This is a genomic window from Stenotrophomonas sp. FR012 (assembly GCF_047520565.2).
GTDB lineage: Bacteria > Pseudomonadota > Gammaproteobacteria > Xanthomonadales > Xanthomonadaceae > Stenotrophomonas > Stenotrophomonas sepilia.
This window is the reverse complement of the sequence record NZ_JAXBQL020000001.1, coordinates 762951-847326: the sequence shown is the minus strand read 5'-3', so window position 1 is coordinate 847326 and position 84376 is coordinate 762951. Positions and strand designations below refer to the sequence as shown.

The window sequence follows — 84376 nt, the reverse complement described above, 5'->3', positions numbered from 1 at the left end:
GGTCCGGTTGCGGGGGCGTGAGCGCCATGGATGGCGCGATCGAGCCTCCATGGTGAGGGCGCTTCGCTTGCGAAGCATTGCTTCGCAAGCGCCCGAACGCCCAGCCGCCAGCGGCTGGGCCGGACTGGGGATTCACGGCGTCCCCCGCAACCGGACCCACCCCGCCTCCCTACAGGAACCCCGCTGTTGCTGTTGCTGTTGCTGTTGCCTCCAGCAGGTGCAGGGCTGCAAGCCCTGCCGAACAACCCCCTACTTCAAACGCAGTGCCAGGCTGCCCCCCGCACACACCACCGCCAGCCAGGCCACGCCGTGCCACCCCCACTGCGCCAGCGCCAGGCTGCCCAGCGCACCACCGGCGGCCATGCCGATGAACATGCCGGTGAACAACAGCGCATTGAGCCGGCTGCGTGCCGGCGGCACCAGCCCGTAGACCAGGGTCTGGTGCGCCACCAGCGCCGACTGGAAGCCGAAGTCGAACAGCAGCGCACTCACCACCAGCAACGGCAGCAGCGCGGCGGCCGGCAACCAGGCTTCGGCCAGCAGCAGGCCGAAGCCCAGCAGCGCCACCGCAATCGCCAGCCGTGCCACCGCATGGCACCCCAGTCGATCAGCGAAACGGCCGGCAAACGGCGCGGCCAATGCACCGGCCGCACCGGCGATACCGAACGCACCCGCTGCCGCACTGCCGAGGCCCAGACGTGCATGCAGCATCAGCGCCAGGGTCGACCAGAACGCGCTGAATCCCACGGCCAGCAGCGACTGGCTGGCCACCGCACGGCGCAGCTGCGGCTGCTCGCGCCACAACGCCAGCAACGAACCCAGCAACGCCGGATAGCGCAGCGTGCTGGTCGGCGCGAAACGCGGCAGTGCACGCGCCATCACCGCGCCCATCGCCGCCACGGATACCGCCGCCAGCACGAACTGCGTGCGCCAGCCCCACGCTTCAGCCACCACGCCACTGACCACCCGCGACAACAGGATGCCGAGCAGCAGGCCGGTCATCACCCGGCCGACGATCTGGCCGCGCTGCGCATCCGGTGCCAGCACCGCAGCGGCGGGAACGATGTCCTGCGCCAGCGTTGCCATCAGCCCGACCAGCAGGCTGGCCATCAGCAGGCCCGGCAGGTGCCCGGCCATCGCGGCGGCGCCCAGTGCCAGCGCCAGCAGCGCGGACTTCAACAGGATCAGATGGCGGCGGTCGAAGCGATCGCCCAGCGGTGCCAGCAGCAGGATGCCCAGTGCGTAGCCGAGCTGGGTCAAGGTTGGCACCAGGCCGGCGGCGCGCTCACCGGCGCCAAGGTCCTGGGCGATCAGGCCCAGCATGGGCTGGCTGTAATACAGCGACGCGACCGAGAAGCCGGCACCGGCCGCCATTGCCAGCACCAATGGGGCGGAAGGCACGGTCGCCGGTGCGGCCGCAACAGACAGCGAGGGGGTAGACATGGGGGAGCCCCGTAGAGGAAGTGAGCGTATCCTGCCTGTATTCGCCAAACGTCTGTAGTAGGCTCTGGCACATATATTTCATACGCCACACGCATGAATGACCTCGCCACCGGCGCTGATCGCCTGGATCTGCTGCGCACCTTCCTGCGCATCGTCGATGCCGGCAGCCTGTCTGCTGCGGCCCTGCAGCTGGGCACCACCCAGCCGACGGTCAGCCGACGCCTGCAGGCACTGGAGCGGCAGCTCGGCCTGCGTCTGCTGCAGCGCTCCACCCATGGCCTGCAACTGACCGAGGACGGCCTGCGCTGCCAGCGTCATGCGCAGCGCGTGGTCGACGAATGGGAGTCGCTGCAGGCCGAGCTGAACGGCGAACCGGAAACGCTGCGCGGACGCCTGCGGGTGATGGTGCCGCACGCCTTTGGCCAGGCGCAGCTGCTGCCTACCATGCTCGCATTCCTCGCCCAGCACCCGCAGCTGAGCCTGGAGTGGATCCTTGAAGATCGTCGCCCGGATTTCATCGCAGAAGGCATCGACTGCGCGGTGCGGGTGGGCCCTGTCGACGAACCGCGCATGGTTGCACTGCCGCTCGCAGAAGTGCCGCGCATCGTCGTGGCAGCGCCCTCGCTGGTGGACGCCACGGCGGTCAGTACGCCGGAACAGGCACAGTCACTGCCGTGGATCTCGCTGGTCACCTACTACCGCGAACGCCTGCTGCTGCATGATGCGCAGGGCCGGGCGCATACGCTGTCAATCAGCCCGCGCCTGCTCAGCGATAACCTGTTCGTGGTACAGCAGGCTGCGCGCGCCGAGCTGGGCGCAGCGGTGGTCTCGGCCTGGCTGGTGGCCGACGACCTCGCACAAGGGCGGCTGGTGCAGCTGCTGCCGGACTGGCAGGCACCGGCACTGCCGGTACACGTCGTGTTTCCTGCCGCGCGCCAGCAGCCGCCACGGCTGCGCGCCTTCATCGATGCGATGAAGGCCGCACTGCCGCAGTTGCACGGCATGCGGCCGGCACCGCGCTAGGTCACCGGCCCCATCATCCACGCATGGCGTGGATTTCGTTCAAGACCACAGGGTCAGAGCCCTTCCCGTTGAGAAGGGATCCGACCCTGTCGATCATTGCGCCTTCGCAGCCTCGGCATTCCACGCCGCGACCTTGGCCTTGGTGTCGGCCAGCATCTTGTCCAGCGCGGCGCGGTCATACACGTTGCCGCGCAGGATCACGCTGTCGATCTTCTCGGTGGCGGCGATGTCCTGCAGTGGGTTGGCGGTCAGCAGCACCAGGTCGGCGGCCTTGCCCCGCGCGACATCACCGTAACGGTCCATCTGGCCAAACCAGGCCGGGCCGGAACGGGTTGCGGCCGACAGCGCCTGCGGCGCGCTCAGGCCCTCCTTCACGAACAGCTGCAGTTCCTGGTGCAGGGCGATGCCCGGGAAGTTGAACGAGTTGAGGAAGCCCGCATCGGTGCCGGCAATGATCGTCACGCCCGCCTCCTGCAGCAACGGCAGCACGGCAGCCACCTGGTGGTACTGCGCGTGGCGCGCCTCGATCTGTGCCGGCGTCGCCTTCGCCGCGCGGTCCACGCGCCACTGGTAGGTCGCGCGCAGGCCCGGGCCGATGTAGGCCAGGTACGGATCGTTGGCGTGGTCATCCTGGTCCAGGAAATCGAGGATACGGCCACCGTTGAGGGTCGGGGTCACGAATACGCCGCGCTTGGCGAAATCACGGTAGGCGTGCATCGCGGTGTCACGGTCGAAGCTGGCGTCGAGGCGGCGATTGGCTTCCGCGCGGTCGATGCGGCCGGCGCCGAAGTCGGCGGCGATCTTCGCTTCGTCCTTGCTGCCGGCCTTGAATGCGTAGTCCAGGTGCTCGATCGAGGCCAGGCCGGCATCGACCGCCTGCTCCACCGTCAGCGCCATCGGAATGTGGCCCGAGGCCTTGAAGCCGGCCTTGCGCGCTGCGCTGGCCGAATACAGGAACAGATCCGGCTTCAGCGTGCTGTCGGTGATCTTCACGAAGTCGACCCTGTCGTGCTGCAGTCGGGTGATCGCCTTGTCGACGTCGGCCTCGCTGCCCACTTCGATCGTGCCCTTCCAGACCGGCTTGATGCCTTCGATCTTCGCGCCGGAACTGAGCAGGCGCGGGCCGAACAGCGTGCCCCTGGCGATCTCGCCACGCCACTGCAGCACCTGCTCGGGCAGGTCGCCCGAGCAGTCACGCACGGTGGTGATGCCGTGCGCGATGTACAGCGGCAACAGTGCCTTGTTCTCTTCGATCAGCGCCGGGCCACCACCGAAGTGCACATGCATGTCCCACAGGCCCGGGATCAGGTATTTGCCCTTGGCATCGATCTGGCGGGCCGCGCTCCACTGGCTGCGCAGCTGCGCGTCCGGGCCCACCGCGACGATGTCCTCACCGCGGATCACCACGCTCTGCCCGGCCCGCGTGCTGGCGTGCTCGACGTCGACCACGATGGCATTGCGGATCAGCAGGTCGGCGCGCTCGGCAGCAGATACCGACAGCGGCGCCACCGCAAGAAGGATGGCAAGGGACAACGGGCGGGAACGGAACATGATGGACAGCATCCTGGTAGGCACGGCCAGCGTGCGGGTGGAAGGAGTAGCGGTTCAGCGCGCCGCGCCGTGCTGGCGCAGCAGGGTTTCAATGCCGGCATAGCCACGCTGGCGCGCGTGCGCCAGTGGCGTTACGCCATCGCCATCGGCCAGCTCCGGGTCGGCACCGGCCTCCAGCAGCAGCTGCACGATCTGCACATGGCGTTCACCACCGTCGCCAAGCAGGATCGCTTCCAGCAGGGCGGTCCAGTGCAGGCGGTTGACGTGGTCCACCGCCACACCTGCACGCAGCAGCATGCGCACGGTGCTGACGTGGCCGCGCTCGGCGGCCGGAATCAACGCAGTGCCCCCATAGCGGTTGGTGCTGCGCAGATCGGCGCCGTGCGCCAGGGTCATCGCCAGGATCTCATCCAGGCCGCGCGCGCCGGCATACAGGTAGGCACTGTCCTGCAGCGCATCCTTGGCATTGACGTCCGCCCCGGCCTCGATCAGTTCGCGCGCGGCATCCACGTTGTTGCCCTGCGTGGCCAGCAGCAGCGCCGTGCGGCCCTGGCCATCGTGCGCCTCCAGCGTGGCGCCATCCTCGATCGCCTGTCGCACCGCATCGGCGTCGCCGCGGCTGGCGGCATCACGCAGGCGCGCGTCTGCGTCGGCTCTGGAGGTGGCAGTGCAGGCAGGGGTGACCATGGCCAGCAGACACAACAACAGCACGCGCGTGAACGGTGCAGGCCAGCCAGCAGGGCAATGGAAGCGCATCACGGTGTCTCCTTTTCTCCATCGCCGCAGGGCGATGGTCGCAGGGGCCGCGCATTGCCGGCCCCTGCCCCGCATGGTAGAAGTCGGCCTGGGTATCCAGAAGTGAAATGTTCAAATGCAAGACAGTGCCAAATCGAATAGAACCCTGTTCGAACTGGACCTGCTGCGGGCGCTGGTGATGGTGGCCGACTGCGGCAGCTTCACCACGGCGGCCACGCGCCTGCATTCGACGCAGTCCACGGTCAGCCAGAAGGTACGGCGGCTGGAGGAACTGGCCGGGCATCGCCTGCTCGAGCGCGGCCACCGCGATGTACACCCCACCGACGCCGGCCACACCCTGCTCGGCTATGCGCGGCGCATGCTCGACCTGAACGAGGAAATGGCACAGGCGCTGGCCGGCGCGACGGTGGAAACTGCGGTCCGCATCGGCGTACCCGAAGACTTCGTCAACCCGCAGACCACCCGCATGCTGGCCGCCTTCAGCCGCCGCCACCCGCAGGTGAAGCTGGAGATCAGCAGCGGCCTGAGCCGTGACTTGGCCCAGGGCTTCGACCACGGCGAGCTGGACCTGGTGCTGGTCAAGCAACGCCGCAACAGCCGCCAGGCGGTGCATTGCCGGCACGAGCCGATGCACTGGATCGACAGCCTGCGCAGCAGCTGCCTGCAGCAGGACCCGCTGCCGCTGGTCACCTTCCCGCCGCGAGGGCTGTACCGCGACGAGATGATCCACGCCGTGGAAGCGCTGGGCCTGCGCTGGCGCATTGCCTTCACCAGTTCGTCGCTGAGTGGCATCCAGGGCGCGGTGGCTGATGGCATCGGCGTCAGCCTGCTGCCGCGCCGCGCGGTCACGCGCGAGCACCGCATCATCGATGGCGAGCGCGGGCTGCCGGTGATCGACAACTACGAAATCGGTCTGCTGCATCGTGCCGATGCCGATGATGCGGTGCGGGCACTGGCCAGCGAGCTGTGGCGGCAGGTACAGCGCGAACCGGACTGACCACGATAGATCCACGCCACGCGTGGATGCCTTTCGCGCATTGATCATCGATATCTGATCAATCTTGCCGCACGGCGGGAATCATCGCCTCGTACAGTGCCCCCTGCTTCCGTGCTCCACGGCGCCTCGCCATGTCCGACCAACCCCCGACCCGATTCGATCCCCTGCCTGCAGCCCTGCAGACGCACCTGCAGCACCAGCGTGCACGGATCGCCTCACGCGTGGCCGCCAGCTTCCCGACGTTGCCGGTGCAATGGCCGCTGGCCGCCAGCACATTGCAGCGCGTGGTCGATGCCGAACTGATCGATCGTGACGACTGCGGCGGCTGGGAAGCGCTGGGCGTGGCGTTCGGTGACATTCTGGCCCAGCGCGTGCCGGGCCTGGCCTGGATGCAGGTCACCGATGCCTGGGGCATCGATGCGGTGCTGCGCTATGCCGACAGCAGCCTGCAGATCGGCGCCAGCACCCTGCTGCTCAAGCGCGTGGAGCAGGGCGAGGTCATCGACATCGCCCATCTGCTGGCGTGGCTGGAAGAATTCGTCGCTACCCGCGCCGACGATTACGCCTGAAAGCCGCCGGGCATGGCTCGGTGCTACAGAGGTTGGCGCGGCCTGGATCTACAGCCAGCGGCCGTCCACCACCACGCGTCGCTCCACCGGCACTGCGGCCACGGCCGCCGGACCGTGATCGGCGCGCACCGCCACGAAGGTGGCCGGCAGGCCTTCGGCAATGCCGTGCTGCGGCAGCCCGATCACCTGCGCGGCGTGGGTGGTGACCATGTCCAGCGCCAGCATCAGGTCGGCATCGGTGTAGAAGCCCGAGCGGTAGCCCAGCAGCATCGCCCGCTGCAGCAGATCGCCGTTGCCGTACGGCCACCAGCAGTCACGGATGTTGTCATTGCCAGCGAACACGCGCACGCCGGCATCATGCAGCGCACGCAGCGGCGGGAACGGATGATCCCCCGGCGCGTTGCTCATGATCGCTACGCCCGCCGTCGCCAGCGCCTCGCCCACCTGCACCGCGCGCGCCAGCGGCACTTCGCCCAGCGAGTAGGCATGACTGACCGCCACCCGCCCCTGCAGGCCAGCGGCCCGGGTCCGCGCGGCAATGCGCAGCAACTGGGCCAGTCCGGTTTCGCCGGGCTCGTGCAGGTGGATGTCCAGGCGCACGCCATAGCGCTCGGCCAGGCCGAACAGCAGTGCCAGTTGGCCTTCGGCATCGCCATCCAGCGTGGTCGGGTCGATGCCTCCCAGCACCTCCACGCCCGCTGCAAGGGCCTGCTCAAGCACGGCGGCGGTACCCGGACAGGACATCACCCCGGCCTGCGGGAACGCTACCAGCTGGATGCGCATGAGGCCGGCACAGCGGAGCGAGGCCTCGCGTACCGCCTCGAGATGACGCAGGCCCGTGCTGCCGTCGATGTCGACGTGGCAGCGCATGGCCACCGTGCCGAAGCTGCTGCACTGGCGGATCAATGCCTCGGCACGGTCCACCATCGGCGCGGCACCCGCTACCGCGGCCTTCTCCACCGCCAGCCGCTCACGCAGGCTGTTCACCGGCTGATGCGGGTGCCAGCGGTCTCCGACAAAACTCTTGTCCAGATGGATGTGGCCGTCGACCAGCCCGGGCAGGACCGCGAAGCCCTGCAGGTCGACGCATTCCGCCCCGTCGGCCGGCGAGGCCTCGCCATTGAGGCCGCTGATGCGGCCATCACGGATATGGAAATGCAGCGGCGCACCGTTGCGGTCGACACCGCCATGGACGAACTGGAGGGTCATCGGGAACTCCCGGAATGCCAAGACTGCCGCCATCGTGCGCCCCGCTGCACCCATCGACCAACGAAATATCTGGATGGCACGCATTCACCAGGACGATGATTGCGCCTGCGACAACCGGTCGCAGCCACGCCGTGCACACCCCTGAACAGGTAACATGGGCGCCTGTTTCCGTTGTGATGCCGCATGGGCCCGTCCGACCGCCACGATCGTCTCCGCCGCTGGCAGGCCGCATCCCTGCTTGCCGCCGCCCCGATCGCCAGCCTGTCCGCCACTGATGCTGCGGCCGCTGCACCGCTGCAGTCGCCGCCGGGCCAGCAGCGCATCGCACCGGCTGCACTGGTCGAGCGCCTGCACCAGCGCGTGCTGTCCGGGCAGAGCGCCACCGCCACGCTGGAACACTGGTGCGCCGAACATGGGCTGGCCGAACAAGCCCGGGTGCGCGCGGTGCGCGTGCACGGCCAGGACAAGCCTGCCCCCGCCGACGTTCTGCAGGCGCTGGGCGCGACGCCGGGTACCGAACTGCGCTATCGCCGCGTACAGCTGGTCTGCGGCAGCCGCGTGCTGTCCGAGGCCGACAACTGGTACCTGCCTGGCCACCTCAGCCCGGCCATGAACCAGGTGCTGGACAGCACCGACGAACCGTTCGGTCGCGTGGTCGGCCCGCTCGGTTTCCAGCGCCAGACCCTGGCTGACCAGACGTTCTGGCCGCCGCGGGGCGAAGGCGATCACGGCGTGATCCTCGAGGTGCGTGCCTTGTTGCGCGACCGCCAGCAGCAGCCTTTCAGCTACGTCATCGAGTCATACCTGCAGCAGGCGCTGCCGTAACGCGCAGTGGGTCCCGGGCATATCCCGCCGCTACCGACCCGTGATGGCGTTGGCGGCCGGGTCCACCGAGAACACGAAACGCCCACCGTACTGGTCCCTGCCCCACGTCATCGGTGCCGTGGCCAGGCTGTAGGCCGGACTCGCCTTGTCCATGCCGATCGCCTCGGACCAGGCGCTGAAATCCTCATCGGTGCGGCTGCGGATCTCGCCGACACACAGGCTGTAGCCACAGGCAAAAGACACCAGCGTGCCGTCGCTGCCGATGAGCCGGGTCGCAGCCGTCCTGTAGAGCCGGGTCAGGTCCTGCACTTCCGGGTGGCCCGCCGCATCCTGCTCGAACTGGCTGATCGCCTGCGCAAAGGCGTTGTCCGAGCCCAGGATCACGTCGCTCTTTTCCGCCGACAGTGCTCCTTCAGTCAACAGCAAGCGCTCGCCCTCAAGGAAGTGTCCCTCCGGATCCGCAGGCCCTTGCCCGGCCGTCGCACGCGTCGATGCCGTTGGCACGCGCGCTGATCCAGCATCGGTCACTGCATTGGAAAGAGACGGCACGGGCGCGGCGCTGGCCGCCTCCGCAGCATCGTCCACACTGGCCGCCTGCTTGCTGCTGCAACCGGCAATGGCCAGCACGGCAATCACACTCCACACTCTGGCATCCATGCGCATCATCCTCCGGGTATCGCCACAGCATGCCACGCGCGCAGCGGCAGCACCGGTGCACTGCACAAAGAAAAGCCCGGCAATGCCGGGCCTTTCGTTCGCCTGCCGGATCAACGGAACCGGTAATCCAGCTGCAGCCAGTATTGGCGGCCATACGGGTCGTAGTTGCCGACCGGGTAGAACGGCCAGCCGCCCCCGTTCCTGTCTGCCGGCGGGCGGCTGTCACGCAGGTTGTTGACGATCACGCCCACCGACAGGTTCTCGCCGAACTGGCGGAACACGCTGGCGTTGTAGGTCATGTACGGCGCGATGCGGCCACTGCCATCGGTCTTCGGCAGTGAACCGAAACGATTGCCGTACAGCGTGGTGGTCCAGTCACCCTGGTTCCAGGTGATGCTGCCATTGGCCTTGCTGCGCCACTGGTAATCATCCAGCGAATTGCGGATGTCACGCTCCGGATCATCGGAGAACTGCCGGTACTTGTGCTCCAGCACCACGGTGTAGGCCAGGCGCGTGGTGAAGCGGCCATAGCGGCCGGCATCGAAACGCCAGTTGCCCTTCAGGTCCAGGCCGCGCACCGATTCGGAGGCCGCGTTGATCGGATTGATGAGCACGCGGGTCACCTGGTCCGGCTGCACCGTGGCGTTGGACGGATTGCGGATCACCCGCGACAGTGCGTCCTGGCACAGCGGTGAACCGATATCGCGCGCTTCGCCGCCCAGCGTGCGGCCCAGGCGGCAATCGGCCTCGTCACGCAGGATACGGCTGGTATCGAGGCTGGTCACCTCGTTGTCGATGCGGATGTCGTAGTAGTCGGCGCTGAAATCCAGCCCGGACAGCGGCGACCAGACCACGCCGAAGCCGTACGACTTTGCGGTTTCCGGCTGCAACTGTGCGTTGGCGCGGTTGCTGTAGTCGATCGACAGGCCGTTGTAGTCGCAGTTGTCGTACGACTGGCCTGCAGTACGGCAGCGCCAGTAATCGGTCATGCCCGGGTTGTAGCCGCGGGTCTCGGTGGCGAACACGTAGTTCATGTCCGGCGCACGGAAGCTGGTCGCGGCAGAGCCGCGGATCAACAGGCTCTCGATCGGGCGGAACTCGACGCCGAAGCTCCAGGTCGCCTTGCCGATGTGCTCGCCGCCTGCGCGGTACTGGTCGTAGCGGCCGGCCAGCGTGGTGGTCAGCGATTGCAGCAACGGCAACTGCAGTTCAACGCCGGCCGCATAGCGATCGCGATCACCGCCGGCACCGATACCGGCGCTGGTGTTCCAGAACTCGCCGGTGCCCAGCCGCGGGTCCGGGCGGTTGCGGTAGCCCTGGCTGCCGGCCTCGACCACTGCGGCCAGCGCAGCATCGCCGCCCGGCAGTGCGAACAGGCGGCCATTGACACTGGCACTGAAGGTCTGCAGCCACGCCGCGTTGCGACTTTCCTGATAGTCGGACAGGCCCGCATACTCGTTCGGAGTCAAAGGCTTGAACAGGCGCACCGGGTCCGGCGCATAGACCTCCACGCCATTGCGCACGCCCAGCTTCGGGCCCAGCAGGTACTCGTTGATGCCGGCCAGCAGCACCGGGCGACGGGTTCGGTTCTCGTAGCGCGACCGGCTGTAGACCGCCTCGTAGTCCCAGCCGCTGTCGCCGATCTGGCCGCGTGCGCCCACGTTGAACGACCACGAGTTCTCCAGGAACCGATTGGCATTGCGCGGCAGGCCACCGATTTCTTCCGGCGCGAAGCGGCGGTACCAGCTCTCCAGGTTTCCGCTGTTCTGGTTGTAGAAGTAGTTGCGTGAGGACGTCCAGGTCGGCGCGCGCGTGTTGTTGTAGATGCGCGCGCTGCCCACGGCGACATCGGCGAACAGGTCGGTGGTGTCGTTGACGTGGAAGGTCAACAGGCCATAGCCATTGAGGTTGCGCTTCTGGGTCTGCATGGTCCAGTAGCTGGCGGCGGCCTCGTTGCTGCCGCAGTACCAGCCCTGGCGCGGGTTGTTGGCACGGAACACGCTGCCGCCATAAATGCCCGACGCTGCGTCGCAGCCGCTCACGCCCGGATCGATGTTGCGGCCGGTGGCAGCATTGCGGCGATAGGCGATCGCGGTCGCCTGCGGTGCCTTGCCGGCCGGATCATCGTCCAGTGAATCCATGAAGTCGCGTTGGCGCGCGTGGATCGCCTTGCGCACGTCGAACTCGAAGCCGAACAGCGCATCCCAACGCTCGCCGGAACTGCCACCGACCACCTGCGCGCGCTGGTTGTCACCCCCGCCCTGCTGGGTGCCGCCGGCGCGCACGTTCACGTCCACGCCTTCAAAGCGGTCCTTGAGGATGATGTTGACCACGCCGGCGATGGCATCGGAGCCATACACCGCCGACGCACCCGCGGCGAGCACCTCGATGCGCTCGATCAGGGCGCTGGGAATGTTGGCGAGGTTGACCACGTTCACCGAGCCCTCGTAGGCCAGCGGGTAGTCGGCCTGGCGGCGGCCGTTGACCAGCACCAGCGTGCGGTTCGGACCCAGTCCACGCAGGTTGATGGTGTTGGCGGCCGGCGTGAACGTATTGCCGAAGTCCTCGCCCTGCACGTTGCCGGTGTTCTCGGTCAGCGCGCTCAGCGCGTCGAAGGCATTGCGGTAGCCCTGCGCATCGATCTGCTCGCGGCTGATCACCGTCACTGGCGAGGGCCCCTCGACACTGGCACGGGGAATGCGCGAGCCGGTGACCTTCACTTCCTGCAATGTGGTGGGTGCGCTTTCCTGCGCGAAGGCCGGCAGCGAGACCAGCATCAGGGACGACAGCGCGAGCACCAGCGGACGCGGGCGCAACGCCTTGTGGGAGGCGGACATGGGCTTCCTGGGGGAGTGGGCGGGTGTACGGGGGAGCCGTGGCCTGTGCGGCACATAACGATCCCGTAACGAAAGTGTCCTGAATGGGTGGTTTCAACGGAAATGACCAGCCCTGATGGGCTTATGCCTGAACCGAATCAGACGGACCCACGGCACCGCCACACTTTTGCAATGAATTGCATGGTCTGGCGCGCTTCCGATACGCATCGTGCATGGATGACCAACCGCGCCACCTACACTCACCTCGCCCCGCTGCGCCCCGTCCTGCGCCGCCACCTGCTGCACCTCCAGGCAACGCCCATCACCCTGCGTTCCTTCCAGCGCACCGATCTGCCGCGCTGGCGCACCTTCGACGACCGTCGCCAGCGCGGCCAACGGCCTTCCTACGGCATTGATGAAGAGGCCCGCTTCCTCGCCAGCGTCCATCGTTCACGCCTACAGGAAGACAACGATCTGCTGGTACTGGGCGTGTTCGACGACGCGCAGGGCATCCTGCACGACCAACTGCATGTCCGCCTGCAGTCACTGCATTCGCGCTGCGCAGAACTGCAGTCGCTGCAGCACCGCAACGCCCATCCACAGGCCGCACTGCGCGCGCTGTGCCCGTTCCTGTTCGACAATGTCGGCCTGCATCGCATCTTCGTACTGCTGCCACCGGGTTGCACCACCCCTTTCGCCCAGGCACTGCAGGCCCTGGGCTTCATGCGTGAAGGCATCCTGCGCGACTTCCACCTGGACGCCGAGGGATGGCATGACCGCCAGTTGCTGGCGCTTACCGCGCCAGCGTGGCACAGCCACCTGCAGCGGATCGGCTAGCGCACCCGCTCCAGTGCCGCACCCGCGCCGATCAGCACCGTGCAGGCGTGATCCTGCAGTTCTTCGCCGCTGGCATCGTTGCCACTGGCGGCATCCACGCGGGTGGCCAGCAGGATGAAGCCGGGGCCACCCTGCACGTCATCGCGTCCGGCCACCACCAGGCTCCACTGGCCCACATCGCCTACGCCGCTCAGGCCATAGGCCAGCAGGTTGAGCGGATTGGCGGTCATTTCCGCACCGGGCAACAGATAGGCCTGGTACTGATGCCCGCGCAGAAGCACCGGCAACGGTGACCAGCGTGGCCCCAGGGCGCCGGCGTGTGCATCCAGGGCCTGCAGCACGTCCGTGCGCAGGCAATCGACATGGATATGCAACTGGTGCTGCGACCGTCCGTGCGGTGAATTCAGCGCCAGGCTGGCTACGTTGCGCGGTAATGGCTGGCCCAGGGCCTGTTCGGTGTGCGCGCGCGCCTGCCAGGCGGCCGCGAAATAGTTGGGCGCCCCACGCTGGTAAAGACCGCGGTTCTCGATGCCACTTACCTTGTCCAGCGGCATCAGCAGGAACTGGTAGTCACCGTGTGCATCCTTGACCAGCACGTCACGGCGGCCGGCCGCCGTCTCCACCCGCAGGCAGCTGCCGCGCGGGCCGTCAGCTGCCTGGCAGTCACGCTCGATCAGGCGCCACAGCGCATCGGAATGGACGGGCGGCGGAGGCGGCGCGCTCGCACAGGCGGACAACAGCAGCAGCGGCGACAGCAGCAACGAGCGCAGGGACACGGCGGCGACTCACGGAACAGGCACGGCAGGCGGCGCCGCACTGCATTCTAGCCAGCGCGGTGCTGCAATCAGTAGGTGCCGAACGGCACTTCAACCACGATCGGAGCCACGCCGTCGCCCGCCTGCAGGGTGTAGCGGTCCAGTGCGCCATCATCTTCGGCGTGCGGCTGGCGCTGGAAATGCAGGGGATAACGGTCATCACCCAGGCGCACGGCGCTGCCATCGGCCTCCAGCGCGGCACCTTCGGGAATCAGCAGCCCCCCCAGGTCGCTGTAGGCCCCCGGCACATCGGTGAAACCATAGTCAGCCAGTTCATCCACGCGCTGCATCGCATAGACGTGCGGCAGGTAGGGGCGTGCCGGGCTGCGGCCATTGCTGAGGTCGGTCACCCAGGCCTGTGGCAGGTGGTATTGCTCGCGCAGTGCGGCCACGCCCAGCGACGGGCTGGCCACCTGCAGGCAGCACACCGCGCGCTTGCCCTCACGATCGACAATGGCGAATCGATCGCCGCGGGTGGCGGCCTGCGGCAGCATCGCGAACGCCAGGTTGCGCTGGGCGGGTGCGTAGCCTGCCTCGGTCTGCAGGTTGCGCCAGGCACCGAACACCGGCGCTTCCGCAGCGGCGTCCGGCGTCGGCTCGATGGCAGAGGCGGCAAACGCCACGCCCAGCACCGACACTGCCAGTACTCTTCTCGCCCTGCGCTTGTCGCGCAAACTGCCTGCCGTCATAGCGTATCCAACACCTGCACCGGAATGGCCCGGCCTGCCCGCTGGCGTGCTGCCAGCCATCCCTCCCACTATGCAATGACCACGCTGTGCCGGCAATGACCGGAGTGCTGACGCCTTTCGCGCGACGGGTGCTATCGTTCCGCCATCTTCCCTGCGCAGGAGCGCTCGCATGTCCGCCTTCCGTCTGTCCCTGTTACTGCCTGCGTCGGCCCTGCTGCTGTCGGCCTGCGTCAGCACCCCTGGCCCGCAGGTCAAGGGTACCGGCCACTGCGATGCCAGCCAGCTGGGCTGGGCAATCGGCCAGCCGGCCAACGAACCCAACATCCGCCGCCTGTCCAGCGAGAGCGGCGCCGGCCTGGTCAACCCGATCGGCCCCAGCACCATCACCACGAAGGACATCCGCCAGGATCGCCTGCGCGTGTACGTGGACAAGGACAACATCATCACCGCTACCCGTTGCGAGTAAGCGCCGCCTCAGTTTTTGTAGAGCCGAGCCCACGCTCGGCTGCTCTGCGGTCGGGCCACGCGAGAACCCGAGTCGAGCATGGCTCGGCTCTCTAGGGCTCAGGGTTCGGTATACCCCGCGCAGTCCGGCAGCGCCTGGTCGGGGTGGAACACCCCATCATTGAAGCGGAACAGCCGCGTGTAGCTGCATGCCGGGTCCTGCTCGGTGCGCAGGTCCTTCTTCTTCAGCGGGCCCTTGGCCAGCGAATCCTCGAAACGCGAAACGCCCGCCGGAAAGCGGGTTGCCACCGTCTGGTAGCGCAGCACCGGCATGCCCTCGGCCACCGGATCCAGCCCGAGCCTGGCCGAGAACCCGTATTCGTCGTGGCAGGCGCCTGCGCGCTGCTTCATGTCCTGCTCGCTGAAACACGCACGGATCATCGCATTGCCCAGCCATGGCACCGTCAGCACGTCGTCGTCCACCTGGATGTCGTCCTGCAGGTGGCGCACGCGTGCCAACTGCAGCGTGGACGCGTCGGCACCTCCACCGGAGTACATGGTGCTGAACTTGACGATGCCGCCTACCAGCACATTCTGGTGGGCGCGCTGCTGCGGGTCGGTCACCGGCTCATCGCTGCCGATACCCGGAGCCAGACGCACGATCCACGGCCACAGCGACAGCTCGCTTTCCTGCGGCACGTCGATGCTGACGTGGTAGGTATGCGCTTCGCTTTCGCCGGCCACCCGTTCAGAGACTTCCAGCGTCGTTGGCCGATCACCGTCCTCGGCCACCGGTTGCACACGCACGCACCAGACACGATCAAGCGTGCAGTACTGCGTGCGTACTTCGCCCTGCCCGCCCTGTTCCAGCACCTGCCCCAGCGGTTCCATCACGTTTCCGGCGGCATCGCGCTGCTGCGGCAGGATAGAAGACTGCGCCAGCACCAGCAGCGGGGTCGCCAGCAATGCAGCGCACAGGGCGGCGCAGACGGGAATGGAAGGCATGGGCGGCTCCTGTGGCTGGGATTCCGATGGTAACCGTTACCCGGACGGCGGCGGACCTGCCCGGCATCGCCCTTGTAGCGTCGAGCCACGCTCGACTGCCCTGTCCGTCCTCAATGCCCACTGCAATCGCAGCTGCCCCACCCCTTCGCCTTCGACGTCTGGCCAATACCCGGGTTGAAGGTATTGCTCGGGTCCAGCTGCCGGTAGAAACCTGCCAGCGCCGGCTTGGCCGGGTACAGGTGGCCGACGTTGTGCTCGGCCGGATACTCGGCGCCACGATGGTCCAGCAGCGCCCACATCGCATGCTCGATCGCCACCGGGTCTTCGCCCTTGCGCGCGATGTAGTCCTGGTGGAACACGTGGCACAGGAAGTGACCGTAGTACAGCTTGTGCAGCAGGCGGCCGTCGATATCGGCCGGCAACTGCTCGAACCAATCCGTATCGTCGCGGCGCAATGCGATATCCAGCGCGACGATGTCCTGCACCTGCTCACGATGCACTTCACGATAGCGGACTGCCGCACCGGCCACCGCGAAGCGATGCAGGAACGCCTTGCGTCCCTCCTCGGCCGTGCAGTGGAAATAGCCGCCTTCGTGCCCGGCGAAGAACCCGCGCAACCAGGCCTCGGTTTCCGCAGCGTCCTGGGCAGAGACCTTCAGCAACAGGTGATGCTCGTAGCGTTGCCGGAACTCGCCCATGCGCTTTGGCAGGTGCGAGGGCAGCAGGCCGGTCAGCACCTGCATCACCCGGTCGGTCACCCCGCGCAGGCCCAGCCGTTCGAACCAGCCATCGACGCGGCTCTTCAATGCGAACGCTGCGGGCACACGGGAGGTACCGAGGCGATCGATCAGCAGGAAGCTGTCCTTGCCGTAGCGCTCGCCGATGTCATAGGCATCGCGGTGAATGTACTCGCCCGCGATCGGCAGGCGCTCGAAGCCGGTCAGCAGCTGGCGACGGATCGCGGTGAGGCTGTCGGTGCGATTGCTGCCGATATAGAAGACCTCGGCAGCCTCCTTCTCGAAGGTGTCCAGGCGCACCGCGAACACTGCCAGCTTGCCGGCAGATCCCGCTGCCTCGAAGTGGCGGCTGGGATCCGCATTGAAGCGTGCGGGAGTATCGGCACCGACTTTGCGTACTTCCTCGGCATAGCGTGGATCGGAAGCCGCACGGCCGTCGCCATCGCCCACGTCGGCGGCCGTGTAGTCACCGGCCTGCAGGCGCTGCAGGATCTGCTCGGGCGTATCACCCAGCGCGATGCCCAGATGGTTGACCAGCTGCAACTGGCCCTGCGCATCGACCTGCGCATACAGCGCCAGCTCGGTGTAGGCCGGGCCACGTCGCACCAGCGCGCCACCGGAGTTGTTGCAGATGCCGCCCAGCACCGAGGCACCGATGCAGGACGAGCCGATCACCGAATGCGGTTCGCGACCCAGCGGAGCCAGCGTCTGCTCCAGGCGGTCCAGCGTGGCACCGGGCAGGCACAGCACCTGGCGGCCTTCGTTCAACAACTGGATGCCGGTCAGGCGCAGCGTGTTGACCAGCACGATCGGCCGGCCATAGTCATCGCCGTCCGGGGTCGAGCCGCCGGTCAGGCCGGTGTTGGCCGCCTGCAGGATGATCGCCGCGCCGCCCTGCACCGCTGCCTGCAGCACGCGCCACAGTTCCAGCAGCGTCCCCGGGCGCACCACCGCCAGCACTGGGCCATCGCCGAAACGGTAGCCGCGGCGGAAGCGGCGCGTAGCCTTGTCGCCGGTCATTACATGGCGATTGCCGACCGCATCGCGCAACTGTGCCAGCACGGCGGCGTGGCCGCTCATGGCAGGCTGACCAGCGAGTCGCGGCCGATGTCGGCGATGCGGCGCGCACCGGTCAGGGTCATCGCCACGCGCATTTCCTTGGCGATCAGGTCCAGCAGGTTGGCCACGCCGGCCTCGCCCTGCGCGGCCAGCGCATAGATGAAGGCGCGGCCCAGCAGCACGGTATCGGCCCCCAGCGCCAACATGCGCACCACGTCCAGGCCAGTGCGGATGCCGGAATCGGCGAGGATCTTCAGGTCGCCCTGCACCGCATCGGCGATGGCCGGCAACGCACGTGCGGTGGACAGCACGCCGTCCAGCTGGCGGCCACCGTGATTGGAGACCACGATGCCATCGGCACCGAACTTCACCGCATCACGCGCGTCATCCGGGTCGAGGATGCCCTTGATCACCATCGGGCCCTTCCAGAATTCGCGGATCCACTCCAGGTCCTTCCACGAAATGGAGGGATCGAAGTTGCTGCCCAGCCAACCGATGTAATCCTCCAGCCCGGTCGGGTTGCCGCGGTAGGTGGAGATGTTGCCGAGGTCATGCGGGCGGCCGAACAGGCCCACGTCCCACGCCCAGTGCGGATGGGTGATGGCCTGGCCGATACGGCGCAGCGAGGCATTCGGGCCGCTCATGCCCGAGTGTGCATCGCGGTAGCGCGCGCCCGGCACCGGCATGTCCACGGTGAACACCAGCGTGGTCACGCCGGCGGCCTGCGCCCGCTCCAGCGCGTTGCGCATGAAGCCACGGTCACGCAGCACGTACAGCTGGAACCACATCGGCCGCTGGATGGCCGGTGCCACTTCCTCGATCGGGCACACCGACACCGTGGACAGGGTGAACGGGATGCCGCGGCTGTCGGCCGCGCGCGCCGCCTGTACCTCGCCGCGCCGCGCATACATTCCGGTCAGGCCGACCGGCGCCAGCGCCACCGGCATCGCCAGTTTTTCGCCGAACAGCTGGGTTTCCAGGCTCAGGTCGGACATGTTGCGCAGGATGCGCTGGCGCAGCGCGATGTCGGACAGGTCGGAAACGTTGCGCTTCAGCGTGTGCTCGGCATACGCGCCGCCATCGATGTAGTGGAACAGGAACGGCGGCAGCCGGCGTTCGGCAGCAGCACGGTAATCGGTGGAGGCGGAGATGATCATGGGGTCAACCGTGGGGGGAAGGCAGGCGCGAGGCCCGCGCACGCCGGGCTTCGTTGTCATCGAGGGTGCGCAGCGTGGTGTGCACGAACTCGAGGTGGGCATGCGCGGCGGCGCGCGCGCGTTCGGGGTCGCCGGCCAGCACCGCATCCATCATCTCGCGGTGCTGGTCGGACAGCGGCGAGAAGGTCTTCGCCGAGGTGTAGAGCTTTTCGCGGCTCTGCGAGATGTTGGTCTGCAGCAGTTCGAACAGCCCGCGCATCACCTGCAGCAGCACCAGATTGTGCGAGGCCTCGGCGATGGACAGGTGGAAGGCCGCGTCGGCCTCGGCTTCGCCGGTGGGGTCGTCCTTGCCGTGCGCGTCCATCATGGTCTGGAAGGCTTGTGCGATGCGCGCGCGGTCCTCGTCGGTGGCACGCAGCGCCGCATGCCAGGCGGTGGCACCTTCCAGCGCGTGGCGGATCTCCAGCACGTCGAAGCGGTATTCCGGGTCGCCCTGGAACAGCGGCAGGTACGGCGCCAGCGGTTCATCCAGCGCCTGCCGCGCGCGTGCCGCAGGCTCGGCCACGTAGGTGCCGCCACCGACCCGTGCGGTCAACAGACCCTGGCTGGCCAGCTGCGCGATGGCCTCGCGCAAGGCCGTGCGCGAGACCCCCAGCTGCACCGCCAGGGTGCGCTCGGCCGGCAGCCGGTCACCCGGCTGCAGCCGTTGTTCCTGCACCAGGCCGCGCAGCTGCGCGGCCACCTTGTCCGAAATACGTTGCGTGCTCATGGCGCCATTGTGGCCCGAAGCGCGCAGCGGGTGGTCGGCCAGCCGCGCATGGCTCAGGGAATCATCCAGGTCAGCCAGTAAGCCTGGGCCAGGGTGATCAGGCCGACCATCGTGGTGAAGATCAGGCTGTGCTTGACCGTGAAGCGGAACAGATCCGACTCCTTGCCGGCCAGGCCGACCGCCGCGCAGGCAATGGCGATCGACTGCGGCGAGATCATCTTGCCGGTGACACCGCCGGTGGTGTTGGCCGCTACCAGCAGCACGTCGGACACGCCGATCTGCTGTGCGGTGGTGGCCTGCAGTGCCGAGAACAAGGCATTGGACGAGGTGTCCGAACCGGTCAGGAACACGCCCAGCCAGCCCAGGAACGGTGAGAAGAACGGGAACGCGTCGCCGGTATGCGCCAGCGCCAGGGCCAACGTGGCAGACAGTCCCGAGTAGTTGGCGATGAAGGCGAACGCCAGCACCATGCCAATCGAGTAGATCGGCATGCGCAGCTCACGCACGGTCTCGCCGAAGGTCTGCAGCGCCGAACGGACCGGCATGCGCAGCGCGATGATGGCGATCAACGCGGCCAGGATGATCGAGGTACCGGTGGCCGAGAACCAGTCGAACTTGTAGATGGCTTCATAGCTCAGCGGCGCAGCCACGATCGGTGGCATCTTCTGCACCAGCTGGTCCAGGCCTGGCACCGGGATCTTCAGCACCCAGCCTTCCAGCGGGCCGCCCGCCGCGAACAGCGACTTGAACGGCTTGATGCTCCACAGCGTGACCATCGCGGTGAGGATCAGGAACGGCGACCATGCCCTGGCGATCTGGCCGACGCTGTGGAGCGGTGCCTCCAGCGCCTGTGCGGCCGCCTCGGCGCTGGTTTCGGTGTCGAAACGGAAGATCCGTACCGGCTTCCAGCGGCGCAGGAACAGGGTCAGGCACACCAGCGACGCCAGCGAGGCGGTGATGTCCGGCAGCTCCGGGCCGATGAAGTTGGAGGTCAGGTACTGCGCGATGGCGAACGAGCCACCGGCCACCAGCACCGCCGGCCAGGTTTCCTTGATGCCGCGCCAGCCATCCATGATCGCCATGATCCAGAACAGCACGATGATGGTCAGGAACGGCAGCTGGCGACCGGCCATCTGGCCGATCTCGAATGCATCCAGGCCGGTGACCTGCCCGGCCACGATGATCGGAATGCCCATCGCGCCGAACGCTACCGGCGCGGTGTTGACGATCAGGCACAGGCCGGCGGCATACAGCGGCTTGAAGCCCAGCCCGACCAGCAGCGCCGCGGTGATCGCCACTGGCGCACCGAAACCGGCCGCACCTTCCAGGAAGGCGCCAAAGGCGAAGCCGACCATCAGCATCTGCAGGCGCTGGTCTTCAGTCACGGACAGGATCGAGGCGCGGATGATGTCGAATTGCCCGGTCTTGACCGAAACTTTGTAGAGGAACACCGCACCGATGATGATCCACGCGATGGGCCACAGGCCGTAGACGAAACCGAATCCGGCCGCGCCCAGCGCCTGGGGCAACGGCATGCGGTAGAACAACAGGGCCACGCCGAGTGCGATGGCCACGGTGATCGTGCCGGCCAGCCAGCCCTTCATGCGCAGCACTGCCAGGGCAACGAAGAAGAACGCGATCGGCAGCAGCGCGATCAGGCTCGACAACCACAGGTTGCCGGCGGGGTCGTACAGGTGTTGCCAGGGCTGCATGAAGACTCTCGACTGGAAACGGAAGGAGCCCACCGCAGGCGGTGGGTCGCCGTGGCCGTCGATCATTGGTATTACCATTAATGATCGAGATCAGACCACTTGCAGCGGATTTAACCGCCTCTCCGACGAAGAGCCTATTAGACCATAGGGCTAGCCTTCATATTGGTCCGACCATTAGAGCCATTATGGTGCCGGCCGCTGGCCGACAACTCGACCTTCCCTACGAGATCCGTTTCTCCAACCGCCGCATCACCGCCAGCACCAGCACGCACAGCACGCTGACCCCGATCGCGATCACGTACTTGCTGATCCCGACCGCAATCCCGATCGCCGCCGCCATGATCAGCGAACTGGCCGTGGTCAAGCCGCTGACCTGGTCCTCGCGTGAGCCGCGCAGAATGGTGCCAGCGGCCACGAAGCCGACACAGGCCACCACCGCTTCGATCAGGCGCACCGGATCAACCTGCAGCAGATCGCGGTAACGCTCCTGCTGGAAATGCTCGGCCACCGAGTCGCCGAGACCGACGATCAATGCCGCCGCTCCGGCAATGAGCATGTGCGTACGCAGGCCGGCGGCGTGCTTGCCCATTTCCCGCTCGACACCGAGCACACCGCCGAACAGCATCGCTGCGGCTACGCGCAGCAGGATCGAGACATCCTGGGTGAGTTCCATGGGCAGGCTCCGGGTATTTCCCCGAGCGTCGCGTGGCATGCGTGGCACAGAGGTGAAGACCACCCCACAGTGCGTTCACCCGGTAGCGCCGGGCGATGCCCGGCGACGCCGCAACCCGCGTTCAGCGCATCACTGCGCGAGGTAGCCACCATCGATGGCGTAGTACGTGCCGGTCGCGAACGAGGCATCGTCGCTGGCCAGCCAGGCTACCAATGCGGCCACTTCCTCCGGCGTACCCAGCCGCTTCAACGCGTGCCGCCCTTCCAGCGTGGCGCGCACCTTCGGGTCCATCTTCTCCAGCAGCGGTGTGCTGATGAAGCCCGGGCCGACCGCGTTGACACGAATGCCGTCGGCCGCATGCTCCCAGGCGGCGGTCTGGGTCAGCCCGACCACGCCGTGCTTGGCCGCCACGTACGCAGTGGAACCGGCATAGCCCACCTGGCCCAGGATCGAGGCCATGTTGATGATGCTGCCGCCCGTGCCGGCCGCGCGCATGGCCTGGATCTGCGCACGCTGGCACAGGAACACGCTGGTGAGGTTGACATCGATCACGCGCTGCCAGCCATCAATCGGATAGTCGCCGCTGCTGGCCGCCGGCCCGCTGATGCCGGCGTTGTTGACCGCCACGTGCAGGCCGTCGAGTTCCTTGATCGTGCGCTGCACCGCTGCCTCCACCGCCGCGTCGTCGGTGACGTCCAGCGCGATGCCGATGGCCTGTGTGCCGGTGCTGCGCAACTGCGCCACGGTGGCATCCACTGCATCCTGCTTGAGGTCCCAGACCGAGATACGGGCACCGGATGTGGCCAGTGTCTGGGCCACGGCCAGGCCGATGCCCGACACGCCGCCGGTCACGATCGCGGTCTTGCCGGTCAACTGGTAATCAATCATCTCCATTCTCCATCGGTGGGGGTATCAAAGTGGCCTGCAACAGCCAACCCACCCACCCTACGCGCACGCCCGTGATGGTCGGGCTGACATCGCATCTCCAGATCGTTCCAGCCATGAAACCTCAACCGCAGTTTATGTATGGAACTACGTACGGATATGCGTGCAAAACGCCGGCGTATGTTCTTCGGCATTTTCACTTTGGCCGTAATCGCCAATCGTTTTGACCTTATCGAAGTCAAAAGCGCGCGAATCGCGGCGACAATGGGAAACGCTTCCAGATTCTTCGACACATTCAATTCAACCTGTGTTTGCGCAGAGCGATGTCCCGATATTTCACTTTTGCTGATTACCGCCAGTTCGGCGAACGCCATGGCTACGACTACCGGATCGAAGGGAGTGAACTGCGCGACGACCAATGGGCAGGGCGTGGCGACGTCCACGAACAGTCACTGCGCGGTGGCCTGGGCCTGATCGCCTCGGACGTGCACAACCGGTTCACCTACACGGCCACCGCTGTGCACGGTGCCGGCCTGACCATCCGCCTGATGCTTCAGGGCGAAGTGGATGTCCAGTTTCCTCGTCGCAAGGGGTTCACCCTGCGCGCCGGCACAGGCATGACCACCAGCCACCATGAACCTGTGTCGATGGCCGGGCTGCATCCCGGTGGCAGCCACCTGCGCGGGGTCAGCTTGAGCGTACCGGCCGATCTGGACGTGGACATGCTGCGCCTGCCGGCACTGCAACGGGTCCTTCATTCCCCTCTGCAGTGCCGCCACTGGGCCATTCCGCATGCCTTGCTGCCGACGCTCGCCCAATTGTTCGACAGCCCCTGGCAGGACGACATCGATGCGCTGTGGCGCGAAGGCGTGGCCCTGCAGGTGTTGGCCGTCGGCCTGCAGGCCGAGGATATGCAGACCGAGCATATACGCACGCTGCGCGCCGGCCAGCGCGAGCGGCTGGAGCGAGTGCGCAGCTATCTGCATGACGACCCCAGCCATGCCCACAGCCTGATCGAACTGGCCCAGCTGGCCTGCATGAGCCCCAGCTCCTTGCGCCGCCATTTTGCCCAGCAATATGGAAGCTCGGTGTTCGACTACCTGCATGAGCAGCGCATGCGCCATGCCGAACAGGGCCTGCGCGAAAACGGATGGACCGTCGAGCAGGCTGCCGCCGCCAGCGGCTACCGCCACCCCAGCAACTTCGCCGCCGCGTTCCGCAAGCGCTTCGGCCTGGTCCCCAGCCGCTGGCGTACGGGCCCCTCGAAGGTCGGCTGAAAGCCTCTGCCCGGTAGGTGTCGACCTTGGTCGATCGGCATGCCATGGCCCAGCTTTGGTAGGTGTCGACCTTGGTCGACACGCTCCTGCGCCATCGCGGATGCCGGCCAGCGACCGGCACTACCACGTGCTACCAGGCACGGCCCGGCGTCACCCTGCGGGCCTCAATACACCGGTAGATCGATGTAGCTGGCCTGCGCCGCGCTGTGCCACACGCGCTGCGTGGCCTTCTGGTAATCGCCCGGCTTGGCCAGGTAGATGTTCGGCACGTAGGTCTGCGGGTTGCGGTCGTACAACGGGAACAGGCTGGACTGCACCTGCACCATCACCCGGTGGCCCTTCTGGAACGTGTGGTTGGCGTTGGGCAGGTCAAAACGGTACGGCAGCACCTGGTTGGCGGGCAGCGGCTTCGGATCGCTGAAGCTCTCGCGGTAGCGGCCACGGAAGATCGCCAGCGACACCGGCAACTCATAGCCCCCCATTTCCGGCGTCGACGCTTCCTGGTCCGGATACACGTCGATCAGCTTCACCACCCAGTCGCTGTCGGTGCCACTGGTCGAGGCCTGCAGATGCACCACCGGCGCGCCGCCGATGCGCAGCGGCGCGGTCAGCGGTTCGGTGATGAAGGTCAGCACGTCCGGGCGACCATCGACAAAGCGCTGGTCCTTGACCAGCCAGGTGGTCCACATGTCGCGGTCACCGAAGCGCACCGGACGCGGCACGAACGGCACCGGCTTGGCCGGGTCGGACACGTATTCCTCGAAATCACCCTCGCCCGCCGCCGGTGCCTGGAACGCCAGCTTGCCGCCGGCGCGCAGGTACAGCGGCTTGCTGCTGGCGGCACACCCCTTGTCGCAGCTGCGCGGCCAACCCTTCAAGCGGTCCCAGTGGTTTTCGCCGGTGTTGTAGATCAGCACCGGTGGCGTATCGGCCTTCGGCGCGCCATCCACCAGGTACTGGTCGAAGAAGGGCTTGAGCACGTCGCGGCGGAACTGCAGCGCGGTATCGCCGTCGAACATCAGCGCACCCAGTTCGCTGCCGCTGTAGTTCACCTGGCTGTGTCGCCACGGGCCCATCACCAGGTAATTGCGGTTGTTGCCGCTATCGCGTCCTTCCATCGCCTGATAGGCGTGGTTGGCACCCCACATGTCTTCCTGGTCCCACAGGCCCTGCAGCCACATGGTCGGCACCTTCAGCGGTGTCCTTGCCATCACCGCGTCCAGCGCCTGGCCCTGCCAGAAGCCGTCATAGGCCGGATGCTCGACCAGCTTCTTCCACCAGGTCAGCTGGTCCACGCCGGTGAAGCGCGCATAGTCACCGGCCGAACCGATGCGCAGGAAGGTGCTGTAGTCGTCGTAGCCGAGGCTGGGCAGCGGCGTACCCTTGCCGCGCTTCTCGGTCTGCATGGCGAAGTAGTTGAAGTTGACCTGGCGGAACGCACCGTAATTGAGCCAGTCGTCGCCCATCCAACCATCGACCATCGGGCTCTGTGGTGCGGCCACCTTCAGTGCCGGGTGCGGGTCGGTCAGCGCCATCACCACGGTGAAGCCCTCGTACGACGAGCCGAGCATGCCGACCTTGCCATTGCTCTCCGGCACGTTCTTCACCAACCAGTCGATGGTGTCCCAGGCGTCGGTGGAATGGTCGACCTGGGTGTTGTTCAATGGCCCGCGCAGCGGCCGGGTCATCACGTAATCGCCCTCGGAGCCATGCTTGCCGCGGATATCCTGGAACACGCGGATGTAGCCGCCGTCGACAAACACCTCGTCACCCTGCGGCAACAGGTCGCGCATGCGCGGCGAATCACTGCGGCTGGCGCGACCGGCAGCATCATAGGGGGTCCGGGTCAGCAGAATCGGCGCATTGTGGGCGCCCTTGGGCACCACGATCACCGTGTACAGCCTGGTGCCATCACGCATCGGCACCATCACCACGCGCTTGTCGTAGTCGCGACCGACATCCGGGGCAACGAACGGCTTGCCGCTGATATCCGGGGTCATCGGCGGGGTATCGGCGGCCAGCACGGTGCTGGACAGGCAAAGGGCAATGGCTACAGCGACGGCACGCACACGCATGGACAACCCCTCCCGGCAGGAAAGCCCCAAGCCTACTCCTGCCTGGCGCCGTGAAGTGTGCGCAGGCTTTGCATTCTTCGGTGGATGCGGGCAGGACTGATGGCACATGTGCCTGCGGTGCCGCTGCGCTCGTCGGCGAAAGGTAGTGCCGGCCGCTGGCCGGCAACCGCGTAACGCGCCCCAGGATCATGAAGTTGCCGGCCAGCGGCCGGCACTACCCGATCAGGCTGCCGTTACTTCATGCAACGCCAGCCAACGCCAACGGCCGTCTTCCTGCCGCAGCACGGCCAGTGCTTCACGCCAGGCCATCCCACCTTCAGCAACGCCCTGCCCTTCACGGTAGCGCAGCATTGCCAACGGTGCCGGCACCGCAATGAACTGCAGGGCATCGATTTCGATACACAGGCCCGGGCGGGCACCGTGGCCGCCAGCGAACATGCCGGCCAGTGCTTCGCGGTCCAGGCGCTGCCCAGCAATACCGACCATGCTGAAGTCGGTGCAGAAATGATCCATCAGCGCATCCAGCGTACTGGCGGCTGCTTCCGCACGGAACCAGGCCTGCAGCTTGGCGATCAGATCATGGAACTCGTTCTCTGCGGTCATCGTCATTGCATTGTCTCGGGTTGGGAAAGAGAGATCGATTGCGAACGGCGCAGCAGCGCCATCGGCAGCAGCGTCATTGCAGCGGCCAAACCCAGCGCCACGCTGGTGGCGCGTGCCGGCAGCCATTGCATGGCCAATGCCAGCAGCAGTGCGATGGCGGCGGTGCCGAGGCAGAAGCTGAGCTGGCGGTTGAGGTTCCAGAGTGCACTGGCATCGCCCAACGCCTCACCTTCCACGCCATGGAAGGCCAGCGTCTGCGCGGTGCTGCTGCACAGGCTGCCGCCGGCGCCCATCAGCGCGAACAACAATCCGGCCAGCACGAAGGCCGGCTGCGGCAGCAGCGCCATCAACAACAGGCCGCCGGCCTGCAGGAGCATGCCGGCGTGCAGTACCGCAGCCGGACCGAAGCGAGCCAGCAGGCGCTTGCTGGCCATGATCGCGATGGCCGCAGCCAGCGCCCAGGGCAGCATCAGCGCGCCGATGCGTGCCGCGCTGTAACCGGCGTGGTGCAATTGCAGGGTACTGACCAGTTGGCTGCCGATGAACACACCGGGTACGGCGAGATACACCAGCATCGCCAGCCGCAGCCCGCGATGGGACAGCAACGACCAGCGCAGCAGTGGCTGCGCCTGCCGACGTGCATGCCGCAGGTGCATCGCCGCCAGCAACAGCGCGGCCAGCAGCAACACGGCACCTGCACCGCGATGTCCCGATTCGCCCAGCCAGGTCAGCGCCAGCAGCAGCGCGCCCAGCGCCAGCATCGCGGTGGACAGGGCATAGGCCTGCAGGCGCGGCGCACTGCGCGCGCAGTCGGCCGGCATCCAGGCCAGCACCAGACCGATGGCCACCACCGCCAATGGCAGGCTGGCCCAGAGCACGCCGCGCCAGGACAGCCACTGCACCAGCAGCCCGCCCAGTGCCGGTGCCAGGGCCGGCACCAGAAGCGCCACCAGCAGGATGCGACGGGTCAGCGCGCCACGTTGCCCGGCCGTGCATTGCCGGTACGCCGCGGCTTGCGCCACGGGAATCAGCAGACCGCCGGCCAACCCCTGCAGCAGGCGCCATCCGAGCAGCCAGCCGATCCCCGATGCGGAACCTGCCAGCGCAGCGGCAACCGCGAACAACAGCAACGCCACCAGCAGCAAGCGACGCTCGCCACAGCGCGCGGCCAGCCACGGCGCCAGCGGAATCACCACGCTCAGGCCCAGCATGTACGCCGTGCCGACCCAGGCCAGGGTGCTGACGTCGGCGTGCAGCTCCGCTGCCAATGCCGGATAGGCCACCGTGGCGATGAACATGTTGACCAGATCCAGGGCGAATACCAGCAGGAAAATCGCCTCATGGCGCAGGCGGGGGGACGGCATCGGCGGCGCTCCAACAGAGAAGCCATCAGCATGCCGCCCGGGGGGTTGTTGGAAAAACACGACAGCACCTGCGACACTGTCAAAACTGTTTTGACAATGAATCGCCGTGGTCAGCCTCGATCGCTTCGATATTTTCCGTGCCGTGGTCGAAGCCGGCAGCCTGACCGCTGCGGCCGATCGGCTCGGCCTCAGCCGCGCGGTGGTCAGCTTCAACCTGAAGCGGCTGGAGCAGGAGCTGGGCGTGACCCTGCTGTTGCGCAGCACCCGCCACTTGGCCCTGACCGAGGCCGGCGAGCAGTTCCTGCAACATTGCGTGCAGGCATTGGATGCTGCGCAGGCGGCGATCGATGCCGCGCGCCGCGACCAGCACCAGCTGCAGGGCGTGCTGCGCCTGACCACCACACCGGAGTACGCCCAGCTACGCCTGATTCCCGCGTTGGAGGCGTTCCGCGCGCAGCACCCGGCCCTGCAGCTGCACCTATCAACTTCTCCAGCGCCAGCGGACCTCATTCCCGAACGCTTCGACCTGGCGATCCGCCTCGGCCGCCTGCCGGATTCGGGCCTTCACGCCAGTGAATTGGAGCGCCACCCACTGTGCGCGGTGGCCGCTCCCTCGCTGCTGGCGCGTCTGCCCTCTGCCGAGGCTGCCGATGACCCGGCACAGCTGGGCACCCTGCCCCGCCTGGGCTATCCGCGCCTGGCCGATGTGCCGGTGATCGCGCCTGATGGCAGCGGCGCCCTGTTTGCCACCAACCCGGGCAACGCGGTGGTACGCGTGGATGGTGCCAGCAGCCTGCGCGCGTTCGCCCTGGCCGGCGCCGGGGTCACCGTGCTGCCACGCTGGCTGATCGAGGACGACCTGGCCCAGGACCGGCTGCGCCCGGTGCTGCGCCAGCACCGCTTCCCGCAGCAGAGTGTCTACGCGGTCTACCCGCACAGCACGCAGCCCTCACCGAAGGTACGGCAGCTGATTGATTTCCTGCGCGACCGGTTCGCCACATAAAAAGGGGACGGAGGGGATTAAGTCGTTTATGCATAAACGACTTAATCCCCTCCGTCCCCTTTTTCAGACACGGCCCTGTGCGGGCCGTGTCGTCAGGCATCAGCGCAGCACCTGCTCCACCAGCTGCACGTCCACGGTCTGCAGCGGCTCGGCGGCATTGCGCGCCAGCTGCACCTGGTAGGTGCCACCGTCGATCTTCCACTGGCGCGCCTGTGCATCGTAGTGGGCCAGGGTCTTCGGCTCGGCTTCGATGCGGATGCGGCGCTGTTCGCCCGGCTGCAGGTTCACCTTGTCGTAGCCGATCAGGCGGATCGGCGTGGTGCTGCCTGCCGGCAGCTTCAGGTACAGCTGGGCCACATCGGCGCCGGCGCGCTTGCCGGTATTGCGGATATCGACGCTGGCGACCAGGCGCGAGCCTTCCACGCTCACCTTCAGGTTGTCATAGGCGAACGAGGTGTAGGACAGGCCATGACCAAAGGCGAAGGTCGGGGTCAGGCCCTTGACCGCCATCCACTTGTAGCCGACGTTGGCGCCTTCGATATCGAAATCGAACACATCACCGAACGGCTTGGCCGGCTTGAAGCCGAGGCCATCGATATGCGGGCGCGGCAGCTGCGATTCGTCCGTCACCCAGGTCACCGGCAGGCGGCCCGACGGATTGACCTGACCGGTCAGCAGCGCGGCGATGCCTTCGCCGCCGCGGATGCCCGGGTACCAGGCCTGCAGCATCGCTGGCACCTGCCCCAGCCAAGGGGTGCGCACCGGGCCGTTGGTTTCCAGCACCAGCACGGTCTTCGGGTTTGCCGCGGCCACCGCCGAGATCAGTGCGTCCTGGTTGTCCGGCAGCTGCATGTCCGGCAGGTCCACCGATTCGGCGGCCCACTGCGTGGCAAACACAATGGCCACATCGGCCTGCGCGGCGGCCCTGGCCGCAGCGGCGGCATTGGTCCCGTCCACATACTCGATGGTTGCGTCAGGGCGCGCCGCACGCAGCGATTCCAGCGGCGAGGACGGGTGGAAGATCACCGGGCCCGGCCAGGTGGTCGGCAGTACGCCCGGCACCGCGTTGGTGCCCTTGGCGGTCACGCCCACCATCGACGAACCACCGCCACCGATCACGCCCTTGTCGGCGTGGCCACCGATGATGACAATGCGCTTCACGCTGTCGGCCAGCGGCAGCAGGTTGCCTTCATTGCGCAGCAGCACGCTGCCCTCTTCCACCGTGCGCTGGGCCACGGCGAAGCCGGCCTCGGCATCCACCTTCTGGTGCTGCGGCGGGTTGTCGAAGTTGCCGTGCAGGAACATCGTGCGCAGGATGCGCGTGACCATGTCATTCAGGCGCGCCTGCGGCACCACGCCGCCATGCACGGCCAGACGCAGCGGTTCGTCGAAGAACACCGCTGCGTCGAACACTTCACCGGCCGACTGCTGGTCCAGGCCGGCCAGCGCCGCCTTCGAACCGCTGTGCACGCCGCCCCAGTCGGACATCACGAAACCGGGGAACTTCCATTCCTGCTTCAGCACCTGGTTCATCAGGTAGCCGTTCTCGCAGCCGTAGGTGCCGTTGATCTTGTTGTACGAGCACATCGCCACGCCCGGGCGGCCGGCTTCCAGCGCGATCTCGAACGCCAGCAGGTCCGACTCGTGCATGGCCTGCTCGCCGATGCGCACGTCGTGGAAGTTGCGGCGGGTCTCCATGTCGTTCAGCGCGAAGTGCTTCATCGAGGAGATCACGTGCTGGCTCTGCACGCCCTGGATCAGCGCGCCGACCATCGAACCGGCCAGCAGCGGATCTTCACCGGCATATTCGAAGTTGCGGCCGTTGCGTGGATCGCGCTGCAGGTTGACGCTGCCCGACAGCAGGATGTTGAAGCGCTGCTGCCATGCCTCGCGGCCCATGGTCGCGCCACCGGCGAAAGCCACTTCGCGGTTCCAGCTGGACGCGGTGGATGGGCCCGATGGCATCGCCGTGGCGAAATCACCCGGGCGGATGCCGCCCGGATTGGTCACGCCGACACCGGCATCGGCCGACTGCTGCGACGGAATGCCCAGCCGCGCCACGCCCGGCACGAAACCGGCCGAACCGACCGCGCCTTCCGGCAGTGGGCCACCATCCTTGCCCAGCCCGAAGTAGCTGTGCAGCATCTGGAACTTCTCATCCTCGGTCATCGCCTTCAGCAGCAGCGCGGCGCGCGCATCGGCGTTGAGGGTGGTGTCCATCCACGGCCTGTCGCCATGCGTGTCGGCGGCATAGGCCAGTGTCAGCAGGGTGGCGCGCAAGGCGCTGCCTTCCACCTTGAACGGCGCGCTGCTGGCGGCCTGGAAACCATCGCTGAAATAGCTGGCATCGGCTTCCAGCGCCACACGCGCCGGATCGAAGCCGGCGGCCTTGGCCGATTCACCGGCCACCGCGCCGAGCAGCACCGCCGGTGCACCCAGCCGCGAACGGGTGACCAGCGCTGGCAGCTGCGCGGCACCTGCACCGGCATCGGTATAGACCGCCACGGTGTGGCGGCCATCGTCCAGGCGCAGGTAGTTCAGGCCCGGCTGGTCCGGGCCGGATTCAGCGGCGATCGGCAGCCGGGTCAGTACGGCCTGGCCGCGCTGGGTCTGGCCATCATCCCTGCCCGCGGCAATGAAGCGGTATTCGTAACCCAGTCCGTCGGCCAGCACCTGCAGCGGATCGACCTGGCCGATGCCGCGCTGCACCTGGCGCACGCTCACCGCGTCCACCTGCAGGGTCTTCAGCTGGGCGGCCAGGGCCGGCATCGCCTCGGCGGTCGGGGCCTGTTCCAGGGTCAGCACGGTGAACGCGGCAGGGTCGGCCCAGGCCGGAGCGGCCAGTGCAGCGGACAGGGCCAGGGACAGTACAAGCTGCTTTGTAAACGTTTTCATCGACGGGCGTAATTCCGTTGCCAAGGCAATCGGTCCAGGGAAAGTGCCGCCGAAGGGTGCAGCGTTCATGCCGCGCAGGGGTTGCCAGGCAACCTCCCGCAGGCCGAAGGACGGGCCGGTCTGCGCGCGGGACCCTCCTCCCGCCGTGACAACCTGCCTGCCCGGGCCGCGCAGGGCGACCCAATCCTGTGAAGATTGTGCGAGGGCGTTCACACCTGTCAACAGGACCTAAGTCACAGGGGCGATCCCAGCCTGCAGTTATCAGGCCATCACCGGCGGTCATCAGCGCGCCGTGCGAGGCTGCCGATAATGAAGGTCCCTGGCCACGAACCGAGCCCATGACCGTCCACCGCGACTTCGACCATCTCTGGCGCGACCGCTGCGATACCTCCAGCCAGCGCGCACCGCGCGTGCTGATCCGGGTGTTCGTGGCCCCCGGTGAGCTGGAACGCAGCGTGTCCTTCTACGAGCAGCTGCAGGGCGTGGTGGCCGATGCGGGCTTTCCGTTTCCGGAGGCCGGGCTGCGCCTGGCCATGGTCGGTGCGTTCCTGTTGATCGAGGGCAGCGAGGCGGCGCTGGCGCCGTTCACCTCGACCACGGGGACACTGCTGGTCGATGACGTTCGGCCTTATCACGACAAACTGGTTGCCGCCGGCGCCGAGATCATCTTCCCGTTGCAGGTGGTCCCGACCGGGGCGGCGTTCAATGCGGTGCATCCCGATGGCACGGTGGTCGAGTACGTGCATCACCGGCCGGATCCGCAGGGGCGCTGAGGGGGCGAACGGCCAGGCTGCGCCCGGCCCCCGCGGTAGTGCCGGCCGCTGGCCGGCAACCTCAGAAGCAACAGCCGAAGCAAAAGCGGGCTTCCTGTGGGATGGCGGGGTGGGTCCGGTTGCGGGGGACGCCGTGAATCCGTCCCTGGAGGCTCGGTCGCGCCATCCATGGCGCTCACGCCCCCGCAACCGGATCCACCCCGCCTTCGACAATCCGTCGCAATCTGCAGTAGATCCACGCCATGCGTGGATGCTCTTCGATCAATCGTCGAATTACTCGATTTCGATGGAGATTCATCCACGCATGGTGTGGATCTACAATCCCGTCATGCCCTCCCCCGCCCTGCCCTGGAATGGCACGCTGCTGCTGGATGCTCACGTGGCCGTGTTGCAGGGGCGTGCCGGTGACAGCGATGTACACGCGCACTATGCCCATCAGCTGCTGTTGAGCGAAGCCACTCCCTGGCACGTCGAGATCGACGGTGTGCGCCAGCAGGGCCAACGGCTGTGGGTGCCGTCGTTCCGGCCGCACGCGATCCTGTCTGCACCGGACGCGGGCTGCACGGTGTTCCTTGAGCCGGCGCATGCCGACCTCGAACAGATCCAGCAGCATCTGTACGCGTTGCCCGGCACTGCGGCCGGGCTGCACCGCTGGCTGCCACGGCTGAGCCGCGCGCAGCCACTGGACCGGCGGGTAGAGGCGGCGCTGGCCCGCATCAGCCACTACCTGCCTGGCCCGGTGCCGGCTGCCGACATCGCCGGAGCCGCGCACCTGTCGACCAGCCAGCTGCACCGGCGTTTCCAGTCCGACCTGGCGGTGACCCTGCGCGGCTGGGTGCTGTGGCAGCGTTTGCGTACTGCGCTCGCGCACCACCTGCAGGGGCACAGTCTGACCGCCAGCGCGCATGCCGCCGGCTTCGCCGACCTGGCCCATCTCTCGCGCAGCCTGCGCCGCATGTTCGGCATCGGTGCCGCACAGCTGCAGGGCCTGCAGTTGCGCACGACCTGACACGGCCGATCACCCACGCCTGCGCAGGCCTTCGGGCAGCTCCGGCACCTCGCCATGCGGCAGTTCACGAAACGGCGCCAGCAGCTGCCCCGCGTAATCGCGTGGATAGTCAGGTTGGCTGCCGATGCCGAGGTCGCGTTGCTGCAGTCGATAGCCCGGCGCATCGAAGGCGGTCCCCAGCAGGTGATCCCAGACGGTCAGGAACAGGCCGAAGTTGACGTCACCGGCGGTGCCGTAACGTATGTGATGGAAGCGATGCAGCGGCGCCCAGGCCATCACCCGGCCCAGCACGCCGGGACGCATGTCTACGTTGGAGTGCTGCAGCAGCAGCTGGATGGCAATGGCGAAGGCCAGCACCGCCGCCACCGGCATCGGCAGGCCCAACAGCAGCAGCGGCAGCACGCCGCCCACCGCTTCGGCGGCCTGGTGCAGTGGGTGTTTCATCAGCCCGTTGAAGCCATACATGCGGGTCACGCTGTGATGCACGGCATGCAGGCGCCATAGCCAGCCGATGCGATGGCTGGCGTAGTGCACCAGGGTGATGCCGAGATCGGCAGCGATGATCGCCACCAGTAGCTGCAGTGCGAACGGCCACTGCAGCGGCCACAACTGCCACGGAATGATCGCCGCCAGCAGCGGCACCGCCGCGATCGACAACAGGTTCAGGCCTTCGTTGACCAGCGCGTGCAGGGCGTCACGCACACGGTCGCCGTGGTCACGGTTGAACGCAGGGTCATACGGCCAAGCGCGCTCGGCGACGAACGAAACCGCAATGGCGATCGCCAGCAGGGTCAGCAGCCACAACGGATCGCCATGGCAGTGGCCCACCCAGACGACGGCAGTGGCGACGAATCCAAGCAGGAACAGCGGGGCATACAGGCGGAGCATCCAGTGCTTCATGGGCAACCCGGGAAGTGAGGGGCCTGCATGCTGGCGTGGCGTGTGGGTTGCTGGCTTGAACAAACGGCGCAACCCTGCGGGCACCACGCTTCCCACATCCACGCATGGCGTGGATCTACAATGACGCTCTCATCGCGCCCGGGACCGGCATGGACTCCTTCAACCTGATGCGCGCCTTCCGCCGCATCGTCGAACGCGGCGGGCTCGCTCGTGCCGCCGAAGACCTGGGCATGTCGCCGGCCGGCCTGAGCAAGCAGTTGCGCACGCTGGAAACGCATCTGGGCGTGGTGCTGCTGCAGCGGACCACGCGGCGCATGAGCCTGACCGAAACCGGCCACGCCTATTACCGCGAATGCTGCCGCCTGCTCGACGAGCTGGAAGCGCTGGAACGCGGCATCGCCGAACAGCGCGGCGAGGTGGCCGGGCGCCTGCGCGTGAACGCGCCGCAGTCATTCGCACTGAGCACGCTGTCGCCGCTGCTGCCGCGCTTCCTGCAGCAGCATCCACAGTTGTCGCTGGACCTGGTGATGGAAGATCGCCTGCTCGATGCAGTCGGTGAGGGTTTCGATGTGTCGCTGCGGCTGCGTGCCGAGCTGGATGATTCACGCTTGGTGGCACGCCGGCTGGCCTCGCTGCAGCAGGTGCTGTGCGCGGCGCCCTCCTACCTGCGGCAGCATCCGGCACCGCAGGCAGTAGGGGATCTGCAGGCCCATAGCGTGCTGGCCTACAGCCTGTCCGACTCACCGGGCAGTTGGCCGCTGCTCGGCCCGGATGGCCAGGTGACGATCACCCTTCCGGCACGCGTGACCGTCAACAACAGCCTGCTGCTGCGTGACCTGCTGGTGGCGGGCATGGGCATCGGCGCCCTGCCCTCGTTCCTGGCGGCACCAGCGCTGGCCCGTGGCGAACTGCAGCAGGTGCTGCCCGACCATCGCTATCCGCCGCGCTTCGTGCATGCGGTCTACCCCACCTCGCGCCACCTGCAGCCCAAGGTGCGTGCCTTCATCGACTTCCTGCACGCCGAGCTGCCCGGCTGCGCCGGCCTGGATTCGTAACTGCCAGCGAAAACTGAGCTGTCCGCAGCGTGCTGTTTCGGCCACGCCGCGCTGCCTACTCTGCCGCCTCTCCTCTCACCGATGGCAGGCAGATGTCTCCCGTTCCTTCCCCCGCCACCGCAGCGCCGGTGGTCGATTTCTTCCACGACGTGGTCTGCGGCTGGTGCTTCGTGCTGGCCCCGCGCCTGCAGCAGGTCTCCGCCGAACTCGGCATCCAGGTGCGCCACCGCAGCTTCGTGCTGCAGGACTCGCGCGCGCAGATGGTCGAGGTGTTCGGCTCGATGGCGCGCGCCAAGGCGATCATCCTGCGCCACTGGACCGACTGCGCCGCGCATGAAGACATCGCGCGCATCGATATCGAAGGCATGCGCGCACAGGACTTCGAGTATCCGTCCGGCTGGCTCGGCGCACTGGCCTGCCAGACCGCAGGGCTGATCGGTGGCAATGATGCCCATGGCGCGATGTTCGACGCGGTGCAATGGGCGCACCTGCACCAGCACCGCAACATCGGCGATGCCGAAGTGCTGCTGGATATTGCCGAATCGCTGGGCCATCCACGTGGCGCCTTCGCTGACCACATGCGCAGCGACGCGGTGCACCAGCGCGTGCAGGCCGATCGCGCCGAAGCTGCCGCGCTCGGCATCCGCTCCATCCCCACCGTGATCGGCGGCAACGGCCTGCGCCTGCAGACCCTGCCGCTCCCACACCTGCGCCAGGCCCTGGCGCCCCTGGTCGCGGCCTGAGCCGCCCCCTCCCCCACCCTGCAAGGAGATTTCCCCATGACCCCACGTACCCTTTCCACCGCGCTGGCCCTGCTGCTGGCCGCCACCGCCGCGTCCACCACCGTGTCCGCGCACGAACGCGTTCCCTCCGGCCAGCAGGTCGGCACCAGCCCGTGGGGGCCGAAGGACGAGATCGGCCGCCTCAACCTGATCACCGAAGCCTCGCGTGCGGCGATCCTGTCGCGGGTCAGCGGCGGCAAGGCCTATGACCTGGCCACCGACTACTACGTCGGCATGCCCAGCTGGCAGGATGCCGGCGACCCGCACTACCAGTTCTGGATGACCCACACCCCGCGCGGCACAGTGATGGACGATCCGATGGGCGTGGGCGAGGCCATGAACCTCACCCGCAGCTACACCGGCACCGCGTTCTCGATGTACAGCCACACCGGCACCCACATCGATGCGCTGAACCACTTCGGCATCCACGGGAAGATCTGGAACGGCTTCGAGGCCGACAAGCACCTCGGCGACCGCGGCTGGAATGTCACCGGCATCGAGAAATTCCCGCCGCTGATCGCGCGTGGCGTGCTGATCGACGTGGCCGGCGCCAAGGGCGTGGACATGCTGCCGGACAGCTACCGCGTCACCCGCCAGGACCTGAAGGATGCGCTGGCACGCCAGAAGGTGAAACTGCAGCAGGGTGACGTGGTGCTGATCCGCACCGGCCGCATGCGCCTGTTCGAGCAGCCCAGGGCCTACATGGCCAACCCGCCGGGCATGGGCCTGGACGCGGCACGCTTCCTGGTCGAGGACGGCGGCGCGATGATCGTCGGCGCCGACAACCTCAGCTTCGAGACCTTCCCTTCGGAGGTGTCCGACGACTACGTGCCGCTGCACACCTACCTGCTGGCTCAGCAGGGTGCGCCGATCATCGAGCTGGTGGCGCTGGACGAACTGGCCCGCGACAAGGTCTACGAATTCGCCTTCATCGGCGGCCCGCTGAAGATCCGCGGTGGCGATGCCGCGCCGCTGCGCCCGGTGGCGCTGCCGGTGCGCCCGTAACCAGGGGCATCCCCGGGTAGCAACGGGCCATGCCGGGTGGGTGCCGACCTTGGTCGGCACCGCGCTTTACCGCTATCCACGCATGGCGTGGATCTACCAGGCTGCGGCATGGATTTGCCGTGGCTCTCCAGTAGATCCACGCCATGCGTGGATGCTTTCCCCCTTCAGCAACCTGAAACCGGACCCTCCGATTTCATTAGTAATTCTACTTACAACGCGAGTAGCATGTCTGGTCTCAGCCCCTGATACCGGCCCGTCGATACTCGCGCCATGCCTGCCGTTTCCGCCCGTTCCTGCCGCTTCCAGCCCACCCGGCGCCTCCCCTGGAGGGCTGACTGATGGGTGCCGTCGTCGCCCTCGACCGGCTGCTGGACGGGCGCCAGCTGTGGCGTGGCCCGGCCCGCCAGGGCCCCGCCAGCGACCATCTGGCCAGCGGCCATCCGGCACTGGATGCACGCCTGCCCGGCGGCGGCTGGCCGGCCAGCGGGCTGTGCGAGGTACTGCAGGCGGCGCCCGGCGTTGGCGAACTGGCGCTGGTCTGGCCGGCACTGGCCAGGCTGAGCCAGCGCGACCGCCCGATCGTGCTGGTCGCTCCGCCCTATCGCCCGCACGCTCCGGCCTGGGCAGCGGCCGGGCTGGAACTGGCCCAGCTGCAGGTCATCCAGGCCACGCCGAAGCAGGCACTGTGGGCCGCCGAACAGTGCCTGCGCTCTGCGGCCTGCGCGGCGGTACTGTGCTGGCCGCATCAAGCCGACGACCGCGCCCTGCGCCGCCTGCAGGTGGCCGCCGACAGCGGCCAGTGCCTGGGCTTCGTGTTCCGCGAGGCGCAGGCCGCGCGCAATCCCTCCCCGGCCAGCCTGCGCCTGCAGCTCGACCACGGCCAGGTGCGGGTGCTGAAGTGCCGTGGCGGCCTGCCGCCGGCACAACCGTTGCCGCTGGCCATCGCCCACTGAGGACGCGCCATGCACTGGGCCTGCCTGTTGTTGCCGCAGTTGGCGCTGGACAGCGTGCTGCGCCTGCAGCCCGACCCACAGCGGCCCTTGGTGCTGCTGCAGGGGCCGGCACAGCGACGCGTAGTGCGTGCAGTCAGCCCGTCAGCACGCGCCGCGGGGTTGCGCCCGGGCATGCTGCTGTCGGCTGCACAGGTACTGGTGCAGGACATGCACCTGCACGACTACGACCCCAATGCCGAACAGCACACCCGGCAGCTGCTGGCCAGCTGGGCCTATGCCTACAGCTCGCAGGTCAGCCTCGATTTTCCGCATGCGCTGGTGCTGGAAATCGGTGCCAGCCGCGCCCTGTTCGGTGACTGGCTGACGATCCAGCAGCGCCTGCGCAACGAACTGCACGAACTCGGCTTCCGCCACCGCCTGGTGGCCGCGCCTACCCCACATGCCGCGCGCGTGCTGGCCAACGTCCACGATGGCCTCGGCCTTGATGCGCAGCAGCTGCCGGCGGCGCTGGCGCAGCTGCCCCTGGCGCGCTGCGGCCTGCCCAGCGAGGCGGTGACGGTGCTTGGCCGTTCCGGCCTGCGCACGTTGGGCGCGGTGCTCAAGCTGCCGCGCGACAGCCTGGCCCGGCGCTTCGCCCCCGAGGTCCTGCAGCAGCTGGATGCATTGCGCGGGCTGCCCACCGCGCCATTGCGCTACTACCAGCCACCGGACCGTTTCGATGCGCGCATCGAATTCGAATACGAGATCGAATCCAGCCAGGCCCTGCTGTTCCCGCTGCGCCGCCTGCTGCTCGACCTGGCCGCGTTCCTGTGTTCGCGCGATGGCGGCGTGCAGCGCTTCGACCTGCATTTCGAGCATGACCTGTTGCCGGCCAGCGTGCTGACCATCGGCCTGTTGGCGCCCGAACGCGATCCCGCGTTGCTGTTCGAGATCGCGCGCAACCGCATGGAAGCGTTCGCCCTGCCGGCCGGCAGCCGCGCACTGCGCCTGCAGGCCGAACAGCTGCCGCCGTTCGTGCCCGCCGCGCGTGACCTGTTCGATACCCGTCCGGCGCAGGCGATGCCGTGGAACCAGCTGCGTGAGCGCCTGCGCGCGCGGCTCGGCGATGACGCCGTGCAGCCGCTGGCAGTGCAGGCCGACCATCGCCCCGAACGCGCCAGCGGCACCCAGCCAGCAGCCAGGCCACCGGCATACTGGCCACTGCGCCCCGGTTGGCTGCTGGACGCTCCACAGCCGCTGCGTGACCCGCGCCTGCGCATCATCGCCGGGCCGGAGCGGATCGAATCGGGCTGGTGGGACCAGGCTGACGCGCGCCGCGACTACTACGTGGTGGAAACCGCGCATGGCCAGCGCGGCTGGGCCTTCCGCGCGCGCAACGATCCGCATGCGCCGTGGATGCTGCACGGCTGGTTCGGCTGAGCCGCCATGCGCAGCGAACTGCCCGGCTACGCCGAACTGCACTGCCTGTCGGCCTTCAGTTTCCAGCGCGGTGCTTCGATCGCCGAAGAGTTGTTCGCGCGCGCCGCTGGCCAGGGCTACCGCGCGTTGGCGATCACCGACGAATGCTCGCTGGCCGGCATCGTGCGTGCCTGGCAAGCGGCGAAGGCGCATGGCGTGGCGCTGATCGTCGGTGCCGAATTCCAGGTCGAGGACGGGCCGAAGCTGGCCCTGCTGTGCACCGACCAGGCCGCCTATGCCGGGCTCTGCCAGTTGATCACGACCTGCCGGCGGCGGGCTGCCAAGGGCGAGTACCTCTGCCTGCGCGAGGACCTGCTCGGCCTGCCCAACGGCCTGCTCTGTCTATGGCTGGACCGGCAACCGGCCGCTACCGACCTGGAACTGCTGCGCACCGGCTTCAATGATCGGCTGTGGCTGGCGGTGGAACTGCACCGCGAACACGATGACGCACGCCGCCTGCAGCAGCTGCAGGCCTTCGGCGAACGCCACCGCCTGCCCCTGGTCGCCAGTGGCGACGTGCACATGCACGTGCGACGCCGCCGCGCCCTGCAGGATACGCTGACCGCGATCCGCCACCGCTGCAGCGTGGCCGAGGCCGGCTGGCGCCTGTTTCCCAATGGCGAGCGCCACCTGCGCCCGCGTACCGCGCTGGCCCAGCTGTATCCGCCCGAACTGCTGGCTGAAACCCTGCGCATCGCCGAGCGCTGCCACTTCACCCTGGAACAGCTGCAGTACACCTATCCGCGCGAGCTGGTGCCCGAAGGACACGATCCGGACAGCTGGCTGCGCGTGCTGGTCGAGCGCGGCATCCAGTGGCGCTGGAAAGGCGGCATCGAAGCGAAGCAACGCACGCAGATCGAGCACGAACTGGCGCTGATCAAGCAGAAGAACTACGCCTCCTACTTCCTCACCGTGCAGGACATCGTGCGCTTTGCGCGCAGCCAGGACATCCTCTGCCAGGGCCGTGGCTCAGCGGCCAACTCAGCGGTGTGCTTCGTGCTGGGCGTGACCGAGATCGACCCGGCACGCAGCAACCTGCTGTTCGAGCGCTTCATCTCCGCCGAGCGCGACGAACCACCGGATATCGACATCGACTTCGAGCACGAGCGGCGCGAGGAGGTGCTGCAGTACGTGTTCAAGCGCTACGGCCGCGAGCGCGCCGCACTGACCGCGGTGGCGATCAGCTACCGTGGCCGCAGCGCGATCCGCGACGTGGCCCGCGCGCTGGGCCTGCCGATGGACCAGGTCAACGAACTGGGCGCGGCGATGGACCACTGGGGCGGCAACATCCCGCTGCCGGAAACCCTGCGCGAGCGTGGCTTCGATCCGGACACGCCGTTGATGCGGCGCCTGCTGGCACTCACCGCAGAGCTGATCGATTTTCCGCGCCACCTGTCGCAGCACCCGGGCGGTTTCGTGATTTCCGAGCATCCACTGTCGACCCTGGTACCGGTGGAGAACGCGGCGATGGCCGACCGCACCGTCATCCAGTGGGACAAGGATGACCTGGATGCCACCGGCCTGATGAAGGTCGACTGCCTGGCATTGGGCATGCTCACGGCCATCCGCAAATGCCTGGCGATGCTGAAACAGCATGGCCTGCACAGCGGGCGCATGGATGCGATCCCCGACGAAGACACCCCCACCTACGACATGATCAGCGCCGCCGACACCATCGGCGTGTTCCAGATCGAGTCGCGCGCACAGATGGCGATGCTGCCGCGCATGCAGCCACGCAACTTCTACGATCTGGTGATCGAAGTGGCGATCGTGCGTCCCGGCCCGATCCAGGGTGACATGGTGCATCCCTACCTGGAGCGGCGCCGGATCCTGCGCGAACAAGGCCCGGACGCGTTGAACGACCCGGACAACCCGCTCTACCCACCGCAGCTGGAACGCGTGTTCGCGCGTACGCTGGGCGTGCCATTGTTCCAGGAGCAGGTGATGCAGCTGGCGGTGGATGCGGCCGGCTACACCCCGGGCGAGGCCGATGCCCTGCGCCGTTCGATGGCGGCCTGGAAGCGCCGCGGTGGGCTGGAACCACATCGCGAGAAACTGCTGGCCGGCATGCTGAGAAACAACTTCAGCCGCGAATACGGCGAGCACCTGTTCGAGCAGATCAAGGGATTCGGCGATTACGGTTTCCCGGAAAGTCATGCCGCCAGCTTCGCCCTGCTGACCTATGCCAGCTGCTGGCTGAAGTGCCATCATCCCGCCGCGTTCACTGCCAGCCTGATCAACAGCCAGCCGCTGGGTTTCTACAGCCCTGACCAGCTGCTGCAGGACGCGCGGCGGCATGGCATTACCGTTCTTCCCGTGGACGTACGCCACAGCGACTGGGACTGCACGCTGGACTTCAGCAGGGGGCCGGCGGCGATCCGTCTGGGCCTGCGTCTGATCGACGGCTGCAACGAAGATGCCGTGCAGGCCATCATGCGCGAGCGCGCGCGGCGCCCGTTCGACGACGTCGGCGACCTGTGCCAGCGCACCGCGCTGGACCGCCGCCAGCAGGGCCTGCTGGCCGATGCCGGCGCACTGCGCGGGCTCAGTGGCCATCGCCATCGTGCACGCTGGGATATCTCGGGCGTAGAGAACCGGCTGCCGCTGTTCGACCAGGCCCGTGCCACTGCCGAAGCCCGCGTGCCCCTGCCACTGCCCAGCGCCTGGGAGGACATGCAGGCCGACTACCGCAGCACCGGCACCACCCTCGGCCGCCACCCGATCTCGTTCCTGCGCGCGCAGCTGCGCAGCCGCGGCTGCCTGGATGCCGCGCAGCTGGCCGGGCACGGCCATGGCCGACGCGTGCGCATCGCCGGACTGGTGCGCATGCGCCAGCGCCCGCAGACCGCCAGTGGCGTTACCTTCCTCACCCTTGAAGACGAGACCGGGATGGTCAACGCCGTGGTCTGGCGCCACCTGGCCGACCGCCAGCACCGGGTGCTGGTCGACACCCAGCTGATGCAGATCGATGGCCGCCTGGAGCGCGTTGATGGCGTGCAGCATGTCATCGTGCAGCGCATGCACTGCCTGGATGAGCTGCTGCAGGGACTGCGCAGCCACAGCCGCGATTTCCACTGACGATACAGATCGTCACACAACGAACTGGCCTTTGCCCGCTGGCATCCGCTATCGTCGGCCTATCCAAGGAAGGACGACCCGATGCCCCGTGTGCTGCTGCTGACCACCCTGGTGGTCTCGACCCTTGCCCTGCTCGTTTCCGGCTGGACCGCCTGGAGCCTGCATCGCAGCCAATCACCTGAGCGGATCATCGAAGCGCGCGGCCTGGTCATCCACGATGGCACTGGCCAACCACGGCTGATCCTCGGTGCGCCGGTGCCGGACCCCCTCAGCAGGGGCCGCACCCAAGGACCGCGTGCAACCGCGCTGTCCGGCCTGATCCTGCTTGGCCCCGACGGTTCCGAGCGCGGCGGTTATGGCACCAGCGACCGCGGGGGCGAAGCCCTACTCACTCTGGACGATGCCACCGGCACCACCGAAGTCTTCAAGGTCGTCGCCAATCCGGACCGTGGCGCCAGCCTGATGGTCAAGCACCAGAACAATACCGGCGCCATGCTCACGTCCTGGCAGGGCAAGCCGGAGCTGATGTTCGTCGATGACAGTGGCCAGTCCTACTACGTGCGCCCCAACGCCAACGCCGCGCCCTGATCTGCTTCTAGCGTCGAGCATGGCTGGGCGCTATACCCCACACACCGCCGCCAGGTCATCGGCCAGCTGCCGCAGCTGCGCCGCCCCCAGCGCCGCGCAGGTGATGCGCAGGCCATGCGCTGGTGCAGCCACCGCAAACACTTCGCCAGCACGCACATGCCATCCGCGCGCAGCCAGCGCCAGCACCTGTGGATGGCTGTCGGCCGGCAACGGCAGCCACAGGTTCAATCCCTCCATCGGCAACGGCGTCGGCACGCCACGCACGCGCAGCAGTTCCTGTAGCGACTGCAGGCGCTGCTGGTACCGCTCGCCTGCCGAGGCGATCTTTGCCCGCTGCGGCGCCGATGCCAGCACCGAAGTGGCGGCATCCTGCAGCAGATGACTGACCCAACCGATGCCGGACGCCAACCGCAACCGCAACCGCATCGCGGTCTCGTCATCACAGGCCAGCCAGGCCAGGCGCAGGTCGGGGCCGAGCGGCTTGGACAGCGAACGCAGCAGCGCCCAGCGCCGGCCATCCAGCGGCAGTACCGAGTGGTAGGCCTGCTGCGAGAGCAGTGCGTAGTGGTCATCGATCAGCACCGCCACCTGCGGATAGGCCGCCAGCAGCTGGCGCAACGCCCGTGCCCGCTTCGCATCCAGGCTGGCCCCGGTCGGATTGTGCGCCCGTGGTGTCAACAGCACCACGCGTGCACCGGCCTCCAGCGCCTGTCGCAGCGATTCGACCTGCATGCCATGCGCATCCATCGTCACCGGCAACGGCGCATGGCCGACGGCATTGAGCACATTGAGGCTACCGAGGAAGCATGGATCCTCCACCGCGATGCGATCGCCCGGCAGCAGCCATGCCGCCAACAGGCGCTCGATGCCATCGACCGCGCCATGGGTCAGCTCCAGCGCGTACCCCTCGGGGCAATCCGCATCCAGCGAGGCGCGTGCCAACGCCTGCAACCTCGGGTCGACCGTGCCCACGCCATACAACCGCGGTGCCGCCGCGGCCAGGCGCAGGCTGGGCAACAGGCGCGGATCCGGGTTGCCACCGGCCAGGTCCTGCAGCGCCAACCCCGGCGTACTGCCCTCGCGCGCCAGCATCGGCGGCAGGCCACGCACCACCGTGCCGCGCCGGCCTGCGGTGCTGGCCAGGCCGGCCGCGTCCAATCGCTTGTAGGCGGCGGCCACGGTGTTGCGATTGACCCCCAACTGATCGGCCAGATCGCGAACCGGCGGCAGCACGCTGCCGGCCGGCAGACGGCCTTTGCCGATGCCATCGCGGATGCTGTCGAAGATCGACTCGGCGCTATGCCCGGTGATTTTCATTTTGTCCTATGCCAAAATAATTCTTGTCCTGTGCCAGTGTATCCCACCCTGGCCGCCCTGCATTGGAGGTGCCCGCATGCCCCTTGCCGCCGCCGACTGGCCCGTCGCCCAGTCTGTTGAACAGATCGCCGCCAACCTGGTCACGGTGCGCCAACGCATCGCCGATGCGTGTGCCCGCGTCGGCCGGGACCCGGCCAGCGTGCGCCTGCTGCCGGTCAGCAAGACCGTCGATGACGCCCGCATCCGCATGGCGGTGGCCGCCGGTTGCCGCGAGCTGGGCGAGAACAAGGTGCAGGAGGCGCAACGCAAGGCCGAGACGATGGCCGATCTGGGCGTGCACTGGTCGGTGATCGGGCATCTGCAGACCAACAAGGCGCGCTACGTGGCGCGCTTCGCCAGCGAGTTCCAGGCGCTTGACAGCCTGCGCGTGGCCGAAGCGCTGCAGCAGCGCCTGCAGCTGGAAGACCGCACGCTGGATGTTTTCGTGCAGGTCAACACCTCCGCCGAACCCAGCAAGTACGGACTGGAACCCGCTGCCGTCGAGGCATTCGTGCAGCAGCTGCCAGTCTTCGACCGGCTACGCGTGCGTGGCCTGATGACTCTGGCCATCTTCGCTCCCGAAGTCGAACGTGTGCGCGCGTGCTTCGTGCGCCTGCGCGAACTGCGCGAGCAGCTGCAGCGTACCGCCCCACCCGGCATCGACCTGTCGCAGCTGTCGATGGGCATGTCCGGCGACTTCGAAGTGGCCATCGAGGAAGGCGCCACCGTGGTCCGTGTCGGCCAGGCCATCTTCGGCGCACGCGCCACCCCGGACAGTTTCTACTGGCCCAGCAATGGAGCCCCGGCATGAAGCACGCGGTTGTCCTGCAACACGTTGCCTTCGAGGACCTTGGCACCCTGCAACCGTTGCTGCTGGCCCAGAGCTGGCAGCTGCAGGTGCTGCAGGCGGGTGTAGATGCACTCGATCCGGCCGAAGCGGCTGACCTGCTGGTGGTGCTGGGTGGCCCGATCAGCGTCAACGATGTTGATGTTTACCCGTTCCTCAACGATAGCATCGCGCTGTTGCAAGGGCGTTTGCAGCAGCAGCGGCCCACGCTGGGCATCTGCCTGGGCGCGCAGCTGATGGCACGTGCACTCGGTGCCGATGTCGCCGCCAGTGGTGGCAAGGAGATCGGCTTTGCGCCACTGCTGCTCACCGATGACGGTCAGCGCTCGCCACTGCAGGCCCTGCAGGGCATTCCGGTACTGCATTGGCATGGCGAGGCGTTCGAACTCCCAGCGGGTGCACGCCGCCTGGCCAGCACGCCGGCCTGCCGCCACCAGGCCTTTGCCATCGGTAACCATGCGTTGGCACTGCAATGCCATCCGGAGCTGGACGCGCGCCAGTTCGAGCGCTGGCTGATCGGTCACACCCTGGAACTGGCGCAGGCCGGCATCGATCCGAACGACCTGCGCACGCAGGCGCGTCGCTATGGCGCGCCACTGGCCGCGGCCGCCACCGCGATGTTCGACCATTGGCTGCAGGACCTGCCGGAGCTACCGCGATGAACTACCGATTGCAGATCCACCGCGATGGCGCCTACTGGGGCCACTTCGACTGCAGCGGCCCCGATGCCATGCAACGCATGGACGCCATCGCCGCACAGCTGCCTGCAGACCAGGGCTTCCAGCTGAAACGGCAGAAAGGCATCGGCGAAGAGCGCATCCTGTCCAGCAATGCCGATGGCCTGCGCGTACTGGCTTCGCAGATCCAGTACCGCGACCTCTGACGATCGTCACGGTAGTGCCGGCCGCTGGCCGGCACCTGACGGGCAACAGATTTGCCGGCCAGCGGCCCGCACTACCCCGGCTGTTCGCCCGAGTGCGAAGCTTCACCCATGCTGACCCTGCAACGCGGCAGCCACCACGGACTGCTCATCGCACCGCGCTGGCCCTCTACCCGCATCCAGCTGGAAGAAGAAGTGCTGCAACGTTTGCTCGACGCGCAGGCATTGCTGCCTGCCGGGCTGGGCCTGCTCGTCACGCGCGGCTTCGAACCCAGCCACAGCCGGCTCGGCGGCTTCCGTCGTGGCGTGCGTTGGCTCGGCATCGCGGTGTTCCGCGCCTGCTATCCGCAGCGCCATGATGAAGTCGATGCCATCTTCGGCGCCAACGGCCACGACATTGATGGCCGTCATATCGATGTCTCAGTGGTATTGCACGGCAAGCGGCTGCGGCTGCTGCCACTGGGCGTGTTCACCCCGCCGCGCTGGCAGCAGCGTCGCACCGCCCGCCATGCCGAAGCGATCGCCCGGGTGAAGCGCAGCCTCCAGCACTGCGGTTTCGAGCTGCATCACAACCCCACCGAAGCCCTGCAGATCCACTGCGACTTTCGTCCGCGCTGACCTCGCAGTCGGCCACGCATGCCGCGCCTCGCGCCCATGGATGCAAATGATTCTCTTTTGCTGTAAGGTGTAGCCGCTGCCCTTGCCGCCGCGGCCTGTTCCCTTTCCCAGTTGTCGCCCGCCCCGTGTCCACGCCTGTCGAACCGACGGATGTCGCGCAGCTGTGCGCGGCCCACTACCAGCCGCTGCACGCCCATGTCCGCCGTAAGCTCCCGCAACGCAGCGACGCCGATGATGTCGTCCAGGAGACCTGGCTGGGCGTCGTCAGAATCGCCGCCAGTGGCCTGCTGAGCAATGGCCGCGCCTACCTGTACCGCGTCGCCCACAACCTGAGCCGCGGCACCCGCGCTGCTGGTGGCCGGTCGCTGGCATGTACTGCGCGGTACTGGCATGCCGGGCTACCTGCCAGCGGGCACACCAGCGCTGGTGATCGCGCTCGCTTCAGTCGGTGCATCCGTCGATGCGACCGACGCCGACCTGCTATGGGTGCTGGACGATGAGTGAGCGCGGCCAACACTGGCAGGCGATCGCCATCAGCATCGGGCTTCACCTGTTGCCCCTGCTGCTGTTGGTGCACTGGGTGGCCGCGCCGCCATTGCTGCCGCCGCCCGAGCAGGACGTGCGCATCAGCCTGCGCCTGCTGGCACCGGCGACGCCGCCGCAGCCAGTGGAAGAACGCCAGGCCGACACCCCCAGCCAGGCGCAGCAGGCGCGCGCATCCCAACCCACGAATTCGCCCCCTCCACCGAAGCCCACCGCCACACGCGAGGGCGAAGTGGCCGCCAGCGAACGCAGTGGCGCTGGCCGGCAAGCCCTGCCGGTCGCCCCGCCTGCGGCCGCGACCGATGCAAGTCCCGCACCGGCATCGATCACGGCCGCGCCGCCCGCTCCCGACGCCCCACCGGCGGACTTCCAGGCCGGCGCCGCCAGCGACCAGTGGGAAGCCCGCCTGATGGCGCGGCTGGAGCGCTATCGCTACTACCCTGCTGCGGCCCGCTCACGGCGCCAGCAGGGCACTGCCTGGGTCAGGGCCAGCATCGATCGCCAGGGACGCCTGCTGGCCCTGCGGTTGGAGCAGTCCAGTGGCCAGCCGATGCTTGACGGCGCCGCACTGCAGACCTTCCGCCGCGCGCAGCCGCTGCCGCCCATTCCCGATGAACTGAAGGCACCACAGGAACTGGTGGTGCCGGTGGAGTACTACCTGCGCTAGGCGTTGTGGAACTGTGCTGCAGTCTGCAACCTCAATCCAGGTTCAGGTCAAACACATCCGGCGCAACAGAGCAGTCCGCCGTGTGCAACGATCGCAGCGTGCTGTATCGCCGGGCCCATGCCCGGCTGCTCCATGCGAACGGCAGCCGAGCATGGGCTCGGCTCTACAGGGGAACAGAACCTGGCCGGGCGAGGCCCCGGCGCGAAAGAGGCAGGGCTACGTCCACGCCGGATCCGCAGTGAAATCGATGGTCAACCAGAACGTGCTGCCCCGCGCATCCAGCCGCACGGCGATCTCATCGCGCATCGCATCGACCTCGCCCACCGAGCCCAATGGCGTACCGGGGTCTGCCAGCACATGGATCTCGATGAAGCGCATCCGCCCCATCTTCGCCACGTGGCTGGTGAAACCGGCATAGCCACGCTCGGACACGAATGCCTGCATAACCTGCTGCACGCGCCGGTCCAGGTCATCCGGCGCCACCTGCAGCACTTCGCGCATGGCCTTCCATGCACTGCGCGCCGGCACTGGCAGTACCGCCAGGCTGATCAACGCCAGCACGATCGAATCCAGGTACGGGACCCAGTGGTGCCACTTGCCGCCATGCAGGACAAGGGCCAGCACGAAGGCCAGCACCACCGCCAGGCTCATCAATCCACCCAGCAGCCAGCCTCTTACATCCAGCCACAACAACGCCGAGCGCAGGCGCCGCGCACGCTGCGCGACGAACGTCGCCATTGCCAGGTTGCTGGCACTCAGCAGCGCCGCCCACCACAGCGCGGGCCCGAATTTCACTTCGTGCCCGCCCGTGGTCAAGCCGATGACCGCGTTGGCCAGCGCGTACACGCAGGCCAGCGACAGGATCACCCCACCGAGTGCCTCGACCATCGGCTCCAGGTGCCAATAGCCATACTGGAAGCGCGGGCTCTGCTCCCGCGCCACCAGCCGCAGTACCGACAACGAAACCAGAGTCAAGGCAACGTCGACCAGGCTGTACACGCCGTCGAACAGGATGGCCTGCGATCCCACCAGCAGGCCACCGATGAAGCCGACCGCGCTCACCGCGATGGTCACCCCGATGGAGAACTTGAGGATGCGTTGCTCGCGCGCGGTATCCATCGCTCGCCGAAGGGCCGACCGTCCCCGGTCAGGCCTTCAGCACCTCCACCCTGTACGAGGTCACATCGCCATCGTGCTCGATGATGAGCCCGTGCACATCCGACTCGAAGCCCGGGAAACGCGCATTCTGTTCACGGGCAATACGCAGTGACTGGATGATCGGCTCGTCGCTGTCGCCGAATCGCTCGCCCGGCATGATGGTCGGAATGCCCGGCGGATACGGCACCAGCATGGTCGCCGCAACGCGACCACTGAGCTGCTCGATGTCGACCCGCTCGATCTCGCCCTTCACCAGGTGGTTGTAGGCATCGGCCGGGGTCATCACCGGCGTCGGCAGATCCACGTACATCTCGCGCATCACCTTGGCGACCTCGAATTCCTGGTTGAACGCGTGCAATGCATCGCACAGGTCACGCAGTCCCCAGCCAGCGTAGGCAATCGGATAGTCCGCCGCCAGCGTCGGCAATGCCTGGCTCAACGGCGCGTTGCAGTCGTACAGCTCCTTGAAGGCCATCAGCTCGGTGACCAGCGTGCTCCACTTGCCCTTGGTGATGCCCATCGAGAACAGGAACAGCACCGAATACAGGTTGGTCTTCTCCACAGTGATGCCGCGGCCCCACAGGAACTTGCTCAGCACCGCCGCCGGAATGCCCAGCTTGCCCATGCTGCCGTCCATCGCCAGGCCCGGGGTCAGCAGGGTCACTTTGATCGGGTCGATCAGCACGTAGTCATCGACCAGATTCTCGAAGCCGTGCCAGTGCGCATCCGGCTGCAGGTACCACTCCTCGCGCTTGGCCACCAGCGGAGCCGGCGTATCGCCCTTGTCCAGGCTGCGCTCGACCTTGGTCGGCTGCCAGACACTGAACCACCAATCGTCGCGCCCGAGGTCGTCACGCACGTGCAGCATCGCGCGGCGGAAGGCGATCGCCTCGTCATGCATTTCCTGCACCAGCGAACGGCCGGCCTCGCCCTCCATCATTTTCGAGGCCACGTCACAGGCCGCGATCACCCCATAATGCGGGCTGGTCGAGGTGTGCATCATGAACGACTCGTTGAAGCGCTCGGCATCCAGGTCGCGCTGCGCCGAGTTGCGTACGTGGATCATCGACGCCTGCGAGAACGCGGCCAGCAACTTGTGGGTGGAATGCGTGGTGAAGATGATCGCATCCTGCTCGCGCGGCTTGCCCTTGGCCATGCCGTAGTGGTTCTCATAGAACGGATGGAACGCGGCGTAGGCGTACCAGGCTTCGTCGAAGTGCAGGAAGTCGACCGCGCTGCCGATTTCGTCGGCGATCTTCTCGGCGTTGTAGCACAGGCCGTCGTAGGTCGAGTTGGTCACCACCGCAATGCGCGGCTTGGAACCGGCCTTGTAGGCCTGGCTGGCCAGCGGGTTGGCGGCGATGCGCTGCTGCAGCGATTCCGGTGTGAACTGATCCAGGCTGATCGGGCCGATGATGCCGTGTGCGTTGCGGCTTGGGGTGAAGTACACCGGCACCGCGCCGGTCATGATCAGCGCGTGCAGCAGCGACTTGTGGCAGTTGCGGTCGACGAACACCACGTCGCCGCGGGCCACCGTGCCATGCCAGACGATCTTGTTGGCGGTGGAGGTCCCATTGGTGACGAAGAAGGTATGGTCGGCACCGAAGTTGCGCGCCGCCTCTTCCTCGGCATCCTTGATCGGGCCGGTGTGATCCAGCAGTGAGCCCAGCTCCGGCACCGAGATCGACAGATCGCTGCGCAGGGTGTTCTCACCGTAGAACTGGTGGAACGCACGGCCGACCGGCGACTTGGTGAATGCCACGCCGCCTGCATGGCCCGGCGTATGCCAGGAGTAGTTCGACTCTGCCGCATGATGGATCAGCGCCTTGAAGAACGGCGGCAAGAGATTCTTCATGTAGTCTTCGGCCGCGCGCATCACCTGCCGCGAGATGAAGCTCTTGGTGTCTTCAAACAGGAAGATGAAGCCGTGGATGTACTTGAGCAGCTTGCTCGGTACCTTTTCGATGGTGCGGCGCTCGCCGTACAGGAACACCGGCAGGTTGGCGCGGCGCGCACTCTGCTCGCGCAGGAAGGCGGTGAGGCGTTGGAACTCGCCATCCACCTCTTCGCTGCCATCGATCGAGATCAGCACCGCCGAGGCCGCCACGTAGGTACGGGCTCCGGCACGCGCATCATCCAGGTTCAGCCCGCACAGCACCCGCTGGTCGTTGCTGCGCAGCTCTTCCACCAGGGCGCGGATCAGGATGCCGCCGATGCGCGGCGACTCGTAGTCGTTGTCGATGACAATGACCGGGTAGTCCAGGGACTTGAAGTACACGTTGATTCTCCTTGTCGAACTCAGGAACGCTGGGCGCCGGCGCTGATGGCCGATGCCTCGCGGGCGCGCTGCCGCTGCTGACGGCGCTCCTCGCTGAAGAAGGGATAGAACACGGTGATGAACAGCACGAACAGGAAGGCGTACTGCACGATGGTTCCCGACGAGCCGTAGATCGCCCACAGGCAGTACACGACGGTCAGGCTGGTGAGGGTCCAGAACGCACCGGTATGGACCAGGGTGTGCGAACGCTCGACCACGAAGTAGCAGGCCACGCACGAGTAGATGTAGGGCAGCAGGGTCAGCACCACGGCCGCCGACGTGATCACGTCGAACTGGGCCGACGCGGTTTCCGAGGTGGACGTCACCAGCACCGCCAGGGTCATCAGCACCGCCACGATCAGCACGCCCTTGACCGGCACGTCGTCCTTGTTGGTCTTGCTGAAGATGCTCGGGAACAGGCCATCATCCGAGGCCGCCTTGGCACTCTGCGCGGTCAGCAGGATCCAGCCGCCCAGCGAACCGGCGGCGCCGATGAAGGCGCACAGGCTGACCAGCGCGCCGCCCCAGCCGCCGACCGCCTTGGCCGCCGCCAGCGCGAACGGCGCGTCGGAGGTCTGCAGCTCGCCATTGGGCACCATGCCCATGATCACTGAGGAACTGGCGATGTAGGCGATGGCAGCCAGGAACACACCGGCCAGAGTGGCACGGGCCACGTTCTTCTCCGGGTTCTCGACCACGCCAGCCGTGACCGAAGCCGATTCGACACCGATGAAAGCCCACAGGGTCAGTGCCGCGGCACTGGAGATCGCACCGAAGTTGGACTCACCGGACACGTTGTAGGCGCCCTTGAAAATGTCGGCATCGAAGAAGAACCAGCCGAAAATGGCGATGCCCAGGATCGGCACCAGCGCGAAACTGGTGGTGACCGTCTGCACACGGCTGACGAAGGCCGGGCCGATCACGTTGGCAAAGCTCAGCGCCCACACCAGGATCAGCACCGCGATGCAGCGCACCAGCGGCTCGGACAGGATCGGGAAGAAGTAGCTGAAGTAGCCCACCGCGGCAATCGGTATGGCAACGTTGCCGATCCAGTTGGCGAACCAGTAGATGGTATTGGTCTGGAAGCCCATGTAAGGCCCGAACCAGTCACGCGCATAGGCATACGGACCGCCCGCCTTCGGCGCCAGCTTGCCCAGCTTGGCGAATACGAAGGCCAGCAACAGCGCACCGGCCGTGGTGATCAGCCAGCCCCAGATCGATGCGGTACCGATCTTGGCCAGGCTGGACGGCAACAGGAACACGCCTGAGCCCATCATGTTGCCGGCGACGAGGAAGGTGGCTCCGACCACCCCGATTTTCTTTGCTTCTGCCATGACAATCTCCTGTACTGGCATGAGCCCGGTGCGGCCGGGCGTGGGGACGGTTGCGCTGGCGTAACGCCGCTGGCGCTTATTTGATGAAGTTGTATTGCAGGCTGCCCTGCACCCGGACCGTGTCGCCGCGCGCGCCGCCCTGCTGTTCCAGGCGGCCGTACAGCAGCTCCATGCCCATCGTCCACGACGGCGCCGGGCTCCAGATCAGGTTGAACACGCCGTATCGGCTCTGCCGGAAGGCGTCGGCAGCGAGTGCCGCGTTCCGCTCCAGGGTCAGCTGGCCGAAGATCAGGTTCGAACGCCATAGCTCGGACCAGTAATGCGTGTAGCCGACGAAGCCGCCGTGCAGGTCCAGCGCGTCGAGACGGCCATCGGCACCGACCACCGCGTCCAGCCCGGAGCCGGTCAGGTCCGCGGTGTAGCGGCTGAGGCCGCGCCCGCCGAGCGCGCCGAACAGCAACAGATCGCGCTCGCCTACCGATGCCGAGCCACTGAACTGCAGGCCGCCGGCCATGCGCCGGTCGCGCTCGCCCTCACCGTCATAGGCCAGGCTGCGCGCCACCGCGCCCAGCTGAAGATGGCCCCAGTCACGCTCCATGCGTGCGGTCACGGTCACATCCGGCAGCCGGTTCACTGCGGCCCGTTCATCACTGGCACCGGCCAGTTCGGTCTTGGGGTCTTCGGCGGCCAGCGTCAGGGTGTTGCCCTTGCCCATCGCGAAGCTGTGGTGGATGCCGGCCACCAGCAGATAGCCGGCGCCGCCGGGACCGGCGAAGTCGAGCGTGTCGGGCAGGCTGTCCGGGTCCATGAAACTGGAGTAACCGTAGCCGGCATAGGTATTGCCAAGCTGGCCATACGCGTGGCGCAGGCGGAACGCGTAGCCATCGCTGCTGCCGAAGAAATCATTCTCCAGGTAGAAGCGCAGGTTGCCGTGCGTGGTCGGGCGCCGCGCCTCGAAGCTGAAGCGGGTCTGCTTGGCGTGGATGTTGAAATTGGAAACATCGCGATGGCTGCCGCCCACCGGCATCGACGAAGGGATGAACTGATCCTCGTCACCGGCCGCACGCGAATCTGCAATCGCATCGAGCTTGGCATAGCCGCCAATGCGGATCACCGTGTCAGTACCTGGAATGGCAAAGAAGCCCTTCAGATCCGGGTCGGTCGGCCCAGCAGCGCTGTCGGGACGCGAGGCCGCCGTTGAGGGATCGGCCACCGATTCGCGCTGCGGCAGCACCGGTTGCGCCACACCCGGCACCTGGGTGGGATGCAGCAGGTTGGCGCTGCTGCCAGGTGGTGTCACCGGCGCCGCTACCTGCGCAGCGGCCGCGACAGCGCCCTCGCGTTGTTCGAGCTGATCCAGGCGCTTCTGCATGCCCTCCAGTGCCTGCCGCATGGCAGCGATTTCCTGGCGCAATGCGTGCGCATCCTCCTGGCCATTCTGCTGCGCATATGCTGGCGTGACCGCCAGCGCGGTCAGGCAGGCCAGACTCAGTACCGCAAAGCGCATTGCATCCTCCCTGGACGAACATTCGCAGCGCACTGACGGCGCGCGCGCAGGCGCAGCTCCGACGTTGCGTTGCCGTTGCTGGAAATGCGGGTACTGCGTCGACGACACCGGCCAGCCTGCGCGTGGCAGGCAACAGGACGATGACACTGCCCCGCCCGTACCGATATCGACGCCATCAGGGCCGCACTGCCGGAGAGGTGGCGACCGCAGCAGTCTGGGTAACAACCAGGGAGTGAGAACGTCGTGAATGGCTGTGCCGACTGCCCCGGTTCAGGGCGTGTCAGGCGCGGCATCCCTGGCGCGTTGACGCTGTCTTCCATGCGTCACAGGCTAATCCGCCTGTCGTTTTTGGCCTTGATTGGAATCAAGGCGCGATGCTTGATGTCAGTCACGATTCAGACGTGACGACGAACAGGTGGTGCGCAGCCTGCATCACCCGCACAAGTGACGAAACGCAACAGGCCCGCATGCTGCCATGCGGGCCTGTGGTGTCGCATCACGACATGGGTGCCGATCAGCGTGGGCCCAGCACCGTCTGCAGGTCAGCGCCCTGTGGCAGGCCGGCGCGACGCTGCACCTGGCCCTGTGCATCCTGGAACAGGATGCCCGGCGTGCCCTGGAAGCCCATTTCAATCATCAGCACCTGGTTGGCGTCGAGCTTGGCGGCGATCTCGCGGCTGATGCTCGGCAGGGCCTTGATGCCACCACGGTCGAACTGGTGTTCGTTTTCCAGCAAGGCCGCACTCGGGTCACGCGCAGACAGGATGGCCGCAGCCTTGGCCGGGCTGTCCTCGCGAATCACGCCGACCATGATGTGGCGCAACTGCACCTTGCCGGCGTCGACCCACGGACGCGCCGCTTCCCAGAACTTGTGGCAGTACGGGCAGTTGGCATCACTGAAGGTATAGACCACGCGCGGCGCATCGGCCTTGCCGTCACGCACCCAGGCACTGGCCTCCAGCTTGGTCCACATCCTGGCCGACATCGGTGCTGCGACCAGCTTCTCCACCGCCTCGGCGGCCACGTCGTTGCCCTCGGCATCGAACAGGCTGCCTACCAGCACATGCTTGCCGTCGGCGGTGACATAGGCTGCGGCCGGCTGCTGCCCGCCCACCACGCCAGCGAATCCACGCAGGCCACCCGGTGCATCGAACTCGGCAACGACTTCAAAACCGTGCTTCTCGATGCCTTTCAGCACTGCGGGGCGCTCGCCCTTGGCCGCTGGGGCCTGAGCGCTCGCTGCCGGCGCTGCCGTTGCCTTGCCTGGCGGGGTCTGGGCCTGACTGCAGGCGGCCAATGCCAGCATGACCGGCAGCAACAGCACCGCCGAAGCGATGCGCAGGGAAGTCGACAACATGGGAACTCCGTAGTGAGATGCCCGCGCAGGCTACCGCAGCCGGCGCAGTTTGTGTTCAAGACCCGCCGCCGTCAGTTCGCCAAGGTGCAGTTCACGCAGGCGGCCTTCGGCGTCGAAGAACAGCGTCGATGGATAGGCCTGTACACCCAGCACGGTTGACGCCGAGGCGGTATCGTCCAGCAATACATTGCCCAGCCGGAGCTGTTCGGATGCGATGAAACCCTTCACTTCGTCCAGGGTTTCTCCCTGGTTGAGGAACACGAACTGCACGTCAGTGTGGGTCTGCTGTGCGAATGCCAGTACCGGCATCTCGCGACGGCAGGGACCACACCAGCTGGCCCAGAGATTCAGCACCACCGGTTTGCCACGGAATTGCTGCAGGTCGATCCTGCGCCCCTGCAGATCGGCCACCTGGACCGCCGGCAGCGGCATTCGCCGCTCCTGCCATGTTGCCAGCAGGTGGCTGCCCGCCGCCCACAGCACCACACCCACCAGCGCCCCCGCCAGCACCGGCGCACGCAACGCGCGCCACAGCCGCAGCCGCCAGGTGCCCCACGCCAGGCCCGCAACCAGCACGACGGCAAGGTGATACCCACCGTCGGCGATCTGCAGGATGCTCCAGGGGGCCTCACGGTAGAGCGCGAAGTTCAAGGCCACGAAGCTGATGCGTCCACACAGCAGGCCGATCAGCAACATGTCCAGGACCAGGCTGGCCGCGGAAGGCACTGCCATCCCGTCCTTCGGCCGCGGCCACAGGTGGGCCACCGCCATGGCCATAAGCACGCACATCAGGATCAGCACCACCGGCATCGGCACCGGTCCAACACTCGACATCAACCCACCTGTCACATCATCTCGTTGCCTGCATGGTCAAAGCGTCGCGCCCAGGTTGCAAGTGCGACGCCCACCGCAGGCTTCAGGCCGCGCTGCGCGGCATCTGCATGCCAGGCGCCGGTTGCAGCCCGCGCAGGCTGCCCGCCACCGACGACAACAGCGGCCGTTCGCGCCGTTTGTTGTTGACCTGCCGCCGATAGTTGGCCGGCGTCATTCCGACAATGCGCAGGAACAGGCGGCGGAATGCGCTCTGGTCTGCATAGCCCACGCCCCAGGCCACTTCATCGATACCCGCCCCCTGCTGCAGCAATGTCTGCGCCTTGGCGATACGCAACCGCTGGCAATACTCGATCGGACGCAGGCCGGTGGCCTTCAGGAAGCGCCGCTGCAGAGTCCGCGGTTCCAGTCCGGAAACCTCGCAGATCGCTCCGAGCGTGGCCCCACGCGCAGCGGTGGTATGCAGCCAGCGTTGCGCCTTCAGTACGTCGCGATCGCCGTGGGCGAAGTTGGCACTGAAACGCTCCAGATCCTGCTGGATCGCCGCGGGCACCGTGATCCCCAACTGCTGCGCCACGGAACTCGCTACGCCCTGGCCGTGCAGCCGGTACAGCAGCCGCAGGGCGAGGAAGCGCCAGGCCTGGGAACCGGCCACTGTCAGCAGATCACCGTCGTCGACCAGCGCGCGCTCACTGGGCACCCAGCTGGCCGACTGCCCCTGCAGGCCCGGATGGCGCCCGAGGTCCGGCCCACTGACGGTGCGCCCGGCAAGCAGACCTGCGCGTGCCAGCATGCTGACACCATCGCTGGCAGCTGCCAGCAGACTGCCGCCATCGTAATGCGCGCGCAGCCAATCCAGCAGGACCTCATCGGCGCGCAGGCAGACGCCTTGACTGATCTGGCCAGGCACGGCGATCACGGCGGGAATGTCCGCCTCGAGCATCTCCGCGCCGGCAATGCGATGCACGCCGGTCTGGCTGGCTGGCACGACCCAGCGGGTCACCAGGACACGCTTGAACGGGCGACGCTGCTGCTGGGCAAGCCGGTTGGCGACATGTGCCATTTCGGTCAGCACAGAGGCGGCCGACGGGTCGCCTCCCGGGTACTCGACCACCGCGACCTCTACGAATCCTTCGTTCCTGAATCCTTCCACAGAGCATCTCCTCGGTTCGTTGCGGGCCATCCAGCGGCCGGTTCAGGCGCAGGGTAGGAACTGCCACGACGGCGGGGCTATGAAGAAAGTTGCAAAGTGCGCTGAATGCGCCGTCAGCGGCGGGAGCTTGACCCTGGACTGCACTCAAGGCTTCAGAATGACCGGCAGCATCCGCAGGAATCCGCCATGAACATTGGTCAACTGGCGCGCCAGGCCGGCGTACCGATCGATACCGTGCGCTACTACGAGCGCCAGCAGTTGCTGCCCACCGCGGCACGCTCGGCCGGGGGCTATCGCATCTTCGGTGAGCAGGACCTGCGCCGGCTGCGCTTCATCCGCCGCGCCAAGACGCTGGGCTTCAGCCTGGAACAAATCGCCGAACTGCTGGCACTCAGTGATGGCCATCCGCAGGACATGGGCAGCGTGCGCGACGCGGCGCAAGCCCGACTGCAGGACATCGCGCAGCGCATGGCTGAACTGCAACGCATGCACAGCGCGCTCTCGCAGCTGGTCGACGCCTGCCCCGGCCACGGCACCCTGGATCAGTGCCCAATCCTGGCGGCGCTGACCGACGGCGCCGACTGAGTACGTGTGATCGTCGTTCCCTTCGCAACGCGCGTGAAGAAAAGTGCAACAAATGCTTGCCAACCCTCTGGGGCAAGGCTATTATTTCGCTCCTCAGCGACGTGGGGCCATAGCTCAGCTGGGAGAGCGCCTGCATGGCATGCAGGAGGTCAGCGGTTCGATCCCGCTTGGCTCCACCAATCTTTCGGCATTAGGCCGTCGAAAGGTCGCTAAAGAACATTGATGAGAATTGCGTCCCCATCGTCTAGAGGCCTAGGACATCACCCTTTCACGGTGGCGACCGGGGTTCGAATCCCCGTGGGGACGCCACTCATCACGAACAACGAGGACCCGGCCGATAACCGGGTCTTTTTTGTTCACCGCCTACCGGCATTCAGGTTGTGGCGTTGCGGTTCCCCTGCCCTTGGTGGCAACGGTTGAACCGGGACGAAAAAGTTCAAAAAAAACTTCCACAAACGTGAACACGCAGGTATGATAGGCGGCTCGGTAACACGGGGCCATAGCTCAGCTGGGAGAGCGCCTGCATGGCATGCAGGAGGTCAGCGGTTCGATCCCGCTTGGCTCCACCACTTTCGACATTAGGCCGTCGAAAGTTCTACAACTTGAAGTTTTTCGTGCGTCCCCATCGTCTAGAGGCCTAGGACATCACCCTTTCACGGTGGCGACCGGGGTTCGAATCCCCGTGGGGACGCCAGTTTCAAAACGGACTCTGCTCCCGGCAGATATCCGATGTTTCATGGGGCCATAGCTCAGCTGGGAGAGCGCCTGCATGGCATGCAGGAGGTCAGCGGTTCGATCCCGCTTGGCTCCACCACCTCGACATTAGGCCGTCGAAGGATCTACAACTTGAAGTTTTCGTGCGTCCCCATCGTCTAGAGGCCTAGGACATCACCCTTTCACGGTGGCGACCGGGGTTCGAATCCCCGTGGGGACGCCAATTCTTGAAAACCCCGACTCCGGTCGGGGTTTTTCTTTGCCTGTGATTCCTGGGAAGGCCCTATCCACGCATGGCGTGGATCTACTGCAGGGCCCGGGTAGATCCACGCCATGCGTGGATGGCTTCACCCCGCCCACGGCTCAGAACCGCCGATACATCCCGATCGATGCCGGGGCAGTCGGTGCGAAACCAAACTGCGCGTACAACCGATGCGCCTCGCCATCGGCCAGCAGGCTGACATACGCCGACGGCGGCAGGTTGGCCTGCATCCAGCCGTCCAGGCGCCGCATCACCTCCTTGCCCAGACCCTGCCCCTGCAACCGCGGCAGCACCGCGATGTCGCAGACCTGCAGGTGGCAGCCGCCATCGCCGACGATACGGCCCATCGCCACAAGTTCTGCACCCTGGTAGGCACACACGCCGAACAGCGTATTGGGCAGCGCGCGCGCAGCTGCTTCCCGGGTCTTGGCGCTGAGGCCTGCGAGCACACGCAACTGGCAATAGTCCTCGACCGTGGGCACGGCTTCGCGGAACTGGCAGGTGATGGAATCATTCATGCGACATCTCCGGATGGGTCGGGCTATCCTGCCGCATCCACGTCGCAGCCGCTGCGACCCAGGCCCAAAGAGTCCCATGTGCTATTCCGCCCTGATCCGCGCTGACTACGCCAAGCTGGTACGCGAGTTCGGCGCCATCCTGTCGCTGGAGGACTTCGCCGAGCTGTACGCACACGATCCGGGCAAGAAGCGGCCGAAGACCCTGAAGGCGATGGATGACGGATTCGCCGGTGCGCGTACCGAACAGGGGCGGGACATCGTGGCGAAGATCCAGCAATGGCATGCGCAGGAGCAACAGGCACTGGAGGCCGAACTGGCCCGGCAACGCGAACGACGCGATATTGCCCATGCCACGCTGGCCACCCGGCCCACGCAGAAGGCGCGCAACGACCTGCGCGTGGCCGGCAACCGCATCGAGCGCGCACAGGCCCGGCTGGAAGACCTGCATCGGGTGCAGCTGCTGCCGCGTGACAACCGCATTTTCCCCGGCACCTACGCACCGGTGATGGTCAGCGAGAACGGCCAGCGCGTGATCAGGCCGATGCGCTACCAGTGCCGGCTGCCGGACAAGCCGGCGCGCAACGACGTGCTTTACCCCGGCACCTACAATGCGCGGCGCGACAGCCTGGAAGGTTACTGGCGGGGTGCGTTCGGACTGCGCCATGGCGTGGTGGTGGTACAGGCGTTCTACGAGCACGTGCCCCGCCACGCCATCGCCGGCCGCACCCTCGGTGCCGACGAAAAGGAACAGGACGTGGTACTCGAATTCCGTCCCGATCCGCCGCGCGACCTGCTGCTGGCCTGCCTCTGGGCAGAATGGGAAGGACCGGAAGGCCGCCTGCTGTCGTTTGCCACGATCACCGACGCACCGCCCAGCGACGTCGCCGCTGCCGGGCATGACCGCGGCGTAGTGCCGATCCGCAAGGAACACCTCGACGCCTGGCTCAACCCCGAACCGGATGACCTGGCGCGCCAGTACCGCATCCTCGACGACCGCGAGGAGATCCGTTACGTGTACAAGGAAGCGGGCTGAGCGCCGGACGCAATTGAAAAACCCCGCCTGGGCGGGGTTCCTGGATCAGGGGTTGCCGCCGAACATCGCAGACGCGAGCATTCACCCCCCGGCAGTATCCCCTGCAGGTCCGTGGCGGACGGCTCAGGCCTTGACGCTGGAGCGACCCACCGCACGCGCCAGCGCGCGTGACAGATCGGCCGACAGGTAGGGCTTGACCAGCAACAGGCCGGCCAACATCGGTGTTGGCAGCTGCTCGGCCAGCGTTCCGGTGGCCAGCACGAACGGAATGCCACGTGCCGAAAGCGCTGCAGCCACCGGTTCACTGGTCTCGTTGCGGGCCAGCCGGTAGTCCAGCAGGGCCACGTCCGGGGTGCTCTGCTCCAGCAGCTGCAGGGCTTCGGACACGCTCGCTGCAAGCCCGACCACAGTCGCGCCGGCATGCACCAACTGCATCTGCAGCAGGGCCGCACTCATTTCGTCGTTCTCGACCACCAGCACCCTCAGGTCCTGCAACACTGTCATCGGCTACCGCTCCTGGAGGCAATTGCACGCTGGGAGTATAGCTATCAAGGGGCCAATGCCGACAGGAACCGCCCTCATAGGCCCTCCTACTATGCATCGCCTGCCGACCTCGGTTACACTCGCACGCTGCCTGCCGGTGTGGCGGAATGGTATACGCAGCTGACTCAAAATCAGCCGGGGGTGACCCCATGAAGGTTCGAGTCCTTTCACCGGCACCACTGCATCAAAGGCCAGGTCCATGACCTGGCTTTTTGCATTTCCCGGGTCCGAGCGCCCGACACTGGCAAGCATGCCCCAGCATGCCCTGCCCGCGCGCTGCCCCTCCTGCGGGCGTCCGACGCCGTCGCCCGGTCCCACTACTTCTCGCTGCCAGGCGTGATCGAGCACACCAGCTGGGGCGACGTTTCCGAACGGGCGATGGCGCTGCAGATCGCCCGCCATCTGCCTGACGTATCCGATCAGCGCCGGGCGCTGGGACGCCAACAACCTGCAGGCGGCTGCCGCGATCCTCGACGGCTGCCCGCAACGCGGTGATGACCTGCTGGCCCGCGACGGCGGCGAGGAATTCATCGCCGCCCTGCGAGCGCCTGCGCGCCGCCGTGGAAGCCACCGCGCTGCCCGCCGCTGAGGCCCATGTGACCATCAGCATCGGCGTAGCCTGGCAGGTTGCACATGAGCAGGCCGCCCAACAAGGCCGGGGAACAGCACTCCGACCGCCGGGCCTAGACCGCGCGCAGCACCGCCCCACCGTGCAGGTGCCCGGCCCCGCCCTGCACCCGGAAGCTGGCCACCGTCTGCAGCAGCTGCGCCGACTGCTCTTCCATGCTGCGCGCTGCGGCCGAGGCTTCCTCGACCAGCGCGGCGTTCTGCTGGGTGCCCTGATCGATCAGATCGACGGCATGATTCATCTGCTGAATGTCGTCGCTCTGCTGCTGCGCGGCCGTGCTGATCTCGGACATCAGATCACTGACACGGCGCACATTGACCACGATCTCGTCCATGGTGCGTCCGGCGCTCTCAACCTGCGCGGTACCGGCGCCGACATTGGCCACCGACGCATCGATCAGCTGCTTGATCTCCTTCGCGGCACTGGCCGAGCGCTGCGACAGTTCGCGGATCTCGGTGGCGACCACGGCGAAGCCACGCCCGTGTTCGCCCGCACGCGCTGCTTCCACCGCCGCGTTCAACGCAAGGATGTTGGTCTGGAAAGCAATGCCGTCGATCACGCCGATGATGTCGACGATGCGCCGCGAGGACGCGTTGATCACGGCCATGGTCTCGACCACTTCGTGCACCACGTTGCCACCGCGGGCAGCGACATCAGCAGCACCACCGGCCAGCTGACTGGCCTGCCGTGCGTTGGTCGCGGTGCGCTGCACGGTCTCGGCCAGGCCCTTCATCGACACCGCGGTCTCCTCCAACGACGCGGCCTGCTGCTCGGTGCGCTGCGACAGATCGCTGTTGCCCTGCGCGATCTCGGTGGCACCGACGGCGATGGTGTCGGCGGCGAACTTGATCTGGGCGATGATCGCGGCCATCGCCTCCACCAACGAATTCACGCCTTCGCACAGCTCGGCGATCGGCCCGTTCTTGTCGGCAGTGGCCACGCGCCGGGTCAGGTCGCCCTCCTTCGCGGCCGCCACCACTTCACGGGTCTGCGCCACGGCACGTTGCATGGCCTGGTTCTCATGCACCTGCGCGGTGATGTCGGTGGCGTACTTGACCACCTTGAACGGCTTTCCGTTGAGATCCAGGATCGGGTTGTAGGACGCCTGGATCCAGACCTCGCGCCCGCCCTTGCCGAGGCGCCGGTACTGGCCGGCATCGTATTCGCCACGGCCGAGCTTCTCCCAGAACTGGCGATACTCGGCACTGCCACGATACTCGGGCTCGACGAACAGCGAGTGGTGCTGGCCACGCACGTCGTCCAGGCTGTAGCCGGTGGCGGCCAGGAAGTTGTCGTTGGCCGAAAGGATGCGGCCGTCCATGCCGAACTCGATCACCGCCTGCGACTTGTCGATCGCCGCCAGCTGCCCGGCCGAGTCGGCTGCCTGCAGCTTCTGCGCAGTGATGTCGGTGGCGAACTTGACCACCTTGTATGGCCGCCCCTGCCGGTCCAGCACCGGGTTGTACGAGGCCTGGATCCAGATCTCGCGCTGGCCCTTGCCGAAGCGCCGGTACTGGCCAGCGTCATATTCGCCACGCCCCAGCCGCGCCCAGAACTCGCGGTACTCGGCGCTGCGCGCCTGCTCGGGATCGACGAACAGGGAATGATGCTTTCCCTGGATCTCCTCCAGCCGGTAGCCCATCGCCTGCAGGAAGTTGTCATTGGCCTGCAGGATGGTGCCATCGAGGGCGAACTCGATGACCGCCTGGACCCGGTGCAGCGCCGCGACCTGGGCTTCCAGCTCGGCACGGCCATCGGACACGGCCTCGGCGCCGGTGCGGTGCTGGGGAGCCAGCGCGCCCAGCAGGGCACGCCACGGCGACCAACGGGTATGCAGCTCGGCCGGCGCCTGCGCGCCCGCCGTGAAGCCTGGAATGAGCATTGTCTGATCCTCGGTGTCCGGTAAGCGGTTGCGACCCGACGGGCGGGATGCCCGGCGGCAACTTCAGGTGCCAGGGACTACAGGTGCCAACCGGCACCTCTCGAGCGACTGCCACGAACGTCTGCTGCGGGTGCGATCGGCATCTGGGAGCGGCGGAACACACAGCGCGGGCCGCCCATCGGGGACGGCCTGGGGTCCTGCGGCGGGTGACTGGAGCGGGATCCAGAGGGAGTATCGGCGAGGCGATCGGTGGCTTTAGCCGGATTACGCGACGTCCGTCGCAACTTCAGATGCGGCTGCAGGGACGCGGTAGACAATCGCGATGTACTTCACATTCTGCTCACGCTCGGCGGGGCACGGGGTGTCGTCACGGAACATATCGCGCGTTGCCGCCGTCACTGGGCATAGCCTTGCCCGGCACGCCGATGCAGTTCAAGCCCAAAAGGTTTGCATGACCAACGGGCGATTCCATGGCAGGTGAAAATGGCCAGCATGCAGCGAACCGCAGGACGCTCACTGACACGGAGATCGCATGTTCCCACGCTTGGCCAGCTTCCTGATCCTGGGCCTGTGCAGTACCGGCGCCCTCGCTGCCGATGCCACCTATCGGCCCGCCTTCCAGCCGGACCAGCTGAAGGGGCCGCCTGCAGGGCGACCGAACGAGGTACTGGTACTGGGCACCGCCCACCTGTCCGGCCTGCCCAAGTCCTTCCAGCCCGCCTTGCTTGAACCGTTGCTGCAGCGACTGGTCGCCTGGAAGCCCGGGCTGATCGCCACCGAAGACCTGTCCGGCCTCCAGTGCGATTCCATGCGTCGCTACCCGGAACGCTATGCGGAGAGCGTGGCCACCTACTGCTTCGACACCACCGCTGCGCAGGCTGCCACCGGCCTGGACGTGCCTTCAGCGAACGCCCAGGCCGAGCGCCTGCTTGCGACCTGGCCGGACGAGCCGACGCCCGCCCAGCGTCGTCGGCTCGCCGCATTGTTCCTGGCTGCGGGCGAACGCGGCTCGGCGCAGGTGCAATGGCTGCGCCTGCCTGCGTCCGAGCGCAAAGCCGGCGATGGGCTGACGCCGGCCCTGGTCGAGATCCTCGGCAAAGGCCTGGTCCGCCGCAATGAAACCAGCCTGATCGCCGCCGTCGTTGCCGCCCGCCTCGGGCATGAACGGCTGTGGGCCGTGGACGACCACACGGCCGATTCTCCCACACCGGCGGAGGATAAGGCGGCGGCCAGTGCAGCCATCACCGGTGCCTGGAACAATACGTACTTGCGGGCGCGACGGGAGGCCGATGAACGCCTCGTGGCCAATCTGGACAAGCCCGGTGGCGTCATGGCGCTGTATCGGGATTACAACAGCCCGGCGGCAGCGATGGCAGCGTACCAGAGCGACTTCGGCGCGACGCTCGTCGAGCCGTCCTCCAAGGCGTTCGGCCGGATGTATGTCGGTTACTGGGAAACCCGCAACCTGCGCATGGTCGCCAACATCCGCGACGTGCTGGGCCTGCACCCTGGCAGCCGAATGCTGGCCATCGTCGGTGCCTCGCACAAGGGCTACTACGAGGCCTACCTCAATCAGATGCACGACGTGCAGCTGGTCAGTACGGACGCAGTACTGCGTTGACCAGGATAGGTGCCGGCCATGCGCTGGCACTATCCTGCAAGGCCCGTCTGCAGGTGCCGACATGCTGAAAGTGATCGCCGAGGATTTCATCCATCCCGATGCCGTGGATACCGTGCTTCCCCTGTACCGCGAGCTGGTCGCATGCACGCAGCGAGAGCCGCTCTGCCTCGGCTATGAACTGTTCGTCGACCAGAGGGACCCCGGGCATTTCGTCTTCATCGAGCAATGGCCGGACCGCGACGCACTGGATATCCATTGCGCCAGCGAGCACTTCCAGCGTCTGGTGCCTCAGATCAACGCGTTCCAGCGCGCACCGTGCCGGGTCCTGCTGATGGACGCCGCACGGGTGTAGTGCCGGAAGCGAGACGCCCGCCGACGCTGCGGCCATGCCGCCACAGCAACAGGCAGGCTGCAACCGTGCACGCCAGGCTCAGGACCAGCAGCGCGACCGCGCCTTGCTGCAGCACGGGCAACAACGCCTGCGCGTACGGGTCGCCGCGCAGCTGTTCGGCGCGCAGGCAGGTGGCCAGCGCCAGGCACCAGCCGATCAGGGCCGGAATGAACATGCGCACCGCAACCGGGTTCCAGGCATTCATGGGTTCACCTGCTTGAGTGGAGATGCGCGCAGTATTCGCGCGCGTCCTCTCACAGGCTGAGATCAGTCCTGGGCGGCATCGGCATCGTCGCCTGGAAGCCCCGACAGCTCGCCCTGCACCTGCACGTTGTTGCGCCCCAGCGCCTTGGCCCGGTAGCACTGTGCATCGGCAGCGGCCACTGCCTGGTCCACGCTCATGCCCCCCGCCAGGGGCGCGATGCCGATGCTGGCACCGACCCGCAGCCGGTGCTGATCCCATGGAATGGACAGCGCTGACAGGGTCTGCAGGAGCTCACCGCCGATCCGTGCGGCACGACGCGGCGTACACCCGGACAGGATCACCGCGAACTCGTCGCCGCCCAGCCGCGCCACCACGTCCGAATCACGCACACCATGTCGCAGCACACTGGCCACCGCCCACAGCACGGCATCGCCGGCCAGGTGGCCCCAGGTGTCGTTGACCGGCTTGAAGCGGTCCAGATCGATGTACATCAGCGAGGCGGCCTGCCCGGTGCGCTCGACGCGGGTGATCGCCTGCTGCAGGTGCACCTCGAAACCGCGGCGGTTGCTCAGTTCGGTGAGTGGATCGATCTCGGCCAGGTGGCGGGCTTCGCGCTGCCGCGCCCGCTGCTGGGTGTCGTCGCGCAGCACCCACACCGCGCCGCGCACATGGCCTTCGTCATCGCGCAGCCAGGCCCGCGTCAGATCCACCGGCACCGTTGCCGTGCCCAGGCGCAGCAGCAGGTCGGCATGCAGGTCCACCGCGTTGCTTTCCGGGTCCAGGAGTACCTGCACATCCAGCACCGAGCCGGGCGCGTACTCGGTGGTCAGCGCCAGCACGTCCTGCACCCTGTGCCCGGCCAGCGACAGCGCGCCATCACCGGCCAGGGTGCGTACCGCGGCCGCGTTGGCATAGTCGATGCGGCCGTCAAGGTTGACGCTGAGCACCAGGTCGGCCACCGCATCCAGGGTGATGCGACTGCGCTGTTCGCTCTCGAACAGGCGTTGCTCACTGCTGCGCTGGGCGGTGATGTCCTGGATCTGCGACACGAAATGCAGTGGCTGGCCATGCTCGCTGCGCACCAGCGACACTGACAGCCGCGCCCAGATGATGCGGCCGTCGCGGTCGAGATAGCGCTTTTCAAGGTGGTAATGGCTGCGCCGTCCGGCCAGCAGGTCCTGCACCAGGGCCAGGTCGGTCTGCAGGTCATCGGGATGGGTCAGGCGCTGGAAGTCGACCTGCAGCAGCTCTTCGCGCGGGTAACCCAGGATCCGGCACAGCGCATCATTGACGTCCAGCCAACGCCCCTCCAGCGACACCAGCGCCATGCCCAACGCCGCCGACGTGAATGCACCGGCGAACTTCTCCGCCGACAGCCGCGCCTCAGCCCGTGCCTGCAGGATCTCGGTGATGTCGATGGCCATGCCGACGTAGCCGATGCGTGCGCCATCGGCACCTTCCATGCGGCTGATCGACAGGCGCACCTGGCGTGGCAGACCCTCCTTGCGCAGCAACGTCCACTGCCGCGAGTAGGTCTGCCCGTCAGCGCGAGCACTGAGCGCTTCGAACACGTCGGGAAGGTTGCCCTCGGCATCGGCCAGCGGCTCCAGCCAGGCTTTCAGTTCCTCCGGATCGTGGAACGCATCGAGCCGGCGCTGGCCGACCACCTCCGCTGCGCTGTAGCCCAGCAGGCGCTCCGCACCCGTGTTGAACAGGGTGATGGTGCCATCGGTATCGGTGGCGATCACCGCTACCTCATCGGACGCATCGACCACGGCCTGCAGGCGTTGCCGGGTCTCGGCCGCGTCCTGCCTCGCCTGCTGCAGCTCGGTGACGTCAGCATGCGCGCCGGCCATCCACAGCGGCTTGCCCTGCCCATCCCATTCGAAGACCCGCCCGCGGTCCTGGATCCAGATCCACTGCCCGTTCTTGTGGCGCATGCGCAGCAGGCAGGCGTAGTTGTCGCTGCGGCCTTCGAAATGCTCATCCAGCGCCGCATCGGACAGCGCGATGTCATCGGGATGGACCAGCTTCAGGAACGTCTTCTGGCAGATGGGTTGCAGCTCTTCCAGGCGGTAGCCGACGATCTCAGCCCAGCGCGCGTTGACCCGCATCTCGCCGGTCTGCACGTTCCATTCCCAGGTTCCCGCGGCGGTACCGTCGATGATCATCGCCAGGCGGCGACGCTCTTCCGCCAGCTCCTGCAGGCGGCGCTCCAGCAGTCCATTGCCGTGGGTGCCCTGGCCCGGCATCAATCCGGTCCCCTGCCGGCACGGGCAGGCGCCGACCGCAGCGGAACGCTGCGGCCTGCAACGAAGATGGCGGGTCGTGCTGGCGTCATGGCCCTCCCCAGCAACAGCGGGGTGGCCGGACGCCTCCCCTCAAGCGCAAGTGTGCGCAATCACGGGGAAAATCGACAAGTCCCCCGCCACGAATCAAGTGTGACGGGGAACGCGGTCCTCAACTGCGCTTGGCGCGGGCGAAGGCCTCGGCCAGGGCGTTGTTGGCCGGCGGCGCGGGCGCGGCGGGACGGCTGCCATTGCCTTGGCCCCGGTTCGGCCCGCGGTTCTGGCCGCCTGCATCGCGGCGCGGACCCTGCCCATGGCCGCGCTCATCACGCTGGCCCGGGCGGCTGGTCGCTTGCCCGGGGGTATCGTCCAGGCGCCGGGTCAGGGCGATGCGCTTGCGCGCCACGTCCACCTCCAGCACCTTCACCTTGACGATATCACCGGCCTTGACCACGTCGCGCGGGTCCTTCACGAACGTATCGGAAAGCGCCGAGATGTGGATCAGGCCGTCCTGGTGCACACCGATATCGACGAAGGCACCGAAGGCCGCCACGTTGCTGACCACACCCTCGAGCACCATGCCCTCGCGCAGGTCCTTGATGTCCTCGACGCCCTCGGCGAAGCGTGCCGCCTTGAACTCGGGACGTGGGTCTCGGCCCGGCTTCTCCAGTTCCTTGAGGATGTCACGCACGGTCGGCACGCCGAAGGTGGCATCGGTGAACTGCTCGGCCTTCAGGCCGCGCAGGAAGCTGCCATCACCGATCAGCGCCTTGATCGGGCGCGCGGTGCTGGCCACGATGCGCTCGACCACCGGGTAGGCTTCCGGGTGTACCGCCGAAGCATCCAGCGGCTCATCACCGTCGGCAATGCGCAGGAAGCCCGCGCACTGTTCAAAGGTTTTCTCGCCCAGGCGCGCGACCTTCAGCAGGTCCTTGCGGCGCTTGAACGGGCCGTTCGCATCACGGTGGCGCACGATGTTCTCGGCCACCGTGGCCGACAGGCCGGACACCCGCGACAACAGTGCAGCCGAAGCGGTGTTCACGTACACGCCCACCGCGTTCACGCAGTCCTCCACGCGGGCATCCAGCGCGCGCGCCAGGCGGTACTGGTCCACATCGTGCTGGTACTGGCCGACACCGATCGCCTTGGGTTCGATCTTCACCAGTTCGGCCAGCGGGTCCTGCAGGCGGCGGGCGATCGACACCGCCCCACGTAGCGACACGTCCAGCTCCGGGAACTCCCTGGCCGCGAACTCGGACGCCGAATACACCGACGCCCCGGCCTCGCTGACCACTACCTTCTGCAGCTTCGGGTTGGCAGCGGCCTTGATCGCTTCACCAGCCAGCTTGTCGGTTTCGCGGCTGGCGGTGCCGTTGCCGATCGCGATCAGTTCCACGTTGTGCTTGGCGCACAGCTGCTTGATCGTCTGCAGCGACTGCTCCCACTGGCGACGCGGCTCGTGCGGGTAGATGGTGTCGGTGGCGACCAGCTTGCCGGTGGCATCGACCACGGCGATCTTGCAGCCGGTGCGGATGCCCGGGTCCAGTCCGAGCACGGTCTTCGGGCCGGCGGGTGCCGCCAGCAACAGATCCTTCAGGTTGTCGCCGAACACCGCGATGGCTTCGGCTTCGGCCTTTTCGCGGGCCTGGTTGAACAGGTCCAGCAGCAGATGGGTGTGCAGCTTGGCGCGCCAGGTCAGCCGGCACGCATCCAGCAGCCAGCGGTCGGCGGCGCGGCCCTGGTCGGCGATGCCGGCCTTGCGCGCCACGCGTCCTTCGGCGTACTGATGGCCAGCCTCGGCATCGCTGCCCGGGTCCAGTTCCAGGAGCAGGATCTCCTCGCGGCGCGCACGGAACAGTGCCAGCAAGCGATGCGACGGAATCTTCGCCAGCGCCTCGGCATGCTCGAAGTAGTCGCGGTACTTGGCGCCCTCGGTTTCCTTGCCCTCGGCGACGCGGGCACGGATCACCCCGGTCTCGCCCAGCCAGGTGCGCAGTTCACCGACCAGCGCGGCGTCTTCGCCCCAGCGCTCCATCAGGATCGCGCGCGCGCCTTCCAACGCGGCCTTGGTGTCGGCTACGCCCTTGTCGGCGTCGACGAAGGTGGCCGCGAACGTCTGCGGGTCCTGCGTCGGGTCGGCCAGCAGGCCATCGGCCAACGGCTCCAGGCCGGCCTCGCGGGCGATCTGCGCACGGGTGCGGCGCTTGGGCTTGTACGGCAGGTACAGGTCTTCCAGCCGGCTCTTGGTGTCGGCGGCCAGGATGTCATTGCGCAGCTCGTCACTGAGCTTGCCCTGCTCGCCGATGCTGGCCAGCACCGCCGCACGGCGGTCCTCCAGCTCGCGCAGGTAGGTCAGCCGGGTTTCCAGGTTGCGCAGCTGGGTGTCGTCCAGGCCACCGGTCACTTCCTTGCGGTAGCGCGCGATGAACGGAACGCTGGCGCCTTCGTCGAGCAGGCCGACTGCGGCGCGTACCTGGGCGGACTGGGCACCGATCTCGTCGGCGATGGTCTGGGCGATCTGCTGGGCGAGCGCGCTCTGGGCGTTCTTGGCGTCGTGCATTGCTTCAGGTCTGTGCCGCGTTTCGGGAAGCCCCCATTCTGGCAATCCGCGACGGAGCCGGACAAGGCATTGACAGGGGGCGAGGTTCAGCGGCGAAGCCGGATTGGACGCCGGCATCCTGGCAAAGAGCGGGCTCGGACTGGCCCGGGGCTGGGATGCCGGCGCGGGCGCGCGATGGTGGGCGCGCCCTGCCGCGTGTTGCGTCGGTCAGCGGTAGTGGCGAGCGGCGCGCTGCATGACGATGTCGTCACGCATGCCTTCCAGGGCCATCAGGCGGACCTTGCCGACACCCTGCAGTTCCATGAACCGCTCCGTGTAGAACTCCGGCCCCAGCGCGGTGTCGGCGCGGGATTTGCTGAAGCCGTAGGGCACCACGCCCTTCTCGCCATCCTTGCTACCACCGACATAAAGAACGATTGCCATGTGATGTATTCCTCCAAATTGCTACTGCGTACTGCGCTCGATGAGCGATGCTGCGAGCTCATCAAGGAAGAGCTTACCGCGTCGAACCTGACTGGAACGTCACGAAGGCTAATGACGATCGGTTGCATGCAGATGACTGCGGGATCGCAGCAGAATGCTTACGGATCTTTAACTTCCGGCTAACGAATCGGTGGGGGATTCCCGCCAACGGCGCAGCCCCTCGTGGGTGGTTTGGTTGGTCGCGGAAAGCCGGTTTCCTGTGGGCTGGCCGGGAGGGTGGGTAGGCCGGGGACGCCGTGAACCCAACCCGACCGACCAGCGCGAGGGTTTTGCATTTGACAACCAGGCATCACCACCCACGAGGGGCTGCGCCGTTGGCTGGAAACTACGGCCACCAACCACGCCCGAACCGGGCGAAATGATCGGCCGCGCGTTCGAACGGATTGCGTGCACTCACCCCGCCGCACAGCAGGTACACCGGCAGGTACAGCGGCCCCAGCACCATGTACTGGTAAACGTGCGCGCGCTCGTGGTCGTCCAGCCGGATCAGCGGCTCCACGCCCCACCCCGCCTGATGCGCATAGGTCCGGCAGCAGATGCCGAGGTCATGGCCGGTATGCAGGATCACGTTGCCCAGGGTGATCGCACCGCCCGGCCCCCACGGCCAGTGATCGAACACCACGGCGCAGTCCCGCCCGCTCCATCGCAGCGTCGCGCCGCCAAGCATGCCGGCCAAGCCGCCGATCAGGCCGATCAGTGTGTTGGGCAGCGTCCATGCGGCGCCCAGCATCTGCAGCGCGCGCAGCCAGAGCGGCCAGGATCGAGCGGCGGTGTTCAATCCGCCTCGTTCGGAATCAGCAGCCACAGGATCAGGTAGATCAGAATGCCGGGGAAGGCGGCCGAGCCGATCGATACCAGCACGAACACGATCCGCACCAGGGTGGGGTTCCAGCCGAAGCGATGGGCAATGCCGCCCATCACGCCGGCAATCATGCGGTCGTTCAATGAACGCGACAGCGTCTTGGGCGTGGTGTTCACGGCGGTGTCTCCTCGGCTTGCTGGCAGAATCAGTCGAGCACGCCGCGACTCTACACCGCCTCCGTGTCTACGGCGTGCGGAGACGCAGCGCCTGCAGGCGCGCACCGAACCAGGCGGCCGCGGTCTGTTCAGGCTGCCCCGGGCACTGGATGCGGTAAGGCTTCCCGCTCATGCTGCTCTGGCTGGCGGCGCGCTCGATGAACTGCTCGGCGCTGTCCACCATGTCCTTCTTCAGCAGGTAGTCGTACTTGCGCTGCAGATGAGCGCGCGCATCGCCGCCGTCGTACCAGCTGCCATTGCGCTGGAAACGGCACTGCGAGCCGTCCAGGCTGGAAATCAGCTGGGCGATCTCCCGGCGTGCATCGGCACTGGGTACGGCGTGGGCAAATTGTGCTGCCAGCAGTGCCGCAAGAATCAACGAAATCCGGTACGTCATCATCCCCCCAGGTCAATCGAGCATGGCTCGACTCTACAGGTCACGCGCCTTCAACCAGCCATCGATCGTGGCCGGCACTTCGCGCTGGGCGCGGCCGGACACATAGATACCAATGTGGCCACCGCGGAAACTGGACTCGGTGTAGTCGTCCGTGCCCAGGCGCCCACGCATCGCGCGCGAGGCGTCCGGCGGTACCAGATGGTCCTGCTCGGCATAGATGTTCAGCACCGGCAAGGTCACCTGCGACAGATCCACGGCTTCCTCGCCGATCCGCACCGTACCGTTCACCAGGCCGTTGCCCTGGTAGAACTGCTTGATGAAGTCACGGAACGCCTCGCCCGCCAGGTCCGGCGAATCGAAGATCCATTTTTCCATGCGCAGGAAATCCTCCAGCGCCGCCTTGTCGTCGAGGATATCGAGCAGACCGACGTACTTCTGCACGTTCAGGCGGAATGGCTTGAGCATCAGGTAGCTGGCATTCATCAGGTCAGCCGGTATGTTGCCCAGCGTATCCACCAGCAGATCCACGTCCACCTGCCGCGCCCAGTGCGAGAGCATGTTGTCGGCCGTCTGGAAATCGACCGGGGTGACCATGGTGATCAGCTTGCCCAGCTTCTCCCGGCGCAGCGCGGCATAGCACAGCGCGAACACACCGCCCTGGCAGATGCCGAGCAGGTCGATCGGGCCGCCACTGCGCACGCGCAGTGCATCCACCGCACCATCGATATAGCGCAGCAGATAGTCCTCCAGCGTCTGGAAGCGCTCCGAACGATCCGGGTAGCCCCAGTCCAGCACGTACACGTCCTGCCCGAGCGCCAACAGCTTCTGCACCAGGGAGCGGTCGGCCTGCAGGTCGACCATGTACGGCCGGTTGACCAGCGCGTAGACGATCAGCAGCGGCGTGCGCCGGGTCGGCGCCTGTTCGCCGACGAAGCGGTAGAGCACCACCTTGCCGTCGCGCCACACTTCCTCGCGGGCGGTCACGCCATAGTCAACGTCTTCCACCTGCGGCAGCAGCTTCAGCCCTTCCATCAGCTTGCGCTGCATCGCCAGGGTTTCCTGCATCAGGTCATCGGCGTTGAAGCCCAGCGGTCCCTTCATCGGTCACGTGCCCGTGAGGTGGTGCGAGATTCGGACTTTTTGGCAGCCGCCTTCTTTGCCGGCGCGGCCCTCTTCGCGGCCTTGCGGGCGGCTGGCTTCACCTTCGCCGGCGTCGGCTGCGCCACCGGATCGACCGCAGCGGTTCCAGCCAGCACCGCCACTTGTGCCTGCAGCCGGCGCAGGCTGCGCTCCAGCTCGGCGATGCGGCGGTGTGCGGCATCCATCTCGCTGCGGGTCGGCAGGCCGATACGTTCACTCATCTGTTCCACCTCGCGCTGCAGGCCGGCGCGCAGACGCATCTGCGCGTTGCCCAGCGAGGCGTACACCTGCTGGAACGGTTCGGACATGGCGACCTTGGCGTAGGCCTCCTCGGCCACTTCGATCCACAGGTCGAACATCGCGCGGGCGCTGGTCAGCTGGCTGCCGGGCTGCTCGTGCTCGGCCAGGCGCTGCTCGAACAGCGCGAAGGCCTCGTCCAGTGCCTGCTTGATCTGATCGACATAGGCGCGCGAATGCTGCTGGTATTCCTCCTGCGCACGCAGCAGGGCCCGCCAACGCGCCTGGTGCTCGCGGCCGGGGCCGAATGCCGGGCTCTGCAGCCACGGGCCCGCCTGCAGCTGGAACTGCTGCAGCCAGGCGGCGAACTCCGGAACCGCGGCGCCGGCGTGGGTGCTGCCACGGGCGCCCTGCAGCATCCATTGCAGCATGCCGTCGCCCTGCCCCTGCACCGCCTCGCGCCAGGCCTGGGCGACGTCGGCACTGCTGGCGTCGCGGCCGGCAAACCGTGCGGCGACCTCCTGCATGGTGCCGTACCAGCTGCCCGCCTGTTCGCGGAACCGGCGCACGGCATCTTCCGGCGCGCCGGGCGCCTGTTCGGGCAGCAATTGGCCCCACCAGTCAAACAACCGTTGCCAGCTGCCGGGGTCGTCACCGGCAGGTGCAGCGGGCGCGCCCGCATGGCGCAGAGCATCACCCCAGGCGCCGAAGTACTGCCGGGCCAGCGTCTCGAAATCGCTACTGCCGGCATCGTGGGCCGAGCTGGTCATCGCAGGCCTCCGCAGGGCTGGCTCATGGCTTGGGGATACGCAGGGTCTTGCTGATCATCAGCGACCCGGACAGGGCGAACAACAGCACCATCGGGTGCAGCTGCCACGGTCCGATCTGCCACTGGCCGAACCAGATGTTCTGGCCGATGGCATCGGTGCCCGCGGCGATCGCCAGTACGATCACCAGCACCAGGCTGGTCGGGATCGGGGTGCCCTCGAAATACGTGACCTTGCCCTCATCGCCGGTCATTGCCTCGGCTGTGACGTTGTAGCGTGCCAGGCGGCTGACGCCGCAGCAGACGAAGTAGCTCAGCACCAGCCAGTCCCAGCCACCCTGCATGCCGCAGGCATAGGCCAGCGCCGCTGGGGCCACCCCGAAGGAGATCACGTCGGACAGCGAGTCCAGCTCGCGGCCCAGGGTGGAGCTGGACTTGCGCCAGCGCGCGATGCGCCCATCAAGGGCGTCGAAGATGAAGGCCAACGGGATCAGCGCCATGCCGAACAGCAGGTAGCCACGCTCGCCGTCCTGCAGGAAGCGCATGGCGGCAAATACCGCACCGGTGCCGCAGAAAGCATTGGCCAGGGTGAACCAGTCGGCCAGCTGGAACTCGCGCAGCATCGAGAAGTGACGTTTCATGGGGACTCACGGAGCATCAAGGCCCACAGGTTACCGCGAGCGCCGTCGCTGGTGACAGCGCTGACGGGGTCCACCCTTCACCGCCCCCTCACCCGCCCTCACCGGCGGTGAATTTTTCGCCACCCATCTTGACAGCCTAGGGGGGTGGCGCCTGTCGCGGCTTATCCACAAAGTTGCCCACGCGTAATCCACACCCCCTGTGGACAACCAGATCTCACCGACTGCGACGGTGGACATTTCCTCATCACCCTGACGCGGGGTTTCCCTACTTCCCAAGCCGCGAGGTCGGCGCTATGGTCACCGGCGGGCCCGCCGCCGCCACGCCCGATTCCTGGTGACGGGCGATGATGATGCCGGATGCTTCCACCCTGGCCGCGCAGCTGCGAAGGCCCCGCCGCAGCGCCGCACTGGCGGTCAACACCCTGTGCTTGTACTTCCGCCTGCTGCTGGCGCAGCGGCGCTGAAGTGGTAGAGCCGGCCGCTGGCCGGCTGCCCCTGCCATTCCGGGGTGCCGGACGGCGGCAGGCAACTACCCAGCCTGCACCCGCCGCCAACGCGCGAAGCACAACACCTGCAGCACCAGCATGGCCAGCAACCCCAGCGGCCACGCCCACCACACGCCGGCCAGCCCGTGCTGCGCCTGCATCCACATCGCCAGCGGCAGTTCCACCAGCAGCACCGCTGCCATACCCAGCAACGCTGGCAACCATACCGTGCCGCTGCCGCGCATCACCCCGACAAGCACCGCGCTGATTCCCATCGCCAGCACGCCCCACACCACAGTGCGCAGCTGCAACGCAGCCAGCTCGCGCACGTCGGCTGCCGCCAGGATCAGCCCGGTCAGCCCGCGCGCCAGCGCCACAACCAGCACCACCACCACGCTCAGCGTCGCCAGCGCCACCAGCACACCAGTCCGGGCGATGGCCGGCAGCCGTGCTGTACGCCCGGCGCCCATCGCATGCGCCGCGAGGATGGTGGCGGTGATCCCCAACGACATTGCCGGCAACTGCACCCAGTTCATCAGCTGGTTGACCGCACCGTAGGCGGCCGTAGCGGTGTAGCCGTAACGGTTGATCCAGCCCAGCAACACGATTTCGGCGACGGCCAGGCTGAGCATCTGCAGCGAGGAGGGTATGCCGATGCGCAGCATCGATCGGATGATCGCGCCATCGAAACGAATGGCATGCAACAACTCAGGGCCCGGTGCCAGGGGATGTCCTGCCCGATGCCAACGCAACAACAGCCAGCCCAGGGCCAACAGCGAGGCAAACGCCGCCGACACCGCCGCACTGGCCGATCCCAGCCGCGGCAGGCCGGCCCAGCCCAGAATCAGCAGCGGCGTGCACAGCAGGCCGACCGCCGTGGCCAGCAGCAGCGCATGCAGCGGCGTCTTCGCATCGCCTACTGCGCGGCTCACGGCAGTGGCCAGCCACAGGAGGAAGAACGCCGGCGCCGCCAGCAGCAGCACGCGCGCGTAGACGATGGACTCACCGAGGATCGGTGCCGGTGTACCCAGTGACATCAGAAGCTGTGGTGCGAAACCGCTCCCCAGAGCCATCACCAGCACCGACAGCACAAGGATCAGCGCCACCGCACTGCCAGCCACCGCGCGCACCTGCTGCGGCCGACCCGCGCCCCAGGCGTGCCCGATCAGCACCATCGCGCCGGTCGCCAGGCCCATCACCAGGGCCAGCAGCAGGAAGAAGACCGGGAAGAACGCAGCGGCCACGGCCACCGCCTGGGTACCGAGCAGATGGCCGAGGTAGATGTTGTCCAGCGTGCCTGCGGCCAGCTGCAGCGCATTGGTCAGCAGCATCGGCAGCAGCAGGGCCAGGTAGGTGCGCCACAGAGGCGGCGCGACCAGGGGCGTGGGATGTACAGGGGAGTTCATGGGGTTCTCTGGGCAAGGCGCTGCCCTGCCCGGCGTTTCCACCAGCAAAGCAAGCACAGGGGACCGGGCCGTGGCCCGCGATCAGGTGGCGCCGCCGTTCAACGACGGCGCGATGGATCAGCCGTCAGCGCTGTCGAACGCCAGACGCAGGGCGTGGTCGCGCACATCCCTGGGCCAGGAATGCAGCACCGCTTCCAGGCCCGCACGGTCGTGCGCGAACAGCACGCGGATGGCCTCCTCGAAGCCCGGCAGGTCGCCGACGATGGTCTGCAGGAAGTGATAGGCGCGTTCGGCATCGCGACGCCGGCGGTCCTTGTCCGCACCGGCGCGGCTGGCCGTCTCCACCAGTTTTCGCAATGCCACCGAGGCGCCGCCCGGCTGCTCGGCCAGCCAGGCCCAATGGCGCGGCAGCAAGGTCACTTCACGGGCGACCACGCCCAGCTTGGGGCGGCCACGGCCACGCGGGGTCGCAGCGTCTTCGGCAGTGATTTCGGCATCCGCCTCGTCAGAGGGGGGAAACGCTTCGGTTACCCGCGCCAGCAGTTCCTCGTCACTGCCGCGCGTATCGAAATCGCGGGTGCGACCGGTGGCGTTGTCGAACACCAGCAATGGTCCGGCAGCGTTGTCGGCGCGCAGCCGCTTGAGCGCCAGTGCCGCCACTTCCGGGCTGCCGCAGGCAACGAGGCGATGGCCGTCGAAACAACTGAAGGGAGGGAGTCGGGACGCAGGCATGGCAATGGCATCAGAGGTGATGCGCGAATATTGCCCGGGTAATTTATGGCTGTCAATATTGCCCGGGCATTAATCGACCAAAAGAGCGTGCCAACCCAGATTGGCACTCACCGGAATGGTTGGCACCTCCCCGATTCACCGGGTCACAGCCGGCTGTAGGACCAACTGACCATGCGCCCGTCCTTGTACGGCATCACGCCGTGGAACGGGCGCGGGTCGGCGTCGAACACCAGCGGCAGGAAGTTGCGGTCGCCTTCCCACATCGGCAGCGTGTCCAGCTTGTCCAGATCTACCCACTCCAGCGTGCCTTCGTGGTTGCCGCCGTGCGGGGTACCTTCGAAGCTGTCGATGACGAACACGAAGCCCAGCCAGTCTTCGCCGTGCTTGCCGAAACCGGGCCAGCTGAGAGTGCCGCGCAGGCGCATGCCGGTGCAGTCGATGCCGGCTTCCTCGGCAATCTCGCGGCGCATGCTGGCCGCCACGTCCTCGTCCGCTTCGATCTTGCCACCCAGGCCGTTGTACTTGCCGAGGTGATGGTCACCGGGGCGCGTATTGCGATGGATCATCAGCACCTGGCGACGATCGGGCGACAGCACATAGCCCAGAGTGGCGACGATCGGGGTGTACGGCATGGGGCGGCATCCAGCGGCAGGTCAGCCCTGGATTATGGCCGATCAGCGCACGAGCGACAGGCGGCGCTCGGCAGGCGCACCGGCGCCATCGGGGTCACGGCGCAGCGTTGCGACGCCGTGGCCGCGCTCGGCCAGGTATTCCAGCCACTTGCCGAGGAAGGTGTTCATCCGCATGCGATGACTGATCAACTCCGCCGGAGGCGGGTACAGGCCCATGGTGTCCTGCCAGCGGCGGCCGACGTAGCAATGGGTGGTCTCGGCCTGGCGCGCGTCACGGTACAGGCGAACATAGGCCGAGGGATCCGGCTCGCCGGTGACCGGGTCGGCAATGTCGTAGGTCAGCCGCAGTTCCACCGTATAGCGGTGGCACTCGATCACGTCCAGGCGGACATCCAGGCCGTCGCCGATCGAGGAAATGTAGCTGCCCGCCGCCAGTCCCGCCGGTTCGAACAGGCGCACCAGATGGCGGTAGTTCTCCGCGTACAGGCCCATCAGCCAGCTCAGCCGGCTCAGGCGGGGAATGCGTTCGGTACGGGGCAAGGCTCGGGCCATGGGTCGATCCTACACGTTGGTGCTTCAACGTGGGGGCGCCTCAAGCCACAGCCAACCCGACGACGACGATCCCCCTGCAGGGCCGAGCCCACGCTCGGCTGCGCTTCGGCCAGAACCCGGTGGCCCAGCCGAGCGTGGGCTCGGCTCTACGGGCGCAGCCAGGCGCGCCGGAAAGGATCAATACAGCTCGCGCTGCAGCCCCAATGTGGCCAGCACCTTGCTGGAAATCTCCTCGATCGAGGTGTGGGTGGTGCTCAGGGTCGGGATCCGCTCCATGCGGAACATGGTCTCGGCCGCGGCCACCTCCCGCTTGCAGGTGTCCAGGTTCGCGTAGCGCGAGTTCGGACGGCGCTCCTGGCGGATCTGCTGCAGGCGGTCCGGATCGATGGTCAACCCGAACAGCTTGCGCCGGTAGTTGCGCAGGCGCGGCGGCAGGCGGTCGCTTTCCAGGTCCTCGTCGGTCAGCGGGTAGTTGGCCGCGCGCACTCCGTAATGCAGAGCCAGGTAGATGCAGGTGGGAGTCTTGCCGGCGCGCGACACCGCCACCAGGATCACGTCGGCATCGTCATAGTTCACTGCGATGCCGTCGTCATGGGTCAGGGCGAAGTTCATCGCGTTGATGCGGCGGTGGTACGTGTCGAAATCGACCATGCCGTGGGCCTGGCCGACCCGGGCCAGGCGAGGGCTGGCCAGTTCGCGCTCCAGTGGCTCGATGAACGGCGCGAACACATCCAGCATCAGGGCACCGCTGTCGGCCAGGATCAGACTCAGGCTCTGGTCCACGCAGGAGTTCACCACGATCGGCCGGACCTGGTACCGCTCCCCCGCCGCCTGGATCCGGGCGCAGGCTTCACGCGCTTTTTCAGGGTCGTCGACAAACGACATCCGATCGGTAATGAAGCTGAACCCGGAGAACTGGGTCAGCAGGCTATGCCCAATGGTTTCAGCGGTGATACCGGTTCCATCGGAAACGTAGAACACCGGACGGATGGTCGACATGCGCGCTTTTACCCCCTACGAAGCTTAAAAAGGCCGCCAGCACAAGCTTGTGCCGACGGTGCTCTGCCCGGCATCATATCGGCTTCTTCCTACGGACGCGGCCACTCAGCCCGCCTCGGGCGATGGCCAAACGGAGCATCGCGCTTGAACGAGAACATCCTGTGGTTGCACGAACTGCGTCTGGCCGATCTGGCCCGCGTAGGCGGCAAGAATTCGTCCCTGGGCGAGATGATCGGCAACCTGGCCGGTCTGGGCGTTTCGGTGCCGGGCGGTTATGCCACCACCGCTGAAGCCTTCAAGGACTTCATCGCGCACAACGACCTGTCCAAGCGCATCTTCGACAGGCTGGCCACGCTGGACGTCGAGGACGTCAACGCGCTGACCGCCGCCGGCAAGGAAATCCGCGGCTGGGTAATCGACGCCCCGCTGCAGCCGCAGCTGGACCAGGACATCCGCACCGCCTACGCCAAGCTGAGCGCCGAGAATGGCGGCGGCGACGTGGCCGTGGCCGTGCGTTCGTCTGCCACTGCCGAGGATCTGCCGGATGCGTCCTTCGCCGGCCAGCAGGAAACCTTCCTCAACGTGACCGGTGCCGACGACGTCGTGCACAAGGTCAAGGAAGTGTTCGCCTCGCTGTACAACGACCGCGCCATCGCCTACCGCGTGCACCACGGCTTCAAGCATGAGGACGTGTTCCTGTCCGCCGGCGTGCAGCTGATGGTGCGTTCGGGCGTCGGTTCCTCCGGCGTGCTGTTCACCCTGGACACCGAGTCCGGCTTCCGCGACGTGGTGTTCGTCACCTCCTCGTTCGGCCTGGGCGAGATGGTCGTGCAGGGCGCGGTCAATCCGGACGAATACTACGTCTACAAGCCCACCCTGCAGGCCGGCAAGCCGGCGATCCTGCGCCGCTCGCTCGGCAGCAAGGCGATCCGCATGGTGTATTCGGATGTCCCCGGTGAGCGCGTCCGTATCGAAGACACGCCGGCCGAACTGCGCACCACCTTCTCGATCAGCGACGAGGACGTGCAGGAACTGGCCAAGCAGGCGCTGGTCATCGAAAAGCACTACGGCCGCCCGATGGACATCGAGTGGGCCAAGGACGGTGTCAGCGGCAAGCTGTTCATCGTGCAGGCGCGCCCGGAAACGGTGAAGTCGCGCAGCCACGCCACCCAGATCGAGCGCTTCGCGCTGACCGAGAAGGGCGGCAAGGTGCTGGCCGAGGGCCGTGCCGTCGGCGCCAAGATTGGTTCGGGCGTAGCCCGCGTGGTGAAGACGCTGGACGACATGAACCGCGTGCAGCCGGGCGACGTGCTGATCGCCGACATGACCGATCCGGATTGGGAACCGGTGATGAAGCGCGCCTCGGCCATCGTCACCAACCGCGGTGGCCGCACCTGCCACGCCGCGATCATCGCGCGCGAGCTGGGCGTGCCGGCCGTGGTCGGTTCGGGCAACGCGACCCAGGTCATCGAAGATGGCCAGCTGGTCACCGTCAGCTGCGCTGAAGGCGATACCGGCTTCATCTACGAAGGCAAGCTCGGCTTTGAACGCACCACCACCGATCTGGGCAACATGCCGCCGGCGCCGCTGAAGATCATGATGAACGTGGCCAACCCGGAACGTGCCTTCGACTTCGGCCAGCTGCCGAACGCCGGCATCGGCCTGGCCCGCCTGGAAATGATCATCGCCAGCCACATCGGCATCCATCCGAATGCGCTGCTGGAATACGACCGCCAGGACGCCGCGACCAAGAAGAAGATCGACGAGAAGATCGCCGGCTACGGTGATCCGGTCAGCTTCTACGTCGACCGCCTGGCCGAAGGCATCGCCACCCTCACCGCCTCGGTCGCCCCGAACGCCGTGATCGTGCGCCTGTCGGACTTCAAGTCCAACGAGTACGCCAACCTGATCGGCGGCAGCAACTACGAGCCGCACGAAGAGAACCCGATGATCGGCTTCCGCGGCGCCAGCCGTTACGTCGATCCGAGCTTCTCGGCCGCCTTCGCGCTGGAGTGTAAGGCCGTGCTGCGCGTGCGCAACGAAATGGGCCTGGACAACCTGTGGGTCATGATTCCGTTCGTGCGCACCCTGGAAGAAGGCCGCAAGGTCATCGAGGTGCTGGAACAGAACGGCCTGAAGCAGGGCGAGAACGGCCTGAAGATCATCATGATGTGCGAAGTGCCGTCGAACGCACTGCTCGCCGATGAATTCCTGGAAATCTTCGACGGCTTCTCGATCGGCTCCAACGACCTGACCCAGCTGAGCCTGGGCCTGGACCGCGACTCGTCGATCGTCGCGCACCTGTTCGACGAACGTAACCCGGCGGTGAAAAAACTGCTGTCGATGGCGATCAAGTCGGCACGTGCCAAGGGCAAGTACGTTGGCATCTGCGGCCAGGGCCCGTCCGATCACCCGGATCTGGCCGAATGGCTGATGCAGGAAGGCATCGAGTCGGTGTCGCTGAACCCGGACACCGTGGTGGATACCTGGCTGCGCCTGGCCAAGCTGAAGGCCAACGGCTGATGCCGTGATGGGCTGACGTCGCTTTCATCGACGTCCGCCCATACTGCTGCTGCACGCAAGCCCCGCCTCTGCGGGGCTTGCTGTTTCTGGCGTCCACGCACGCCCGGCCCCACGCAGACATCGCTACGCAGCAAAGGACTTCCGCATGATCGCCGCCGCACCTCCCACCCCCGCCCCCGCCGCAACGCCCTGGTTCCACTCGCTCAACTGGGAGCGCCTGCTGGAAACCTACGGTGTGCCTTTACTGGCCGCCATCGTGGTGCTGCTGGTGGGCCTGTGGGTGGCGCGTCGCCTGTCCAACGCGATGCCGCGCGCCACTGCGCGCATGGGCGTGGATCCGATGCTCGGCAGCTTTCTGCGCAACGTGGTGTATGCCGCATCGCTGGTGATCGTAGTGGTGCTGGCCATCGGCACGCTGGGCGTGCAGATCACGCCGCTGCTGGCCGTGCTCGGCACCGCCGGCCTGGCCGTTGGCCTTGCCCTTAAGGATTCGCTGTCCAACATCGCCTCGGGCGTGATGCTGGTGACACTGCGGCCGTTCCGCGTCGGCGATGTGGTCACCGTGGCCGGACAGACCGGCACGGTGCGCGAAGTGCGCATTTTCCAGACCGTCATCACCGGTGCCGACAACCAGCACACCACCATTCCGAACACGCTGATCACCGCCGCACCGATCATCAACCTGACGGCCGAGCCGACCCGCCGCGTCGAACTGGTGATCGGCATCGGCTACGAGGACAACATCCAGCTGGCACGCGACACCGCGCTGGCGCTGATGAAGGCGGACCCGCGCGTGCTGCAGACGCCGGCACCGGACGTCGTGGTGTACGAGTTGGGGGCGCACGCGATCAACCTCGGCATCCGCTGCTACGTGAAGTCGGCCGACTGGTTCGGTACCAAGGTCACGCTGCTGGAGCAGCTGAAGCTGGGCTTTGACAGGGCCGGCATCAACATCCCGTATCCGCAGCAGGACATGCACCTTTACCTGCATGGCAAGGATGGCGGCGTGGTCGAGGCGGAGGCGCTGGTGCGCGACAAGCCCTGATCCCAAACAGAAATGCCGGCCAGCGGCCGGCACTACCCTGCCCCGCGCCCCCTGGTAGTGGGGGGGGGGGGGGGGGG

At 67.0% G+C, this 84376-nt stretch carries 74 protein-coding genes, 7 tRNA genes and 3 pseudogenes; 38 read left to right on the top strand and 46 right to left on the bottom strand.

Annotated features, from left to right (window positions below):
• Positions 1-249: 249 nt before the first annotated feature.
• Positions 250-1443, bottom strand: a complete 1194-nt coding sequence (locus ACM0O9_RS04075) for an MFS transporter (RefSeq protein ID WP_032954258.1) — start codon at positions 1441-1443, stop codon at positions 250-252.
• Between the two features lie 93 nt (positions 1444-1536).
• Here ACM0O9_RS04075 and ACM0O9_RS04070 point away from each other — a divergent pair, with 93 nt between their 5' ends.
• Positions 1537-2466, top strand: coding sequence for a LysR family transcriptional regulator (locus ACM0O9_RS04070; protein WP_414604196.1), 930 nt, complete (start codon positions 1537-1539; stop codon positions 2464-2466).
• A 93-nt stretch (positions 2467-2559) separates the two neighbouring features.
• On the opposite strand, the gene ACM0O9_RS04065 is transcribed toward ACM0O9_RS04070, so the two are convergent.
• Both ACM0O9_RS04065 and ACM0O9_RS04060 read right to left on the bottom strand, forming a co-directional pair.
• Positions 2560-4017, bottom strand: a complete 1458-nt coding sequence (locus tag ACM0O9_RS04065) for an amidohydrolase family protein (RefSeq protein ID WP_235649259.1) — start codon at positions 4015-4017, stop codon at positions 2560-2562.
• A gap of 54 nt (positions 4018-4071) precedes the next feature.
• The gene (locus ACM0O9_RS04060; protein ID WP_065185738.1) at positions 4072-4773 is read right to left on the bottom strand and encodes an ankyrin repeat domain-containing protein; all 702 of its coding nucleotides are present in this window, start codon (positions 4771-4773) and stop codon (positions 4072-4074) included.
• 115 nt (positions 4774-4888) lie between these two features.
• Here ACM0O9_RS04060 and ACM0O9_RS04055 point away from each other — a divergent pair, with 115 nt between their 5' ends.
• Together ACM0O9_RS04055 and ACM0O9_RS04050 are read left to right on the top strand one after the other, a co-directional pair.
• Positions 4889-5770, top strand: coding sequence for a LysR substrate-binding domain-containing protein (locus tag ACM0O9_RS04055; RefSeq protein ID WP_005417024.1), 882 nt, complete (start codon positions 4889-4891; stop codon positions 5768-5770).
• A 131-nt stretch (positions 5771-5901) separates the two neighbouring features.
• Positions 5902-6339, top strand: coding sequence for a DUF3806 domain-containing protein (locus ACM0O9_RS04050; protein WP_005417026.1), 438 nt, complete (start codon positions 5902-5904; stop codon positions 6337-6339).
• Between the two features lie 48 nt (positions 6340-6387).
• On the opposite strand, the gene ACM0O9_RS04045 is transcribed toward ACM0O9_RS04050, so the two are convergent.
• Positions 6388-7548 carry an amidohydrolase family protein gene (locus ACM0O9_RS04045; RefSeq protein WP_065196118.1) on the bottom strand — a complete coding sequence of 387 codons (1161 nt, stop codon included), beginning with the start codon at positions 7546-7548 and terminating at the stop codon, positions 6388-6390.
• Positions 7549-7731: 183 nt separating this feature from the next.
• Here ACM0O9_RS04045 and ACM0O9_RS04040 point away from each other — a divergent pair, with 183 nt between their 5' ends.
• The gene (locus ACM0O9_RS04040) at positions 7732-8373 is read left to right on the top strand and encodes a hypothetical protein (RefSeq protein WP_005417028.1); all 642 of its coding nucleotides are present in this window, start codon (positions 7732-7734) and stop codon (positions 8371-8373) included.
• A gap of 30 nt (positions 8374-8403) precedes the next feature.
• Here the strand turns inward: ACM0O9_RS04040 and ACM0O9_RS04035 are convergent, their stop codons facing one another.
• Together ACM0O9_RS04035 and ACM0O9_RS04030 are read right to left on the bottom strand one after the other, a co-directional pair.
• Positions 8404-9030, bottom strand: coding sequence for a hypothetical protein (locus ACM0O9_RS04035; protein WP_235649260.1), 627 nt, complete (start codon positions 9028-9030; stop codon positions 8404-8406).
• A 110-nt stretch (positions 9031-9140) separates the two neighbouring features.
• Positions 9141-11867, bottom strand: a complete 2727-nt coding sequence (locus ACM0O9_RS04030; RefSeq protein ID WP_164093509.1) for a TonB-dependent receptor plug domain-containing protein — start codon at positions 11865-11867, stop codon at positions 9141-9143.
• A gap of 216 nt (positions 11868-12083) precedes the next feature.
• Here ACM0O9_RS04030 and ACM0O9_RS04025 point away from each other — a divergent pair, with 216 nt between their 5' ends.
• Positions 12084-12683, top strand: coding sequence for a GNAT family N-acetyltransferase (locus ACM0O9_RS04025; protein ID WP_231114012.1), 600 nt, complete (start codon positions 12084-12086; stop codon positions 12681-12683).
• On the opposite strand, the gene ACM0O9_RS04020 is transcribed toward ACM0O9_RS04025, so the two are convergent.
• Both ACM0O9_RS04020 and ACM0O9_RS04015 read right to left on the bottom strand, forming a co-directional pair.
• Positions 12680-13459, bottom strand: a complete 780-nt coding sequence (locus ACM0O9_RS04020) for a CDP-diacylglycerol diphosphatase (RefSeq protein ID WP_414604197.1) — start codon at positions 13457-13459, stop codon at positions 12680-12682. The genes ACM0O9_RS04025 and ACM0O9_RS04020 overlap by 4 nt on opposite strands.
• A gap of 68 nt (positions 13460-13527) precedes the next feature.
• Positions 13528-14187, bottom strand: a complete 660-nt coding sequence (locus ACM0O9_RS04015; RefSeq protein ID WP_065185744.1) for a decarboxylase — start codon at positions 14185-14187, stop codon at positions 13528-13530.
• 169 nt (positions 14188-14356) lie between these two features.
• Between ACM0O9_RS04015 and ACM0O9_RS04010 the strand changes: the two genes are divergently transcribed.
• On the top strand, positions 14357-14653 hold the full coding sequence (locus tag ACM0O9_RS04010; RefSeq protein WP_005417035.1) for a hypothetical protein: 297 nt from the start codon (positions 14357-14359) through the stop codon (positions 14651-14653).
• A 98-nt stretch (positions 14654-14751) separates the two neighbouring features.
• Here ACM0O9_RS04010 and ACM0O9_RS04005 read toward each other — a convergent pair whose 3' ends face one another.
• The 7 genes from ACM0O9_RS04005 to ACM0O9_RS03975 form a co-directional block, all read right to left on the bottom strand.
• Positions 14752-15636: a hypothetical protein gene (locus tag ACM0O9_RS04005; protein WP_414604198.1), complete on the bottom strand. Its 885-nt coding sequence runs from the start codon at positions 15634-15636 to the stop codon at positions 14752-14754.
• A gap of 110 nt (positions 15637-15746) precedes the next feature.
• The gene (dld, locus tag ACM0O9_RS04000; RefSeq protein WP_065185746.1) at positions 15747-17453 is read right to left on the bottom strand and encodes a D-lactate dehydrogenase; all 1707 of its coding nucleotides are present in this window, start codon (positions 17451-17453) and stop codon (positions 15747-15749) included.
• Positions 17450-18589, bottom strand: coding sequence for an FMN-dependent L-lactate dehydrogenase LldD (gene lldD, locus ACM0O9_RS03995; protein WP_065178497.1), 1140 nt, complete (start codon positions 18587-18589; stop codon positions 17450-17452). The genes dld and lldD overlap by 4 nt, the downstream gene beginning before the upstream one ends.
• Positions 18590-18593: 4 nt before the next feature.
• Complete coding sequence (gene lldR / locus ACM0O9_RS03990) at positions 18594-19358, bottom strand: transcriptional regulator LldR (protein ID WP_414604199.1); 765 nt, start codon at positions 19356-19358, stop codon at positions 18594-18596.
• A gap of 53 nt (positions 19359-19411) precedes the next feature.
• Positions 19412-21070: an L-lactate permease gene (lldP, locus tag ACM0O9_RS03985; protein ID WP_227837776.1), complete on the bottom strand. Its 1659-nt coding sequence runs from the start codon at positions 21068-21070 to the stop codon at positions 19412-19414.
• Positions 21071-21290: 220 nt separating this feature from the next.
• Positions 21291-21743, bottom strand: a complete 453-nt coding sequence (locus ACM0O9_RS03980; RefSeq protein ID WP_005413774.1) for an MgtC/SapB family protein — start codon at positions 21741-21743, stop codon at positions 21291-21293.
• Positions 21744-21872: 129 nt separating this feature from the next.
• Entirely contained in the window at positions 21873-22631 is a 759-nt protein-coding gene (locus ACM0O9_RS03975; protein ID WP_065185748.1) for an SDR family NAD(P)-dependent oxidoreductase, read from the bottom strand.
• Between the two features lie 320 nt (positions 22632-22951).
• Here ACM0O9_RS03975 and ACM0O9_RS03970 point away from each other — a divergent pair, with 320 nt between their 5' ends.
• Positions 22952-23905 carry a helix-turn-helix transcriptional regulator gene (locus ACM0O9_RS03970; protein WP_053499560.1) on the top strand — a complete coding sequence of 318 codons (954 nt, stop codon included), beginning with the start codon at positions 22952-22954 and terminating at the stop codon, positions 23903-23905.
• A 164-nt stretch (positions 23906-24069) separates the two neighbouring features.
• On the opposite strand, the gene ACM0O9_RS03965 is transcribed toward ACM0O9_RS03970, so the two are convergent.
• The 3 genes from ACM0O9_RS03965 to ACM0O9_RS03955 all read right to left on the bottom strand — a co-directional run bounded on the left by ACM0O9_RS03965 (position 24070) and on the right by ACM0O9_RS03955 (position 27947).
• Positions 24070-25980, bottom strand: coding sequence for a CocE/NonD family hydrolase (locus ACM0O9_RS03965; RefSeq protein ID WP_065185749.1), 1911 nt, complete (start codon positions 25978-25980; stop codon positions 24070-24072).
• A gap of 222 nt (positions 25981-26202) precedes the next feature.
• Entirely contained in the window at positions 26203-26589 is a 387-nt protein-coding gene (locus ACM0O9_RS03960; RefSeq protein WP_005417047.1) for a DUF4440 domain-containing protein, read from the bottom strand.
• Complete coding sequence (locus ACM0O9_RS03955) at positions 26586-27947, bottom strand: MFS transporter (protein WP_414604200.1); 1362 nt, start codon at positions 27945-27947, stop codon at positions 26586-26588. Before ACM0O9_RS03955 ends, ACM0O9_RS03960 begins: the two co-directional genes overlap by 4 nt.
• Before the next feature lie 106 nt (positions 27948-28053).
• Here ACM0O9_RS03955 and ACM0O9_RS03950 point away from each other — a divergent pair, with 106 nt between their 5' ends.
• Entirely contained in the window at positions 28054-28950 is an 897-nt protein-coding gene (locus tag ACM0O9_RS03950) for a LysR family transcriptional regulator (protein WP_065178502.1), read from the top strand.
• A 99-nt stretch (positions 28951-29049) separates the two neighbouring features.
• Here the strand turns inward: ACM0O9_RS03950 and ACM0O9_RS03945 are convergent, their stop codons facing one another.
• Positions 29050-31845: a beta-glucosidase family protein gene (locus ACM0O9_RS03945; RefSeq protein WP_081275781.1), complete on the bottom strand. Its 2796-nt coding sequence runs from the start codon at positions 31843-31845 to the stop codon at positions 29050-29052.
• Positions 31846-32183: 338 nt separating this feature from the next.
• Between ACM0O9_RS03945 and ACM0O9_RS03940 the strand changes: the two genes are divergently transcribed.
• Positions 32184-32618: a VOC family protein gene (locus ACM0O9_RS03940; RefSeq protein ID WP_005417059.1), complete on the top strand. Its 435-nt coding sequence runs from the start codon at positions 32184-32186 to the stop codon at positions 32616-32618.
• Positions 32619-32922: 304 nt separating this feature from the next.
• On the top strand, positions 32923-33627 hold the full coding sequence (locus ACM0O9_RS03935) for an AraC family transcriptional regulator (protein WP_005417060.1): 705 nt from the start codon (positions 32923-32925) through the stop codon (positions 33625-33627).
• Between the two features lie 9 nt (positions 33628-33636).
• Here the strand turns inward: ACM0O9_RS03935 and ACM0O9_RS03930 are convergent, their stop codons facing one another.
• Complete coding sequence (locus tag ACM0O9_RS03930) at positions 33637-34515, bottom strand: sterol desaturase family protein (RefSeq protein WP_005417061.1); 879 nt, start codon at positions 34513-34515, stop codon at positions 33637-33639.
• 116 nt (positions 34516-34631) lie between these two features.
• Here ACM0O9_RS03930 and ACM0O9_RS03925 point away from each other — a divergent pair, with 116 nt between their 5' ends.
• From ACM0O9_RS03925 to ACM0O9_RS03895, 7 genes are all read left to right on the top strand, one after another.
• Entirely contained in the window at positions 34632-35582 is a 951-nt protein-coding gene (locus ACM0O9_RS03925; RefSeq protein WP_176556926.1) for a LysR family transcriptional regulator, read from the top strand.
• 92 nt (positions 35583-35674) lie between these two features.
• Complete coding sequence (locus ACM0O9_RS03920; RefSeq protein WP_188247614.1) at positions 35675-36325, top strand: DsbA family oxidoreductase; 651 nt, start codon at positions 35675-35677, stop codon at positions 36323-36325.
• 36 nt (positions 36326-36361) lie between these two features.
• Positions 36362-37369, top strand: a complete 1008-nt coding sequence (locus ACM0O9_RS03915; RefSeq protein ID WP_065196109.1) for a cyclase family protein — start codon at positions 36362-36364, stop codon at positions 37367-37369.
• Positions 37370-37707: 338 nt separating this feature from the next.
• On the top strand, positions 37708-38322 hold the full coding sequence (gene imuA / locus ACM0O9_RS03910; RefSeq protein WP_053499642.1) for a translesion DNA synthesis-associated protein ImuA: 615 nt from the start codon (positions 37708-37710) through the stop codon (positions 38320-38322).
• Positions 38323-38331: 9 nt separating this feature from the next.
• Positions 38332-39741, top strand: coding sequence for a Y-family DNA polymerase (locus tag ACM0O9_RS03905; protein ID WP_005417086.1), 1410 nt, complete (start codon positions 38332-38334; stop codon positions 39739-39741).
• 6 nt (positions 39742-39747) lie between these two features.
• Complete coding sequence (locus ACM0O9_RS03900) at positions 39748-42858, top strand: error-prone DNA polymerase (protein WP_171955499.1); 3111 nt, start codon at positions 39748-39750, stop codon at positions 42856-42858.
• Positions 42859-42939: 81 nt separating this feature from the next.
• Positions 42940-43446 (top strand): hypothetical protein, encoded by a 507-nt coding sequence (locus ACM0O9_RS03895; protein ID WP_005417089.1) that lies wholly within the window; start codon positions 42940-42942, stop codon positions 43444-43446.
• Positions 43447-43476: 30 nt separating this feature from the next.
• Here the strand turns inward: ACM0O9_RS03895 and ptsJ are convergent, their stop codons facing one another.
• Positions 43477-44763, bottom strand: coding sequence for a MocR-like B6 salvage transcription factor PtsJ (gene ptsJ / locus ACM0O9_RS03890; RefSeq protein WP_065196106.1), 1287 nt, complete (start codon positions 44761-44763; stop codon positions 43477-43479).
• 76 nt (positions 44764-44839) lie between these two features.
• Between ptsJ and ACM0O9_RS03885 the strand changes: the two genes are divergently transcribed.
• From ACM0O9_RS03885 to ACM0O9_RS03855, 7 genes and pseudogenes are all read left to right on the top strand, one after another.
• A complete protein-coding gene (locus ACM0O9_RS03885; protein ID WP_414604133.1) occupies positions 44840-45613 on the top strand; it encodes a YggS family pyridoxal phosphate-dependent enzyme in 774 nt (257 codons plus the stop codon).
• A complete protein-coding gene (locus tag ACM0O9_RS03880) occupies positions 45610-46311 on the top strand; it encodes a glutamine amidotransferase (RefSeq protein WP_005417093.1) in 702 nt (233 codons plus the stop codon). The genes ACM0O9_RS03885 and ACM0O9_RS03880 overlap by 4 nt, the downstream gene beginning before the upstream one ends.
• Positions 46308-46532, top strand: coding sequence for a hypothetical protein (locus ACM0O9_RS03875; protein WP_005417095.1), 225 nt, complete (start codon positions 46308-46310; stop codon positions 46530-46532). The genes ACM0O9_RS03880 and ACM0O9_RS03875 overlap by 4 nt, the downstream gene beginning before the upstream one ends.
• A 108-nt stretch (positions 46533-46640) precedes the next feature.
• A complete protein-coding gene (locus ACM0O9_RS03870; protein ID WP_005417100.1) occupies positions 46641-47147 on the top strand; it encodes a hypothetical protein in 507 nt (168 codons plus the stop codon).
• Positions 47148-47272: 125 nt separating this feature from the next.
• Positions 47273-47479 (top strand): annotated as a pseudogene (locus ACM0O9_RS03865) (RNA polymerase sigma factor); the annotation flags it as partial.
• Between the two features lies 1 nt (position 47480).
• Positions 47481-47651, top strand: a pseudogene (locus ACM0O9_RS03860) (ChaN family lipoprotein); the annotation flags it as partial.
• On the top strand, positions 47644-48357 hold the full coding sequence (locus tag ACM0O9_RS03855) for an energy transducer TonB family protein (protein ID WP_235649269.1): 714 nt from the start codon (positions 47644-47646) through the stop codon (positions 48355-48357). The pseudogene ACM0O9_RS03860 and the gene ACM0O9_RS03855, both read left to right, overlap by 8 nt.
• A 216-nt stretch (positions 48358-48573) precedes the next feature.
• Here the strand turns inward: ACM0O9_RS03855 and ACM0O9_RS03850 are convergent, their stop codons facing one another.
• The 7 genes from ACM0O9_RS03850 to ACM0O9_RS03820 all read right to left on the bottom strand — a co-directional run bounded on the left by ACM0O9_RS03850 (position 48574) and on the right by ACM0O9_RS03820 (position 58014).
• Complete coding sequence (locus tag ACM0O9_RS03850) at positions 48574-49476, bottom strand: cation diffusion facilitator family transporter (RefSeq protein WP_065178510.1); 903 nt, start codon at positions 49474-49476, stop codon at positions 48574-48576.
• Positions 49477-49504: 28 nt separating this feature from the next.
• Positions 49505-51793 (bottom strand): Orn/Lys/Arg family decarboxylase, encoded by a 2289-nt coding sequence (locus tag ACM0O9_RS03845; RefSeq protein WP_053499657.1) that lies wholly within the window; start codon positions 51791-51793, stop codon positions 49505-49507.
• Between the two features lie 20 nt (positions 51794-51813).
• Positions 51814-53166 carry an arginine/agmatine antiporter gene (gene adiC, locus ACM0O9_RS03840; protein WP_005410068.1) on the bottom strand — a complete coding sequence of 451 codons (1353 nt, stop codon included), beginning with the start codon at positions 53164-53166 and terminating at the stop codon, positions 51814-51816.
• A 76-nt stretch (positions 53167-53242) separates the two neighbouring features.
• Positions 53243-54673: a DcaP family trimeric outer membrane transporter gene (locus ACM0O9_RS03835; RefSeq protein WP_065196105.1), complete on the bottom strand. Its 1431-nt coding sequence runs from the start codon at positions 54671-54673 to the stop codon at positions 53243-53245.
• Between the two features lie 514 nt (positions 54674-55187).
• A complete protein-coding gene (gene dsbG / locus ACM0O9_RS03830; protein ID WP_235649271.1) occupies positions 55188-56030 on the bottom strand; it encodes a thiol:disulfide interchange protein DsbG in 843 nt (280 codons plus the stop codon).
• 30 nt (positions 56031-56060) lie between these two features.
• Entirely contained in the window at positions 56061-56864 is an 804-nt protein-coding gene (locus tag ACM0O9_RS03825) for a TlpA disulfide reductase family protein (protein WP_235649272.1), read from the bottom strand.
• An 82-nt stretch (positions 56865-56946) separates the two neighbouring features.
• Complete coding sequence (locus tag ACM0O9_RS03820) at positions 56947-58014, bottom strand: GlxA family transcriptional regulator (protein ID WP_005417111.1); 1068 nt, start codon at positions 58012-58014, stop codon at positions 56947-56949.
• Positions 58015-58200: 186 nt separating this feature from the next.
• Here ACM0O9_RS03820 and ACM0O9_RS03815 point away from each other — a divergent pair, with 186 nt between their 5' ends.
• From ACM0O9_RS03815 to ACM0O9_RS03785, 7 genes are all read left to right on the top strand, one after another.
• Positions 58201-58599 (top strand): heavy metal-responsive transcriptional regulator, encoded by a 399-nt coding sequence (locus tag ACM0O9_RS03815; protein ID WP_005417119.1) that lies wholly within the window; start codon positions 58201-58203, stop codon positions 58597-58599.
• A gap of 103 nt (positions 58600-58702) precedes the next feature.
• Positions 58703-58778 (top strand) — tRNA-Ala (locus tag ACM0O9_RS03810).
• A gap of 54 nt (positions 58779-58832) precedes the next feature.
• Positions 58833-58908, top strand: a tRNA-Glu gene (locus ACM0O9_RS03805).
• A gap of 184 nt (positions 58909-59092) precedes the next feature.
• Positions 59093-59168, top strand: a tRNA-Ala gene (locus ACM0O9_RS03800).
• Positions 59169-59217: 49 nt separating this feature from the next.
• A tRNA-Glu gene (locus ACM0O9_RS03795) sits at positions 59218-59293 on the top strand.
• Positions 59294-59337: 44 nt separating this feature from the next.
• A tRNA-Ala gene (locus ACM0O9_RS03790) sits at positions 59338-59413 on the top strand.
• A 47-nt stretch (positions 59414-59460) separates the two neighbouring features.
• Positions 59461-59536: transfer RNA gene (locus ACM0O9_RS03785), tRNA-Glu, on the top strand.
• A 140-nt stretch (positions 59537-59676) separates the two neighbouring features.
• Here ACM0O9_RS03785 and ACM0O9_RS03780 read toward each other — a convergent pair.
• Positions 59677-60093, bottom strand: coding sequence for a GNAT family N-acetyltransferase (locus tag ACM0O9_RS03780; RefSeq protein ID WP_139727277.1), 417 nt, complete (start codon positions 60091-60093; stop codon positions 59677-59679).
• A gap of 76 nt (positions 60094-60169) precedes the next feature.
• On the opposite strand from ACM0O9_RS03780, the gene ACM0O9_RS03775 reads away from it, so the two are divergent.
• Positions 60170-61126, top strand: a complete 957-nt coding sequence (locus ACM0O9_RS03775; protein WP_235649273.1) for an SOS response-associated peptidase family protein — start codon at positions 60170-60172, stop codon at positions 61124-61126.
• A gap of 123 nt (positions 61127-61249) precedes the next feature.
• Here the strand turns inward: ACM0O9_RS03775 and ACM0O9_RS03770 are convergent, their stop codons facing one another.
• Positions 61250-61630 carry a response regulator gene (locus ACM0O9_RS03770; protein ID WP_005417125.1) on the bottom strand — a complete coding sequence of 127 codons (381 nt, stop codon included), beginning with the start codon at positions 61628-61630 and terminating at the stop codon, positions 61250-61252.
• A gap of 132 nt (positions 61631-61762) precedes the next feature.
• Here ACM0O9_RS03770 and ACM0O9_RS03765 point away from each other — a divergent pair.
• Together ACM0O9_RS03765 and ACM0O9_RS03760 are read left to right on the top strand one after the other, a co-directional pair.
• Positions 61763-61848, top strand: a tRNA-Leu gene (locus tag ACM0O9_RS03765).
• A gap of 269 nt (positions 61849-62117) precedes the next feature.
• Positions 62118-62325: pseudogene (locus tag ACM0O9_RS03760) on the top strand (GGDEF domain-containing protein); the annotation flags it as partial.
• 27 nt (positions 62326-62352) lie between these two features.
• Here ACM0O9_RS03760 and ACM0O9_RS03755 read toward each other — a convergent pair.
• Entirely contained in the window at positions 62353-64179 is a 1827-nt protein-coding gene (locus ACM0O9_RS03755) for a methyl-accepting chemotaxis protein (protein WP_065178516.1), read from the bottom strand.
• Positions 64180-64711: 532 nt separating this feature from the next.
• Here ACM0O9_RS03755 and ACM0O9_RS03750 point away from each other — a divergent pair.
• Complete coding sequence (locus tag ACM0O9_RS03750; protein WP_065178517.1) at positions 64712-65800, top strand: DUF5694 domain-containing protein; 1089 nt, start codon at positions 64712-64714, stop codon at positions 65798-65800.
• 61 nt (positions 65801-65861) lie between these two features.
• The gene (locus ACM0O9_RS03745; RefSeq protein WP_053500696.1) at positions 65862-66152 is read left to right on the top strand and encodes a putative quinol monooxygenase; all 291 of its coding nucleotides are present in this window, start codon (positions 65862-65864) and stop codon (positions 66150-66152) included.
• On the opposite strand, the gene ACM0O9_RS03740 is transcribed toward ACM0O9_RS03745, so the two are convergent.
• The 15 genes from ACM0O9_RS03740 to ppsR all read right to left on the bottom strand — a co-directional run bounded on the left by ACM0O9_RS03740 (position 66094) and on the right by ppsR (position 80731).
• The gene (locus tag ACM0O9_RS03740) at positions 66094-66396 is read right to left on the bottom strand and encodes a hypothetical protein (RefSeq protein ID WP_032954271.1); all 303 of its coding nucleotides are present in this window, start codon (positions 66394-66396) and stop codon (positions 66094-66096) included. The genes ACM0O9_RS03745 and ACM0O9_RS03740 overlap by 59 nt on opposite strands.
• A gap of 62 nt (positions 66397-66458) precedes the next feature.
• A complete protein-coding gene (locus ACM0O9_RS03735) occupies positions 66459-68648 on the bottom strand; it encodes a PAS domain S-box protein (protein ID WP_065178518.1) in 2190 nt (729 codons plus the stop codon).
• A 208-nt stretch (positions 68649-68856) separates the two neighbouring features.
• Complete coding sequence (locus ACM0O9_RS03730; protein WP_171955502.1) at positions 68857-71244, bottom strand: Tex family protein; 2388 nt, start codon at positions 71242-71244, stop codon at positions 68857-68859.
• A gap of 207 nt (positions 71245-71451) precedes the next feature.
• The gene (locus ACM0O9_RS03725; protein ID WP_005417149.1) at positions 71452-71667 is read right to left on the bottom strand and encodes a hypothetical protein; all 216 of its coding nucleotides are present in this window, start codon (positions 71665-71667) and stop codon (positions 71452-71454) included.
• Positions 71668-72052: 385 nt separating this feature from the next.
• On the bottom strand, positions 72053-72457 hold the full coding sequence (locus tag ACM0O9_RS03720) for a hypothetical protein (protein ID WP_088123871.1): 405 nt from the start codon (positions 72455-72457) through the stop codon (positions 72053-72055).
• A gap of 44 nt (positions 72458-72501) precedes the next feature.
• Entirely contained in the window at positions 72502-72660 is a 159-nt protein-coding gene (locus ACM0O9_RS03715) for a PspC domain-containing protein (protein ID WP_194430536.1), read from the bottom strand.
• A 112-nt stretch (positions 72661-72772) separates the two neighbouring features.
• Complete coding sequence (locus tag ACM0O9_RS03710) at positions 72773-73141, bottom strand: YfeK family protein (protein ID WP_065178532.1); 369 nt, start codon at positions 73139-73141, stop codon at positions 72773-72775.
• A 33-nt stretch (positions 73142-73174) separates the two neighbouring features.
• Positions 73175-74242 (bottom strand): class III poly(R)-hydroxyalkanoic acid synthase subunit PhaC, encoded by a 1068-nt coding sequence (phaC, locus tag ACM0O9_RS03705; RefSeq protein WP_005417157.1) that lies wholly within the window; start codon positions 74240-74242, stop codon positions 73175-73177.
• Positions 74239-75288 (bottom strand): class III poly(R)-hydroxyalkanoic acid synthase subunit PhaE, encoded by a 1050-nt coding sequence (gene phaE / locus ACM0O9_RS03700; RefSeq protein ID WP_414604134.1) that lies wholly within the window; start codon positions 75286-75288, stop codon positions 74239-74241. The genes phaC and phaE overlap by 4 nt, the downstream gene beginning before the upstream one ends.
• A 22-nt stretch (positions 75289-75310) precedes the next feature.
• Complete coding sequence (locus tag ACM0O9_RS03695; protein ID WP_019660264.1) at positions 75311-75925, bottom strand: CDP-alcohol phosphatidyltransferase family protein; 615 nt, start codon at positions 75923-75925, stop codon at positions 75311-75313.
• A gap of 529 nt (positions 75926-76454) precedes the next feature.
• Positions 76455-77816 (bottom strand): MATE family efflux transporter, encoded by a 1362-nt coding sequence (locus ACM0O9_RS03690; protein ID WP_065178522.1) that lies wholly within the window; start codon positions 77814-77816, stop codon positions 76455-76457.
• A 117-nt stretch (positions 77817-77933) separates the two neighbouring features.
• A complete protein-coding gene (locus tag ACM0O9_RS03685) occupies positions 77934-78548 on the bottom strand; it encodes a DUF2239 family protein (protein ID WP_065185766.1) in 615 nt (204 codons plus the stop codon).
• A gap of 143 nt (positions 78549-78691) precedes the next feature.
• Positions 78692-79180 carry an NUDIX hydrolase gene (locus tag ACM0O9_RS03680; protein ID WP_005417168.1) on the bottom strand — a complete coding sequence of 163 codons (489 nt, stop codon included), beginning with the start codon at positions 79178-79180 and terminating at the stop codon, positions 78692-78694.
• Positions 79181-79222: 42 nt separating this feature from the next.
• The gene (locus ACM0O9_RS03675) at positions 79223-79732 is read right to left on the bottom strand and encodes a DUF1249 domain-containing protein (protein WP_032954273.1); all 510 of its coding nucleotides are present in this window, start codon (positions 79730-79732) and stop codon (positions 79223-79225) included.
• Between the two features lie 177 nt (positions 79733-79909).
• On the bottom strand, positions 79910-80731 hold the full coding sequence (gene ppsR, locus ACM0O9_RS03670; protein WP_005417170.1) for a posphoenolpyruvate synthetase regulatory kinase/phosphorylase PpsR: 822 nt from the start codon (positions 80729-80731) through the stop codon (positions 79910-79912).
• A gap of 144 nt (positions 80732-80875) precedes the next feature.
• Between ppsR and ppsA the strand changes: the two genes are divergently transcribed.
• Together ppsA and ACM0O9_RS03660 are read left to right on the top strand one after the other, a co-directional pair.
• Entirely contained in the window at positions 80876-83254 is a 2379-nt protein-coding gene (gene ppsA, locus ACM0O9_RS03665) for a phosphoenolpyruvate synthase (RefSeq protein WP_053499806.1), read from the top strand.
• A gap of 145 nt (positions 83255-83399) precedes the next feature.
• Entirely contained in the window at positions 83400-84299 is a 900-nt protein-coding gene (locus ACM0O9_RS03660) for a mechanosensitive ion channel family protein (protein ID WP_235649330.1), read from the top strand.
• Positions 84300-84376 lie beyond the last annotated feature (77 nt).

What these genes read in the sequence shown, in the direction of transcription:
- ACM0O9_RS04075 (WP_032954258.1), bottom strand. Translation starts at nt 1,443, where the DNA reads ATGTCTACCCCCTCGCTGTCTGTTGCGGCCGCACCGGCGACCGTGCCT.
- ACM0O9_RS04070 (WP_414604196.1), top strand. Translation starts at nt 1,537, where the DNA reads ATGAATGACCTCGCCACCGGCGCTGATCGCCTGGATCTGCTGCGCACC.
- ACM0O9_RS04065 (WP_235649259.1), bottom strand. Translation starts at nt 4,017, where the DNA reads ATGTTCCGTTCCCGCCCGTTGTCCCTTGCCATCCTTCTTGCGGTGGCG.
- ACM0O9_RS04060 (WP_065185738.1), bottom strand. Translation starts at nt 4,773, where the DNA reads ATGCGCTTCCATTGCCCTGCTGGCTGGCCTGCACCGTTCACGCGCGTG.
- ACM0O9_RS04055 (WP_005417024.1), top strand. Translation starts at nt 4,889, where the DNA reads ATGCAAGACAGTGCCAAATCGAATAGAACCCTGTTCGAACTGGACCTG.
- ACM0O9_RS04050 (WP_005417026.1), top strand. Translation starts at nt 5,902, where the DNA reads ATGTCCGACCAACCCCCGACCCGATTCGATCCCCTGCCTGCAGCCCTG.
- ACM0O9_RS04045 (WP_065196118.1), bottom strand. Translation starts at nt 7,548, where the DNA reads ATGACCCTCCAGTTCGTCCATGGCGGTGTCGACCGCAACGGTGCGCCG.
- ACM0O9_RS04040 (WP_005417028.1), top strand. Translation starts at nt 7,732, where the DNA reads ATGGGCCCGTCCGACCGCCACGATCGTCTCCGCCGCTGGCAGGCCGCA.
- ACM0O9_RS04035 (WP_235649260.1), bottom strand. Translation starts at nt 9,030, where the DNA reads ATGGATGCCAGAGTGTGGAGTGTGATTGCCGTGCTGGCCATTGCCGGT.
- ACM0O9_RS04030 (WP_164093509.1), bottom strand. Translation starts at nt 11,867, where the DNA reads ATGTCCGCCTCCCACAAGGCGTTGCGCCCGCGTCCGCTGGTGCTCGCG.
- ACM0O9_RS04025 (WP_231114012.1), top strand. Translation starts at nt 12,084, where the DNA reads ATGACCAACCGCGCCACCTACACTCACCTCGCCCCGCTGCGCCCCGTC.
- ACM0O9_RS04015 (WP_065185744.1), bottom strand. Translation starts at nt 14,187, where the DNA reads ATGACGGCAGGCAGTTTGCGCGACAAGCGCAGGGCGAGAAGAGTACTG.
- ACM0O9_RS04010 (WP_005417035.1), top strand. Translation starts at nt 14,357, where the DNA reads ATGTCCGCCTTCCGTCTGTCCCTGTTACTGCCTGCGTCGGCCCTGCTG.
- ACM0O9_RS04005 (WP_414604198.1), bottom strand. Translation starts at nt 15,636, where the DNA reads ATGCCTTCCATTCCCGTCTGCGCCGCCCTGTGCGCTGCATTGCTGGCG.
- dld (WP_065185746.1), bottom strand. Translation starts at nt 17,453, where the DNA reads ATGAGCGGCCACGCCGCCGTGCTGGCACAGTTGCGCGATGCGGTCGGC.
- lldD (WP_065178497.1), bottom strand. Translation starts at nt 18,589, where the DNA reads ATGATCATCTCCGCCTCCACCGATTACCGTGCTGCTGCCGAACGCCGG.
- lldR (WP_414604199.1), bottom strand. Translation starts at nt 19,358, where the DNA reads ATGAGCACGCAACGTATTTCGGACAAGGTGGCCGCGCAGCTGCGCGGC.
- lldP (WP_227837776.1), bottom strand. Translation starts at nt 21,070, where the DNA reads ATGCAGCCCTGGCAACACCTGTACGACCCCGCCGGCAACCTGTGGTTG.
- ACM0O9_RS03980 (WP_005413774.1), bottom strand. Translation starts at nt 21,743, where the DNA reads ATGGAACTCACCCAGGATGTCTCGATCCTGCTGCGCGTAGCCGCAGCG.
- ACM0O9_RS03975 (WP_065185748.1), bottom strand. Translation starts at nt 22,631, where the DNA reads ATGATTGATTACCAGTTGACCGGCAAGACCGCGATCGTGACCGGCGGC.
- ACM0O9_RS03970 (WP_053499560.1), top strand. Translation starts at nt 22,952, where the DNA reads ATGTCCCGATATTTCACTTTTGCTGATTACCGCCAGTTCGGCGAACGC.
- ACM0O9_RS03965 (WP_065185749.1), bottom strand. Translation starts at nt 25,980, where the DNA reads ATGCGTGTGCGTGCCGTCGCTGTAGCCATTGCCCTTTGCCTGTCCAGC.
- ACM0O9_RS03960 (WP_005417047.1), bottom strand. Translation starts at nt 26,589, where the DNA reads ATGACGATGACCGCAGAGAACGAGTTCCATGATCTGATCGCCAAGCTG.
- ACM0O9_RS03955 (WP_414604200.1), bottom strand. Translation starts at nt 27,947, where the DNA reads ATGCCGTCCCCCCGCCTGCGCCATGAGGCGATTTTCCTGCTGGTATTC.
- ACM0O9_RS03945 (WP_081275781.1), bottom strand. Translation starts at nt 31,845, where the DNA reads ATGAAAACGTTTACAAAGCAGCTTGTACTGTCCCTGGCCCTGTCCGCT.
- ACM0O9_RS03940 (WP_005417059.1), top strand. Translation starts at nt 32,184, where the DNA reads ATGACCGTCCACCGCGACTTCGACCATCTCTGGCGCGACCGCTGCGAT.
- ACM0O9_RS03935 (WP_005417060.1), top strand. Translation starts at nt 32,923, where the DNA reads ATGGTGTGGATCTACAATCCCGTCATGCCCTCCCCCGCCCTGCCCTGG.
- ACM0O9_RS03930 (WP_005417061.1), bottom strand. Translation starts at nt 34,515, where the DNA reads ATGCTCCGCCTGTATGCCCCGCTGTTCCTGCTTGGATTCGTCGCCACT.
- ACM0O9_RS03925 (WP_176556926.1), top strand. Translation starts at nt 34,632, where the DNA reads ATGGCGTGGATCTACAATGACGCTCTCATCGCGCCCGGGACCGGCATG.
- ACM0O9_RS03920 (WP_188247614.1), top strand. Translation starts at nt 35,675, where the DNA reads ATGTCTCCCGTTCCTTCCCCCGCCACCGCAGCGCCGGTGGTCGATTTC.
- ACM0O9_RS03915 (WP_065196109.1), top strand. Translation starts at nt 36,362, where the DNA reads ATGACCCCACGTACCCTTTCCACCGCGCTGGCCCTGCTGCTGGCCGCC.
- imuA (WP_053499642.1), top strand. Translation starts at nt 37,708, where the DNA reads ATGGGTGCCGTCGTCGCCCTCGACCGGCTGCTGGACGGGCGCCAGCTG.
- ACM0O9_RS03905 (WP_005417086.1), top strand. Translation starts at nt 38,332, where the DNA reads ATGCACTGGGCCTGCCTGTTGTTGCCGCAGTTGGCGCTGGACAGCGTG.
- ACM0O9_RS03900 (WP_171955499.1), top strand. Translation starts at nt 39,748, where the DNA reads ATGCGCAGCGAACTGCCCGGCTACGCCGAACTGCACTGCCTGTCGGCC.
- ACM0O9_RS03895 (WP_005417089.1), top strand. Translation starts at nt 42,940, where the DNA reads ATGCCCCGTGTGCTGCTGCTGACCACCCTGGTGGTCTCGACCCTTGCC.
- ptsJ (WP_065196106.1), bottom strand. Translation starts at nt 44,763, where the DNA reads ATGAAAATCACCGGGCATAGCGCCGAGTCGATCTTCGACAGCATCCGC.
- ACM0O9_RS03885 (WP_414604133.1), top strand. Translation starts at nt 44,840, where the DNA reads ATGCCCCTTGCCGCCGCCGACTGGCCCGTCGCCCAGTCTGTTGAACAG.
- ACM0O9_RS03880 (WP_005417093.1), top strand. Translation starts at nt 45,610, where the DNA reads ATGAAGCACGCGGTTGTCCTGCAACACGTTGCCTTCGAGGACCTTGGC.
- ACM0O9_RS03875 (WP_005417095.1), top strand. Translation starts at nt 46,308, where the DNA reads ATGAACTACCGATTGCAGATCCACCGCGATGGCGCCTACTGGGGCCAC.
- ACM0O9_RS03870 (WP_005417100.1), top strand. Translation starts at nt 46,641, where the DNA reads ATGCTGACCCTGCAACGCGGCAGCCACCACGGACTGCTCATCGCACCG.
- ACM0O9_RS03855 (WP_235649269.1), top strand. Translation starts at nt 47,644, where the DNA reads ATGAGTGAGCGCGGCCAACACTGGCAGGCGATCGCCATCAGCATCGGG.
- ACM0O9_RS03850 (WP_065178510.1), bottom strand. Translation starts at nt 49,476, where the DNA reads ATGGATACCGCGCGCGAGCAACGCATCCTCAAGTTCTCCATCGGGGTG.
- adiC (WP_005410068.1), bottom strand. Translation starts at nt 53,166, where the DNA reads ATGGCAGAAGCAAAGAAAATCGGGGTGGTCGGAGCCACCTTCCTCGTC.
- ACM0O9_RS03835 (WP_065196105.1), bottom strand. Translation starts at nt 54,673, where the DNA reads ATGCGCTTTGCGGTACTGAGTCTGGCCTGCCTGACCGCGCTGGCGGTC.
- dsbG (WP_235649271.1), bottom strand. Translation starts at nt 56,030, where the DNA reads ATGTTGTCGACTTCCCTGCGCATCGCTTCGGCGGTGCTGTTGCTGCCG.
- ACM0O9_RS03825 (WP_235649272.1), bottom strand. Translation starts at nt 56,864, where the DNA reads ATGTCGAGTGTTGGACCGGTGCCGATGCCGGTGGTGCTGATCCTGATG.
- ACM0O9_RS03815 (WP_005417119.1), top strand. Translation starts at nt 58,201, where the DNA reads ATGAACATTGGTCAACTGGCGCGCCAGGCCGGCGTACCGATCGATACC.
- ACM0O9_RS03780 (WP_139727277.1), bottom strand. Translation starts at nt 60,093, where the DNA reads ATGAATGATTCCATCACCTGCCAGTTCCGCGAAGCCGTGCCCACGGTC.
- ACM0O9_RS03775 (WP_235649273.1), top strand. Translation starts at nt 60,170, where the DNA reads ATGTGCTATTCCGCCCTGATCCGCGCTGACTACGCCAAGCTGGTACGC.
- ACM0O9_RS03770 (WP_005417125.1), bottom strand. Translation starts at nt 61,630, where the DNA reads ATGACAGTGTTGCAGGACCTGAGGGTGCTGGTGGTCGAGAACGACGAA.
- ACM0O9_RS03755 (WP_065178516.1), bottom strand. Translation starts at nt 64,179, where the DNA reads ATGCTCATTCCAGGCTTCACGGCGGGCGCGCAGGCGCCGGCCGAGCTG.
- ACM0O9_RS03750 (WP_065178517.1), top strand. Translation starts at nt 64,712, where the DNA reads ATGTTCCCACGCTTGGCCAGCTTCCTGATCCTGGGCCTGTGCAGTACC.
- ACM0O9_RS03745 (WP_053500696.1), top strand. Translation starts at nt 65,862, where the DNA reads ATGCTGAAAGTGATCGCCGAGGATTTCATCCATCCCGATGCCGTGGAT.
- ACM0O9_RS03740 (WP_032954271.1), bottom strand. Translation starts at nt 66,396, where the DNA reads ATGAATGCCTGGAACCCGGTTGCGGTGCGCATGTTCATTCCGGCCCTG.
- ACM0O9_RS03735 (WP_065178518.1), bottom strand. Translation starts at nt 68,648, where the DNA reads ATGCCGGGCCAGGGCACCCACGGCAATGGACTGCTGGAGCGCCGCCTG.
- ACM0O9_RS03730 (WP_171955502.1), bottom strand. Translation starts at nt 71,244, where the DNA reads ATGCACGACGCCAAGAACGCCCAGAGCGCGCTCGCCCAGCAGATCGCC.
- ACM0O9_RS03725 (WP_005417149.1), bottom strand. Translation starts at nt 71,667, where the DNA reads ATGGCAATCGTTCTTTATGTCGGTGGTAGCAAGGATGGCGAGAAGGGC.
- ACM0O9_RS03720 (WP_088123871.1), bottom strand. Translation starts at nt 72,457, where the DNA reads ATGCTGGGCGCCGCATGGACGCTGCCCAACACACTGATCGGCCTGATC.
- ACM0O9_RS03715 (WP_194430536.1), bottom strand. Translation starts at nt 72,660, where the DNA reads ATGATTGCCGGCGTGATGGGCGGCATTGCCCATCGCTTCGGCTGGAAC.
- ACM0O9_RS03710 (WP_065178532.1), bottom strand. Translation starts at nt 73,141, where the DNA reads ATGACGTACCGGATTTCGTTGATTCTTGCGGCACTGCTGGCAGCACAA.
- phaC (WP_005417157.1), bottom strand. Translation starts at nt 74,242, where the DNA reads ATGAAGGGACCGCTGGGCTTCAACGCCGATGACCTGATGCAGGAAACC.
- phaE (WP_414604134.1), bottom strand. Translation starts at nt 75,288, where the DNA reads ATGACCAGCTCGGCCCACGATGCCGGCAGTAGCGATTTCGAGACGCTG.
- ACM0O9_RS03695 (WP_019660264.1), bottom strand. Translation starts at nt 75,925, where the DNA reads ATGAAACGTCACTTCTCGATGCTGCGCGAGTTCCAGCTGGCCGACTGG.
- ACM0O9_RS03690 (WP_065178522.1), bottom strand. Translation starts at nt 77,816, where the DNA reads ATGAACTCCCCTGTACATCCCACGCCCCTGGTCGCGCCGCCTCTGTGG.
- ACM0O9_RS03685 (WP_065185766.1), bottom strand. Translation starts at nt 78,548, where the DNA reads ATGCCTGCGTCCCGACTCCCTCCCTTCAGTTGTTTCGACGGCCATCGC.
- ACM0O9_RS03680 (WP_005417168.1), bottom strand. Translation starts at nt 79,180, where the DNA reads ATGCCGTACACCCCGATCGTCGCCACTCTGGGCTATGTGCTGTCGCCC.
- ACM0O9_RS03675 (WP_032954273.1), bottom strand. Translation starts at nt 79,732, where the DNA reads ATGGCCCGAGCCTTGCCCCGTACCGAACGCATTCCCCGCCTGAGCCGG.
- ppsR (WP_005417170.1), bottom strand. Translation starts at nt 80,731, where the DNA reads ATGTCGACCATCCGTCCGGTGTTCTACGTTTCCGATGGAACCGGTATC.
- ACM0O9_RS03660 (WP_235649330.1), top strand. Translation starts at nt 83,400, where the DNA reads ATGATCGCCGCCGCACCTCCCACCCCCGCCCCCGCCGCAACGCCCTGG.